The 114,417-nt window shown below is 62.1% G+C and carries 103 protein-coding genes (2 of these 103 cut by a window edge); 52 read left to right on the top strand and 51 right to left on the bottom strand.

Annotated elements, in window-relative coordinates:
• Together NAP1_RS14025 and NAP1_RS14020 are read left to right on the top strand one after the other, a co-directional pair.
• Positions 1-604, top strand: partial view of an ATP-binding cassette domain-containing protein gene (locus NAP1_RS14025; RefSeq protein ID WP_371170602.1) — the 3' portion only. It extends 167 nt beyond the left edge of the window; 604 of the gene's 771 nt are visible here — the last part of the coding sequence; the start codon falls outside the window, past its left edge; it ends in the stop codon at positions 602-604.
• A complete protein-coding gene (locus NAP1_RS14020) occupies positions 601-2,139 on the top strand; it encodes an ABC transporter permease/substrate-binding protein (protein WP_007165978.1) in 1,539 nt (512 codons plus the stop codon). Before NAP1_RS14025 ends, NAP1_RS14020 begins: the two co-directional genes overlap by 4 nt.
• A 113-nt stretch (positions 2,140-2,252) precedes the next feature.
• Here the strand turns inward: NAP1_RS14020 and NAP1_RS14015 are convergent, their stop codons facing one another.
• From NAP1_RS14015 to lgt, 3 genes are read right to left on the bottom strand one after another with little or no spacing between them, the layout of a single operon-like run.
• Complete coding sequence (locus tag NAP1_RS14015; protein ID WP_007165977.1) at positions 2,253-2,684, bottom strand: DUF2147 domain-containing protein; 432 nt, start codon at positions 2,682-2,684, stop codon at positions 2,253-2,255.
• Positions 2,685-2,741: 57 nt separating this feature from the next.
• Positions 2,742-4,892 (bottom strand): class I SAM-dependent methyltransferase, encoded by a 2,151-nt coding sequence (locus NAP1_RS16790; protein ID WP_371170420.1) that lies wholly within the window; start codon positions 4,890-4,892, stop codon positions 2,742-2,744.
• A complete protein-coding gene (gene lgt / locus NAP1_RS14000) occupies positions 4,784-5,659 on the bottom strand; it encodes a prolipoprotein diacylglyceryl transferase (protein ID WP_007165974.1) in 876 nt (291 codons plus the stop codon). Before lgt ends, NAP1_RS16790 begins: the two co-directional genes overlap by 109 nt.
• 215 nt (positions 5,660-5,874) lie before the next feature.
• Between lgt and NAP1_RS13995 the strand changes: the two genes are divergently transcribed.
• From NAP1_RS13995 to NAP1_RS13985, 3 genes are all read left to right on the top strand, one after another.
• A complete protein-coding gene (locus tag NAP1_RS13995) occupies positions 5,875-7,593 on the top strand; it encodes a class I adenylate-forming enzyme family protein (protein ID WP_007165973.1) in 1,719 nt (572 codons plus the stop codon).
• A 42-nt stretch (positions 7,594-7,635) separates the two neighbouring features.
• On the top strand, positions 7,636-10,410 hold the full coding sequence (locus tag NAP1_RS13990) for a [protein-PII] uridylyltransferase (RefSeq protein WP_007165972.1): 2,775 nt from the start codon (positions 7,636-7,638) through the stop codon (positions 10,408-10,410).
• A gap of 117 nt (positions 10,411-10,527) precedes the next feature.
• On the top strand, positions 10,528-12,837 hold the full coding sequence (locus NAP1_RS13985) for a TonB-dependent receptor (RefSeq protein ID WP_007165971.1): 2,310 nt from the start codon (positions 10,528-10,530) through the stop codon (positions 12,835-12,837).
• A gap of 71 nt (positions 12,838-12,908) precedes the next feature.
• Here NAP1_RS13985 and NAP1_RS13980 read toward each other — a convergent pair whose 3' ends face one another.
• Positions 12,909-13,376, bottom strand: a complete 468-nt coding sequence (locus NAP1_RS13980) for a hypothetical protein (protein WP_007165970.1) — start codon at positions 13,374-13,376, stop codon at positions 12,909-12,911.
• Entirely contained in the window at positions 13,373-14,059 is a 687-nt protein-coding gene (locus NAP1_RS13975; protein WP_007165969.1) for a YggS family pyridoxal phosphate-dependent enzyme, read from the bottom strand. Before NAP1_RS13975 ends, NAP1_RS13980 begins: the two co-directional genes overlap by 4 nt.
• Before the next feature lie 21 nt (positions 14,060-14,080).
• Between NAP1_RS13975 and NAP1_RS13970 the strand changes: the two genes are divergently transcribed.
• Together NAP1_RS13970 and NAP1_RS13965 are read left to right on the top strand one after the other, a co-directional pair.
• Entirely contained in the window at positions 14,081-14,611 is a 531-nt protein-coding gene (locus NAP1_RS13970; protein ID WP_007165968.1) for a thiamine phosphate synthase, read from the top strand.
• A gap of 76 nt (positions 14,612-14,687) precedes the next feature.
• Positions 14,688-17,084 (top strand): DNA translocase FtsK, encoded by a 2,397-nt coding sequence (locus tag NAP1_RS13965; RefSeq protein WP_007165967.1) that lies wholly within the window; start codon positions 14,688-14,690, stop codon positions 17,082-17,084.
• 3 nt (positions 17,085-17,087) lie between these two features.
• On the opposite strand, the gene NAP1_RS16080 is transcribed toward NAP1_RS13965, so the two are convergent.
• The 4 genes from NAP1_RS16080 to NAP1_RS13945 are packed head-to-tail and all read right to left on the bottom strand — an operon-like array spanning position 17,088 to position 21,025.
• The gene (locus tag NAP1_RS16080) at positions 17,088-17,606 is read right to left on the bottom strand and encodes a GDYXXLXY domain-containing protein (protein WP_007165966.1); all 519 of its coding nucleotides are present in this window, start codon (positions 17,604-17,606) and stop codon (positions 17,088-17,090) included.
• On the bottom strand, positions 17,603-18,760 hold the full coding sequence (locus NAP1_RS13955; RefSeq protein ID WP_007165965.1) for a DUF2157 domain-containing protein: 1,158 nt from the start codon (positions 18,758-18,760) through the stop codon (positions 17,603-17,605). Before NAP1_RS13955 ends, NAP1_RS16080 begins: the two co-directional genes overlap by 4 nt.
• A 50-nt stretch (positions 18,761-18,810) precedes the next feature.
• Positions 18,811-19,890: a substrate-binding domain-containing protein gene (locus NAP1_RS13950; protein ID WP_007165964.1), complete on the bottom strand. Its 1,080-nt coding sequence runs from the start codon at positions 19,888-19,890 to the stop codon at positions 18,811-18,813.
• A gap of 52 nt (positions 19,891-19,942) precedes the next feature.
• Positions 19,943-21,025 carry a substrate-binding domain-containing protein gene (locus tag NAP1_RS13945; protein WP_007165963.1) on the bottom strand — a complete coding sequence of 361 codons (1,083 nt, stop codon included), beginning with the start codon at positions 21,023-21,025 and terminating at the stop codon, positions 19,943-19,945.
• Positions 21,026-21,271: 246 nt separating this feature from the next.
• Here NAP1_RS13945 and NAP1_RS13940 point away from each other — a divergent pair, with 246 nt between their 5' ends.
• The gene (locus tag NAP1_RS13940) at positions 21,272-23,038 is read left to right on the top strand and encodes a diguanylate cyclase (RefSeq protein ID WP_007165962.1); all 1,767 of its coding nucleotides are present in this window, start codon (positions 21,272-21,274) and stop codon (positions 23,036-23,038) included.
• On the opposite strand, the gene NAP1_RS13935 is transcribed toward NAP1_RS13940, so the two are convergent.
• Positions 23,035-23,436, bottom strand: coding sequence for a thioesterase family protein (locus tag NAP1_RS13935; protein WP_007165961.1), 402 nt, complete (start codon positions 23,434-23,436; stop codon positions 23,035-23,037). The two genes, NAP1_RS13940 and NAP1_RS13935, sit on opposite strands and share 4 nt — an antisense overlap.
• 111 nt (positions 23,437-23,547) lie before the next feature.
• Between NAP1_RS13935 and NAP1_RS13930 the strand changes: the two genes are divergently transcribed.
• Positions 23,548-24,207, top strand: a complete 660-nt coding sequence (locus tag NAP1_RS13930; protein ID WP_040464484.1) for a hypothetical protein — start codon at positions 23,548-23,550, stop codon at positions 24,205-24,207.
• Here the strand turns inward: NAP1_RS13930 and NAP1_RS13925 are convergent.
• A complete protein-coding gene (locus NAP1_RS13925) occupies positions 24,170-26,311 on the bottom strand; it encodes a S9 family peptidase (RefSeq protein ID WP_050750498.1) in 2,142 nt (713 codons plus the stop codon). The genes NAP1_RS13930 and NAP1_RS13925 overlap by 38 nt on opposite strands.
• Before the next feature lie 175 nt (positions 26,312-26,486).
• Here NAP1_RS13925 and NAP1_RS13920 point away from each other — a divergent pair, with 175 nt between their 5' ends.
• From NAP1_RS13920 to NAP1_RS13890, 7 genes are all read left to right on the top strand, one after another.
• A complete protein-coding gene (locus NAP1_RS13920; protein WP_040465079.1) occupies positions 26,487-28,301 on the top strand; it encodes an aminopeptidase P family protein in 1,815 nt (604 codons plus the stop codon).
• Positions 28,302-28,386: 85 nt separating this feature from the next.
• The gene (locus NAP1_RS13915; protein WP_007165958.1) at positions 28,387-28,776 is read left to right on the top strand and encodes a VOC family protein; all 390 of its coding nucleotides are present in this window, start codon (positions 28,387-28,389) and stop codon (positions 28,774-28,776) included.
• Positions 28,777-28,780: 4 nt separating this feature from the next.
• Positions 28,781-29,176 (top strand): cupin domain-containing protein, encoded by a 396-nt coding sequence (locus tag NAP1_RS13910; RefSeq protein ID WP_007165957.1) that lies wholly within the window; start codon positions 28,781-28,783, stop codon positions 29,174-29,176.
• 281 nt (positions 29,177-29,457) lie between these two features.
• On the top strand, positions 29,458-30,132 hold the full coding sequence (locus NAP1_RS13905; protein WP_007165956.1) for an EF-hand domain-containing protein: 675 nt from the start codon (positions 29,458-29,460) through the stop codon (positions 30,130-30,132).
• A gap of 135 nt (positions 30,133-30,267) precedes the next feature.
• Complete coding sequence (locus tag NAP1_RS13900; RefSeq protein ID WP_040465078.1) at positions 30,268-31,014, top strand: response regulator; 747 nt, start codon at positions 30,268-30,270, stop codon at positions 31,012-31,014.
• A complete protein-coding gene (locus tag NAP1_RS13895; protein ID WP_007165954.1) occupies positions 31,011-32,459 on the top strand; it encodes an ATP-binding protein in 1,449 nt (482 codons plus the stop codon). Before NAP1_RS13900 ends, NAP1_RS13895 begins: the two co-directional genes overlap by 4 nt.
• A 20-nt stretch (positions 32,460-32,479) precedes the next feature.
• On the top strand, positions 32,480-33,571 hold the full coding sequence (locus tag NAP1_RS13890; protein ID WP_007165953.1) for a glutathione S-transferase family protein: 1,092 nt from the start codon (positions 32,480-32,482) through the stop codon (positions 33,569-33,571).
• A 6-nt stretch (positions 33,572-33,577) separates the two neighbouring features.
• On the opposite strand, the gene NAP1_RS13885 is transcribed toward NAP1_RS13890, so the two are convergent.
• Complete coding sequence (locus NAP1_RS13885) at positions 33,578-35,152, bottom strand: helicase HerA-like domain-containing protein (protein ID WP_007165952.1); 1,575 nt, start codon at positions 35,150-35,152, stop codon at positions 33,578-33,580.
• A 104-nt stretch (positions 35,153-35,256) separates the two neighbouring features.
• On the opposite strand from NAP1_RS13885, the gene pabB reads away from it, so the two are divergent.
• From pabB to NAP1_RS13860, 5 genes are all read left to right on the top strand, one after another.
• Positions 35,257-37,080: an aminodeoxychorismate synthase component I gene (gene pabB / locus NAP1_RS13880; protein ID WP_007165951.1), complete on the top strand. Its 1,824-nt coding sequence runs from the start codon at positions 35,257-35,259 to the stop codon at positions 37,078-37,080.
• Positions 37,077-37,781 carry an RluA family pseudouridine synthase gene (locus NAP1_RS13875; protein WP_007165950.1) on the top strand — a complete coding sequence of 235 codons (705 nt, stop codon included), beginning with the start codon at positions 37,077-37,079 and terminating at the stop codon, positions 37,779-37,781. The genes pabB and NAP1_RS13875 overlap by 4 nt, the downstream gene beginning before the upstream one ends.
• A 2-nt stretch (positions 37,782-37,783) precedes the next feature.
• Positions 37,784-38,200, top strand: coding sequence for an alternative ribosome rescue aminoacyl-tRNA hydrolase ArfB (gene arfB, locus NAP1_RS13870; RefSeq protein WP_007165949.1), 417 nt, complete (start codon positions 37,784-37,786; stop codon positions 38,198-38,200).
• 118 nt (positions 38,201-38,318) lie between these two features.
• On the top strand, positions 38,319-38,486 hold the full coding sequence (gene rpmG / locus NAP1_RS13865) for a 50S ribosomal protein L33 (RefSeq protein WP_007165948.1): 168 nt from the start codon (positions 38,319-38,321) through the stop codon (positions 38,484-38,486).
• Between the two features lie 91 nt (positions 38,487-38,577).
• Complete coding sequence (locus NAP1_RS13860; RefSeq protein WP_007165947.1) at positions 38,578-39,243, top strand: outer membrane lipoprotein carrier protein LolA; 666 nt, start codon at positions 38,578-38,580, stop codon at positions 39,241-39,243.
• A gap of 260 nt (positions 39,244-39,503) precedes the next feature.
• Here NAP1_RS13860 and NAP1_RS13855 read toward each other — a convergent pair whose 3' ends face one another.
• Positions 39,504-40,937 carry an alkaline phosphatase gene (locus NAP1_RS13855; RefSeq protein ID WP_241761223.1) on the bottom strand — a complete coding sequence of 478 codons (1,434 nt, stop codon included), beginning with the start codon at positions 40,935-40,937 and terminating at the stop codon, positions 39,504-39,506.
• Positions 40,938-41,038: 101 nt separating this feature from the next.
• Here NAP1_RS13855 and xth point away from each other — a divergent pair, with 101 nt between their 5' ends.
• From xth to NAP1_RS13840, 3 genes are read left to right on the top strand one after another with little or no spacing between them, the layout of a single operon-like run.
• Positions 41,039-41,827 carry an exodeoxyribonuclease III gene (gene xth / locus NAP1_RS13850; protein ID WP_007165945.1) on the top strand — a complete coding sequence of 263 codons (789 nt, stop codon included), beginning with the start codon at positions 41,039-41,041 and terminating at the stop codon, positions 41,825-41,827.
• Positions 41,824-42,918: a GTP cyclohydrolase II gene (gene ribA / locus NAP1_RS13845; protein WP_007165944.1), complete on the top strand. Its 1,095-nt coding sequence runs from the start codon at positions 41,824-41,826 to the stop codon at positions 42,916-42,918. Before xth ends, ribA begins: the two co-directional genes overlap by 4 nt.
• Positions 42,915-43,430 (top strand): GNAT family N-acetyltransferase, encoded by a 516-nt coding sequence (locus tag NAP1_RS13840; RefSeq protein WP_007165943.1) that lies wholly within the window; start codon positions 42,915-42,917, stop codon positions 43,428-43,430. Before ribA ends, NAP1_RS13840 begins: the two co-directional genes overlap by 4 nt.
• On the opposite strand, the gene NAP1_RS13835 is transcribed toward NAP1_RS13840, so the two are convergent.
• A complete protein-coding gene (locus NAP1_RS13835) occupies positions 43,427-44,443 on the bottom strand; it encodes a right-handed parallel beta-helix repeat-containing protein (protein WP_007165942.1) in 1,017 nt (338 codons plus the stop codon). The two genes, NAP1_RS13840 and NAP1_RS13835, sit on opposite strands and share 4 nt — an antisense overlap.
• Before the next feature lie 151 nt (positions 44,444-44,594).
• Between NAP1_RS13835 and NAP1_RS13830 the strand changes: the two genes are divergently transcribed.
• From NAP1_RS13830 to NAP1_RS13805, 6 genes are read left to right on the top strand one after another with little or no spacing between them, the layout of a single operon-like run.
• Positions 44,595-44,906, top strand: coding sequence for a hypothetical protein (locus tag NAP1_RS13830; RefSeq protein WP_007165941.1), 312 nt, complete (start codon positions 44,595-44,597; stop codon positions 44,904-44,906).
• Positions 44,907-44,918: 12 nt separating this feature from the next.
• Positions 44,919-45,167 (top strand): hypothetical protein, encoded by a 249-nt coding sequence (locus tag NAP1_RS13825; protein WP_162013452.1) that lies wholly within the window; start codon positions 44,919-44,921, stop codon positions 45,165-45,167.
• Positions 45,164-46,369, top strand: a complete 1,206-nt coding sequence (locus NAP1_RS13820; protein ID WP_007165939.1) for an acyl-CoA dehydrogenase family protein — start codon at positions 45,164-45,166, stop codon at positions 46,367-46,369. The genes NAP1_RS13825 and NAP1_RS13820 overlap by 4 nt, the downstream gene beginning before the upstream one ends.
• A 27-nt stretch (positions 46,370-46,396) precedes the next feature.
• Complete coding sequence (locus NAP1_RS13815) at positions 46,397-47,650, top strand: CoA transferase (RefSeq protein WP_007165938.1); 1,254 nt, start codon at positions 46,397-46,399, stop codon at positions 47,648-47,650.
• Positions 47,651-47,660: 10 nt separating this feature from the next.
• Positions 47,661-48,887, top strand: a complete 1,227-nt coding sequence (locus NAP1_RS13810) for an acetyl-CoA C-acetyltransferase (RefSeq protein ID WP_040464479.1) — start codon at positions 47,661-47,663, stop codon at positions 48,885-48,887.
• Positions 48,884-49,732, top strand: a complete 849-nt coding sequence (locus tag NAP1_RS13805; protein ID WP_007165936.1) for a MaoC family dehydratase N-terminal domain-containing protein — start codon at positions 48,884-48,886, stop codon at positions 49,730-49,732. The genes NAP1_RS13810 and NAP1_RS13805 overlap by 4 nt, the downstream gene beginning before the upstream one ends.
• Here NAP1_RS13805 and NAP1_RS13800 read toward each other — a convergent pair.
• The 4 genes from NAP1_RS13800 to ppk2 all read right to left on the bottom strand — a co-directional run bounded on the left by NAP1_RS13800 (position 49,729) and on the right by ppk2 (position 52,672).
• Positions 49,729-50,685 carry an alpha/beta hydrolase gene (locus NAP1_RS13800; RefSeq protein ID WP_007165935.1) on the bottom strand — a complete coding sequence of 319 codons (957 nt, stop codon included), beginning with the start codon at positions 50,683-50,685 and terminating at the stop codon, positions 49,729-49,731. The genes NAP1_RS13805 and NAP1_RS13800 overlap by 4 nt on opposite strands.
• A gap of 1 nt (position 50,686) precedes the next feature.
• Positions 50,687-50,887 carry a hypothetical protein gene (locus NAP1_RS13795; protein WP_007165934.1) on the bottom strand — a complete coding sequence of 67 codons (201 nt, stop codon included), beginning with the start codon at positions 50,885-50,887 and terminating at the stop codon, positions 50,687-50,689.
• Positions 50,888-50,912: 25 nt separating this feature from the next.
• The gene (locus NAP1_RS13790; RefSeq protein WP_007165933.1) at positions 50,913-51,830 is read right to left on the bottom strand and encodes an SPFH domain-containing protein; all 918 of its coding nucleotides are present in this window, start codon (positions 51,828-51,830) and stop codon (positions 50,913-50,915) included.
• Positions 51,831-51,895: 65 nt separating this feature from the next.
• On the bottom strand, positions 51,896-52,672 hold the full coding sequence (gene ppk2, locus NAP1_RS13785; protein WP_007165932.1) for a polyphosphate kinase 2: 777 nt from the start codon (positions 52,670-52,672) through the stop codon (positions 51,896-51,898).
• 56 nt (positions 52,673-52,728) lie between these two features.
• On the opposite strand from ppk2, the gene phhA reads away from it, so the two are divergent.
• Entirely contained in the window at positions 52,729-53,667 is a 939-nt protein-coding gene (phhA, locus tag NAP1_RS13780) for a phenylalanine 4-monooxygenase (protein WP_007165931.1), read from the top strand.
• On the opposite strand, the gene NAP1_RS13775 is transcribed toward phhA, so the two are convergent.
• From NAP1_RS13775 to NAP1_RS13760, 4 genes are all read right to left on the bottom strand, one after another.
• A complete protein-coding gene (locus NAP1_RS13775; RefSeq protein WP_156777282.1) occupies positions 53,664-53,921 on the bottom strand; it encodes a hypothetical protein in 258 nt (85 codons plus the stop codon). The two genes, phhA and NAP1_RS13775, sit on opposite strands and share 4 nt — an antisense overlap.
• A gap of 18 nt (positions 53,922-53,939) precedes the next feature.
• Positions 53,940-54,797, bottom strand: coding sequence for an undecaprenyl-diphosphate phosphatase (locus NAP1_RS13770; protein WP_007165929.1), 858 nt, complete (start codon positions 54,795-54,797; stop codon positions 53,940-53,942).
• Between the two features lie 63 nt (positions 54,798-54,860).
• Positions 54,861-57,032: a M13 family metallopeptidase gene (locus NAP1_RS13765; protein ID WP_007165928.1), complete on the bottom strand. Its 2,172-nt coding sequence runs from the start codon at positions 57,030-57,032 to the stop codon at positions 54,861-54,863.
• A 224-nt stretch (positions 57,033-57,256) separates the two neighbouring features.
• The gene (locus NAP1_RS13760) at positions 57,257-59,083 is read right to left on the bottom strand and encodes an ABC transporter transmembrane domain-containing protein (RefSeq protein ID WP_007165927.1); all 1,827 of its coding nucleotides are present in this window, start codon (positions 59,081-59,083) and stop codon (positions 57,257-57,259) included.
• Between the two features lie 194 nt (positions 59,084-59,277).
• Between NAP1_RS13760 and NAP1_RS13755 the strand changes: the two genes are divergently transcribed.
• Entirely contained in the window at positions 59,278-60,513 is a 1,236-nt protein-coding gene (locus NAP1_RS13755; protein ID WP_007165926.1) for a polyhydroxyalkanoate depolymerase, read from the top strand.
• A 16-nt stretch (positions 60,514-60,529) separates the two neighbouring features.
• On the opposite strand, the gene NAP1_RS13750 is transcribed toward NAP1_RS13755, so the two are convergent.
• Positions 60,530-62,419, bottom strand: a complete 1,890-nt coding sequence (locus NAP1_RS13750; protein ID WP_007165925.1) for a TonB-dependent siderophore receptor — start codon at positions 62,417-62,419, stop codon at positions 60,530-60,532.
• Between the two features lie 138 nt (positions 62,420-62,557).
• Here NAP1_RS13750 and NAP1_RS13745 point away from each other — a divergent pair, with 138 nt between their 5' ends.
• Positions 62,558-64,672, top strand: coding sequence for a PQQ-dependent sugar dehydrogenase (locus NAP1_RS13745; protein ID WP_007165924.1), 2,115 nt, complete (start codon positions 62,558-62,560; stop codon positions 64,670-64,672).
• Complete coding sequence (locus NAP1_RS13740; RefSeq protein WP_007165923.1) at positions 64,669-65,676, top strand: nitronate monooxygenase family protein; 1,008 nt, start codon at positions 64,669-64,671, stop codon at positions 65,674-65,676. The genes NAP1_RS13745 and NAP1_RS13740 overlap by 4 nt, the downstream gene beginning before the upstream one ends.
• A gap of 9 nt (positions 65,677-65,685) precedes the next feature.
• On the opposite strand, the gene NAP1_RS13735 is transcribed toward NAP1_RS13740, so the two are convergent.
• From NAP1_RS13735 to NAP1_RS13705, 7 genes are all read right to left on the bottom strand, one after another.
• Positions 65,686-66,129, bottom strand: coding sequence for a hypothetical protein (locus NAP1_RS13735; protein ID WP_007165922.1), 444 nt, complete (start codon positions 66,127-66,129; stop codon positions 65,686-65,688).
• Positions 66,126-67,088, bottom strand: coding sequence for a DUF5996 family protein (locus NAP1_RS13730; protein WP_007165921.1), 963 nt, complete (start codon positions 67,086-67,088; stop codon positions 66,126-66,128). The genes NAP1_RS13735 and NAP1_RS13730 overlap by 4 nt, the downstream gene beginning before the upstream one ends.
• Positions 67,089-67,105: 17 nt before the next feature.
• Positions 67,106-68,287: an acetyl-CoA C-acyltransferase gene (locus NAP1_RS13725; protein ID WP_007165920.1), complete on the bottom strand. Its 1,182-nt coding sequence runs from the start codon at positions 68,285-68,287 to the stop codon at positions 67,106-67,108.
• Between the two features lie 104 nt (positions 68,288-68,391).
• Positions 68,392-68,841, bottom strand: a complete 450-nt coding sequence (locus NAP1_RS13720) for a MaoC family dehydratase (protein WP_007165919.1) — start codon at positions 68,839-68,841, stop codon at positions 68,392-68,394.
• Between the two features lie 104 nt (positions 68,842-68,945).
• On the bottom strand, positions 68,946-70,043 hold the full coding sequence (locus NAP1_RS13715) for an acyltransferase (protein ID WP_007165918.1): 1,098 nt from the start codon (positions 70,041-70,043) through the stop codon (positions 68,946-68,948).
• On the bottom strand, positions 70,040-71,422 hold the full coding sequence (locus tag NAP1_RS13710; protein WP_007165917.1) for a DUF5935 domain-containing protein: 1,383 nt from the start codon (positions 71,420-71,422) through the stop codon (positions 70,040-70,042). The genes NAP1_RS13715 and NAP1_RS13710 overlap by 4 nt, the downstream gene beginning before the upstream one ends.
• Positions 71,419-71,622 (bottom strand): hypothetical protein, encoded by a 204-nt coding sequence (locus NAP1_RS13705; RefSeq protein ID WP_007165916.1) that lies wholly within the window; start codon positions 71,620-71,622, stop codon positions 71,419-71,421. Before NAP1_RS13705 ends, NAP1_RS13710 begins: the two co-directional genes overlap by 4 nt.
• A gap of 44 nt (positions 71,623-71,666) precedes the next feature.
• Here NAP1_RS13705 and NAP1_RS13700 point away from each other — a divergent pair, with 44 nt between their 5' ends.
• The 6 genes from NAP1_RS13700 (at position 71,667) to NAP1_RS13670 (ending at position 82,343) form a co-directional block, all read left to right on the top strand.
• Complete coding sequence (locus NAP1_RS13700; protein ID WP_007165915.1) at positions 71,667-72,956, top strand: TIGR04063 family PEP-CTERM/XrtA system glycosyltransferase; 1,290 nt, start codon at positions 71,667-71,669, stop codon at positions 72,954-72,956.
• Between the two features lie 21 nt (positions 72,957-72,977).
• Entirely contained in the window at positions 72,978-74,108 is a 1,131-nt protein-coding gene (locus NAP1_RS16075) for a hypothetical protein (protein ID WP_156777281.1), read from the top strand.
• Between the two features lie 300 nt (positions 74,109-74,408).
• Positions 74,409-79,049 (top strand): glutamate synthase large subunit, encoded by a 4,641-nt coding sequence (gene gltB / locus NAP1_RS13685; protein ID WP_040465073.1) that lies wholly within the window; start codon positions 74,409-74,411, stop codon positions 79,047-79,049.
• A gap of 12 nt (positions 79,050-79,061) precedes the next feature.
• Positions 79,062-80,498: a glutamate synthase subunit beta gene (locus tag NAP1_RS13680; RefSeq protein WP_007165912.1), complete on the top strand. Its 1,437-nt coding sequence runs from the start codon at positions 79,062-79,064 to the stop codon at positions 80,496-80,498.
• Positions 80,499-80,662: 164 nt separating this feature from the next.
• Positions 80,663-82,000, top strand: a complete 1,338-nt coding sequence (locus NAP1_RS13675; RefSeq protein ID WP_007165911.1) for a carbohydrate porin — start codon at positions 80,663-80,665, stop codon at positions 81,998-82,000.
• Positions 82,001-82,064: 64 nt separating this feature from the next.
• Positions 82,065-82,343: a hypothetical protein gene (locus NAP1_RS13670; protein WP_007165910.1), complete on the top strand. Its 279-nt coding sequence runs from the start codon at positions 82,065-82,067 to the stop codon at positions 82,341-82,343.
• Here NAP1_RS13670 and NAP1_RS13665 read toward each other — a convergent pair.
• Both NAP1_RS13665 and ung read right to left on the bottom strand, forming a co-directional pair.
• A complete protein-coding gene (locus NAP1_RS13665) occupies positions 82,340-82,675 on the bottom strand; it encodes a TraR/DksA C4-type zinc finger protein (RefSeq protein WP_007165909.1) in 336 nt (111 codons plus the stop codon). The two genes, NAP1_RS13670 and NAP1_RS13665, sit on opposite strands and share 4 nt — an antisense overlap.
• Positions 82,672-83,358 (bottom strand): uracil-DNA glycosylase, encoded by a 687-nt coding sequence (gene ung / locus NAP1_RS13660; protein WP_007165908.1) that lies wholly within the window; start codon positions 83,356-83,358, stop codon positions 82,672-82,674. Before ung ends, NAP1_RS13665 begins: the two co-directional genes overlap by 4 nt.
• Positions 83,359-83,442: 84 nt before the next feature.
• Here ung and NAP1_RS13655 point away from each other — a divergent pair, with 84 nt between their 5' ends.
• From NAP1_RS13655 to NAP1_RS13645, 3 genes are read left to right on the top strand one after another with little or no spacing between them, the layout of a single operon-like run.
• Entirely contained in the window at positions 83,443-84,078 is a 636-nt protein-coding gene (locus tag NAP1_RS13655; RefSeq protein WP_040465072.1) for a ribonuclease D, read from the top strand.
• Positions 84,079-84,087: 9 nt separating this feature from the next.
• Positions 84,088-84,753 (top strand): hypothetical protein, encoded by a 666-nt coding sequence (locus NAP1_RS13650; RefSeq protein ID WP_007165906.1) that lies wholly within the window; start codon positions 84,088-84,090, stop codon positions 84,751-84,753.
• 4 nt (positions 84,754-84,757) lie between these two features.
• Positions 84,758-85,309, top strand: coding sequence for an LptA/OstA family protein (locus NAP1_RS13645; protein ID WP_007165905.1), 552 nt, complete (start codon positions 84,758-84,760; stop codon positions 85,307-85,309).
• A gap of 120 nt (positions 85,310-85,429) precedes the next feature.
• Here the strand turns inward: NAP1_RS13645 and NAP1_RS13640 are convergent, their stop codons facing one another.
• From NAP1_RS13640 to NAP1_RS13620, 5 genes are all read right to left on the bottom strand, one after another.
• Positions 85,430-86,833: an exopolysaccharide biosynthesis polyprenyl glycosylphosphotransferase gene (locus tag NAP1_RS13640; protein WP_007165904.1), complete on the bottom strand. Its 1,404-nt coding sequence runs from the start codon at positions 86,831-86,833 to the stop codon at positions 85,430-85,432.
• Between the two features lie 116 nt (positions 86,834-86,949).
• Entirely contained in the window at positions 86,950-87,990 is a 1,041-nt protein-coding gene (holA, locus tag NAP1_RS13635) for a DNA polymerase III subunit delta (protein WP_007165903.1), read from the bottom strand.
• A gap of 19 nt (positions 87,991-88,009) precedes the next feature.
• A complete protein-coding gene (gene lptE / locus NAP1_RS13630) occupies positions 88,010-88,528 on the bottom strand; it encodes an LPS assembly lipoprotein LptE (protein ID WP_007165902.1) in 519 nt (172 codons plus the stop codon).
• Positions 88,528-91,035, bottom strand: a complete 2,508-nt coding sequence (leuS, locus tag NAP1_RS13625; protein ID WP_007165901.1) for a leucine--tRNA ligase — start codon at positions 91,033-91,035, stop codon at positions 88,528-88,530. Before leuS ends, lptE begins: the two co-directional genes overlap by 1 nt.
• Before the next feature lie 42 nt (positions 91,036-91,077).
• On the bottom strand, positions 91,078-91,530 hold the full coding sequence (locus NAP1_RS13620) for a DUF3576 domain-containing protein (protein WP_007165900.1): 453 nt from the start codon (positions 91,528-91,530) through the stop codon (positions 91,078-91,080).
• A gap of 427 nt (positions 91,531-91,957) precedes the next feature.
• Between NAP1_RS13620 and NAP1_RS13615 the strand changes: the two genes are divergently transcribed.
• Positions 91,958-92,743, top strand: coding sequence for a hypothetical protein (locus NAP1_RS13615; protein ID WP_007165899.1), 786 nt, complete (start codon positions 91,958-91,960; stop codon positions 92,741-92,743).
• A 137-nt stretch (positions 92,744-92,880) separates the two neighbouring features.
• Positions 92,881-93,603, top strand: a complete 723-nt coding sequence (gene phbB / locus NAP1_RS13610) for an acetoacetyl-CoA reductase (protein ID WP_007165898.1) — start codon at positions 92,881-92,883, stop codon at positions 93,601-93,603.
• Between the two features lie 146 nt (positions 93,604-93,749).
• Here the strand turns inward: phbB and NAP1_RS13605 are convergent, their stop codons facing one another.
• Positions 93,750-94,043, bottom strand: a complete 294-nt coding sequence (locus tag NAP1_RS13605; protein ID WP_007165897.1) for a hypothetical protein — start codon at positions 94,041-94,043, stop codon at positions 93,750-93,752.
• A gap of 493 nt (positions 94,044-94,536) precedes the next feature.
• Here NAP1_RS13605 and NAP1_RS13595 point away from each other — a divergent pair, with 493 nt between their 5' ends.
• From NAP1_RS13595 to NAP1_RS13585, 3 genes are all read left to right on the top strand, one after another.
• Positions 94,537-95,181 (top strand): PilZ domain-containing protein, encoded by a 645-nt coding sequence (locus NAP1_RS13595; protein ID WP_007165895.1) that lies wholly within the window; start codon positions 94,537-94,539, stop codon positions 95,179-95,181.
• A 107-nt stretch (positions 95,182-95,288) separates the two neighbouring features.
• On the top strand, positions 95,289-95,507 hold the full coding sequence (locus tag NAP1_RS13590; protein ID WP_007165894.1) for a DUF2805 domain-containing protein: 219 nt from the start codon (positions 95,289-95,291) through the stop codon (positions 95,505-95,507).
• Entirely contained in the window at positions 95,504-95,752 is a 249-nt protein-coding gene (locus NAP1_RS13585) for a ribbon-helix-helix domain-containing protein (protein ID WP_007165893.1), read from the top strand. The genes NAP1_RS13590 and NAP1_RS13585 overlap by 4 nt, the downstream gene beginning before the upstream one ends.
• Before the next feature lie 14 nt (positions 95,753-95,766).
• Here the strand turns inward: NAP1_RS13585 and NAP1_RS13580 are convergent, their stop codons facing one another.
• Both NAP1_RS13580 and murA read right to left on the bottom strand, forming a co-directional pair.
• Positions 95,767-95,994, bottom strand: a complete 228-nt coding sequence (locus NAP1_RS13580; protein ID WP_007165892.1) for a hypothetical protein — start codon at positions 95,992-95,994, stop codon at positions 95,767-95,769.
• A 75-nt stretch (positions 95,995-96,069) separates the two neighbouring features.
• On the bottom strand, positions 96,070-97,353 hold the full coding sequence (gene murA / locus NAP1_RS13575) for a UDP-N-acetylglucosamine 1-carboxyvinyltransferase (protein WP_007165891.1): 1,284 nt from the start codon (positions 97,351-97,353) through the stop codon (positions 96,070-96,072).
• A gap of 149 nt (positions 97,354-97,502) precedes the next feature.
• Between murA and galU the strand changes: the two genes are divergently transcribed.
• Positions 97,503-98,381, top strand: a complete 879-nt coding sequence (gene galU, locus NAP1_RS13570; protein ID WP_007165890.1) for a UTP--glucose-1-phosphate uridylyltransferase GalU — start codon at positions 97,503-97,505, stop codon at positions 98,379-98,381.
• Positions 98,382-98,442: 61 nt separating this feature from the next.
• Here galU and NAP1_RS13565 read toward each other — a convergent pair whose 3' ends face one another.
• The 8 genes from NAP1_RS13565 to glnE form a co-directional block, all read right to left on the bottom strand.
• Entirely contained in the window at positions 98,443-100,200 is a 1,758-nt protein-coding gene (locus tag NAP1_RS13565; protein WP_007165889.1) for a flotillin family protein, read from the bottom strand.
• Between the two features lie 84 nt (positions 100,201-100,284).
• Positions 100,285-100,923: an OB-fold-containig protein gene (locus tag NAP1_RS13560; RefSeq protein ID WP_007165888.1), complete on the bottom strand. Its 639-nt coding sequence runs from the start codon at positions 100,921-100,923 to the stop codon at positions 100,285-100,287.
• Positions 100,924-101,484: 561 nt separating this feature from the next.
• Positions 101,485-102,774 (bottom strand): cytochrome P450, encoded by a 1,290-nt coding sequence (locus NAP1_RS13555; protein ID WP_007165887.1) that lies wholly within the window; start codon positions 102,772-102,774, stop codon positions 101,485-101,487.
• Positions 102,771-104,315 (bottom strand): acyl-CoA synthetase, encoded by a 1,545-nt coding sequence (locus NAP1_RS13550; RefSeq protein ID WP_193353899.1) that lies wholly within the window; start codon positions 104,313-104,315, stop codon positions 102,771-102,773. The genes NAP1_RS13555 and NAP1_RS13550 overlap by 4 nt, the downstream gene beginning before the upstream one ends.
• A 252-nt stretch (positions 104,316-104,567) precedes the next feature.
• Entirely contained in the window at positions 104,568-105,353 is a 786-nt protein-coding gene (locus NAP1_RS13545; RefSeq protein ID WP_007165885.1) for a M23 family metallopeptidase, read from the bottom strand.
• A gap of 111 nt (positions 105,354-105,464) precedes the next feature.
• Positions 105,465-106,256, bottom strand: coding sequence for a ferritin-like domain-containing protein (locus NAP1_RS13540; RefSeq protein WP_007165884.1), 792 nt, complete (start codon positions 106,254-106,256; stop codon positions 105,465-105,467).
• A gap of 5 nt (positions 106,257-106,261) precedes the next feature.
• Positions 106,262-106,735, bottom strand: a complete 474-nt coding sequence (locus tag NAP1_RS13535) for a peroxiredoxin (protein ID WP_007165883.1) — start codon at positions 106,733-106,735, stop codon at positions 106,262-106,264.
• The gene (glnE, locus tag NAP1_RS13530; protein ID WP_007165882.1) at positions 106,735-109,452 is read right to left on the bottom strand and encodes a bifunctional [glutamate--ammonia ligase]-adenylyl-L-tyrosine phosphorylase/[glutamate--ammonia-ligase] adenylyltransferase; all 2,718 of its coding nucleotides are present in this window, start codon (positions 109,450-109,452) and stop codon (positions 106,735-106,737) included. The genes NAP1_RS13535 and glnE overlap by 1 nt, the downstream gene beginning before the upstream one ends.
• Positions 109,453-109,567: 115 nt before the next feature.
• On the opposite strand from glnE, the gene NAP1_RS13525 reads away from it, so the two are divergent.
• Genes NAP1_RS13525 through NAP1_RS16725 form a run of 3 tightly spaced genes read left to right on the top strand, consistent with a single transcriptional unit; the run spans position 109,568 to position 112,448 of the window.
• A complete protein-coding gene (locus tag NAP1_RS13525) occupies positions 109,568-111,262 on the top strand; it encodes a M28 family metallopeptidase (RefSeq protein ID WP_040465069.1) in 1,695 nt (564 codons plus the stop codon).
• A 27-nt stretch (positions 111,263-111,289) separates the two neighbouring features.
• Positions 111,290-112,270 (top strand): agmatine deiminase family protein, encoded by a 981-nt coding sequence (locus NAP1_RS13520; RefSeq protein ID WP_007165880.1) that lies wholly within the window; start codon positions 111,290-111,292, stop codon positions 112,268-112,270.
• A gap of 43 nt (positions 112,271-112,313) precedes the next feature.
• Positions 112,314-112,448, top strand: a complete 135-nt coding sequence (locus NAP1_RS16725; protein WP_007165879.1) for a hypothetical protein — start codon at positions 112,314-112,316, stop codon at positions 112,446-112,448.
• On the opposite strand, the gene NAP1_RS13515 is transcribed toward NAP1_RS16725, so the two are convergent.
• The 3 genes in view from NAP1_RS13515 to thrS are tightly spaced (at most 8 nt apart) and all read right to left on the bottom strand, a layout consistent with a single transcriptional unit that may run on beyond the window.
• Complete coding sequence (locus NAP1_RS13515) at positions 112,445-113,179, bottom strand: sulfite exporter TauE/SafE family protein (RefSeq protein WP_007165878.1); 735 nt, start codon at positions 113,177-113,179, stop codon at positions 112,445-112,447. The two genes, NAP1_RS16725 and NAP1_RS13515, sit on opposite strands and share 4 nt — an antisense overlap.
• An 8-nt stretch (positions 113,180-113,187) precedes the next feature.
• Positions 113,188-113,943 carry a sulfite exporter TauE/SafE family protein gene (locus NAP1_RS13510; protein WP_007165877.1) on the bottom strand — a complete coding sequence of 252 codons (756 nt, stop codon included), beginning with the start codon at positions 113,941-113,943 and terminating at the stop codon, positions 113,188-113,190.
• Positions 113,944-113,946: 3 nt separating this feature from the next.
• Positions 113,947-114,417, bottom strand: the 3' end of a protein-coding gene (gene thrS / locus NAP1_RS13505; RefSeq protein WP_007165876.1) for a threonine--tRNA ligase. Its footprint extends 1,545 nt past the window's final position; 471 of the gene's 2,016 nt are visible here — the last part of the coding sequence; its start codon lies off the right edge, out of view — the gene reads right to left on this strand; the stop codon is at positions 113,947-113,949.

Here is a 114,417-nt window from a genome sequence, read left to right as displayed (position 1 = left end):
GGTGCTTTTTGCTGGCGAAGACGTGACCAGCCTGCGCTCCGCACAGCTGCGCCGCCGCGTCGGTTACGTGTTTCAGGGGATCGGGCTGTTTCCGCATTTCACCGTGGGCGAAAACATCGCGATCGGGCCGAGGCTTGCCAGCGAAAACCTGACGCCCGAGCGGGTCGCAGAACTGCTCACTCTGGTCGAACTCGAGCCTGACATGGCGAGCCGCATGCCCGATGAGCTTTCCGGAGGCCAACGTCAGCGCGTCGGCGTGGCACGGGCGCTTGCTGGCGAACCCGAACTCCTCATCATGGACGAACCTTTCGGCGCTCTCGATCCGATCACCCGCGACGCTTTGGGTGAGAAGGTGCGCGAACTGCACGAAAAGCTCGGCCTCACCACGATCATGGTCACGCACGACATGGCCGAGGCGCTACTGCTGGCCGACCGAGTGCTGGTGATGAGCCATGGCGAACTCGTGGCCGACGAAACGCCGCGCGGCCTGCTTGGCGGAGCGGGCGGAGAAATCGCTCAAGGGCTCGTCGCTGTCCCCCGCCAACAGGCTGAGAAGCTCGCCGACATGGAAGGCCGCCTCGCCCACGAAGAGAAGATGCCGTGAGCGAGATTTTCGAGATTCTGCTCGGCCTTGGTGACAAGTTTGCGGCTCACATTGTGCTCGCCGCCAGCGCCATCGGGCTCGGCATAATTGTCGCGCTGCCCCTCGCCGTGTGGGCAAGCCGGTCGGCGACGGTTTCGCGCATTGCGCTCGGTTTTGCGAGCCTCGTGCAGACGATCCCGGCGCTTGCGCTCCTCGCGCTGTTCTTCCCTATACTGCTCAGTTTGAGAGCGGTGTTTGGTGAGGATTTGCCGACTCTCGGCTTCCTGCCCGCGTTTCTCGCGCTAGCGCTGTATGCGCTGCTGCCGATCCTGAGAAACGCGGTGACTGCACAGGCCAATCTCGACCCGGGCGTACTCGAAGCCGCCGATGGGGTGGGCATGACTTCGTGGCAGAAACTCACGCTGGTCGAAGCACCTCTCTCAGCGCCCTTCATCATGGCCGGCATCCGCACCGCGAGCGTGTGGACAATCGGTGCGGCGACCCTCTCGACCACCATCGGGCAGCCGAGCCTTGGCGATCCAATCTTTGCAGGGCTTCAGACGCAGAACTGGGCGCTGGTGCTTGCAGGATGCATTGCGAGTGCGGGGCTGGCGCTGGTCGTCGATGCCCTGCTGGGCGTGATCGAGAACGGCTTTGCCAAGCGCAGCCGCCTGCAATGGGGCGCTGGGGTTGCGGCGGTGGCGCTGGGTCTTGGTGGCGCGCTCTACTACCAGAGTGGTGGGGACGACGAGGACACCATCGTCATCGCGTCCAAGCAGTTCTCCGAGCAATACATCCTTGCGCAATTGATCGGCTCGCAGCTCGAAAAGGCCGGGTTCAACGTCGAATATCGCGACGGGCTTGGCAGCGCGGTCGTGCATAGTGCGGTCGCCAATTCGAGCATCGACATCTCGGTCGATTACACCGGCACGATCTGGACCAACGAGCTCGACCGCACGGATAATCCGGGTCGCGAGGAGATGTACCAGACGATCGTCGAGTGGGAGCGCGAGAACACCGGCGTTCGCGTACTGGGGCGGCTCGGTTTCGAAAACGCCTACGCCTTCGCGATGCGGGAGGACCGGGCGGCAGAGCTAGGCGTTTCCTCGCTCGAGGATCTCGTGCCCTACGGACCGCAACTCGCGGTTGGAGGCGATCCGGAATTCTTCGAACGGCCCGAATGGATTGCGGTTCGCGATGCCTATGGGCTGCGGTTTGGGGAGACGCGCAATTTCTCACCCACCTTCATGTACAACGCCCTGCGCTCTGGCGAGGCCGACGTGATCAGCGCCTACACTTCCGACGGTCGCATCGCGGCGGATCGGTTGGTGGTGCTCGAAGACCCACGCGAGGCTCTCCCGAGCTATGACGCGATGATCATGATGAGCCCGCGGATAGCCGAAAACGAGGAGATCGCCCGCGCGCTCGAACCGCTGATCGGCGCGATTTCGGTCGAGGCCATGCGCGAGGCCAATTTCGCCGTCGACCGCGAGGGCGAAGGCAAACTTAGCCCGAAAGAGGCGGCGGAAGAACTGGCTGACAAGATAGGTCTGTGAGCACCGCAAGCCGGTCGCCCCCAGCGACCGCAAGCCCGACCGGGCGCCCGCAGCGGGCGCAGCTATGCTGCGCGTCTAGCGAGGAAGCGTCCGCGGATGCGGGCGCTCAAACCCTAACGCGCCTTGCGCCAGACTTGCGCTTGGCAGAACGGTCCGATGCAACCGCGCACTTCGATCGTGTTCGGACCCGTGCGGCGGATCACCGAGCGGTAGCTCTTGCCGCTCTTGGGATCGTAGATACGCCCACGCCACAGCTCGTCGTCGCGGCGGAACTGCGTGAGGATCGGAAGGCCGAGCAGGCGCCGACGGCGCAGCTCGGGCTCAGGATTGTTGATGTCGCGTTGGTCGAGGCCATCGGGCGGCGGAACGAGAAATCGTGCAATCGTACCGCAGGTCGTGCTCCCGCACGGCTTGATCTCTACAATCGCATCGCGTTCTTCGGTGACCCAGCGGCCCGAAATGGGCTCAGCAGCAAGCGCCGTTGTCGCGCTCAGCATTAATGCCGCAAGGCTTGTGACAAGGCCCATCAATGCGCGCACGATCATATTCGGTCTCCAGCTGCTCCGCAGATGTATACGTACGAAGCGCGCTAAGGGTTACAATCAATCGAAGCCCACGCCAATCGGCCAGCGGCGGCCGCAAATGCCCAGCACCTTGAACAACAGGCCCATCTGGCCGTCATCCACGAGCCGGTCGAACTGACGTTTGAGCTTGTCCTTTTCAGCCGGGTTCTTGCGCTGAAGGGCCTCGAGCCGGGTTTCGATCCCCATCTGGCGGAGCCATTCGCCTTGCATTTGCAGGCCCATCACGTCTGCGCCGTTCTTTTCGGCGACGTCCTTGAGCATTTCGAAATCGACGTGTGCGGTTAAGTCCGCCTGCCCCGGGTGAGCGAAGACGTCGACCTTCTCGTGACTGCGGATCGCCTGAAGGGTCGAGCCTGCGCGCAGCTCGAATGCGCCATAGTCAATGATGAGCGCCGCACCGCCCTGCTCTTTCAGGCGACCGGCGATTTCCTGCATCACCGCGCTTGCCGCAGCGCTTGTTTCGATCATTGTGCCCTGGCTCGCGCTCTTCCAGCTGCGCGGGACTATTGAATCCATCGGTTTGTCGCCTGCGACGAACACGAATTCATCGTCTTCGAGACCGACCAATCGCTCATGCCAGCCATTGGCACTGCGAACGAGCTGGTGGATCGGCAGCGCATCGAAGAACTCGTTGGCGACAATCAGCAGCGGAGCATCGTCCGGAAGCGTCGAGAGGTCGTCGTGATGCTGCGCATCCGGAAACGCTTCGAGCTGGATCTTGCGCAGGGCAGGCGAGGTTTCGACAAAGTGGACCTGCGGTGCGAACTCATAGCGCGCCGCCGTGCGCAGCGCATCGCTTGCCAGCGTCCCGCGTCCGGGGCCAAGCTCGACATAGTGGATACGCTTACGCGATCCCATCCGGACCCACAGATCGGCCAGCCATAGCCCGATAAGCTCGCCGAACATCTGGCTGACTTCAGGCGCGGTGATGAAGTCGGCGTCCTCACCCAGCGGATCGCGGCTGGTGTAGTAGCGCATATTGCTCTCGGCCATGTAGTGGGCGAGGCTGATCGGGCCGGTTTCCTTGATGAGGCGACGGAAGGTCTTGCCGAGATCGCGGGCCTTGGCCTTGGCTTCCTTTTCGGCTTTGGCGGCGTCGGCCTTCGCCTTCTTTTCAGCCTCGCGCTTTGCCTTATCCTCGGCCGCCTTGCGCGCCTTCTCTTCGGCCTCCGCCTTAGCCTTGGCTTCGGCTTCTTCCTTGGCCTTGGCTTTGGCTTCCGCTTCTTCGCGCGCCTTGCGCTCGGCCTCTTGCTTGGCTTTCTTTTCGGCCTCGGCTTTTGCCTTGGCTTCAGCTTCGGCCTTTGCTTTTTGTTCCGCTTCGCGTTTGGCCTTTGCTTCCGCCTCTTTTTTCGCTTTGGCCGCGGCTTCGCGCTTGGCTTTTTCCTCAGCCTCTTTCTTGGCCTTGGCCTCTGCCTCGCGTCGGGCCTTTTCTTCTGCTTCTTTCTTGGCCTTTGCCTCAGCTTCTGCCTTGGCTTGCGCCTCCGCTTCTTCGCGTGCCTTACGCTCGGCTTCTTCTTTCGCTTTGCGTTCGGCTTCCTCTTTGGCTTTGCGCTCTGCCTCGGCCTTGGCCTTTTCTTCCGCCTCTTTCTTGGCTTTGGCCTCAGCTTCCTTGCGAGCCTTTTCTTCGGCCTCCTTGCGCGCTTTTTGCTCGGCGGCTTTACGCGCTTTCTCTTCTGCCTTGGCTTTGGCTTCCGCCTCTTCGCGCGCCTTACGCTCGGCCTCTTCCCTGGCCTTCTTCTCTGCCTCTGCCTTGGCCTTGGCCGCGGCTTCAGCTTTCGCTTTTTCTTCTGCCTCGCGCCTGGCCTTTTCTTCGGCCTCTTTCTTCGCCTTCGCTTCGGCCTCGGCTTTCGCTTTATCGCGAGCGGCCTTGGCAGCCTCCTCGGCGGCGCGCGCTTCCTCTTCTTCGAGAGCCCTTGCCGCCGCGACCGCTTCGGCAGCTTTCAGGCGCGCGGCATCCTTCGTAGGCTCGGCCTGCGTGTCGATCGGGACTTCTGTCTCGGTGCCGTCAGGCTCGATCAGCCGCAGCGTGGTGCAGCGCTGAACGGCGAGCGTTATTGCGCCTAGGCCGGATTGGTCGCCGCGCTCGTCGCTCCGGTTCCCACGGGCTTCCTCGTCACGGCGTAGATCGTGACAATCAATCCAATCAGTATCAGGGGTATTGTTAGCCATTGACCCATCGATAGCCCGGTTCGCGCGGCAAAGTCAGCCAGTTGTGCATCGGGCTCGCGGAAAAATTCGTTAATGAAGCGCGCAAGCCCCATTCCGAGCGTGAAGATGCCCACCAGCAGACCCGGTCGATACCGCGCCTTCGTCTTCCAGAACAGCAGCATCAGGATGATCAGCAGCGCGAGGCCTTCAAGACCTGCCTGGTAAAGCTGACTTGGGTGGCGAGCGACTTCGCCAGCGCGCGGGAACACCATCGCCCAAGGGACATCGCTCACCCGGCCCCACAATTCGCCATTGTTGAAGTTCGCAAGACGCCCAAGCAGCATCCCCATCGGCACGTTGACCGCGATATAGTCGCACACGCGCAAGAAGGAGAGGTTGCCGCTGCGCGACACCCAGGCGATCGCGACCAGCACACCGATCAGCCCGCCATGAAAGCTCATCCCGCCTTCCCACAGCTTGAGAACATCAAGCGGGTTCGACCAGAGGTCGGGCTGATAGAAGATCGAATATCCCAGCCGTCCGCCGATGATGACGCCGAGCGTGCAGTAGAAAAACAGGTCGTCCGCATGCCGCTGAGCCATGGGCGCGCCGGGTGCCTTGATCATCTTCGACAGGTGCCAATAAGCGAACACCACGCCGAGCAGGTAGGCGAGCGAATAATATCGCAGCTGGAACCCGCCAATCTCGAACAAATAGGGGCTTAGACCCAAATCGGACCAGTAGATCGGGTCAGCAGCGCCGCCGCTTGCAGCAAGTAGTGACAGCACGGATGGAACCTCTTAATGGTAATGATACGCCGTATCGACGCAGCCTTATGCGTTGCAGCGGCTTGTGGCACAGCAAGGGGCCGGGGGAAAGTGTCTCGGACAAAACCCGACAGGCGTGCCTGATGAGAGACAAGGGGATGCCGCTAACCCCGATTGCGGCATCGAAGAGGACAACTTCGCCCCGTGAAGAGGCGAGACCAAGGAGAGAAACACGCATGCCCACACAGCTGGACAATGCACTTGAAGCAATCATGGCAGAACTGACCAAGGAAGGTCAGCCGTTCCACACGACGCCGTATGAGCGTGACGGAACCTCGATGCCCGCATTCACGGTCGCACCGCCCACGCTCGCGCACTATTTCGCGCACTTCTGCAACGAGCATAAGGACGTGCCTTTCATCGTCGATGGCGATGTTCGTCTGACTTTCGGCGAAGCTTATGGCGCTGCGATGTGTGTCGCGGAAAGCCTCGTGACCGAGCATGGCATCGAGAAAGGCGACCGCGTGGGCATCGCGGCCCGCAATTCGGCCAACTGGATGATCGCGTACATGGGCATCGCGATGGCCGGCGGTTGCGTGACGTTGCTCAACGGCTTTTGGGGCGGGGAAGAACTCGCCTATGGTATCCGCCTTGCCGAGTGCAAGATCGTGCTTGCCGATGCGGGCCGAGCCAAGCGCCTTGAAGGAACCGAGCACGGCGCAAAGCTGGTGATGATGGACCACAATTCGCCGGCAGAAGGCCTTGCCAATGTCTGGAAAGCTCCAGCTGATCAGGCAAGCTCGGTTGCGATGCAGATGCTGGGACAGCTCGGTCCTGACGATCTTGCGACGATCCTCTACACTTCGGGTTCGACAGGCAATTCCAAAGGCGCCTGGTCAGATCACCGCGGCGTTGTCGCAGGCGTCATGAGCTATGTCAGCCAGAGCGCGATGGCCAAGATCCTGCTCGAAAGCCGGGGGGAGGACGTGAGCGCACAGCCTTGCGCGCTGGTCGCCGTGCCGCTGTTCCACGTGACGGGCGAAGTGCCGCTCTTCCTTCAAAGCTACGCGATTGCTCGCAAGCTCGTCCTCATGCCCAAGTGGGATGCGGAAGAAGCGCTGCGTTTGATGGATGCGGAAAAGGTCACCTATTTCGTCGGCGTGCCGCTGATGAGCTACGAGATCGCAACCCATCCGAACCGCGAGAAGTACGACCTGTCTGCGTGCAAGAGCTTTGCTGCTGGCGGCGCGCCGCGCCCGGTCGAGCATGTCACCAAGATCAAGGAAGCCTTCCCCGGCGGGTTCCCGCTGCTTGGTTACGGCCTCACCGAAACGAATGCGGTCGGCTGCGGCAACTTCAACGAGAACTACCTCGCCAAGCCCGGTTCGACCGGACGTCCGTCACAGCCCATGGTAGAACTCGGCATCCTCGACGACGATGGCAATCACGTCGAACAGGGCAAGGTCGGCGAGGTCTGCATCCGGTCTGTCGCCAATTTCCGCGGCTACTGGAACAACGAAGAAGCCACCAAGGCCGCCTTTACCGACGACCAGTTCTTCCGCACCGGCGACCTCGGCTATGTCGATGAGGACGGCTACCTCTTCATCGTCGACCGCAAGAAAGACATCATCATCCGCGGCGGCGAGAACATCACCTGCATCGAGGTCGAAGATGCGATCTACGCGCATGACGACATTGCCGAATGCTCGGTCTTTGGCCTGCCGGATGAGCGCATGGGCGAAGTGCCTGCCGCGATCTTCCGCGTGAAGAACGGACGCGATGCCGTCAGCGCTGCGCAATTGCGCGAATTCCTGCTGTCGCGCATTGCCCCCTTCAAGGTGCCACTCGAAGAGCATATCTGGGTAACCGATGAACCGCTCCCACGCCTCGGCACCCAGAAGATCGACAAGAAGAGCTTGCGCGAAGCCTACACAAAGCAGCTTGCCGCTGCCTGATATCGGGGCCTGCCGCGCCTATTCGCTTAAGCGAGGGACGCTGTGACTGACTGGAGCCTTCCCAGTCGCCGCGTCCCTCGCCAGCGCGCCATTATCGACCGGCGCGCGCTGACGGGTAACATCGCCGCGCTGTGCGACGAGCATGACGACAAGGCGCGCCCGCACATCCTCAAACTGCTGCAAACTGCGCTCGCCGACGGGCGCAGCGAGCTTGAGGACCGGCTGATCGAGAAGCCTTCAGCCGGGCACGAGATCACGGTCGGCTATGCTTTCCTGACCGATCAGCTGATCCGCGTGATTCATGATTACGTGACCAGACACGTCTTCCCCGCCGGCAACCGCACAACTGCAGAGCGCCTCGCGATTGTCGCTGTCGGCGGATATGGCCGCGCGGAAATGGCGCCGCAATCGGACGTCGACATCGCCTTCATCACTCCGATGAAGCGCTCGCCCTGGTGCGAGCAGGTGATCGAGGCGATGCTCTACCTCCTGTGGGATCTCGGCCTCAAGGTCGGCCATTCGAGCCGCACTGTCGCCGACACCATGCGCATGGCGAAAGAGGACCTGACGATCCGCACCGCGCTGCTCGAAGGTCGCTTCGTGTGGGGGGATCAGGACGTATACGAGGAGCTGCGCCAGCGTTTCTGGGCCGAAGTCGCGCGCGGCAACGAACGCCAGTTCCTCACGCAGAAACTCGAAGAGCGCAACCAGCGGCACAAGCGCATGGGCGACAGCCGCTACGTCGTCGAACCCAATGTGAAAGAGGGCAAGGGCGGCCTGCGCGACCTGCAGACGCTCTACTGGATCGGCAAGTTCATGCACCGCGTCGAAAGCGCCGCCGATCTGGTCGATGTCGGCCTGCTGACTGCGGCTGAATATCGCAGTTTTCGCCGCGCGGAGGGGTTCCTGCTCGCCGTGCGCTGCCACATGCATGTGCTAACGGGCCGCGCGGAAGATCGCCTGACCTTTGACCTGCAACGCCAGATTGCCGAGCGCATGAACTACGCCGATCGCCCCGGCAAAAGCGCGGTCGAACGCTTCATGCAGTACTACTTCCTGCAAGCGAAACGCGTCGGCAGCCTGACCGGCGTCTTCTTGGCTCACCTCGATGATGAGCACGCCAAGAAACGCACGCGCACGGGCTTTTTCGCCGGGTGGAGCGCCAAGCCGCGCTACCTCAAGGGCTACGTGGTGCAAGGCGGGCGGATCAAGGCTCCGGGTGACAAGTGGTTCGAGGACGATCCGGTCCGCCTGATCGAAATCTTCCAGATAGCAGAGGCCGAGGGCCTTGAAATCCACCCGGAAACCATGCGCCAGGCCGACCGCGATGCGAAGCTGATTGATGCCGAGGTGCGCCGCGACAAGCGTGCAAACGCGCTGTTTCTCGACGTTCTGGGTGGCCGCAAGGATCCCGAAACGGCGCTTCGATGGATGAACGAGGCGGGCGTTTTCGGTCGCTTCGTGCCCGACTTTGGCAAGGTCAACGCGCAGATGCAGTTCGACATGTATCACCACTATACTGTCGACGAGCACACGATCCGGGCCATCGGTCTGCTCTCGCAGATCGAACGCGGCCTGCTCGAGAAAGACCATCCGCGCGCCACCCGCGAGATCCATAAGGTCGCCTCGCGCCGCGCGATCTATGTCGCGGTGCTGCTGCACGACATTGCCAAGGGCCGCGGCGGAGACCATTCGGTTCTCGGCGCGCAGGTGGCGACAAAGCTGTGCCCGCGTTTCGGGCTTGATGAGAAAGAGACCGAGCTGGTCGAATGGCTCGTCCTGCAACATCTGCTGATGAGCTCGACCGCGCAGAAACGCGACCTTACCGACCCCAAGACGATTGAGGATTTCGTCGGCGAGGTCCGCTCGCTCGAAAGGCTGCGCAACCTTGCGATCCTGACCTGTGTCGACATCCGCGCTGTGGGGCCGGGCACGTGGAACAGCTGGAAAGGACAGCTTCTGGGCGAGCTTTACGACGCGGCTCAGGAGCGCCTGCGCCTCGGGCACAAGCGAAAGGGTCGCAAGGCACAGGTTAATGCCAAGCGCGAAGCGGTGGCCGGCGCGCTTGGCGACAAGGCCTATCTGGTGGAACAGGTAGGCGAAATCCTGGCCGATGCTTTCTGGATCGCCGAGCCGGTCGACATCATCGCCAAGAACCTCATCCAGTACGAGGAAGCCAGACGCATAGAGGAGCACCTCTCGATCCATTGCGAGGTGGACGAGGAACGCGGCGCAACACTGGTGAGCGTGATCGCCGCCGACCATCCGGGCCTGTTCTATCGCATCGCCGGAGGCATTCACCTGGCGGGCGCGAACATCATCGATGCGCGCATTCACACCGCGCTCAACGGCTATGCAATCGACAATTTTCTGGTTCAGGATCTTCACGCGAAGCCATTTCGCGAAGAAACCCAGATTGCCCGCCTGAAACAGGGTATCCGCGACGCCTTGCTCGCGCAGGTAGAACTCGTGCCAAAGCTGGCCGCTCGTCCGCTCGCTCATTCTCGGGCGAAGGCCTTCGCCGTGGCTCCCCAGGTCAATTTCGACAATTCGGCCTCGAACCACTTCACCGTCATCGAAGTCACCGCCCGAGATCGCCCGGCGCTGCTCAATCGGCTTGCCCATGCGCTCTACAAGGCGAACCTGATCGTCCAGTCCGCTCACATCACCGCCTATGGCGAGAGCGCAGCCGACACGTTCTATGTGACAGATCTGACGGGTTCGAAAGTAACCGCGCCCGAACGCCTCGCAGAGATTGAGGCAAGCCTGCTCGACGCGGCGAGCGACCAGCGACAAAGGCTGCACGAAAACGCGTAAGACTGTGGCCAATCGGACAAAGCGCCGACCACATTCGACAAGCGCGCAACCAAATAGGTTGCGTTTGCGCTACTGATTTTCTAGACGCGTTTTCCCCTACGTCAGGAGAGGAAATTGATGACTTACAAGACCCCGGCGCGGTCGCTGGCCGCGCTTCTGCTTTGCTCGTGCGCTGCTACTCCCTTTGCAGCCCTTGCCCAAACCAACGAGACCGATGAAGAGCAGACGCAGCAGCGCACCAGCTCGCTCGACTCTATCGGCAATATCGTCGTTACCGGCACCAAGACGCGTGACCCGGAAGACGTTCAGGACGTCGCTCTCGCAGTGACCGCCTTCAACGAAGATACGCTCGAAGCCTTCAAGGTCCGCGATGTCCAGGGCCTCACCTTCCAGGCTCCCAACGTATCGCTCGACCAGATCGGCACCAGCCGCGGCACCGCGAACTTCTCGATCCGTGGTCTCGGCATCAACTCGTCGATCCCGTCGATTGATCCGACCGTCGGCGTATTCGTCGATGGCGTCTATCTCGGCATCAATGGCGGCGTCGTGTTCGACATCTTCGACCTTGAAAGCGTCGAGATTCTTCGCGGTCCGCAAGGCGTCCTGTTCGGTCGCAACGTGACCGGCGGTGCGGTTCTGATCAACACGACCAGCCCGACCGAAGATTTCCGCGGCAAGTTCCGCGCAGCAGTCGACGGCCCCGTCGACGGCGGTCGCGGCGGCGAAAACTACACCGCCAGCGGCGTGCTTTCGGGCCCGATCATCGAAGACAAGCTGCTGTTCAAGGTTGCAGGCTACTACAACAACGATCGCGGCTACTTCGAGAACCAGTTCGACGGCTCGAACTTCGGCCAGGCAGAGACTTACATCGTTCGCGGCGCTCTCGAAGCGCGTCTCGGCGATCTCACGCTGACGGGTAAGGTCGACTACTTCGATTCGACCGGTGATGGCCCGGCTGCACAGAACCGCGGCATCTTCGAGCGCGACAGCTTCGACTTCGCAATCGACAATGCCGGTTCCTACTCGACCGAGATCCTCACCACCTCGCTTACCGCAGAGCTGGATATCGGACCGGGCACGCTGACCAACATCTTCGGCTACCGCGACTACAGCGCGGAAACGGACGCCGACATCGACGCGACCACCCTGTTCCTGTTCCACTCGAACACCGAAACCGAGCAGGATCAGATTTCGAACGAAATCCGCTACGCCGTGTCGACCGACAACTTTGACCTCACGGTTGGCGGTTTCTACTTCGACCAGACGCTTGCTTACACCGAAGTGCGCGACATTCCGGTCTCGACGCCGCTCTCGTTCTTCGGCGGCGGCCGTCAGGAACATGAAGTGCTCGGCGTTTTCGCGAACGGCCAGTTCTACCTCACCGACAGTTTCTCGGTCATCGGCGGTATCCGCTGGAGCCAGGAAACCAAGGATGCAGACGTCACCTATGTGCGTCCTCGCCCGGCTTGCTCGGTAGTGGATCAGACCTGCCCGACCACTGGCGTCAATCCGTTCATTCCTACCGAGAACAACGGCTTTTCCGACCGAGTTCGCTTCCGCAACGTGTCGCCGAAGCTGGGTGTCCAGTACGAATTCGCGAACAGCCAGGTCTACGGTCACTGGACCCGCGGCTTCCGTTCGGGCGGCTACAACTTCCGCATCACCAACGCGAATGCGTTCGAAGCGATCGTTGCGCAGCCTGGCTTCAACTTCTTCTTCGGGGAAGAGCAGGTCGACAACTTCGAAATCGGCGGCAAGTTCCAGACCGAGGACGGCGCCTTCACGCTTAACGTTGCAGCCTACATCACCAAGATCGAGGACATGCAGCGCGAAGTGAACCAGTCGGACCCGGTCTCGGGTGTGGCTCAGTCGATCTTCAACACCGCTGATGCAACCATCACCGGCTTCGAAGCCGAAGCGCGCATGCGTGTTTCCGACAACCTGCTGTTCACCGCGAACATCGGGATCATCGACGACGAGTATGACGAGATCCTGTTCGACATTTCGGGCGATGGCGTGATCAACGATACCGACCTCGACCTGCGCCTGCCGCGCGTTCCCGAAGTAACCTGGGGCGTCGGCCTGCTGCACGAACTGTTCCTCGGCGACAGCGAAGTCATCACCCGCGTGAACTACCAGTACCGCGATGAGTTCGCCTACACCGACGACAACCGCGGTTTCGTTCAGGACATCAGCAACCTTGAAGCCAACATCACCTGGAACACGCCGATGGATGGCCTCAGCTTCTCGATCTACGGTCGCAACCTGTTCGACGAAGTGCAGGTCGGCGGCGATACGCAGATCCCGTTCGGCGGTCCGCTTTCCAACGGCATCAACCGTCCGTTCGATCCGCTGCCCGGCGCAGGCACCTTCTCGCCGCTTCAGCGCGGACGGAACATCGGTGTCGAAGCTGTCTTCGAATTCTAATCGATCCGGTTAGATACCGAACACCGAAAGGGCGCTCCGGAAACGGGGCGCCCTTTCTTGTTTAGACGGCGTCAGTCTTCGGTGATGAGCAGCAACACGCTCAGCTGGCGGTCGAAACCGACAAACGCCCATTCATTCGGCGCCTTGGAAATAGGATTCCACAGGCCGTCATAGCGGTTTGAGACGACCGTTCGGTCCTCGGGATCGAACAGTGCGAGAAACTCTTTCGAACAGGCGCGGGCGCTCTCTTCCGGGAGCCATTGCTTGCTGGGATTGGCGATATCTTTCGACAGCGCCTCGACCAGTTGATGCTCCGCTGAGCGCGGGCCATGTGCATCGGGAGTCGCATCCAGCAATTCCCAATTGAACCCGATGCGTTTGTATCCGAACTCGCCCACGAAATTATCGGCGATAACGGCGTGCGGCGCGATATCACCCTCGCCTTCGACATGGATGAGGAGCGTGGCGGCCCCGTTGTTCAGCCGGGGAAGCCAAGTCGTGCGAAACTGCTCGACTGCCTCGTTTGGCCCTTCCGTCACCCGCGCGCCCCGAACAGCGCCGTGCCCACGCGCACATGAGTCGCGCCGAGCTGCACCGCGGTCTCGTAATCGCCGCTCATCCCCATCGATAGGCTGCCTTCGTCGCCGGTGAGCCCATTATCCTTCGCAAGCTTGGCAAGAAACGCGAAGAATGGCGCTGCTTCGGTGTCGGCGGGCGGCAGGCACATCAGGCCTGCGATTGGCACGTTCGCCGCGCGCACTTTCTCCAGAAACTCTGGCAGCTCGCTAATCGGACAACCGCCCTTCTGATCCTCGTCCCCGATATTGACCTGCACGAAGCAGGGCACGCGCTTGCCCGACTTGTCCATTGCCTTGGCAAGCGCCTTCAGCAGGCTTGAGCGATCGAGCGAATGGATCACATCGAACAGCTCGACCGCATCTTCGGCCTTGTTCGATTGCAGCTGGCCGATGAGGTGTAACTCGACGCCGGAATAGGCCTCGCGCAATTGCGGCCATTTTTCCTGCGCTTCCTGCACGCGGTTCTCGCCGAAGACCCGGTGGCCCGCCTCAAGCAATGGTTCGATCTTGTGCGCCGGATGCGTTTTGCTCACGGCGATGAGCGTCACATCCGCAGGCTCGCGGCGGGCGGGCTTGCACATGCGCGCGATGTTGCTTTCAACCTCGGCCAGACGGCTTACTGCACTTTGCGTGTCGTTTTCCATTGGCCGCGATATAAAGCCCCGATGGCGCATATAAAGCCCCTCCCCGAACTCTGGCTCATTTCCGATGCCCGCAACGACGCTGTTCTCGAGGACGCGATTGCGCGCCTGCCGAAGGGTTCAGGGTTCGTTTTCCGGCACTACCACCTTTGGCCGGACGAGCGCGCGACACGGTTTGCGGCGCTGCTTCCGATGCTTCGTGATGGAGGGCATTGGGCCATAGTTTCGGATAGCGTTTCTACCGCTGAAGAATGGGGTGCGGATGGGGTTTACGGCGCTCTGGACGCAATCCCGACATCTGACCTGCGCTGGATCGCCACAGCTCACAACGAGGGCGAGATCGTCGACGCCAATCGATACGGCGCCGATGCCGTGATGCTGTCACCAGTCTTTCCAACACGCTCGCATCCGGGCGGCGATACGCTGGGCGTGGATCGGTTTCGCCAGCTCGCGGCGCTTTCGAAAGTCCCCGTCATAGCGCTTGGCGGTATGAACACGTCCCGCGCCGAGCAGCTTGGCTGGCCCCGCTGGGCCGCGATTGACGGATTAAGCTGAGGCTCGACTGACCGCAGCATCCTTGACCCCGAGTCGCCAAGGATTCATGGTGTGTTCTCATACAAGGAGCCCCACCATGGCGACCCGCGCTGTGAACACTCGCAAAGCCCCGACTGCCGACTGGCGCATTGGTCTGCAGCGCTCGATCCGCCGGATCGGCCAGATTACCGGCGCCGGCGTGCTTTTTGCCGCGATGGTGTTCCTTGCGCTCTCGCTGGCGAGCTACACCCAGACCGATCCGAGCGCGTCCACGGCGGCGGACCCCGCTTCGGTTGCAAACTGGATGGGAGCCTGGGGCGCGTGGATAGCAGACCGGGTGCTCTTCCTGTTTGGTCTGCCAAGCCTGTTGCTGCTGCCTTTGCTTTATATCTCGGCACGCCGCCTGTGGCGCGATGTCGAGATGGACGATGTCGAGGGTGAGCGCACGCGCTGGTGGCTGCCCACGGCGATGCTGCTGCTTGCGATCATGCTGCTTGGCACCGTCCTGTCGCTGACGTTCGAGAACGCTGGCGGCACCTTGCCTGCCCAGCTTGGCGGCGTTTCGGGCTTGCTCGGTGCAGCGGGCATTGAAGCGGTCGCGGCCCGCACAGGTGAAGCCGCGTCGGGCTGGGTGACCTTGGGCGCTGCGCTTGCGAGCCTTGCTGGGGCGACGGCGCTTCTCACCCGCATCTTCGCGATCGACTGGCGCTCGCTGCTCACCCTTCCCAATTTCATTGCCGCTGGCGCAAATTCAATTCTCTCGCGCTTGCCGTTTGGTCGCCGCGAAACCGCGCTCACTTTCATCGATGGAGATGACGAGGTCGCCCCCCCCGCTGCCAAGGCGCGGCGCAAGGCGAAACCCGATGCGGAGGTCAAACCCGATCCCACGCCTCGCCGCGCGCCGGAGATCAGCGATCCTTCGGCCCCGCCCAAACGCGCCAATCCGGCAACGAAGAAGAACCAGCGCGACATGTTCGCCGATTTCGAACTGCCGAGCCTAGAGCTTCTTGAAGACCCACCAGAGGACAGCGCGCCCAAGCTCGACAAGATGGCGCTGGAGCGCAATGCGCGCCTCCTCGAAAACGTGCTCGACGATTTCAACGTGAAGGGCGAGATCACGGCTGTCCGCACGGGCCCGGTCGTGACGATGTACGAACTCGAACCCGCACCGGGTATTAAGGCGAGCCGCGTCGTAGGCCTTGCTGAAGACATCGCCCGCAACATGAGCGCGATATCGGCACGCGTTTCGCCGATCCCCGGCAAGACCGTGATGGGCATCGAGCTGCCCAACAGCGACCGCCAGATGGTGATGCTGAAAGAGCTCGCCGCCTCGGCCAGCTTCGCCGAGCACAAGGGCAACCTGCCGATCATCCTGGGCAAGGATATCGCTGGCGAACCGATCATCGCCGACCTTGCCGCCATGCCTCACCTGCTGGTCGCAGGCACCACCGGTTCGGGTAAGTCGGTTGGCCTCAACTGTATTCTGCTCTCGCTGCTCTATCACTTCACGCCTGCCGAATGCCGGTTGATCCTGATCGATCCCAAGGTGCTGGAGCTCAAGAGCTACGACGATATCCCGCACCTTCTCTCGCCCGTGGTGACCGAGCCGCACAAATCCGTGCGTGCGCTCAAATGGGCGGTCGAGGAGATGGAGAAGCGCTACCGGATGATGTCCTCCGTGAACTCGCGCAACATCAATTCGTTCAACGAGAAAGTGCGCGCCGCGATCGCAAAGGGCAAACCTTTGGGCCGCCGCGTGCAGACCGGGTTCGACCCCGATACGGGCGAGCAGCTCTACGAAGAAGAACAGCTCGATTACGAACCCCTGCCGCAGATCGTCCTGATCGTCGACGAGCTGGCCGATCTGATGGTCACGGTGGGCAAGGAAATCGAGGTCCTTATCCAGCGCCTGAGCCAGAAATCGCGCGCCGCCGGTATTCACCTCATCATGGCGACGCAGCGCCCGTCGGTCGATGTCATCACCGGTGTGATCAAGGCGAACCTTCCGACCCGCATCAGCTTCAAGGTGACAAGCCGGATCGACAGCCGCACGATCCTTGGCGAGCAGGGCGCCGAGCAGCTGCTTGGCAAGGGAGACATGCTCTACAAGCCGAACACCGGCGCGACCGTGCGCGTCCACTGTCCGTTTGTCTCGGATGAGGAAGTTGAAGCGGTCGCCGACTTCTGGCGCGCGCAAGGGGCGCCCGAATATGTCGATGCGGTCACCGAAGAGCCCGAAGATGGCGGCGGCTTTGCGTTCGAAGACGAGTTCACTGCTTCGGACAACCCGGACGAGCGCAAGTATCGCCAGGCCTGCCAGATCGTGATCGAGAACCAGAAAGCGAGCGGCAGCTGGCTCCAGCGCCAGATGGGCGTCGGCTACAACACGGCTGCCAAATGGATTGAGCGCATGGAGAGCGAGGGGCTGGTGGGCCCAGCGAACCACGTCGGACGGCGCGAAATCTTCCGCGATCAGGACGGCAATCCAATTTAAGCGTTACTCGCTGGCAGCATCCTCACGCTCGGCCTGGGTCAAAGGGCGCATGGTGATGTCGATCGGGACGAGCCGACGATTGCTGCCAAGCCTCACCCGCACCACTCCGCGCATGTCGGGATCGCGAAGCGCGCGGTCGAGCTCGCCGGCCCGCTCCTGCCCAACATAAAGCCTGCCTAGAAGCAGGCTGTTTGAACCGTAGACCCCGCCGTAATCGGCCTCCGCCGGATAGGGGCAGTCGCCAAATTCGCCTTCGATGCGCCGCACCAGCGGCGGTCCCGGCGGATCGCCTTCGAGACACAGCCGCGCCGGCGGGTCACCCATACCGAGCCGGTCGTCGAGGCCGTTCCAGTCGTAGGAGAACTGGACATAATGGCCGCGCAGAAGGTCGCGCGGATCGTAGCCTCTGATCTCTACGTCCCATTCGGTCCCCTGCCGGCTCTCATAATCGGTCCAGCCCCACAAAGCTGCGAAGCCCACCAGCGGCAAGACCAGCGCTGATAAGCGAAGCGCACGGTTCATGGCGTCTGCTCCTGCGTCTCTCGACCGGGTGCATAGACTTGCGACACGCGCACTGCGCCCCATGCGACGGCGAGGATCATGAGGCCCGAAAGGATCAGGCCAAAGCCGGAAAGGAGTAGGTCGCTTGCGAGTTCGAAGCTCAGGATAATCAGCCGCAAGGCCACCACCGCCACTGCAAGCTGAAACGCTCCGCGCGCATCGATTGCGAGAGCAGCCGCAGCGATCCCCACCCAAAGCGCCATGAACAAGCCTGCGGCAAGCAGGTCGATATCGTTGACGCCAAGTGCGAGGGCGATTGTCAGCCCCGATCCTGCCATGACCAATCCCGAGACGCGTCCCGACAGCCCCGGCTTTGCGAGCACCAGCAACAATCCGAAACCGAGCGCCGCTACAGCCCGCACCAACTGGCCAGCGCTTCCGAGCGGATCGTAATCGCTGTCGAAGCCGCCAAAGCTTGCAACGATGCAGGACAGCGTCGCGCCGCCAACCGCATAGGTGATCGCGACAAGTTCAAGCTGACGCCAGAAGTCGTGGCGGCCCGAGCGATCACGCATCCATGCAGCGAAAGGCGCGAACAGGCCGGGAAGCGTGGTTGCGATCGCGGCGAGCAACCAGCCGGGTCTTTCCTCGCGTTCGAACAGGGCGCCGCTATCGGCCGCTGCAAAGTCCCATGCGCAGTAAATACTCGCACCGATCAGCAGCGCGGCGGCAGGCCAGCTGCGTCCAAAGATCAGCAGCATCGGGCCAAACAGGATCAGCCACGTGGCAAGCGGCTTCCAGAGCGGAGAACTGGTCTGGTAGACTTGGCCCAGATGGCCGAAGAATGTGAGACCGAGCACGGCAATAACGAACAGCAGCGCTTCGCTCACCCAAGGCGAAATCCGAGCCAACTCCCCCTCGCGCAAGGCGAGCGTCGCGCTTAATCCGATGAGAAGGGCGAGGTGAACCGCAAGCCGCAACTGGCCGGGAATCTCTTCCCAGTTTGCAGCCACGACGGAGATGATGCCCAGCCCGATCGCGAGCGCGCCAAGGCCGAACACTGCCCATAGTGCAAGCGGACGCGCGTGCTCGGCCTCGTAAGCGACGAGGCGCTGCGCGGTGGCGCTGTCGATAAGCCCGGCATCGCGCCAGGCCGCGATCTTGCGATTGCTCATGCGGTCAGACTAGCGCCAGCCAAGACCAGCACAAGTCTGACCGGGATAAGTCAGCCTTCTTCGGCTGCGGCTTCAGTCTGCGAGTCAGGACCGGTCATAACCGTCTGGCCCTCGATCACCGCAGCGCTCGCAGCCTGATCGGCGTCGGTCAACGGGACAAGGCCGATATCGGCAAGCGGACCTTCGGTACCCCAGCTCTGCGCCCATTGTGCGAGATAGTTCTCAAGGCCCGGCGTCACGCCGATGTGAGCTTTCTTGACGTAGATGTAGAGCGCGCGCGATCCGGCATAGCTGCCGTCGGCAATCGTCTCAGCGCTTGCCTCTACGCCTCCAATTGGCAGGCCCTTCACGCTTTCTGCGTTCTCGTCGAGATAGGAATAGCCCAGCACGCCGATCGCGCGCGGATTGTTGGCGACCTTGCGAACGAGAAGATCGTCCTGCTCGCCCTGGTCGAGATAGGCCTCGTCGCTGCGCAGTTCATGGCAATCACGCTCGAACTGGGCTGGATCGCTTTCTTCGAGCGCTGCCATTTCGCTGTTCCGGCGACAGGCAGGGGTCATGATGACGTCGAGAAGCGCGTCGCGCGTACCCGATGTCTCGGGCGGACCGTAAACGATGATGGGCTCGCTCGGCAGGCTGCTGTCGACGTCCGACCAGTTCTCCGCGGTCTGCTCTTCGCCCAGCGGCATTGCGGCGAGCGCGTTGTAGATGATGCCCGGCGTCAGTTCGAGTTCGATGCCTTCGTCCATGGCGGATACAAAGACGATCCCGTCGCGGCCCACCTTGACCTCGATGATGTCGGACACGCCATTGGTCCGGCACCGCTCAAACTCGCTCTGGGTCATCTGACGCGAAGCGTTGACGATGTCGGCGGTCTCAGGACCCTGGCCTGCGCAGAACTCTTCGATCCCTTCGCCGGTGCCGGTGGAGACGATCACCGGTGCAGCGGCGCCTTCGTTGCCTGCGACATAGTCTTCGGCGACCTTTTGCGCGAACGGATAAACGGTTGAAGAGCCGACAATCGAGATCGGTTCGGGACCGGCTTCGACTTCGCTTCCACCACATGCGGCGAGCACGGCGAGCGAGGCACCGACAAGCAGGTTGCGGGCGGAGAGGATTGGTTGAGTCATGGTTTGCTCCAGTGTCTTGGCCTGTTCGGGGGTAGGCGAAATTGGGGGTGTGTTATTGCGTTGCCGCTGCGGTTTCCTCTGCCGGTTTTTCACCAGTCAGATCCCCGCGCGTCATGGTCAAAAGCTCGTTCACGCGCCGCTCGTTCATTGCCATTTCGGCAGGCGGCGACGCCACAAGGCCAATCGCCGCAAGAGGTCCGTCAACTTTCCAGTTCTTCACCCATTCCTGAAGGAACAGGTCGAGGCCTGGAATGGCGCGCATATGCGCTTTCTTGACGTACACGTAAAGGGGGCGGGCGCCGGGATATGCGAAGTTCGAGATGTTTTCATAGGTTGGATCGACGCCGTTCATCGGCAGGCCGGTCACCTTGTCGGTGTTCTCGTCAAGGTACGAAAATCCGAAGATCCCCACGGCACGCGGATTGCTCTCGATCTTCTGCACGATCAGGTTGTCCTGCTCGCCCTGGTCTACATATGCGCCGTCCGAACGCACCTCGGTGCAAAGCTGAAGATGGAGATCCTTGTCCTCTTCCTTGAGCGCTTTCATCTCGGGATTGGTGTCGCAGCCCACTTCAAGCACCAGCTCCTTCAACGCATCGCGGGTGCCGGAGGTGCTCGGCGGGCCATAGACTAGGATCGGATCGTCAGGCAGCGACGGGTCGACATCGGACCACAGCTGCGTGGTCTGCTCGCCGCCATAGGGGCGCGCTGCGAGCGCTTCGTAGACGATCTTGGGGGACAGGTTCAGTTCGATCCCGCCATTCTTCGAGGCAAAGGCAATCCCGTCGAGACCGACCTGCAGCTCGATAATGTCCTGGACATTGTTCGCCTGACAGCGATCGAATTCCGAAGACTTCATGCGCCGCGAGGCGTTCACCATGTCGGGCGTATCCGCGCCAAGGCCCGAGCAAAACAGCTGGATGCCGTTGCCCGATCCGGTGGACTCGATCAGCGGCGACTTGAGCTCAGGGTTCGAGCGCGCGAAGTTCTCGGCCACCTGCTTGGCGAACGGGTAAACGGTCGACGATCCCACGGCGCGAATGGAATCGCGCGCTCCGCCACCGCCGGCGTCGCAAGCCGATAGAGTGATCGCGGCAATTCCCAATAGTCCAACGGCGAGGTTGCGTTTCGTCATCTGATCCCTTTCTACGATTGCGCATCGCGCTATTGCGGTACTGTGACAACGCTATGACGCATCGATAAGTGGCAGCAGCACTCAAGACTGCCGGGCCTCATACACGAGGCGGCACGCAAAGTTGAGCGCGCCAACCAGGACAAATGATTACACTTGCCCAAGGGACTGTTTTAGCTCGAAATTTCACGCTCCAACGAGTGAACTGGCTTAACAGGGTCGTAACCAGCACCGTGTTAGCGCGCATTCATGGACCGACCGGCGTTCAGGCTTGTTGCCGCATTTGCTGCGGCCTTGCTGGCATTCTTGCTGGTCCCTGCAGACGCGCGTGCAAATTCGGTGCACGATGATCCTGTAGTAGAACCAGCCTGCCATTCCACTAGCAGTGCCGATGTCGAATTGATCGACATGGTGGCTCTTTCATCATGGAACTGTGCAGACAAGGGATGGCGGGCTGACCAACCGGCTGCTTGGATTCGGTTCGATGCACGCAGCTGGGCGGACAAGGAAAAGCCGCGATACTTCTTCACGCGCAATGCCCGCTTTGAGACAATCACTTTCGGTGTCCTCGATGAAGACGGCACACTACGGACTTTGCGCTACAGCGAGGACATGGCTGAGCCATTCGCCGGCGGCCCTGTCTTCAGGCTCGAGCTTCCCGAGGTCATGGACGATACCAGCGCGGTCATCGTCAAGATCGACAAACCGCACTCAGTCCCGCTCCTGACCGAAGCGCGCCTCAGCTTTCACCCGGAAGACGCCTCGTGGACCCAGTTCGACATGATGCTGCTTGCGCTTGTCGTCGGGATGCTGGTCTTGCCGCTCTTTTTCGACGTCAGCTTCTTTATTGTCCTGAAAGAAAGGTTCGTCGTCACCCATGCAGTGATGGTGGCCTCGATGATCGTTTACGTCCTGTTTGCAGGCGGCCTGATCACCGTATTTGCCGATGTGCCTTTGCGGGTTATGGCGGTTGCTGGGCCGCTGTGCTGGGCAATCGGCTGTGGGCTCTCAGCGATGTTCCTGGTCGATTTTCTCGAGAAGGATGCGCAGTCCAGCTTCATGCGCAGACTGACCGTCGCGACGGGGGTATGGACGGTTTTTGTGCCAGGCTTCTTCGCGCTGCAATTGCACGCGACGCAGCCGGTCGACGATCTTCTTTACTTCTACACGTTCATTCCGGCGATGGTCATCATCACGGCAGCGATCGCCGAAGCGCTCTGGCGAGGCAGCAAGTCGGCGCGCTTTCTGGCTTTTGCATGGTCCCCGATCATCCTGTCATCACTCGAGCGTATGATGCGCGGCCTTGGAGTGTACGCCGGACCATCGCAGCTCGATCAGACGCTTTATCTGGCGGTCGGGCTGGAAGTGATCGTGATAAGCCTCGCCATTGCATCGCGCTTCCTTGCCATCCGCCGCGAACGCGATGCGGCAGTCACCGAGGCCGAATTGCTCGAACAGCTGTCGACGCATGATCCGCTCACAGGCCTTATGAACCGCCGAGCGGTGGAAGAACGTTTTGCCGATCTTCAGGCGCAGGGTTTCGACACATTTGCGCTTATCGATCTCGACCATTTCAAGGCGATCAATGATCGCTTCGGACACCAGGTTGGCGACAAGGCGCTGGTTGCCTGCGGACACGCCCTGCGCGGCAATGACGAACGCGATTCCATTGCAGTTCGGCTTGGCGGCGAGGAGTTCGTGGTTCTCCTGCGCGGCAAAGGCGCGCTCGAACGCGCCGAGGCTCTTCGCCAGTCGATCACTGTGCGAATAGCCCGCGATGTCGAAGGGCTCGAGCGGCCCGTTACCGCCAGCATGGGTGTGATCGAACTGCCGCGCGCATCGGATCAGCTGATGGGCTTCGACGAGCTTTACAGCCGTGCCGACCAGCTTCTCTACAATGCCAAGGCGGCAGGGCGGAACCGCACCTGTTTCGAGCGGCTTACCGTCTTCAATAAGCCGCCAGCAACGCGCGATAAGCCGCGGTCGAAGGCAAAGCCCGACAAAGCCGCTGCCTAGTCTTCGCTGGCGAAAGGCGCGAGCACTTCGGGTCTGATCCGCGCCAAACGGCCGCTCTCTCGATCAAGCATTGCCCAAGTGGTCTTGGCAGAGACGAGCGGCTTTCCAGCCTCGTTTGTGAACTCGACAACGCGCATCGATTTTGCTCCGCGAGCATCACCCGGGATGTAGGTCGTGCCGGTTGCGCTTTGACCTGCAGCGATGTTGCCCCGGTAGTCGATCTCGTGCCGGATCACGACCCAGAAGAATTGCTCCCGGTGCTCAGGCTCGGCCACCGCATCCCAGTGCGAGGTGGCCATGTCCTGAATCCACTGGACCCACACCGTGTTGTTGACGTGGCCGAGCTCGTCGATGTGCTCTGGTTGCGCGGTGAAGGTCTTGGTGAAGCGGTTCGTCATTCTGGCCCGGTGGGTAGTGCGCGCTGTCGCAAAGCGCAAGAATGCCAAGGCTTTGTTAGCTTAGACGAGGTATCAAGTTTCTGATTGGGCGGGACAAAGGCGAGGGAAGCGATGTTAGGCGAACCAAAAGGCAGGAAAGACCGCGGCTTTCGCCCCAAGGTCGAGTTCGGCGACAAGAAGCCCGGCGCCAAGAGCTTCATCATGAGCCCCGAGGGCGTGTTCGTTCACCGCGACGGCAAACTCGAAACGCTCGCTGATCCTGTCGACTTTTTCTGGGACCAGATCGAGCGCGACCCGCGCCAGTGGAACTCGGCGATCAAGGGCTATGACTGGCTCATCGCGCATGCCGAAGAGGCGACAAGGGAAGACGTGCGTCGCACGCTTGGCTGGCTGGAGGCCGCAATTTCACTGCGCGACCGAACAGCTGCGGTTGCGGCGTGCCGCTATCTTGCGGCCATGCCCTCGCCGCTGCTGGCTGGCGATTACGGGCGGCTAATGGCGATCTTCAACAGCCGCAAGGTCGGCATGGTGTGGCAACTCACGCCCGACCTCGACAAGCGCCCCTTGCCGAGCGGCCCGATCCCGGTTTTCGGCAAGGAAGCGGGCCTTGGCCTCATGCGTGCAGTGCCCGAACTCTACATCAAGCTGGCGATGTTCGGGCCAGAGATGGAAGAGATCGTGACCCTGCTGGTCGAGGAAGCGATCCGCTACGACGTCTCGCTTCCCCCTGACCTCATGGCTCTTGTGTCATCCCCATCTGCCAAAGGATAAAGGCGAACTCCTCTGCGGTTTCGCGCAGGGAATTCCAACGGCCCGATTGCCCGCCATGGCCTGCGCCCATATTGGTCTTCATCAGCAACACATTGTCGTCGGTCTTGGTATCGCGCAGTTTCGCGACCCACTTGGCGGGCTCCCAATAGGTTACACGAGGGTCGTTGAGGCCTGCGGTCACCAGCATCGGCGGATAGTCCTGCGCCTTCACCTGATCGTATGGCGAGTAGGAAAGGATGTAGGCAAAGCTCTCCTTGCTCTCGATCGGATTGCCCCATTCCTGCCATTCGCCCGGCGTCAGCGGCAGGCTTTCATTGAGCATCGTGTTGAGTACGTCGACAAAGGGCACATGCGCGACGATCGCGCCGTATTGCGCCGGGTCCTGGTTCACGATCGCGCCCATCAGTTCTCCGCCAGCCGATCCGCCTGAGGCGGTGACCATGCCTTCGGCGGTGTAGCCCATCTTGATGAGCCCGCGCCCTGCATCGACGAAGTCGTTGAAGGTGTTGGTGCGCTCGAACATCTTGCCTTGCAGATACCAGCGCCGGCCAAGGTCATCGCCGCCGCGAATATGCGCGATGGCATAGGCGAAGCCGCGATCAACAAGGCTTAAGCGCGTGGTTGAAAAGCCCGGCGGGATGGCATAGCCATAGGCGCCATAGGCATAGAGATGCAGCGGTCCCGGCCCCTCGATCCCGGCCTCAGCGAGGATCTGCGCGCGATCCTTGCGCATCACGATGCTGACCGGGACCATTGTCCCATCGCGCGCCTGAATCTCAACCCGCTCGGTTACATATTGCGTCGGATCGTAGCCGCTCGGAATCTCCTGCGTCTTGAGCGTCGTCAGCGTCTTCGTCGCCACGTCATAATCCAGCACCGTGTCAGGCGTGATCATGCTCTCATAAGAAAGCCGCAGCACCGTCTGGTCGTATTCCGGATTGTTCGAAAGCCCTGCATCATAGCTCGCTTCGGGAAAGGCGATGGGGTCCGCCTTCGTCGGGTTCTCGTAAGAGCGGATCTGTACCTGATCGAGGCCGTTGAGGCGCCCCTCGGTAACAAAGAAGCCCTGGAACAGGTCGAAATCGGTGAGGTAGAAATCGTCCGATCCCGCGAGCACGGTATCCCAGTCGCCGGGCGTGTCGAGGTCGGCCTTTGCAAGGCGGAAATTGATGTGGTCGTCATTGGTCCACACCCACAGCTCGCCCTCGCGAATGTCGACGCCGTATTCGACGCCCTTCTCGCGCGGTTTGATGAGCGTGAGTTCGCCCATGGGATCGGCTGCGGAGACGAAGCGCACCTCGCTCGTCTCGTTGTCGCCGGTCGAGATGATGAGATAGTCTTCCTGCGCCGATAGTCCGGCTCCGACGCTGAAGCTCTGGTCCTCTTCGGTGAAGAGGGTCACATCGGTATCGTTGGGCTGCCCGATCGTGTGCAGCTTCACCTCGAGCGTGCGCCACTCCTTGGTCGCGGGCGTGTAGGCTAGCGCCGTGTCGTTCGCGACCCAGGTAAGCCCGCCGCGCAGCCCTTCGAGCACGTCATCGAGCAATTCGCCGGTCTCAAGATCCTTGATCCGCGCGGTGTAGCGCTCCGAGCCATTCGTGTCGGTGGCGTAGACGATGTAGCGCCCGCTCTTGCTGACCGAGAGCGCGCCGAGACGGAAATACTCGTGACCTTCGGCAAGCGCATTCTGGTCGAGAATCAGCTGCGGCTCGGCACTCTCGGGCGCGCCGACAGGCTTGCGGTAATGCTTGCGATACTGCGCGCCCTCTTCGAATTCGGACCAGTAGAGATAGTCGCCGCGACGTTGCGGTACGGTGGAATCGTCTTCCTTGATCCGCGCGCGCATCTCGGTGAACAGGCTCTCGGTCAGCGCCTCGTGCGGCTTCATCGCCGCTTCGAACCATGCGTTTTCCGCCTTCACATAATCGAGCACGTCCTCGTCATCGATCTCGGGATAGGACTTGTCGTAGAGCCAGTCATACGGGTCGGAAATCGTGATCCCGTGATAGGTGTATGTGTGTTCGCGCTTTTCGGCGACGGGCGGAGAAGTGGGCACGTTGGCGTTATCCTCATGGGTGTCGGCGGAAACGCTCGCGCCTGTCATGAGCAGGGCAGCGCTCGCCATGGCGAGTAAGGTGGTTCGGGATGTCGGCACGGTAACCGGTTCCTTCAAGTGAGGGGCTCGGGTGGAAAGCCGCAGGCAAGCGGCCTATGTGAGGTGTTCTAGAGATTCACTCATGCGCGGCAAGACCGCGCGCGAAAAGCAGGATATCGACACAATGCTGATGCAGACCCACGAAGCCCGCCTCAAGGCCCTACGCGAAGAATTGAAGCGCCGGGGGCTCGACGGCTTCGTGGTGCCGATCTCGGACGAACATATGAGCGAATATGTCGGCGACTACGCTCAGCGTCTTGGCTGGCTGACCGGATTTGGTGGTTCTGCGGGCTTTGCTGCTGTCACGCTTACCCATGCCGCGATCTTCGTCGATGGCCGCTACACCGTGCAGGTGCGCGATCAGGTCGATGAGAACCTGTTCGAATATCGCAGCATTCCGGGCGACAGCCTGGGCGAATGGCTCAAGGATGTGAGCGAGGCGGGCGCGAAGATCGCGTACGATCCCTGGCTCCACACGTGGAGCTGGGTCGAAGCGCTTGAGAAAACCGTCGAGCCCGCAGGCATCACCATGATCCCTGCCGAAAGCAACCCGATCGACGCGGTGTGGCAGGACCAGCCTTCCCCGTCCGACGCGCAAGCCATCGTTCATACTGAGGAACTCGCCGGGCGTTCATCGGCGGACAAGCGCGCGGAAGTGGCCGACTGGCTGTGCGACGAAGGGCTCGACGCGGTGGTAGTCCCGGCGCTCGATTCCATTGCATGGCTGCTCAACATTCGCGGCAGCGACGTGTCGCACACGCCGGTCGCGCTTTCCTATGTCATTGCGCACAAGGACGGGACGGCAGAGCTGTTCATTGCGCCTGAGAAAGTAACTCCCGAACTGACCCAGCATCTCGGTAATGCCGTGACGGTGCGAGCACGCGACGAATTTGTCGGAGCGCTCGGTTCGATGGAAGGCAAGAAGGTCAGCGTCGATCCCGATTTCGGCGTGGTCGGCATCGCGCAGGCGCTCAGGGCAGGGGGCGCGAAGTTCACCTTCAAGCAGGACCCGACGATCCTTGCCAAGGCGATCAAGAATTCAGCAGAAGTGCAGGGCCACCGCGACGCACAGGCGCGCGACGGGGCAGCGGTGAGCCGTTTCCTTCGCTGGCTCGAGGTAACTGCGCCCGCTGGCGAGATCGACGAATTGGCCGCGGCCGCCAAGCTCGAAGGCTTCCGCCGCGCACATGGCGACCTACGCGACACCTCGTTCGACACCATCTCAGCTGCATCGGGCCATGCCGCTCTGCCGCACTACAAGGTCGATGAAGACAGCAACATCCTGATCCCGCCGGGTTCGATCTATCTCGTCGATTCCGGCGGCCAGTACCCCGCAGGCACCACCGACATCACCCGTACCGTGTGGATCGACACACCCGAAGGCAGCGAACCGACGAGCGAAATGCGCGACCGCTTCACGCGCGTTCTGAAAGGCCACATCCAGATCGACCGCGCCATCTTCCCACAAGGCACAAATGGCGGCCAGATCGACGCGCTCGCCCGCCAGTATCTCTGGGAAGCGGGCGTCGACTACGCCCACGGCACCGGCCACGGCGTCGGCAGCTTCCTCGGCGTGCACGAAGGCCCGCAACGCATTGCCAAGCCGGGCGGCGGGCAGGCTGGCACCTCTCAGGAACTGCACGCCGGCATGATCCTCTCAAACGAGCCGGGCTACTACAAGGCAGGCGAATTCGGCATTCGGATCGAGAATCTCGTGCTCACCATCGAACAGGATATCGACGGTGCCGAGGGTCGTTTCCTGGGTTTCGAACCGCTCACCTTCGTACCCATCGATCGCCGCCTGATCGAAAAGAGCCTGCTCACCGACAGCGAGATCGCATGGCTCGACGCCTACCACGCCCGCGTACGCGAAATCGTTGCGCCGCAGCTTGATGGCGACGACCTTGCCTGGCTTGAGCGAGAAACCGCTCCACTCTGAACCAGATTGCGCGAAGGCTTTTGTTCTACTAATGTTCCCACATTCGCGAGTCGCACTTTGCGGCTGCGCCTGAGGGAGAACATTCATGATCGGCTACGTAACACTGGGCACCAACGACCTGCCGCGCGCGGCGGAATTCTACGACGCGATCGCCGAACATTTCGGCGTCGGGCGGATGATGGATTTCGACACCTTCATCGCCTGGGGCGCGATGGGCGGCGCGCCCGGCATTGCCGCGACCCAGCCCTTCGACGAGCAGCCCGCGACGGTCGGTAACGGCACGATGGTCGCACTCCAGGTCGACAGCCCCGAAAAGGTGAAGGCGGTCTACGACACCGCAATCGCCAAGGGCGGCAAGGACGAAGGCGCGCCGGGTCCGCGCGGCGATGATGGCTTTTACGCAGGCTATTTCCGCGACCTTGACGGAAACAAGCTCAACGTCTTCTGCATGACCGCTCCGCCCAGCGAGGGGTGATGTCATGAGCGCGCGCAAACTGAGCGAGGCGTTCATTCATTTGGGGCTCGGTGCAACGGCGGTCCCCCAACCGCCTTTCACCGGGCTCGAATGGTACGAGCAATATGGCGAGCGTCACGGCAGCGACGGGCCCGAAGGTCGGCTTGTCTCGATGCACACCTTCACCGAAAGCTGGCCGAGCTGGGAAATGCATCCCAAGGGCACCGAGGTGGTGATCTGCACCGAAGGCGCCATGATGCTGACGCAGGAACATCCCGATGGGCGCCGAGAGAAAGTCGCGCTTACAGCGGGCGAATACGCGATCAATCCCCCCGGCGTGTGGCACATCGCGGATGTTGAAGAGAGCGCCACCGCGATCTTCATCACGTCTGGCGAAGGGACCGAGCACCGCCCGCGCTAGGCCGAAACCGCCTTTTCCTTGCACCTGAGTGAACGCAGGCGCGAACCCGATACAAACCGCGACAATGTCGCAAGTGATCGGGATAATCCTGCGACATTGCTTCGCTAGAACAGCATTTGTGAGTTGCGGCGAGAGCGTTCTTTGCGAAACGCTTCACCGCCCCAAACGAAGCATAAAGAGGCCGGGACTTTTCTAGCCCCTCCCCTGATGCCTGGCCCCCGCAAGGTCGCCTCGTCGCAACTCTACCAATGTGACGAAAAGATAAGGAAAAGGACTTTGCCATGCGCAAACTGACACTCACTCTTTCAGCAGCGGCCCTCGCCATCGGTGGCGCCGGTATCGCGCTTGCACAGCACGGTGACCGCGGAATGCAGGCTGCCGATGCCAATGGCGACGGAGAAATCACGCTCGCCGAAGCAAAGGCTCACGCCAACGAGCGCTTCGCCAAGATGGATATCGATGGCGATGGCCAGATCTCGCCCGAGGATCGCGCCGCCCGCGCGGCCGAACGCTTTGCCGAGGCAGATGCGAACGGCGATGGCGAGATAACTCCTGCCGAAATGACCGCGGCCCGCGAAGCCCGCGCCGCTGAGCGGCAGGCGCGCATGTTCGCCCGGCTCGACACAGACGGCTCCGGCGGCATCTCGCGCGAGGAAATGATGGCGGCCCGCGAGGCCCGCGGTGAAGCGCGCGAAGGGCGACGCGGTCCGCGCGGTGAAATGCGCCGCGGCGGTCGTCGCGGCGGCGGCGGCATGGCAATGCTGCGCCGTGCGGACACCAATGGCGATAACGCAGTATCGGCTGCCGAGTTGGATGCCGCCATTGAAGCGCGTTTTGCCCGCATCGACGCTGACGGCTCCGGCACCATCACGCAGGCAGAGCGCGAGGCAGCACGCGAAGCCCGCCAGGCTCAGCGTCAGGAACGACGACAGATGCGCCAGAATCGCGCCAACTGAGAGACACGAGCGAGGTCAGCGCATTGAGTTTCCCCCTGACCCGGCGCGCCCTGTAGCGTCTAACCCGGCCCGGCTTGCCGTCCTCAAATGCAGGACTTGCGCGCCGGGTCGGCACCTTTCATGAAAGTGGCCTTGATGAACGAAGCCTCCGCCACCTCTATTCTTCTCGTCGACGATGAAGCGACCCTTCGCGAACCGCTCGCCGAGTATCTTGCTGGCCAAGGTTTTTGCGTGACCGAGGCGCAAAGCGGCGCGGCAGCACGATCGGCGCTCACAGAGGTGAGCCCTGACATCGTTTTGCTCGACATCATGATGCCGGGCGAAGACGGCCTCTCGCTTTGCCGCCATCTCGTCGAAACGCGCGGGCTCCCAGTGATCTTCCTCACGGCCCGCGGCGAAGCGACCGACCGGATCGTCGGACTCGAATTGGGCGCAGACGATTACATCGTAAAACCCTTTGAGCCGCGCGAACTCGTAGCTCGCATTCGCTCCGTCCTTCGCCGGGTGGGGAGAGGCGCAGCGAGCGCGCCCGAGGCGGAGGACTGGCACTATCATTTCGAAGGCTGGGTGCTCGATCCGCTCAAACGCAAACTGACCGATGCAGAAGGCGTGACCGTACCGATCTCGACCGCCGAGTTCCGCTTGCTGCGCGCCTTTCTCGACAATCCACGCCAAGTCATGGACCGCGACCTGCTGCTTGATCTTGTGCAGGGCCGCACGGCACACCTGTTCGACCGCGCGGTCGACAACCAGGTGAGCCGCCTTCGCCGCAAGATCGAAGTCGACACAAGCGACCCACAGCTTATTCTGACAGTGCGCGGCGGGGGATATCGCTTTGCCGCTACCGTCAAACGCCAACCTCCCGGTCCCGGCGAGGCGTGAGGCGCCTTTTGCCATCGAGCCTGTTCGCGCAGGTGATGCTCAGCGTGGCGCTGGCCCTGCTGACAGCCCAAGTCGTCTCCGTAGTGCTGCTCTATCGCGCAGGTGAGGAACGGCGTGAAACCGCCGCGATTACCTCTGCCGCCTTCCGCCTCGTTAATGGCGCCGAGCGCGAGGCACGCCGCGAAGCTCGCCGCGCGATACAGGAGGAATTCGGAGACTTTCAGAGCGAGCGCGCCCCTCGCCGCCTGCGACCCTCGGTCGGTGGTGATGGGGGCATTGGCGTCCTGCCCCGACCCCTGCGGTTCTCGATCTCCCCCGAGCCACCCGTCACCGTGCCAAGCGAAGAAGGCGCGCGCGAGCAACGTTTGCGCGCACTGCTCGCGAACGAAGGCATCGAGCCGCACGCGGTCGCTATCGGTATCGTGAAGGCTGGAGATGACCCGCAGATCGTACGATTCGTGCGAAGTCGCCCGCGCTTTTCGCAAACCGAAGGCTGGCGCGAGCGGCGTGTGATGACGGTCGCGATGCAGCGAGTGGCTGGCGGCGAATGGCAAGCTGCGCGCGTGATAGAACCGCCGCGCCCGCCCAATGCATTGCGCGGCCTCGCATTTCAGACGCTGGTGACTTTCACCTTCCTGCTTGTCGTCCTCTTCCTTGTCTTGCGCCGCATCACCCGTCCACTTGCGCTGCTGACCGACAGGGTCAGCACATTTTCCAAAAAGCCCGATGAGCCGGTCAGACTTGAAGAGACTGGCCCTTCCGACACGCGTCGCCTGATCGCCGCGCACAACCAGATGGAGGCGCGCATAGCGGCGCTGCTCGATGAAAAGGACGTGATGCTCGGCGCGATCGGGCACGACCTCAAGACCCCGCTTGCGGCCTTGAGAGTCCGGATCGAGAACGTTCCAGATGATGCCCAGCGCGAGAAGATGGCAGCAAGCATCGAGGATATCACCGCGACGCTGGACGACATCTTGAGCCTCGCGCGCATGGGCCGCTCGGGCGCGCTCGAAGTCGAGGCCGTAGACCTTGGCATGCTGGCGATAGGGGTCGCCGAAGAGTTCGAGGATCTGGGCGAGCCGGTCACAATGCTCAACCCGCCGCGCGTGGTCGCGCGCGTGCAAGTCACATGGATCAAGCGCGCGCTGCGCAACCTTGTCTCGAACGCTCTTCGCTATGGCGGCGATGCAGAGCTTTCGGTCGAGATCGAAGGGACTATGGCGGTTCTTGCGGTCGAGGATCGCGGTCCCGGGATCGAGGAAGCGCGGATCGCTGAGATGATGGAGCCGTTTACGAGAGGTGAGACATCGAGGAACCGCGCAACAGGAGGCGCGGGGCTTGGCCTCACTCTGGCGCGCGCAATCGCGCAACAGCATGGCGGCGAACTTATCCTTGCCAATCGTAACTCTGGCGGCCTTCGCGCCGAACTGCGATTGCCGCTTTAGGAAATCTCGGGAGACCACCAATGTCAGCCACCATGTTCGGCGCGCCGCTTTCGCTCTATTCGGGCAAGGCGCGCAGCTATCTCGACTGGAAGGGCGTCGACTACACCGAAGTTCTCGCAACACCGGACATTCACCAGAGCGAGATCGTACCTGCCGTTGGCCGCCCAGTGATCCCGGTGGTGAAACTGGAAGACGGCACGATCCTTCAAGATACCACCGTAATCATTGACCACTTCGAAGCGGCTAGTGAGGGCCCATCGGTCTACCCGCAAACCCCACGCCAGCTCCTTGCCGCGCTTCTACTGGAAACCTATGGCGATGAGTGGCTGGTAATCCCGGCGATGCACTATCGCTGGAACTACAACGAGCAGTGGGTTTACGGCGAATTCGGCAAGGTGGCGCTTCCGGATGGGACACCTGATGAGCAGCGCGAAGCAGGCATGAAACGCGGAGCCGCGTTCAAGGGTTTTGTCCCGGTGCTCGGCATCAACGAAGCGACCATCCCGGCCATCGAGGCAAGCTACGAGGCGCTCTTGCGTGATCTCGATACGCACTTTGCCAAGCACCCATTCCTGTTCGGCTCGCGGCCAAGCATCGGCGACTATGGCCTGATCGGTCCGCTCTACGCGCACAATTACCGCGACCCGGCGAGCGGCGAGATCATGAAACGGATCGCGCCGCGCGTGGCCGAATGGGTCGAACGGATGATTGCGCCCGAGCCGTTGTCGGGCGATTTTCTCGGCGGCGACGAGATACCGGACACGCTTGTCCCGGTGCTGCACCGAATGATGACAGAGCAATTGCCGCACCTTGAGACAGTCGCACAAATGCTCGGCGAATGGGCGAAAGCGAATGGCCCCTATGCGGAGCTTCCGCGCGCCCTGGGCATGGCGGGCTTCACAATCGAGGGCACGGAGGGCGAGCGGATCGCCGCCCCGTTCAGCCTCTGGATGCTACAACGCGCGCTCGACTACCTGAGCTCGCTTGAAGGCGATGACCGCGCAGCCTGCGAGACGATGCTGCACGATTGCGGCGGCGATGCGCTGATCGGTTTTGTTATGCCCGTGAGGCTCGTCTTCGAGAATCACAAGCTGCGAGTCGAAGCGGGCTGAGCCTGCCTAGCGCATCAACCCGCCAATCAGGTTCCTGACGAAGCGCCCCGCTATTGGACCTGCGAGATCGGTCGCGATCGAGCCTGCTGCCGAAGTGATTCCGCTCCTGACCGGGTTGGCGCGCGACTTCTTGCCGAGCACGGCAGCGGCAGCAGCGCCCGCCATGCCTCCGGCGGCGACCTTGGTGCCGCGGCTGATGGCCTTTTCCCAGATCGACTTGGTCTTGCGTGATCGCTTGCCGACTTCCTCGCGGCCCTTTTCCTCGACCTCCTGCGCGGTTTCTACCGCATCGGCGGCTTTTTGCGCGAGTACCTCTTCGGCGCTCTCGCGATCGATTCGCTCGTCATACTTGCCGTCGAACGGGCTGACCGACTGGATAATCGCGCGTTCTTTTGCTGTCACCGGGCCCAGCCGTGAACGCGGCGGTTTGATCAAGGTACGCTGAACCACGGTTGGCGCGCCATCTTCGTCGAGCGTCGAAACCAGCGCCTCACCGACCTTGAGTTCGGTGATCGCTTCTTCGACGTCGAGTTCCTCGTTTATGCGGAAGGTTTCGGCAGCCGCCTTGATCGCGCGCTGGTCGCGCTTAGTGAATGCACGAAGCGCATGCTGCACCCGGTTGCCGAGCTGGCCAGCAACGTCCTCAGGGATGTCGATCGGGTTCTGCGTGACGAAGAAGACGCCAACGCCCTTCGACCGGATGAGGCGCACCACCTGTTCGATCTTCTCCTGCAACGCCTTGGGCGCATCGTCGAAGAGCAGGTGTGCCTCATCGAAGAAGAATACGAGTTTGGGCTTTTCCGGATCGCCGACTTCAGGAAGGCTTTCGAACAGTTCGGCGAGCAGCCACAAAAGGAAGGTGGCATAAAGCTTGGGGCTGCGCATCAACTGGTCGGCGGCGAGCACGTTCACATAGCCGCGCCCGTTTTCGTCGGTCTTGAGAAAATCGTCGATCTCGAGCGCGGGCTCCCCGAAGAAGTGATCCGCCCCTTGCGCCTCGAAACTCAAGAGCTGGCGCTGGATCGCGCCGACCGATTGCTTCGAGACGTTGCCGTAGACACCCGACAATTCCTTCGAATTCTCGTTCGCCCATTGCAGCAGCGATTGAAGGTCTCCGAAATCGAGGAGCAGCAGTCCGTTGTCATCAGCATGGCGGAAGACGATCTGAAGCACGCCTTCCTGCGTGTCGTTGAGGTCGAGCAGGCGAGACAGCAGCAGCGGTCCCATCTCGGTGATCGTGGTGCGGATCGGGTGGCCCTGCTTGCCGTAGAGATCCCAGAAAATGACCGGGTTGTCAGAATAGGCATAGTCATCCATGCCCAGTTCCTTGGCACGCCCTTCCAGTTTGTCGGCGTGCTTGAATGTGGGCGAACCGGGCATTGCGATGCCGGACAGGTCGCCTTTTACGTCGGCGACGAACACCGGCACTCCATTGGCCGAAAAGCTTTCCGCCAGACCCTGAAGCGTCACGGTCTTGCCGGTACCGGTCGCGCCGGCAATCAGGCCGTGCCGGTTTGCGCGGCCCAGCGCGAGGCTCTGGTTCTCGCCATTGCCGCCCAGTCCAAGGAAAATCTCGCTCATTAAATGCACCCGCCCTCGATCAAAAGTGTTTGCGCGAGGTTTGAAGATCGAAAGCGGGACGGTCAACCTATCGACTTGGCCGCCGGATAGGCTAAGGCGGGAGCATGGGTCAGGACGCAGAGCCGCACAGTTTCGTATTGCTGGACGATGCCCGCGCACCCGATGGCGGCGCGGCGGACGCGCTGTATTACGAAAACCCGCGCGAAACATTCATTGCCTATCGACCCGATGAAGTCGCCGACGCGCTCGAAGCTGCAGAGCAGGCGCGCAAGACTGGCGGTGAGCTTGCAGGGTACATCGCTTACGAAGCTGGTCTAGCGCTCGAGGATCGCCTTGCGCCTCCCGCCTCAGCGCGCAGCGGTGCGGGCGGTGCGCTGGTGTGGCTGGGGCTGTTCGATGCGCCCTCGCGAATTCCCGCCGCCGATGTGCCATCATGGCTTGCGACAAGGGGAGAGGGCCCGGCAAGCCTCGGCCCGCTCGACCCGCAACTATCACCCGGCGGATATGAGACTGCGTTCGAAACATTGCGCGAAGCAATCCATGCTGGCGACATCTATCAGGCGAACCTCACCTATCCGCTCGCCGGGTCGTATCGCGGCGATCCGCAGGCGCTCTACGCATCGCTGAGAGGCGCAGCGAATGCTGGCTATGGCGGGGTGGTTTTCGATGGATCGCACTGGCTGCTCAGCTTCTCGCCCGAACTGTTCGTGGCGCTCGATGAGGACGGCAAAGCCAAGGCCAAGCCGATGAAGGGCACTCGCCCGCGCTCAAGCAACGCAGAGCAGGACACAGCTTTGGCTGAAGAGCTCGCAAGCTCGGTCAAGGACAAGGCCGAGAACCTGATGATCGTCGACCTCATGCGCAACGACCTGTCACGCGTGGCCGTGCCGGGCACCGTGCGCGTCGATTCGCCCTTCGCGGTCGAGAGCTATCCGACTGTGCATCAGATGGTGTCGAGCGTCAGAGCACAGTTGGCGCAGGGCATGGGCGCGATGGATCTGGTGCGCGCGCTCTTCCCCTGCGGGTCAATCACCGGCGCGCCGAAGATCCGCGCGATGGAACTGATCGGCGAGGTCGAGCGCGATGCGCGCGGGCCCTATTGCGGGGCGATCGGTCGGATCGGTTCGGACGGCGCAGCGGCTTTCAACGTTGCAATTCGCACGCTTCGGCTCACACCCGTCGAGAATGGTCAGGGCGATGCTGTGCTCGGCGTTGGTTCCGCCATCGTTGCAGACAGCGACCCACTGGGAGAGCGCCGCGAATGCGAGGTAAAGGCGGGTTTCATCCGTCGCTCCTCTCCAGACCTATTCGCGCCCGGTTTTGACCTCATAGAAACGATGTCCTTCGATCCCGAAACGGGAATTGCACTGCTTGAGCTGCATCTTGCTCGGATGAAGAAAAGCGCGGCGGCGCTCGGTTTTCAGTTTGACCGGCATGCGTTGCGCAATCAGATCCAGGCACTGTGTTTCGAGCTTGAGGAGCCTGTCAAACTGCGCCTGCTCGCTTCGCGCAGCGGTGCCAGCGCGCTTGAGACACAGCCGATGCCAGCACCCTTCGAGGGCGCGGTGAAGGTCGCCGCACTGCCCAGCCCGCTAGACCCGTCCGATTGGCGTTTGTCGCACAAGACGACCGATCGCGGTTTCTACGAGGACGCACTCGAGGCTGCGCGCGAACACGGCGCGCAGGAAGCTGTTCTGGTGCGCGACGATGGGCTCGTCACCGAAGGCAGCTTCACCAACATCTTTGTTGAGCGCGATGGCGTGCTGCTTACGCCGCCAGCATCGCTCGGCCTGCTTCCGGGCGTCCTGCGCGAATATCTCATCGAGAAGGGTCAGGCGCGCGAAGCGGAATTGACGCTCGGCGATCTCACAAACGGTTTTCAACTGGGCAACGCAGTGCGCGGCCTGTTTTCAGCAGAACTCATATGAACATTCCGATAATCTACGAAGACGGCGAAGCGCTCGTCATCGACAAACCTGCAGGGCTTCCAGTCGACCGCCCCAAGCGCGGCGGCCCGGCGCTGTTCGATCATATCGAGCAATTGAAGCTTGGCTTTCAGCGCCCGCCTGTCCCGGTGCATCGGCTCGACACAGACACGAGCGGCTGCCTGCTGCTCGCTCGCAATCCCAAGGCGCTCAAACGCTTCAACAAGGCCTTCGAAGATCGCCTGGTGGGCAAGACCTATCTCGCCGTGATCGATTTCGAACCCTCGGAAAGTTCGGGAACGATCGAATTGTCTCTGTCTAAGATCAGCTCTGCCGAAAAAGGCTGGCGCATGATTGCGGCCAGGAAGGGCAAGCCCGCGATCTCGCATTGGGAGCTGATCGAGACGATCGGCGAGGGCGACAAGAAGCGCTCGCTCATCCGCTTCCGGCCTGAGACAGGGCGCACTCACCAGCTTCGCGTCCATGCCTTGCAGGGTCTTGGCGCGCCGCTGCTCGGCGACCCGGTCTATGGTCCGGTGCGCGGGCAGAACAAGGGCGCGCCTCGCACAATGCTCCATGCCGAAACGATCAGCGTGAAGCGCGAAGGCAAGAACACGATCTTCGCTCATGCACCCTTCCCTGCCGATTTCGAGCGCGCCGGGCTGAGCGCGCCGCCTGCGCCCGCACTTCAGGAAGAGGCCTGAGGGTGGATCCCGCGCTCCTCGACCGGGCTCATGCGCTTGCCGAGGAAAGCTTCCTCGCAGGGTCTGGGCCGGGCGGGCAGAATGCGAACAAGGTCGCGACCGAAGTGCAGCTGCGCGTCAACGTCTACGCGCTGCGCCTGCCGCCTCCGGTCTTTGCAAGGCTGCGCACGATTGCGGGCTCTAAACTGACCGCAAGCGGTGACCTTCTCATCACCGCAAGGGCGCACCGCACGCAGGATGCGAATCGGCAAGCGGCGCGCGACAAGCTTGAAGAGATGCTCAAGGATGCGCACCGCGCTCCAAAGAAGCGCGCCAAGACCCGCGTGAACCGCGTCGGCAAGACGCAGCGGCTCAAGGCGAAGAAAGCGCGCGGCGAGGTGAAGGCCAAGCGCGGCAAGGTCAGTCGCTCGGATTGGTAACTCCGCTTGACTTTCGAGGGTGAATCGCTCATTGGCGCGCTTCTGTGAGGCGGCGCACGACGCGTCGCCCTTTGTTTTTCAGGCCGAACAGGCCTCACCCGATCTGTAGGAAACCGCCATGGCGAAGCCCGCAACCGTCAAGATCAAGCTCGTCTCGACCGAGGGAACGGGCTTTTACTACGTGACCAAGAAGAACCCGCGCAACATCACCGAAAAGATGGTGTTCCGTAAGTACGACCCGGTCGCAAAGAAGCACGTCGAGTTCAAGGAAGCCAAGATCAAGTAAGGTTTTCCGGCACTTGTGCCGAAATGCCTTCCCATTCTTGGAACCTTTCGATTAAGCCGCGGTTCAACGCCTCGAACCTAAATCACGAGGCATGACCATGCTCAAACATCTCCGCCGCACCGGTATGGCCCTCGCCGCTGCCGGGACGATCGCACTTGGCGTGTCGCTGCCGCATGGCGAGCCGGCACCGCATGCGCTCGCGCAATCCTCCGCCGACCTCGATCGCGCGGTCTCGGCGTTGCGCAGCATTTCGACCATGAAGGCCGACTTCTCGCAGACCGACCGCCAGGGGCGGACCGCGCGCGGGACCATGACGCTCAAGAGCCCGGGCAAGATTCGTTTCGATTACGGGCGCGATTCGGACCTGCTGATCGTCTCCAACGGACGCTCGCTCTACATGGTCGATTATGAGGTCAATCAGGTGGAGCGATGGCCGATCCGCAATTCGCCGCTCGGCGCGTTGCTCGATCCCGAACGCGACATGAAGGACTACGGCACGCTGATCCCCACGGGCAATCCGGACGTGCTCAGCATTGATGTGCGCGATCCTAACAAGCCGGAACTCGGGCGCATGAATCTTATCTTCGTGCGCAATTCCAGTGCTCCGGGCGGCTTGCAGCTGACACATTGGGTCGCGCTCGATGCGCAGAATCACCGAACCACTGTTCGGCTGACGAATCACCGCTACGGAGTTTCGGTTCCTGACAGCACGTTCAATTTCCGCGATCCGCGCCGCTCATCCCGTCGCCCACGCTGAACGTTTCGCCCGCGAAAAGTTGTAGGAACGCGACAAACCTAGGTGCGCGTTCATATAGGCGAAAGCGAACGGGTCGTATTTCTTACATCAAGGCGGGCGAGGAAGGGTTTCCCCCCTGTTGCCCCTCCACCGAGAATGGCCGCCTTGCAAAAGCGTGACGAACGCTAAGACGAAGCCCCTGTGCCACCGCCCCCGGCACAGGGGCTTTTTTTGTCATTCTTCACCTGCAGCCGAATTGATGCGGGCCTGCAAAATGTGATTCATTCCCACCCATAAGCGCTGCGGATGATGTCGTAGATGACGTTCTGTTCGATCACGCCGCGCGCCTTATCGGCTCCTGGACCCTGAGCGTAGAGCGCGACGTCTTCGCCCGCATGGGTTTCGCTGTAGAGCGGGACGGTCGATTGCTGGCGTGCTGCGACGCCGGTTTCGGGGATCGGACGTTCGGCTTCGCCCGCTATCGAGCCGGGGCCGTTGCCGTATCCGAGCGTGGTGTAGGGCTTTTCATCCTGCGCGAGCGTGGGCTCTGCCGCTTCGCCGTCTTCGCCTTCGCTGGGCGGAACGACGAGGCCGAGAATGTCGTTGCCGCGCCTCGGATAGCCTGAAATCGTGAAGACGTGACTGTGATCGGCAGTGACGAGGATCAGCGTCTCTTCCGGGTTGGTGTTCTGGATTGCGTATTCGATCGCATTCGCGAACTCGACCGCTTCCTCAAGCGCCAGTCCTGCTCGACCCGCATGGTGGCCGTGGTCGATCCGGCCCGATTCGACCATCAGGTAATATCCGTCGGGATCGTTCGAAAGCCGCGTGATCGCCTGCTCAGTCATCTCGGTCAGCGTAGGCTCGGTCGAGTTTGCTTCCTTTTCGGCCATGTAGGCCATGTGGCTGTTCGAAAAGAGCCCGAAAACTGGAGCATCCGCTGGTGCTGCTGCAAGCTCCTGAGCGGTGGTCACATACGTGCCGCCCGTGCGAGCGACCCAGCCTGCCGGTAGATCGGCGACCTCTTCACGGCGGCCCCCGCCATTTTCGCTGCCGAAGAACGCGCGCGCGCCTCCGCCAAGCGCCACGTTGAAATCGCTTTCGACCAGCTGGGTCGCGATGTCGCGGCAGCCGGGGGTCTCCGGATCAATGACACGCTCGAGATAGGCTTCCCAGTCGCGGTCTGCCGCGCGCGCATAAACGCTTGCAGGCGTTGCGTGCGTGATCCGCGCGGTCGAGACGATGCCAAGCGCAAGGCCGCGCTCATTGACTTCCTCGCCAAGCAGCGGAAGCGGGTGGGCGAGCGTGCCTGCGCATGAGCTGCGCCGAGCCTCGGGACCCACTCCCAGAAATCCGATCTTGGTCTTGCTGCCCGAATGCATCGCCGTCGCGGTTCCCGCGCTGTCGGGCACCTGCGCGTTGGTGTTGTAGGTCTTTACCAGCGCGACATTATCGAATGTCTCAAACGGCAGGACATATTCCTCACCGCTCTGCCCGCGCTTTTGCCCGGCGTAGATGCGAGCGGCGGTGATCGTTGAAATTCCCATGCCATCGCCGATGAACAGGATCACGTTCTTCGCGCGAGGCTCGGCCGCCTCGTCGGCCGGTTCGGCATAAGTCGAGGCGCTCGCAAGCGGCGCGGTCCCCTGGTCGGTAGTGCAGGCGCCCAGAGCGAACGTGGTGGTGGCGAGCAGGGCGGTGAGCGAGCGGGTCATCACAAGGGTCTCCATTGAGTTTGCGCGTCTCGCTATCGCTTATGCGCATGTCGGGGAAGTGAAAGGTGGCGTTTTTCGAAGGCGCTGCCTAAATCGCCCCCATGCTGTCTGTCGCTACCTGGAATATCAATTCGGCTCGCCTGCGCCTGCCGATCATCGAAAAGTATCTCAAGGCCGAGGCCCCCGACGTCCTGTGCCTGCAGGAGATCAAATGCGAGAGTCATCTCTTCCCCGCCGAGGCGCTGGCCGAAATGGGGTACGAGCATCAGGCGATCAGCGGGCAGAAAGGCTATCACGGGGTCGCCACCGTCAGCCGCGTTCCGATCCGCGAAATTTCGCGCCACGACTGGCAGGACAATGGCGAAGCGCGCCATGTCGGTGTCGAGGTCGTGGGCAAGGATATGCTGATCGAGAATGTCTACGTGCCCGCAGGCGGCGACATTCCCGACCGCGAGAAGAACGTGAAATTCGGACAGAAGCTCGATTTCCTCGGGCGCATGACCAAGTGGGCTGACAAGGTGGACAAGCCCACGCTGATCGTTGGCGACTTCAACATCGCCCCGCTTGAAAGCGACGTCTGGAGCCACAAGCAGCTCCTTAAAGTCGTCAGCCACACGCCGATCGAGGTCGAGACGCTCCAGCGTTTCAAGGACGCGCATGGCTGGGTCGATATCGGGCGCGAGCACATCCGCGATCCCGAGCGCTACTACAGCTGGTGGTCCTATCGTTCGCCCGACTGGCGCAAGAACGATCGCGGGCGCAGGCTTGATCATATGTGGGCGTCGCCCGAACTGGCGGCGCAGGCAAAGGCACACCGCCTGCTGGAAGAAGCACGCAGCTGGGAGAAGCCCTCCGATCACATCCCGCTCGTCACCGAGTTCGATATTTGAGCGAGGGGGCCAACCTCCCTGTCGCTTCGGCAGAGCGGCGCGCGGCACAGGCCGTCGACGCGCTGCGCCATGGCTGGCCTCTCGGATTCGAGGACGGACCTGTGCTGCTTCCTATCGAGACCGCGATTGCGAGCTCGGCCACGGCGGGTCATGTTCTGATTTCGGCTGCACGAGCGGCCACTCTCAAGCTCACCAATCAACTCGAAGCCGCGCGCAGCGATGTGCCTCACACCCCGATCCTGATCCGTGGCGGCGAGCCGATTGCGCTGCCTGAAGCGAGGGCGATCGCCGATCCGGCGCTCGACCTTGCCAATCCACTCAAAGGGCCGTTCCGCGCACAAGCGATCGAATGGGCCGATGAAGCCGTGGCGGCAATGGAGCTCGCGCGAATCGCAGGCATCCTTCCCGCCTTCATGGTCGACCCGGAGCAAGGCGGCGAAGCGCACCATCTCCTTGCCAGCGATCTTGCCGCCTACACCGATGCGGGCCAGCTCGATATCGTCACCCGCGCAAGGCTGCCGGTCAGCGCCTGCGACACAGCCGAGATTGTGGCCTTCCGTTCGAACGCCGACACGCGCGAGCATGTTGCGCTCATCATCGGCGAGCAATCAGGCGACCGCGAACCGCTCGTGAGGCTGCATTCCGAATGCCTCACCGGGGACGTTCTCGGCAGTCTAAAGTGCGATTGCGGGCCACAGCTTGATGCAGGGCTTCATGCGATGGCTCGCCATGCGCGAGAAGACAGCGGCTGGGGCGTACTGCTTTACATGCGGCAGGAAGGGCGCGGGATCGGCCTCGTTAACAAGCTGCGCGCCTATCGACTGCAAGATCAGGGCTTCGATACGGTCGATGCGAACCAGCGACTGGGCCTGCCTGATGAAGCGCGCGACTTTCCGGTGGCCGCGCGAATGCTGCATCTGCTAGGCGCACGAAAGGTCCGGCTGATGACCAACAATCCCAAAAAAGTCGAAGCGCTCACCAAAGCGGGAATCGAGGTGAGCGAGAGAGTGCAGCACCAGCTGCCCGACAATCCGCACAATGCGCGTTACCTTGCGACCAAGCGCGATCGTTCGGGGCATTTGCTGACATGATCGGACCTGAAATCCCAATCACGATCCGCCCCGAAGCGCCCGGCGACGAAGAGATCATCTTCGCCATCACCGAGGCAGCTTTCGCAGACATGAAACACTCCGACGGCGACGAGCAACATCTGGTGGATCGCCTTCGCAAAGCCGGTGACCTGACCCTGTCACTCGTGGCGGAGGATGGCACGCGCATTGTTGGTCATATCGCGATATCGCCGGTGAAGATCAGCGATGGTGCCAAAGGCTGGTACGGGCTTGGCCCGGTATCCGTTTGGCCCGAAGTCCAGCGCGCAGGGATCGGCGGAGCACTCGTCAAGCGGGCCATCGCCGACATGCGGGCGGCGGGTGCGATGGGGATCGTGCTCTTGGGAAGCCCCGAGTATTATTCGCGCTTCGGATTTCAGTACGTGCCACAGATCACCTTCCCCGGCCCACCTGCGGAGTACTTCCAAACTTTGCTCCTCGACGGTGAAATGCCGAGCGGCGAGGTCACCTATGCGCCGGGCTTCTACGGCTAGCGCCGCTCGTAGCCAGTGAGGCCGCGCGCAAGATTATTTTCCGACATCGCAACGCGCGCACCCATCCAGTCGGCCAGAAAGACGCTCGACCCGGTGAGGCCGGGTACGAAGCGCGCTTCGTTGCCCTTGATTACCAGCCCATCGGCGGAATGCATGACCGTCTCCGCGCCGAGCGCGATGAAGGCGGAGTAATTCTCCTTGTCGCGCCCCTGGACGAACCAGTTGTCCGTGATTGCGCCCTGACTGCCGGCAGGAAGGTCAATCATGTAGTTCGTCCCGCGCCCTGCGCTGTCGTCGAAGGAGTTGTTCTCGATGATGACCTTGGCGCTGCGCGACTTGACGTAGTGCCCGCCCGTTCCGCGCTCAAAGCGGCTGTCTCGGACGGTGAGCTCGCCATAATTGCCAACATAGATCGAATGCGCGCAGCCACCTGAATTTTCGCAGGTGCCGAGCCCGCTGAATGTCGAGCGCATGATGTAGATGCGGCTCGCGGTATCGTTGTTCGCAAGGATGCCCTGCTGGCTGTCCTCAAAGCGCGAATAGGCGATGTTGAGCGCACCTTTCTCAAGCCGGATGCCAGCGCCATTGCCATCGGCAACGGCCATGCCGGTGAAGGTGATCCCCCGGATCTCTGCGCCAAGCCCGCGCAGCACCAGTGCTGCTTTGCCCTGGCATGTCTTGCGCGCGAAGGTGACGGTTCCGTACTCGCTCGCAGTGTAGATGATCACGCCCTCATCCTGCACCGCGCATTGCTCGTAAGTGCCGGGCGCAATCTGGATCGTTCCGCGCTGAGCGCCGATCGCATCGACCGCCGCCTGCAGGGTGGCGTAACCGCGTCCAGTCTCGGCAATCGTGAAAGGTCGGCTGCTCGACTGGGCCTCGGCAGGAGCGGAAAAACCAACTCCGACCGCCAACGTGATCAGTGCGAATGCGAAGACTGTGTCGAGCCAGCCTGCCAGTCTCCGGGAAAGCGGCGTGCGGCGAATGCGATCGAGAGATTGTGCGTGTGCCATAGCGTATGGTCATACCTCAGTTTGTGTGACGATACGCAGGCTCGTCTTGGCGCTGTGCCGTTTCGGCGCAGCAAAAGGCGCTTGGCTTAACCCGGCTTACCTCGCTAGACCGTGATCCAACGAAATCTGGGATCATTTGAGGAGGCCTCCCATGAAAAAGCTCATTCAATTCGCAGGCGCCGGCGCGCTCGCTCTTGCACTCGCGGCATGCGGCAGCACCGACGACGCATCGACCGAGGCAGAGGCCGACACGGTCGAGATGCCCGCAGACGAGGCGCTTGAACCTGTCACGGAAGAACCGGTCGCAGACCCCGAGGTCCTTCCCCCTGCCGATCCGGCAGACAACGCACCTGACCTCCAGACGACCGAGGAAGCCGCCGACGCCGCTGCCGATGTCGCCGCCGAGGCCGCTGCTGCTGCGGCAGCCGCAGAAGCTGCTGCCGACCTTCCTCCCGAAGAGTAAGATTGGATGATCTTGGGCCGATTGCCCCTTTTGGCGGGTGCTCTCGCCGTCACACTTCCGCTTGCCGGATGCGATAGTCCGGGTGCTGGCTCAAGCGGTCCGGGCGGCGTGAGCGAGGGCGAGGCGCGCGCGCTTGATGATGCGGCCTCGATGCTCGAAGAACGCGAATTGCCCGAAGGCGTGCTGCCGCCGACAGGCGCAGACGTCCTGCCGCCCGAGGACGCGCCCGAAACACCCGCGCAAGAGGAAAACGCCGAATGAACAGCGAACTCAAGCACCCCTTGGGGTCGAACCCCGGTATGGATGAGGATGTTTTCGAACAGTTCGCCGAGCAGCTGACACGCTATGTCCGCGAGCGCCTGATCCCCGCCGAGCCGGAAGTCATCGAGAACGACCGCATCCCCGACGAGATCGTCGATGAGATGCGCGAAATGGGCCTGTTCGGCCTGTCGGTCCCGGAGGAATATGGCGGCGCGGGCCTCAACATGACGCAATATGCGCGCATCGTGAACATCATGGCCTATGCCGCGCCCGCCTACCGTTCCATCTTCTCGATCAACGTCGGCATGTTTGCGAGTGCTCTGAAAAACGGCGCGACCGAAGCCCAGCGCGCGGAATGGTATCCCAAGCTGGTCGAGGGCAAGATCGCATGCTTCGGCCTCACCGAACCCGGCTCGGGCAGCGATTCTGCCGCGATGGCGACCACGGCCACGCCCGATCCTGACGGCAACGGCTGGGTCTTGAACGGCACGAAGCGCTACATCACCAACGCTCCGCATGCCGATGTCGCTCTCATCATGGCGCGCACCGAGAAAGAGGCGCTTCCCAAGAACGCGCATGTCAGCGCCTTCCTCGTGCCGATGGACACGCCGGGGATTTCAACCGGCTCGCCCGACAAGAAGATGGGTCAATCGGCCAGCCACATCTCCGACATCATGCTCGACGATGTGAAAGTGCCGGGTGACGCTCTCTTGGGCGGTGAGACTGGCAAGGGCTTCCGCTTCGCCATGCAGAGCCTCGATAATGGCCGCATCTCGGTCGGCGCGGCTGCCACCGGTTATGCCCGCCGCGCTCTCGACAGCGCGGTGCGCTACGCCAACGAACGCAAGGCTTTTGGCGAACCTATCGCGCGGTTCCAGCTTATCCAGGCGATGCTCGCTGACAGCGAGATCGAAATCTACGCTGCCGAAGCGATGATGGCCGACGTCACCGCCCGTGCAGACCGGGGAGAGAACATCCTCGTCAAAGCCGCCGCCTTCAAGGTCTTTGCCTCCGAGATGTGTGGCCGCGTAGTAGACCGCGTGGTGCAGGTCTATGGCGGCGCGGGCTACCTCGCCGAATACGATGCCGAGCGCTTCTATCGCGATGCGCGCATCTACCGCATCTACGAGGGCACAACGCAGATCCTTCAGCTCCAGATCGCCAAGCACATGCTGCGCGAATGGGAAGCTGCGAACAGCTAGGCGATTTGCTCTCCAACAGGGGAATACATGTACAACCTTCTGAATGACCTCTCGATCGTAGAGGTCTCCAGCTTCGTCGCCTCGCCCACTGCTGGCCTTTACTGTGCGCAAATGGGTGCAGAAGTGATCCGGGTCGACCACAAGGCGGGCGGGCTTGATTACGATCGCTACATGCTGACCAAGGAAGGGCGTTCGCTCAGTTGGGAAAACCTCAACCGCGCGAAGAAATCGGTCGCTCTCGACCTGCGCAGCGGTGAGGGGCGCGAGCTTTGCGTCGAGCTGGCCGCACGCACCGGCAACTGCATCACCAATTTGCCCGAGAAGAGCTTTCTCAGCCACGCAGCGATGAAGGCCGCTCAACCCGAAGGCACGCCGGACATGACCTCGGTGCGGATCATGGGCTGGCACGATGGCAGGCAGGCGATGGACTTCACCGTCAACGCCGCAGCCGGATACCCGCTGATGACCGGGCCGGAAGAGTGGGAGATGGAGACCGCGCCGCCGATCAACCAAGTGATGCCAGCGTGGGATTTCATCACCGGCGCCTATTGTGCCTTCGCCATTCTCGCCGCCCTGCGCCACCGTGACGCGACGGGCGAGGGCAGCGAAGTGCGCGTGCCGCTCGGCAATGTCGCCATCGGTACGCTCGCCAATTCGGGCACGATGGCCGAAATGCTCCTGCGCGGCGCTGACCGTGAACGGCTCGGCAACGCGATCTGGGGAGCATTCGGACGCGATTTTCGCACCAAGGACGGCGTGCGCTTCATGGTCGCTGCATTGACCCCAAAGCAGTGGGACGGGCTTGTCGAAGCCTTCGGTCTCGCGACGCCCATCGGCCAGCTTGAAGCCGAACTCGGCGTCAAATTCTCCGATGGCGACCGCCCGCGTTTCGAGCACCGCCACCGTTTGTTCGAGCTGTTCCAAGGCGTTGCGGGCAGCCACGAATTTTCATCACTCGAAGCGCGCATGGCCGCGCAGGGTTGTACCTTTGAACGCTACCGTACCGCTCACGAGGCGGCAAACGATCCGGTGCTCGTCGCGGACAATCCGCTGTTCGGGCCCTCACCTGCCAATCCATCGGGCCTCGACTATCCCGCCACTCGCAGCTTTGCGAATATGCCTGAGAAGGAAGCAGGAGACCCTGCTCCCGCGCCCTATCTCGGCCAGCATTCCGAAGAGGTTCTCGCCGAGCGCCTCGGGCTATCGTCGGGTGCGATCGGCAAGCTCGTCGATGCGGGCACGGTCGCGCTGAGCGACGAAGGCAAGACATACAACCGCTAAGGACCAAGGCATGACCAGAAGAGCCGCCATCGTATCGCCCCTGCGCACGCCTGTGGGCAAGTTCCTCGGCGGGTTGTCGAGTCTCAACGCAGGCGAACTCGGCGCAATTATCCTAAAGGCACTGGTTGAGCGATCAGGCATCGATCCGGAGCGCGTCGACGATGTCGTCTTTTCGCAAGGCTACGGAAATGCCGAAGCCCCCGCCATCGGGCACTGGTCCTGGCTTGCGGCTGGACTGCCGCTTGAAGTTCCCGGCTACCAACTGGATCGCCGGTGCGGGTCGGGCCTTCAGGCAGTCGCCAATGCAGCGATGATGGTCGAAACCGGTATGGCCGACGTGGTGGTCGCGGGCGGCTGCGAGAGCATGTCCAATGTCGAGCACTACACGCTGCAAGGGCGCGGCGGCGCGCGGATGGGCGACATCACTCTGCATGACCGCCTCTCGCGCGGGCGCTTGATGAGCCAGCCGATCGAGCGCTTCGGCATCATCACCGGCATGATCGAAACCGCCGAAAACCTCGCCAAGGATTACGATATCTCCCGCGAGGAAGCCGACGCCTACGCAGTGCGCTCGCACCAGAACGCAGCGGCCGCATGGGATGCGGGCAAGTTTGACGATCATCTCGTGCCGGTCGAAGTCCCTCAGCGCCGCGGCGATCCTGTCATGTTTGAGCGTGACGAGGGATACCGCGCCGATGCCTCGGTGGAGACGCTCGGCAAATTGCGCGCCATTGACCTCAAACGCGATCCCGACGCGATCGTCACTGCAGGCAATGCAAGCCAGCAGAATGACGCCGCAGCGGCATGCCTCGTGGTGGCAGAGGACAAGCTTGCGGAGCTGGGCCTTACCCCGTCGCTTTGGTTCGGGGGATGGGCAGCAGCGGGTTGTGACCCCTCGCGCATGGGGATCGGACCGGTCCCCGCGGTCAAGCGCCTGTTCGAGCGGCGCGGCTACAGCTGGGACGATATCGATCTCGTCGAACTCAACGAAGCCTTCGCACCGCAGGTACTCGCAGTGCTTAAAGGGTGGGGCTGGAGCGCAGATGACAACCGGCGCGAGATACTCAACGTCAATGGCTCAGGGATTTCGCTGGGTCACCCGATCGGTGCGACCGGCGGGCGTATCCTCGCTGATATGGCCGCCGAAATGCACCGCCGCGACGCGCGCTTTGGACTTGAAACCATGTGCATCGGGGGCGGCCAGGGGATCGCCGCGGTCTTCGAGCGAGCAGCATGACTTACGACAGTTGGATCGGGCGCGAGGTTCGGGCTACGGACCGTCTCGACGAAGCACTTGCTGCACGTTGGCTTGCGACCTTCGACCTCCCGATGCCAAGCCCTGCAATCATGCCGCAAGGCATCCATTTCGCGCTGTGCACGCCCGATGCACCAACCGGCACGCTGGGCGAAGATGGCCATCCGGCGCGCGACGAAAGCGAGAGCAGCTTCCTCCCGCCATTTTCCATGCCTCGCCGCATGTGGGCATCGAGCGCGATCGAATTCATCGCTCCCATTGCCATTGGCGCTGTGGTCGAGCGGACGAGCCGCGTCGCTTCGATCAAGGAGAAGGAGGGCGGATCGGGCAAGCTGGCTTTCGTCGAAGTAGAGCATGAGACGAAGGCCAATGGCACGCGATCGGTGCGCGAAACGCAGACGCTGGTATACCGCGACGCCGCCGCGCATGATGCACCGCTTACCCCGTCCGAGCCGGAAAGCGGTCATTTCGACAAGGAGGCATGGCGAACCGTTCGCGCGCTCACGCCGGACCCGCGCCTCTTGTTTCGGTATTCGGCCCTCACCTTCAACACCCACCGCATCCATTACGATGCGCCATATGCGCGCGGTGTTGAGCGGTATCGCGGGCTGGTTGTTCACGGCCCGCTTACGGCGAGCCTGCTCCTCCAGCTTGCGGGGAGCGAGCTTGGCGAAAACCGCCTGCGGCGCTTCGCCTTTCGCGGTGTGTCGCCAGCGATTGCCGGTGACCTGCTGTTTCTGGCAATGCGAGACAACGAAGAGGGTTTCGAACTCGGTGCCTTCGCCCGTGATGGGCGTGAGGTCATGAAGGCCAGCGCCGCGCTCTAGATGCCCGGTTCTTCCACGAAAGCCACAACCGCCTCGACCAGCTCTGGGTGGATCGGAAGCGAGCTGTCGCTGTAGGTGGCCATATTGGCGAGGCGCGTGTCCCCCTCGACCGTCTTCAGAACGTGGTTCATGTCTTCAATAACGACCAGCTTTGCCTCGGGTTGTCCTTCGGCCAGAGCCTCCGCGTCACTTACCGGGGTCTGTATATCCTTGCCCCCTGCTACGATCAGCATGGGCACCTGCACCGAGGCTGCCAGCTCGGCGGGATTACGAGCGAACATGTCGATCAGGAAGCCTTGCACGGCCGGATTGAACAGCGGCAGAAGCCCGCGATGCATGTCCTGCGTATCAACCCGCTCGCCCGCTTCAAGCTTGTCGATGGCGGCGAAGGCTTCATCCAGCACGACCGCATTGGCCGGATTGGATTGTAGCTGTTCGCGCAGCGTATCCCCCAGTGGCCGACCGACCGATGCCACGAGCAGGATGCCGCACAGATCGCCCGCCTCCTGCGCAGCCGCGAGCGTGACGAGACCGCCTTCGCTGTGGCCCAGCACGAAGACGCATTCCACACTCGTCTCGCTCTTCGCCACTTGAGCCCACGCGGCAACGTCATCGGCATAGCCGCCAATCGTCACATCATTGGGGTCAGGGATTGCGGCCTTGCTCCCGAACATGCCGCGCTTGTCGATCCTCAGCGAACCGATGCCGCGTTCCGCCAAGGCTTCGGCAAGCAGACGATAGCTTGCCGCCGTGACGCCCATCGGATTGTTTCCATCGCGGTCGGTCGGGCCAGACCCCGGTACGATCAGGACAAGCGGTTTGCCCTCTTCAGGGGCGATGAGCGTGCCCGCAAGTTCGCCCTCCGGTCCCGGTGCGGTTACGGCCACAGGCTCCGGTGCGGCAACGCTTGTCGCAAGGCTCGCAGCCGCGAGCGTGCAAAGGGTTTTCTTCATCTCAATCCTCCTTGGGCGGACGACCCCGCCGGGGCTGTTCAGACTGCCGGACGTCGATCCCGCGATGCCCCAACGCCTCGCGCAGGAGCATTTCTATCTGTGCATTGGCAGAGCGCAATTCGGCCCCCGCCAGTCGCTCAACCGCTGCGTGCACAGCTGGGTCGAGCCGGAGGGCAAAGGCCTTCTTTTTGGGTGCAGCCATGGCTGCCTCCTCAGGTGTTCTCGCGTTACTGGTAGAGCGTTCCGGTGTTGACGACCGGATGCGCCTCGCGGTCGCCGCACAGGACCACCATGAGGTTCGAGACCATCGCCGCCTTGCGCTCTTCGTCGAGCTCGACAACGCCGTCCTTCGAAAGCTTTTCGAGCGCGTCTTCAACCATCGAGACTGCCCCGATCACCACTTTCTTACGTGCAGCGATCACCGCATCGGCCTGCTGGCGGCGCAGCATCGCTCCGGCGATTTCCGAGGCATAGGCAAGGTGGGTAAGACCCGCCTCGTCGACGTCGATCCCGGCTACCTCGAGCCGTTCATTGAGCTCGGTGCGCAGCTCGGAGTTCACGACATCGGCGCTGCCGCGCAGCGTTGTTTCGTCTTCGTCGGACATATCATCATAGGGGTGACGTGCGCCCACGGTGCGAAGTCCCGCTTCGATCTGGATGTTCACGAACTCCTTGTAATCGTCGACGTCGAACACTGCCTGCGCGGTATCCTTGACGCGCCACACGACGTTGCAGGCGACCTCGATCGGGTTGCCGCGCAGGTCGTTGATCTTGACCTTGTCGGAGTGAATGTTGATCGCACGAACGCTGACCTTCTTGCGCATCATCCAGGGCCAGACCCAGTGAAGCCCTTCCTTGCGCACGGTGCCGCGATATTCGCCGAACATGGTGATGACGGCTGACTGGTTTGGCTGGATCATGAAAAAGCCGAGCGCGACAAATGTCAAAGCGAGGCCGCCGCCAACGAGACTGGTGACCACCATGTCGGGCACGGGCATCGCGGCGATCAGCAGCATAGGAATGATCAGCGTCGCGAAGAGCACGACCAGCATGACGTATCCATTGTAGCTGCTGGCTTTGCTTTCGGCGCTGGGCACGCGAGGCGCTTCGGCCGGAGCCGAATGGGGGGATGGGATGTCGGACATGCAAAGGCCTCCTGTTGATTGCGATATAATTATGATATCGTATTTATATCGCCAAGGGCCTTTTGTCAATCAATCGGGAAGTCCTCGATCGGCTCAAGCACGGCGTAGCTTTCCTGTTCCGGCTCGCGGCCAAGTTCGGGAACGTCGATTGCCGGAGGCTCGCAATAGGTATCGGGCAGACGGTCGAGCAGGTCGCGGATCAGCGTCAGCCGCCCGCGCTTCTGGTCATTGAAGTCAACGAGCGTCCACGGCGCGTTGTCCGTATGCGTCGCGCGCAGCATCGCCTCGCGCGCATTGGTGTAGGCATCGTATTTCTCGCGCGCGGCCAGATCGACGGGCGAAAGCTTCCAGCGCTTGAGCGGGTCTTCCAGCCGCTCGCGCAGCCGCTCCTCCTGCTTGTCCTGATCGGTTGTCAGCCAGTACTTGAAGAGCAGGATACCATCGTCGGTGAGCATCTTCTCAAAGACCGGAGCCGCTTCGAGAAACGCCTCGGCTTCCTCCTCGGTGCAGTAGCCCATCACGCGTTCGACGCCGGCACGGTTGTACCAGGACCGGTCAAACAGAACGATTTCGCCTGTCGTCGGAAGGTGATCGACATAGCGTTGGAAATACCACTGGCCGCGCTCGTCATCGGTCGGCTTGCCCAACGCAACGGTGCGGCATTGGCGCGGGTTCAATTTGTCGCGAACAGCCCGGATCGCCCCGCCCTTGCCCGCCGTATCGCGACCTTCGAAGATCACGACGATGCGCTGTCCCGCCACCCTCGCCCAGCGCGCCATAGCAACCAGCTCTTCGGTCATGGGCTCTAGCAGATTGCGGTATTCCTTGCCCTTCAGGCCCATAGGTTTCCTCGCCTCGGTTGTTGTTACAAGGCGGTGGTAGTATCATATGCGACATTATGGCTACCCTCGCTGACCCGGAAACCGATTTTACCCGCCTGCCCGAGCTATCGGACGAGGTTTTCACCGCGCCTTTGCGCCGTCCGGCTCATCTCGGCGAAGACTGGCTGGAGCCGGAGCAAGCGCACTATTCAAGCGACGACCACGCAATCTGGGACGAGCTTTTCGCGCGCCAGATGGATGTGCTCCCGGGCCGCGCGGCGAGCGCATTCATGGCGGGCCTCGACAAGCTCGACCTCTCGCGCGGCGGCATTCCCGAGTTCGGCCAGCTTTCGGAAGAACTGGACAAGCTGACGGGGTGGAGCGTCGTCCCGGTGCCGATGCTGATCCCGGATCACGTATTCTTCTGGCACCTTGCAAACCGCCGTTTCCCGGCAGGCAACTTCATCCGCACGCGCGAAACGTTCGACTACATTCAGGAGCCTGACGTATTCCACGATGTCTTCGGCCACGTCCCGATGCTGACCGACCCGGTCTATGCCGATTACATGCAGGAATATGGCCGCGCCGGGTGGAAGGCGATGCGCTACAACCGGCTGAAAGCGCTGGGGGCGCTTTACTGGTACACCGTTGAATTCGGGCTGATCGAGGAAGATGACGGCATCAAGGCCTATGGCGCCGGTATCCTGTCCGGCCCGACTGAGGCGAAGTTCGCCGTCGAAGCCGAGAGCCCCAACCGCATCATGCTAAACGTCGATCGCGTTATGCGCACCGATTACGTCATCAGCGACCTGCAACCGACCTATTTCGTAATCGAGAGCTTCGAGGACCTCTACCGACAGACGGTGGAGCGCGATTTCGACCGGCTGTATCGCAGCCTTGGTCCCAACTTCACCTATGCCAATTCGGCGATCATCGACGTCGACAATGTGGTGAAACGCGGGACGCAGGAATACTGGCTGCGCGGTGGCCGGGGTTCAGGCGCCAAAGCGGTTTAAACTTCAGCGTTTCGCCGCAAGTAATAGTGATAGCCGCCAAGCGCCGCCGCGCTTGCAAGGATCGCAGCGCCTGCCCCGATCCAGCCGAGGCTGCCCAGAAACGTCCCGCTGTTCGCCAAAAGGCCCACGACCAGGCTTACCACCAGACCAATGCCGATCTGCCTCAAGATTGCGCCGCGCTCTTCGGTGCGGGCGATGATCGAGGCGAACCAGCCGGCAAGCACTCCGATGATGAACAGCAATATGAGCGCCATGGCGTCGAAATCCTCCAACTAGAAGAAGTATAGCAGCGCGCAGCCCATCGCCACCCGGTAGAGCACAAAAACCAGCATTGAGGCGCGTTTGAGAAAGTTCATCAGGAACGCCATCGTCAGAAAGGCCGAAATAAAGGTCAGCACCCCGGCGATCAGCGCGTCGAACGCCAGCTCGGTCCCAGCCTCGAAAATCTCGGGCACGATCAGCACACCCGCCCCCGCGACTGCCGGGATCGAGAGAAGAAACGAAAAACGCGCCGCTTCCACCCGCTTGAAGCCAAGGAACCGCGCCGCCGTCATGGTGACTCCTGAACGCGAAGTGCCCGGAATGATCGCAAGCGCCTGAGCAATCCCGACCAAGAGGCCATCGCGCCAGGTCATGTCCTCGAACACCTTCACTTCCTTGCCCAGCCAGTCGGCGAGGCCAAGCAGCACGCCGTAAAAGATCAGGTTGAATGCGATGAGGTCAGTGAAGCGGATCGAGCTCATCAAGTCGTCGTCGACGATCTCGATCCCGAACATCGAAGTCGCGAAATCGTTGAACAAGCCAAGCTTGATCGACAGCCCGAACGCAACGGCGGGGATGGTGCCGAGCACGATCCACCACAAGAGGCGCTTCTCTGCGGGCGCTTCGGGCCGGTCTGCGCCGATCCCGATTGTCGCAAAGCCTCCGCGCGCAAGGACCACCACATCCTTGAAGAAGTAGACCATGATCGCGAGCAACGACCCCACATGAACCGCCACGTCGATCAGCGGACCCTGATCGGAAAAGTCGGTGAGATAGGGGATCAGAATCAGGTGCCCCGACGAGGAAATCGGCAGGAACTCGGTGATCCCCTGAACTACCGCGATGATGAGAAGCTGCAAAAACGTCATGACCCGCACTCCATGGATGAAGCGCGGGCCATGTCAATTTGCGAAAGGGCTGTGCGCCCAGTTTTACCAGATCTTCACGCGCTTTTCGGGCGGCAGGTAAAGCTCGTCATCCTCGGAGACGTTAAACGCTTCGTACCATGCATCGGTGTGACGCACCGCATTGTTGAGGCGGAATTCACCCGGAGGGTGGTTCGCGGTCATGACGCGGTTGCGCAGGCTCTCCTCGCGCTCCATCCCGCGCCAGATCTGCGCGTAACCAAGGAAGAAACGCTGGTCGCCGGTCAGGCCGTCAATCACCGGAGCTTCCTCGCCATTGAGGCTCATCTTGTAAGCGCGGTAGGCCATCTGCAGGCCGACCACGTCGCCAAGCGTTTCGCCCATCGACTGACCGGCGCGAAGGCATTCAGGGCCTTCCGAACCTTCGACCGGGCAATATGCCTCGATGAATTCTCCCATGGCGCGGGTGAACTTGACGAAGCCTTCGCGGTCCTCGTCCTGCCACCAATTGCGCAAGGTGCCGGTTGCATCGAATTGCGAACCCTGGTCGTCGTAGCCATGGCCGATCTCGTGACCGATCACCGCGCCGATGCCGCCATAGTTCACCGCCGGATCTGCTTCGGCGTTGAAGAAAGGCGGCTGAAGGATCGCAGCGGGGAAGACGATGCGGTTGGTGAGCGGCGAATAATACGCGTTCACCGTCTGCGGCGTCATGCCCCATTCGGTCGGGTCGACCTCGGTGCCGAGGCGCGAGCGCGAATCCTCATCGTTCCACTTGGCAGTCGCCATGCGGTTGGCGAGCGGATCGTCAGCGACGATGGTGAGGCCGTCATAGGTCTCGAATTCGTCGGGATAGCCGATCATCGGAACGAAGCCGTTGAGCTTCTCGCGCGCCTGCTCGATGGTTGCAGCGGTCATCCACTGGTTGTCGTCGAGGGCCGCGTTCATGGCTTTGCCGAGATTGGCGACAAGCTCGTCCATCCGGGCCTTGCTGGTCTCGGGGAAGTGCTTTTCGACATAGAGCGCACCAAGCTGTTCGCCGAGCGAGCCTTCGACCACCGAGATCGCGCGCTTCCAGCGCTCCTGCTGCTCTTCCCGGCCGCTGATGGTGCGCCCGTAGAAGTCGAACACCGCCTCATCGAGCTCGCTCGAGAGGACCGCGGCGTTGTTGCCGAGGAACTGTGCGGCCATGAAAGCCTTGAGCGTGGCGAGCGGCGTCTCGGTCAGAAGCTTCATCATCGCCGGCAGGCCGCCGCCGATCATGGTGCGCTGCTCATCGGTCAGCTCGGCTGCTTTGAGCTCTTCCTCGGTCGGCGGAATCTGAGCGGCAAGGAAGCGCGGCTGGCCTTCAAGCTGAGCCGAGGCAAGCAGCGTGTCGATCGGGAAGTCGCCCGCGTAACCGGCAAGGTCTTCAGGCGAAAGCTCGTTATAGGTCAGCGTCGGCTTGCGAAAAATCTGACGCGCCCACTCGATTTCGGCGACCTTCGCTTCGAAAGCATAGACCGCTTCGGCGGCGGCGACGGGGTCGGCATAGCCGGCCTGGCCAAGCACGGTTGCGAGCAGCGCCTTGTACTTCTCGCGGATTTCGAGATTGCTCTCGCTGTCGACGAGGTAATAGTCACGGTCGGGAAGGCCCATGCCGTCAAAGCCGATACCGACGACATATTGCGTCGGGTTGCGCGCATCAATGGTGACGCCAGCGCTCACCAGCGAAGGATAGCCCGGCTTGCCGAAGAGAGCGGTCAGGGCTTCGAGATCCTCGGCTCCGAAGATTTCCTGCAAGTAGGGCTGTGCGGGTGCGAGGCCGCTTGCGTCGATAGCCTCGACATCCATGAAGGCGTTGTAAGCGTTGACGATACGGCGCGCTTGCGTGCCCTCGGCCGGATTCGAAGCGACCAGAGTGTTCACCAGTTCGCGGACATCGTTGATCGAGCCTTCGCGAAGCATGTCGAACGCGCCATAACGCTGGCGGTCGGCGGGGATTTCGTTGGCCGCGATCCACTTGCCGTTGACGTAGGCATTGAAGTCATCGCCCGGATCGACGTTCTGGTCGATGGTCTGAAGGCCGACACCCCAGGTTCCGAAGTCCATGGTCGGCGCGCTGCTTTCGCTCGCGGAAGCGTCTTCATGCGCCTCGATCAGGACGTGTTCGGCATGGCCTTCGTCATGGGCAAGAGCCGCGCTTGAAAGCGCGAATGTAGCGGTGGATGCAAGCAGGAGCTTGGCTGTGCGGATCATAACAGTCCCCGTTGGTCAAAATTGTTCAGTTGTTCCCCGGACGCTCGTCTAGCGCATCTCGCGCATCAAGGATGCATCTCGTCGCCGCGAGGCCGCGCTTTGTCGAAAGTTTGCTCGAACTCACGGCGCCGCAGGCGTTGCAAGCGCGACTGCGCGGCCGAGCTTACGCGAGGAAGCCAAGCGGGCCGGATGGCCCGCGCCCGGCGTCTGAGGGCGAAAATATATTACGCGGCTTCGGCGGCGAACTGGAGCGACGCCAGCCGAGCATAAAGCCCGCCAGCGGCGGTCAGCTCTGCATGCGTGCCTTGCTCTGCGATTTCGCCATTATCGAGCACGATAATCCGATCGGCAGCGCGCACGGTCGCAAGGCGGTGGGCGATGACCAGAGTCGTGCGATCCTTCATCAGCTCGTCCAGTGCCTGCTGCACAAGCTGCTCGCTTTCAGCGTCCAGCGCGCTGGTGGCTTCGTCGAGCAACAAGATCGGCGCATCGCGAAGCAGCGCGCGAGCGATGGCGACGCGCTGGCGCTGGCCGCCAGATAGCTGCGTGCCGCCTTCGCCGAGATAAGTGTCGAGGCCGGCTGGCAGCGCTTTCAGGAACTCATGCGCGTTGGCCGCGCGTGCGGCTTCCCAGATTTCCTCTTCGCTCGCATCCCAGCGGCCATAGCGAAGGTTGTCGCGAGCATCCGCGCTGAAAAGTACGCCGTCCTGCGGGACGAAGGCAATCCGATCGCGAATCTCGGCAGGGTCCGCCTTGGTGAGCGGGACCCCGTCGAGCCGGATTGTGCCGACCTGCGGGTCATAAAATCGCTCGACCAGCTGGAAAAGGGTCGACTTGCCCGCGCCGGACGGTCCGACGATGGCGACCGTTTCGCCCGGTTCGATCTCGAGGCTGAAATTCTTGAGGGCCGGCGTCTCTGGCCTTGCGGGATAGCGGAAAGTCACATTGCGGAACGAGAGCGAACCGCGCGGCGGCACGGGCAGGCTTTCGGGCCGCGCCGGAGCTGCGATAGCGGGCCGTGCTTCGAGCAATTCTGCCAGTCGGCTTGCCGCGCCTGCTCCGCGCAAAAGGTCTCCATAGACTTCCGTAAGCGATCCAAACGCGCCCGCGACAAGGCCGCCCGTCAGTACGAACGCGGCGATTGTGCCGCCGCTGATAGCGCCTTCCGACACGGCAAGCGCGCCGCGCCACATAACCAGCGTGATACCGCCGAAAATCAGCAGAATGACAATCGAGGTCATTCCTGCGCGAAGGGCGATGCGTTTTTTCGCGGTGTCGAATGTCCGTTCGACCACGCCGCCGAAGCGGTCACCCTCGCGTTTTTCCTGGCCGAAGCTCTGGACCACTTTCATCGCAGAAAGCACTTCGGTGACGTAAGCGCCCACATCGGCAACCCTGTCTTGGCTCGAGCGCGAGACGCTGCGGATCTTGCGGCCGAAGAAAACGATCGGTGCAATCACCAGCGGAATGCCGATCAAAAGGCCCAGCGTCAGCGTCGGCGCAAGATAGAGCAGCAGCGCGATCCCGCCGATACCGGTCAGCGTGTTGCGCAAGGCGACCGAGACCGTCGTGCCCACGACCGTCTCGATGATCGCGGTGTCCGATGTCATGCGGCTCGAAATTTCCTTGGGACTGTTCTCTTCATAGAAACCGGGCGACAGGCGCAGCAGGTTTTGCTGAACTTTAAGGCGAATATCGGCGACCACGCGCTCACCAATCCAGCTTACGAAATAGAACCGCGCCGCCGTACCGATTCCGAGGATCACGACGATCATAAGCAAGTACTGAAACGCGTGCGCGATCTCTTCGGGGCCGGCCGTGCCGCCAAATGCATCGTCAATGATGACCTTGAAGCGCCACGGAATAGCCAGCGTCGCAAGCGCGGTGACAGTCAGCGCCGCAAGCGCGTAGCCGATCTGTGCAGGGTATTTGCCCGCCTCGCGATAGACCATGCGCAATGGCGCGAGCGAGCGCGATTTCTTCGTCGCGGCTGCGTTGTCGACGTCGCCTGCGACTTCATCGGACGAGATTTCGGATACTTCCCCGCTCATAGCTGGCCCCATCTAGCCACCCATCCAGCAAATTTCACGTGCAAAAAGCACATGAGAGCGCCTCGCGCTGCTGGATTCAGACTAATTGTGCATTGCACCATTAGCGGGTAAGGCCCATCTCACACACCGATAGCACAGCTGCGGGCTCAGAACGCGCGGCAGGCCTTTCCCGAAGGCCGCAACAGGGAACGCACATGCTTTACCAAGCCTACGAACTGCAACGCAGCTGGATGAATTCGGTGAGTTCGCTCGCCTCGATGAGCTCAGAAATGCTGGCGAGCCCGGCCAATCCGATGAGCTATTGGGGCATCGGCGGTATCGCGGCTAACGCACTCGACGTGTTGGCCCATGCGACGGCTCATTATGGCAAGCCCGCTTTCGGCATCACCGAGGTCGATGTCGACGGAAAGACTATGTCGGTGATCGAAGCAACCGTGCTCAACCGACCGTTCGGTGACCTGAAGCGGTTCCGCCTCGACGGCGTCGACGACAAGCGACCCAAACTGCTGATCGTTGCCCCGATGAGCGGGCACTACGCGACCCTGCTGCGCGGCACGGTCAAACGGATGCTCCAGAAATACGAGGTCTACATCACCGACTGGGCGGACGCGAAGACGGTGCCGCTGCATGAAGGGCACTTCGACCTCGACACCTATATCGACTACCTCACCGAGTTCCTCGAATATATCGAGCAGGTCGAACCGGGTCAGCGCCCGCACATGCTTGCCGTGTGCCAGCCGAGCGTGCCAGCTTTCGCGACCACCGCGCTCCTCAATCAGCACAAGTCGCCCGCGACCCCCAAGACGCTTACGATGATGGGCGGCCCGATCGACACACGCGAAAGCCCGACTTCCGTCAACGACCACGCCATGAATCGCCCGATCGAGTGGTTCCGCACCTCGGTCATCGCACGTGTGCCGATGCAATATCGCGGTGCGGGCCGGATGGTCTATCCCGGCTTCATGCAGTTGAACGCGTTCATGAGCATGAACCTGCAAAGCCACATGATGAGCCATTGGGAGATGTTCAAACACCTCACCGCAGGCGATGACGAGAGCGCGCAGGCGACCAAGAGCTTCTACGACGAATATCGCGCCGTGTGCGACATGACCGCAGAGTTCTACCTCCAGACGGTCGAGGAAGTGTTCCAGAAGCACTCGATCCCCAACGGCACGTTTGAGCACAAGGGCGAGATCGTCGACCTGACCCAGATCACCGACACCGCTTTGCTCGCGATCGAGGGTGAACGCGACGACATTTCGGGCCTCGGCCAGACCAAGGCTGCGCTCAAGCTTGCAACTGGGCTAAGCGAAGACAAGAAGCGCTATTACATGGCCGAGGGTGCCGGGCATTACGGAATCTTCAACGGCAGCCGCTGGCGCACCAAGGTGGCCCCGGTTGTCGAGGAATTCATCGAAGCGCACGGCTGATAAGCGCCGCGGTGGTTCAGAACCGCGTTCGCACCCCGACGAACACATTTCGACCCGGCTCTGGAAAACCGACCGTCCGCTCGAAATCGCTATCGGTCAGGTTTCGCAGCGCGCCGAAGATCGCGACGTTCTTATTGGCTTGCCATTCTGCGTCGAGCGCCAGCGTCTCGAAGCCCGGATTGCGCAGCAAGCCGGTCGGCACTGACGCATCGTTGAAGCTGCTTGAAAACTCCCCGTTGAGCGTGATCGCAAGGGTGCTCAATGCCTGCCAGCGGATGGCAAGTCGCCCGGTCCAGTCAGGCCGGAAACGCAGCTGAGCGCCGTCGGCACTGCTCGTTGTCTGGTAAGTGAGGGCCGCGCGCGCACTCACTTCTCCCATCTGCAAAGTGCCCGCCGCTTCGAAGCCGTCGATCTCGACGCGGCTACGATTGACGTTGGTGAAGAGCTCGGGCTCGAAATCGACGAGGTTGCGGTAGGTCGCGTTGAAGTAGGCAGCCGTCAGCGACCAGCCTTCGCCATTGGGGGTGAGTTCGACCCCCGCGTCGAAAGTCTCGCTGCGTTCATCTTCAAGGTCGGGATTGGCAATCAGCGGGAAGCCGAGCGCGAACAGGCTGGGCCGCTTGAAACCGCGCGCGTAGTTGGCAAACAGTCGCGTGCCAGTTTCGGCAACTGGCACGCTTGCGCCGATACGCGGCGTCCAGCGGGCCGAGGCATCTTCGGGCCAATCGACGCGAAGGCCCCCGCTCAGTTCCACCCCCGATCCGGGCGCAATAGTGACCGTTGTGAACACGCCGGGCATGTCGCGCTCGATCGTGAAGGCGGTGGGGATCAGCACGCCGAAATCGAGCGAGCCAGTGCTCTCTCCATCTTCACGCGTGAAACTGGTGCCGACCTCGAGCGAGAGCCAGTCAGCCGGGCGATGCGTGAGGCTCGCCACCGCCTCATACCGCTCAAGCTGGCTGTCCGAAACGATCGGCGGCACGCCGTCAAGCGCGCCGGGCGCGATGCCGGGCGCGTCGGTTTCAAGGTCGCTTTGCGAGTAGCCGAGCCTCAACTGCGCGGTGAGATCGGGCGCAAGCGCGGCAGCAAGCGTGCCTCCCACTGCAATCTGTTGCCTCTCGCGGGTCTCAAGTTCGCCAATGACAGCAAGCTGGGGTCCGCCGCTGTCTTCGGGAAAGCCCTCGCTTTCGCTTCCCGCGATGACGGCGAACAGGTCGAAGCTGACAGTCGCGCCAAGGTCGGGCGAGGCCGTGGCAGCAATCGAGTAACGCTCGCTCGTAGTGCCCGGCACAAAATCGTCGCTGTCGAGAAAACCGCCAGCAATGCCGAATGAGCCCGCATCGCCTTCTACGCCCAGTGATCCACCGAACCTGTAGCGCCCCTCGCTCCCGATACCGGCATGCGCCGAAGCGCCGCTGCCGAGCGGTCCGACATCCAGCGCGATGACGCCTGACAGGGCATCGGCGCCGTACGCGGTCGATTGCGGGCCTGAGACGACCGCGATGCGCTGCACGATCTCAGGGTCGATCAGCGAGAAATCGAGCCCGCCGCCGCTCGAATTGAGCGGATCGTCGACCCGCACTCCGTTGATCGTCACCAGTGCAAAATTGGGCTCGCCGCCGCGGATGGAGACGTAGGAGCCTGCCCCCGGCCCGCCCTTATCGAACGCGACGACACCGGGAAGCAGCGACAGGTCTTCGGTGACCGAAACTACCCCGCGCACGCCCGGACGATCCTCATCGAGCAACTTTGCGCTCGTTGCCGCATCGCTCGCCGGATCGGCAAGATTGGCCTCGACGAGGATTGCGGGCGCCTCTTCCTGCGCCTGGGCTGAGACCGGCAGCGCAAACGATAGGGCAGCAAAAACGCCGCATCGCCGGGCTGGCGTGAATAAAGTCAAAGTCATGGTTTCGGAGGAATCTTGCAGAAAGGGGGTTGGCAGACGTGTCGTTTGTCGATTCACAGTTAGGCGAATTGTTACGAAAACACGGTTAACAGTGCAGCCTCACCAGCGCACCTTCGCTTCGCGCATTGAAGGGTATTTATGCAAAGAATTCTCGGAATAGCGATCAGCGTGGTCATCGCAGGTCTGGCGCTGGGCGCGGGCTATGCGCTGGTGGACGTGACGCACGCGCTCATCCGCCTCGCGCTGCCGCTTCCCGAAGTCGAGCTTTCGGGAGACGATCTCGCCAACACGGTGACTTATCTGATGGTGGCGAGCCTTGTCGTCTTTTCGCTGGTCGCTGTTTTTGCAAAACAGGGAGTGTTTGAAACCGCTCGGCGCACGGCCGCTCAGGTCTATGCGTGGGGCACGGCGTGGGGCGCAGGATCCCTGACGCTGTTCCTCATGAGCGCGAGCGTCTTCCCGCATCGCCTGCTCGTGGGCGCGTTTCTGGTTGGCGTCGTGCTTTTCGTTGCCGGTTATGCCGTGTTCGGCGGCAACCGCGAGAAGGGCATCATCGGGCGCCTTGGCGAAGTTATCGTCGCGCTCTTCACCTCGCTCAAGAACCCGCTCGCATGGCTGGCGATCCTCGTCACCATCGCTCCGCTCGCAGCAGCGGTTGCCTATGTCGTGAGCCAGGAGTTCCGCGATGCGGTCGCGGAATTTCGCGTACAGCAGAACGTCTCGGTCGACGGTGACTGGATCACTGTGCCGGTCAACACGCAGACCCAGTTGCTTCAGCCGATCATGATCCGCATGGTTCCGGGCGAACCCGGCCAAATGGTCGTGCTCGAGCGCGCTGGACGCCTCTACCGCATCGGCTATCCTGACAACGGCACCAAGGAATTGCTCGTCGATTTCGCCGATCAGGTGGGCGAGGTGAACCTCGAAAACGGTGCGATGGGTTTTGATTTCGACCCGCGCTTTGGCGAGGAAGGTCGCAGTTTTCTCTACGCCTATTTCACCAGCTTCGAGACAGACGCTCAGACCAACTACCTAGCGCGCTTCGATCTTGGCGCGGGCGATCCCGAAGCCGTGCTTGCAAGCCAGCAGAACCTGATCGAGATCGGCCGCCCGCCCACGCAGTATCACAATGGCGGGCATGTCGAGGTCGGCCCTGACGACATGCTCTACATCGCCATTGGCGAGCTCGACATGGCGGACAGCCATCAGACCATCGACACGACGCTTGCAGGTGGCATCCTCAGGATCGACGTGCTCAATCAGGGTGGCGACGTCTCAGGCCCGATCCTGCGCCAGCCGGAAAACGGAGCATCGCGCGGCTATTCGATACCGCTCGACAATCCCTTCGCCGGGCGCGAGGACGCCTTGGGAGAATTTTACGCCATCGGTCTTCGCAATCCCTTCCGCTTCGCCTTCGACCCGGCCAACGGTTCGATCTGGGCAGGCGAGGTCGGCTCGACCGTGTGGGAGGAAGTCAACGTCATCGAGAAGGGCATGAACTACCAGTTCCCCTTCATCGAAGGCCGCGAAGACACCACCTTCGCGCCGCCGCCGGTCATCCACGGCCAGCAGAAAGGCCCTGCTTTTACTTATCGCCACACCGCCTATGATCGTTCGGTCATCGGCGGGATCGTCTATCGCGGGTCGCGCTGGCCCACCCTCGATGGCAAATATTTGTTTGGCGACAATTACTCGGGCAAGTTCTGGGCGATGCCTGCCGTCGATGAAGTCACCGAAGAGGTCGAGGTGCTGGGGCAGGCTGACAAATATGCGCAGCGCGGCTTCACCTCGATGATCCAGACGCCTGATGATCGCATCCTCATCACGGTGATGGGCTCCTCCTCCTCGCCAAACGGGGCCATCGTCGAACTGGTGCGCAAGGATGCGGGCGCGCAGGCCAGCATTGGCGGCGGTGGGCAAGCCGCGGCGGCAGAGGCTGTCCCACTCACAGAGCTTGAAATCCGTCAAAGCTACGTCACCAATTGCGCGCGTTGCCACGGCGAGAACGGCTATGGCGACGGACCGGACGCCGCAGCATTGTTGGAAAATGCAGGCGCGGCACCGATCAGTTTCCATTCGGACGAATTCGCAACGCGCAGCCGCGACCATGTTCGCCTTGCCATTTCGGGCGGCGGCGAAGCGGTCGGGATGAGCTACGCCATGCCTCCATGGGAGGGAGTGCTGGTCGAGGAAGAGATCGATGCGCTAACCGATTACATCATGGCCATGCGCGAGAATGAGAGTGCGCAATGAGCACTCGGCTGAGCGAGAGCCGGTTTGCCAAAAGGTTCGGCCTCACCACCCCGATTGCGCTTGCCCCAATGGCATTCGCGACCGGAGGATCGCTGGCCGCCGCTTGCGCAAAGGCAGGAGCGCTCGCGCTGATCGGCGGGAGTTACGGCGATCTCGACTGGACGAGCCGCGAATACGGGGCAGCCGAAGATGAGCTGGCGGGCGATGCAACCGCCCTGGCGAAATTGGGCTGCGGGTTCATCACCTGGAAGCTGGACGAGGACGCCTCCGCGCTCGATTGGGTGCTCGAGCGTCCGGCAAAGCCTGCCGCTATCATGCTCTCTTTCGGTGACCCGACCGCGATTGCGAGGCGGATCACCGATGCCAGTGTACCTCTGATCTGCCAGATCCAGACGATCGCGCAACTGCCCGAAGCCGTCGACGCTGGCGCGAATGTAATCGTCGCGCAAGGCGGTGAGGCTGGCGGGCATGGCATGAACGCCCTCGACGGTCGCGGCACGTTCACGCTCGTGCCCGAAATTGCGGACTGGCTTGCAGGTCATGCGCCACACGTTCAACTGCTCGCTGCCGGTGGCGTAGCGGATGGTCGCGGCCTGGCCGCTGCGCTCATGCTTGGTGCAGACGGTGCGCTTGTCGGGTCGCGCTTATGGGCAACGCGGGAATCGCTTGCTCCCGATGCGGCGATTGCGGAGGCGGTCAACGCGTGCGGCGACGGTTCAGCCCGCTCGAAAGTGTTCGACATCCTGCGCGAGAAAAATTGGCCTGCCCACTTCGATTTCCGCGCTCTGAGAAACGCGATCCACCGCGAGTGGGAGGGCCGCATCAAAGAGCTTGCCGCTGACCCCGCTGCCGCAGTTGCACGCTACAAAGAAGGCGTTGCAACCGGCGACTATTCGCGAGCGCACGTAACTGTAGGCGAAAGCACCGGCCTTATCCGCAGTAATGCCAGCGCCGCCGAAGTCATAGCCGTGATCGACGAAGAGGCGCAGCGGCTTCTTGGATAGGAGCAGCGCCTATGCGCGGCTACGCGGCGGGACCATCAGGCGCTGGATCAGTGCAAAGACTGCCCGGTAAAACAGATAAAGCAGCGCGGCGATGAATGCCGGCATGAGGACCGCATCAAATTGCAGCCTCCCCAACCAGAAAACCCGGTCCCACAATGGGCCGGCGATGAGCAGGTGAACTGCAACCGCTAACAGGATACCGAGGGTCGACGCGGGGAGCTCGGGCAAGCGCGCAAACCGGCCAAGCGCCCATGCAGCGACGCGCGCAATCGCGAACAACGTCAGGAACGATGCGACAGTAAACCCCAGCCAGGCTATCGGAGCCTGAGCAAAGACCGATCCTGGACGCGAGATATGGTCCCAGTAATCAAACGCGCTAGACACAAGCAGGATCACGAACAGCCAGACCCAGTGCGATGCGACAAGGCGAGCACGGTCGCGGCCTCCGGTCATCCGCGCATATCCCTCAGTTTGGCAACATCATAGGGCCGTCCCAATCGTCCGCCGGGTATCTCCAGCGCGGCCCTGTCCCAGCCTGCGCGCTCCGCGATTGCCTCGTAGGTCTCATGCAGGAAACCAATCAGCGCCTTGTCCGGGTCATCGGCCATCGCAACTGCCGCATAGGGCAGGATGAACTCGCCAAGCTGCGCATCCCAGTATGCGCCATCGGTTTCCAGTGAAGCTTCCGCAATGCCATCAGGGGTGGGATATCCGTAGGCGTAGAAAGCCGCTTCCTCGATCCCACCGCCGCCTAACCAGAAACCGGCGCTGGCGACCTCGTGGCTATAGGCTTCGCGCGTGGCACGGTCAGGCAGGTTGGGAACACCGCCCGGGTGGAGCGGGGCTTCTTTCCCGGAGAAGCGCGTGACGGCCAAGTCGAAGCTGCCCCAGAAGAGATGGCTTGGACTGGACTTGCCGACGAAGAAGCTGCGGAAGTGCGTGAAGACCCGGTCGGCGCTGCGGAAAGCGGCGTGGAAGCGGCGCAGTGCGCCCTCGTCCCATTTGCGCGGGCGGTCATCGGATTGGAAAGGGACTGCGGGGTCGACCTCATTGGGCGAGCCGCCAATGTCCGGCGCGATCCCAGCGCGCCTTAGAAGCCCCGTTAGGCTCTGAAAAAGCTCGGCGACCGTCTGCCCATGGAGCGCAACCGAGCCTCGGAATCCCGCGGAGGTTTCGAGCACTACCTCGCTTGCGAGGCAATCGAACAGCAATTCCGCTTCGTGATCGCCGACGGCTACCGGGTAGGTGCGAAAGCCGCGCGGCGTCACGCGAAGGGCAAGCTGCCACCCATGATTGGTCCATACCCGCGCACGGGTGGGAAGCTTGCCGATAATCTGCAGATAGGCGTGGCACGTCTCGATCATCGCCTTGTCGGCTGCGTAATCGAGAACAGGCCAGCGCCCATCTGTCATCAGGGTCAACCCCTTGCTTAGAAGACCTCGAACAGGCCAGCTGCGCCCATGCCGCCGCCGACGCACATCGTGACGACGACATATTTCGCACCGCGGCGCTTGCCTTCGATCAGCGCGTGGCCGGTGCAGCGTGCGCCGGTCATGCCATAAGGGTGGCCGATCGAGATCGAGCCGCCATTGACGTTGAGGATGTCGTTATCGATGCCGAGCTTGTCGCGGCAGTAGAGCACCTGCACCGCAAACGCCTCGTTCAGTTCCCAAAGGCCGATATCGTCCATCTTGAGGCCGGTCTGCTTGAGCAGCTTGGGAATGGCGAAGACCGGGCCGATGCCCATTTCGTCAGGCTCGGTTCCGGCAACAGCCATGCCGACATAACGGCCAAGCGGCTGAAGACCCTTCTGCTCGGCAAGCTTGGCTTCCATCAAAACGCTTGCCGAAGAACCGTCGGAAAGCTGCGAGGCGTTGCCCGCAGTGATGACCTTGTCCGGGCCCATCACCGGGTTGAGGCTCTGGAGGCCTTCAAGCGTGGTCGAGGGGCGGTTGCCTTCGTCCTTGGTGATGGTGGTTTCGACCTGCGAGATTTCGCCGGTTTCCTTGTCCTTGACCATCATGGTGGTGCTGACGGGCACGATCTCGTCGTCGAACTTGCCCGCTTCCTGAGCTGCTGCGGTGCGCATCTGCGACTGGAGCGCGTATTCGTCCTGCGCTTCGCGGCTGATATTGTAGCGCGCAGCAACCGTCTCTGCGGTGCCGAGCATCGGCATGTAGACGTCCTTGTGCATCGCGATCAGCGAGGGGTCGGGAGCGACGCGCATTTCGGGCGTCTGGACCATCGAGATCGAGTCCTGACCGCCGCCGACGACCACATTCATATTGTCGACCACGATCTGCTTGGCAGCCGTCGCAATTGCCATCAGGCCCGAGGAACACTGACGGTCGATCGTCTGGGCAGCCACCGTCACCGGAGCGCCGCCGCGAAGTGCGACCTGGCGACCGATATTGCCGGCCTGCGTGCCTTGCGTGAGGACAGCGCCCCAAACGACATCGTCGATCTCGCCGGCGTCGATACCGGCGCGCTCAACGGCAGGAGCGAAGGAAAGCGAACCGAGCGTTGCGCCCGGCGTGGCGTTGAAGCCGCCCTTGTAAGCACGGCCAATCGGCGTGCGAGCGGTGGAGACGATGACTGCATCGCGTGACATGAGAGGTATCCTTTCAAACGTGTGGGTCCGTCCCCGTCTTCACAAGATGGAGACTGAATAGGTCAAAAGCGCGTCAGATTTTCTTCGCGCGCTGAAAGTGGGCTTCAGACGAAGTAGAGAGTGATCCACTCGCAGATCAGAGCAGGCGTTTCCTCGCCCTCGATCTCCATCGTCACTTCGCAGGTCTGCTGCCACTGGCCGGGGCGCTTTTCGACCATTTCGGTGAGCTTCCAGTGGCCACGAATGCGCTTTCCTGCACGCACGGGCGAGAGGAAACGGCATTTGTTGCCGCCATAGTTCACGCCCATCTTCACGCCGTCGAGCTTGGGCGTGTCGCTGTTCGCGCCAAGGTAAGGCATCATCGAAAGTGTGAGGAAGCCGTGCGCGATGGTCCCGCCGAACGGGGTCATCTTGGCCTTTTCTTCGTCGATATGAATGAACTGGTGGTCACCGGTCGCATCGGCAAACTGGTTGATGCGTTCCTGGCTCATCTCGACCCAGTCACTGGTGCCGATGGTTTCGCCAACTTTGGCTGCGAGATCCTGCGGGGTCATTTGGCTCTCCCTTTTGAGTGTTGAGTCCCTAAATCCGCGCGCGGTTTGGGCGACAAACGCCGCGAGGGCAAGCCCCCGGCACTCGGACGTAGCGTGCCCTAACGTCAGGCGGACTTGAGAAGCAGGGGAGTACGCTGATTAAGCCATTTCTGCGCCGGTTTCTCGAATCCGGCAAAGAGCGCTGCGGAGACGGCAAGAACGAGCGCGCCATAGACGGCAAGGCCGATCCAGCCGATCTGGAGATCGCTGCCGACAAAGGCCAGTTTGAAAACCACGAACAGAAGATAGTGCGAAAGGTACGTCGCATAGCTCCAGTCGCCGAGTTTAACGAGCGGGCCCGATCCCAGAACGCGGGCGGGAATGCCGCCATCAAGTGCGAGCGCGAGCAGCAGGCTTGCAAAGCAGGCCGGAACCCATAGCGTTTCGGGAAGGCCAAGTGCGAGCCCCGCGATGGCTAGCGCGGCGCTGACCGCGAAAGGTATCGCGCCGCCACGTCCCGCATCGCGCATCTGCCGCCAAATCTGTGCAAGCGCGATCCCCATGGTGAACTCGGCAAGGCAGCGTACGAGGCCGGTGCGCGGTATGTCGTCGTCCAGGATCGCGTATCCGAGCCCTGCGAACCAGGCGTGCAGACACAAAGCCATCGCTCCCAGCGCCGCAATCAGCGACGGAAGCCCAAGCCGCTCCCATCGGACTGCGAGGATGAGCGCGGGAAACGCAAGATAAGCCGCAAACTCGGCGCTGATCGACCAGGCGGGCGGGTTCCATGCAAGCTCACTCGTAAACCCCCAGTTCTGGATCAGCAGAACGTGAAGTGGCAACTCTGCCAACGGATAGTTGCCGGTGGGGCGGCCTGTCAGCGCGAGCATGAGCGCCAGCATCGCAAAGCCTGACAGAACCAGCGCGTGAAGCGGCCAGACGCGCGCAAATCGCTTCCACAGGAACGGGCGGGTCTGCGCCCAGCCTTGGGTTCGGAACTTCTCGCCATAGCTTAGCCACATAACGAAGCCTGAGAGCATGAAGAAGAAATCGACCGCGAGATAACCCTTGGAGAACACCGCGATGGCTTCGCCCGGTAGGATCGCGGTGAGGCTGAGGCGGATGTGGTAGAGCACCACGAACCACGCCGCGAGCCCGCGCAAACCCGTCAGCTGGTCAAGCTGCAGACGCGATTTTGAAACGGGCGATCCGGCAACGCTCATATAGCCTCGCTCGGTTTGCCGATCGTCGGACGCGCGCGGCGCGATACAGGGCGCGCGGTCGCAGCTTCAACGGGCTCTTCGCATTGCTTGAGGTAACTCGACAATCCGATCTGGAAGGCGAGCAAAAGCAGCATCGGCGGGGTGTAGGCGATGCCTGTAAAGAGCGCGCCGACGAGATAGATGATCTGCGCCTGCGCCAAGGCTGAGGCCAGTGGCGCCTGCCATTGCTTGTCCGGTCCCACGCGTCCCTTCCATCGTTTGCGGATGCGCGCCATCGAGACAAGGCCGGTGATCTGGATCAGGCTCCACAGGATAAGGCCGGGATAGCCTTGCTCGCCCAGAACCTCGAAAATCGCCGAGTGATAGGCACGCGCCTCATCGACCACGTCCTGATAGGTGACCGAGGTTGTGCCGCCCGCAGTCTCTTCCACGCGCATGCGGTATTCGAACGAATTGCCGCGATAGGCGTCGAACCCGCCGCCCCACGGATTCTCGGCAGCGTAATCGAGCGTCCAGCTCCACACCGCGACGCGGGTCGAGGCGCTCTGGTCCTGCTCGAACTCGGTGATCGTGCCCATGCGCTCGGTAAAGCTGGCGGGCAGGAACGGGATCGCCGCGATCATCGCAATCGCGCCAAGCCCAGCGAAGAGCACCTTGTTCTTCACATGCCGGAAGGTGAGCAGCAGCAGCACCGCAAAACAGACAAGCCCCGTGCGCGCTTCGGTGCCGACAGGGATCAGGATGCAGGCGAAAATGAAGGCATAGCCGAACAGCTTCACGCGCCAGTCGGGCGGAAAGATCGTACCATGCCGCGTGAACCAGTGGATCGCGGGGATGATCGCGATCGCCATGCAGGCTAGGACGCTGGTCTCATAGATGCCGGAATTATCGTTCACGATCAGCATGCGGGTCTCGTATCCGCCGCCGCCGAAGACGACCTTGATCCCGCCGCCGACGATGATGACCGCCATCGACAGGAGCATGGTTAGAAGCGCGCCTTCGATCCGCAGCCGCGTAGTCAGCGTCAGCGGCAGGAAGATGGCGAACAGCATCGCCTTCCACACCCAGTCCCACTTGGTCGCAGCGTTTTCGGGAAAGTCGGCAAAGCCCGTCGTCCACCAGCAGTAAAGCAGAAACAGCAGCATCAGCCCCTGTCTGCCGGTGAAGCGCGCGCCCTTCTTGCTGTCGAGCGCGAGCCAGCCTCCGAACGCCGCCGCGAACGCAATCAGCGACACCGACAGCGATGTGATCAGCGAATAGCCGATGCGCTGAGGGGCGAGGATGTCGATATAGATATAGAGCAGCACCCAAAGGAACGGGCGCTTGATGCCGAGCACCAGCACATATCCGATAAAGGCGATAAGGAAGAGATCGATCATTTCGGGCCCGACCCGTCCTTCATCTGCGCACGCCGGCGCGCATTGCGGCTCGCCGCGCTGCCCTCCTCGCGCGCCGCCTCGGCCTTTTCGTCCAGTTCCCTGAGACGCGGATCGACGTCGGTTTCCTCGCGCAACACCAGCCGAAGCAAGGCGAGCGCCAACAGGCCGTGGCCCAGCGCGAGTGCGAAATAGTCAATCATGGCAAGGATCGCCGTACAGGAGCGCGGTTGACGGCCCGTTAAGCATGGTTGCGCTATTTGCCTTTCCCATGACGCGCGTCCTCCACGTCCTCGACCACTCGCTGCCGCTGCATTCCGGCTACACCTTCCGCACGCGTGCAATCCTGAAAGCTCAGGAAGCGCTGGGGCTGGAAGTCCGTGGCCTGACCTCGCAGCGTCACAACGCCGAGGCTGAATGGGAGAATGAGGAGGAAGAGTTCGACGGGCTGACCTTCCACCGCACGCTGGGCGTTTCGACAGGGCCCATGCTGGTGCGCGAATTCCGAGAAATGGCTGCAACGAGCGACGCGATCCGCGAACTGGCGCAGGATTGGCGCCCGGACATCATTCACGCTCATTCCCCGGCGCTCAATGGCGGCGCTGCGCTGAGAGCCGCGCGCAGCCTTGGCGTCCCGCTCGTCTATGAAATCCGCGCGTTTTGGGAAGATGCAGCGGTCGGCAATCGCACAGGCAAGGAAGGGTCGGCAAAGTATCGCCTGACGCGCAGCCTCGAAACGCAGGTCGCAGCGCGCGCTGATGCGGTGTTCACGATCTGCAACGGTCTGCGCGACGATCTCGTGGCCCGCGGCATTCCGGGCGGCAAAATCGGCGTGATGCCCAACGGCGTCGATCTCACCTTGTTTGGTGAACCGGTCCCTCGTGACAATGCATTAGCGACCGAGCTCGGCATTAACGACAGTGCGCCCGTGATCGGCTATATCGGCAGCTTTTACGACTATGAGGGCATCGACGACCTGATCGCAGCCATGCCGATCCTGCGACGCTCGCATCCCGGCGCTCGGCTGCTTTTGGTTGGCGCTGGCGAGATGGAAGGCGAATGGCGCGAAGCTGTCACAAAGCTGCCGGAGCCCGAAGCCGTTATCTTCGCAGGCCGCGTCCCGCATGACGAGGTCGAGCGTTATTACTCGCTGATTGATGTGCTGGCCTATCCGCGCAAAGCCTCGCGCCTCACCGATCTCGTTACCCCGCTCAAACCGCTGGAGGCCATGGCGCAGCGCCGCCTTGTTGCTGCCTCCAACGTAGGTGGCCATCGCGAACTCATCACACATGGCGAGACGGGTTTCCTGTTTGCTCCCGACGAACCGGCGTCTTGCGCACGGGCCCTCGGCGATCTGCTTGATGCACGAAGCGAATGGGACGCGCTGCGTGCAAATGGATTGGACCATGTCCGTTCGCGTCATGACTGGCACGCAAATGCGCGGCGTTATCTTGACGTTTACCATCTCTTGTTAACCCGAATTGACGGCGAAGTCGGTTCGGGTCCGCTTTCGCCAGAACAGGGATTACGGGCGTAGCGAGAACGATCGATGCGCCCCATGCGAAGAGAAGCACAAAAGGGCGCCATGCGACTGAGCCAGATCAAAGAAGCCAAGCCGAGCAAACGGCGCAAGGCTGCCACCTCCAAGCGACCCTTCGCGGGCGTCGCGGCTCACAAGGCATTCATTCCGATCGTCACGATCTGGGGCGCCGCTTTGTTCGGCCTGATCATGGTCGTCCTGCCGCAGGGGATGATCGACAAGCTCGGGACACTTTCTGGCGGATTGGTCGCAGGATTGGTCGCGCGCATCGTGCTTGCCGCAGCCGCAGCAGTGATCGGCGGCGTGCTTGGCTACGGCGTCTCATCCACGCTCCATTCTCGCGCCGCCAAACCGGCAGCAAGCCGCGGCGTGTACTCGGCATATCATGCTAGCCGCACGCGCCCCATCGACCCGGCAGCCGACCTTGGCAGTGAAAGCCTCGATGCGCCGCTCGACGCGGATTTCTCCGATCCCGAAGAGGCTGAAGCCGGCGAGGGTGGGCAAGCGTACAATGGCGCGCCCCGAGGTGAAACGCTCGGTGAATTGGCGCAGCGCGGCTACGACATCGAAGGCCCCGAAGACGAAGCTCCGAAAGCCAATGCGCTCTTCACTCACGGGCAGTACAAGCAGGCGCTGATCGAATGCTGCGAAGGCGCTTCGTGCGAGGCAGCAGCTGTAGACGAGTCTTCCAAATCACCGCTCGTCGAAAAGCCAGAGCGCAGTACGCAATCAGACAAGCCGCGCGAACTCGACCTTGCCGAATTTGCTGAGCTTCCGGGCCGAAATGCAGTTTGGGTCGTGGAGGAAGGCGCCAAAGCGCCCGCCGCAAAGCCCAAACCCGTTCCGGCCTCTGCGCTCGACAAACTGCGCGAGCGGCCAACCGACGAACTCAGCCTTGTCGAAATGGTCGAACGGTTTGCTGGCGCCCTGCATCAGCATCAGGAAAGCGAGCGCGAGCGTCAGTCCGGACACGCGCCGGGCCGCGATGCAGCGCTGGCCGAAGCGCTCAAGGCGCTGACGATGTTCACTGAGAGCGGCTTTGACACACAAGCTGCCGCTCCCGCAAAGCCGGGCGACCAGCTCGGCCAGACCGAGCGCGATCTGCGCGACGCGCTCGCCAAGTTGCAGACTCTTCGCGGCGCAGCATAAGCGCGGCAAAGGCTCGACGGGGCGCTGCCACCCAACCCGCTGAGAATCGGCAAAATCGCTGAAAGCGACTCGCAAAAGCCACATTGACGCAACGTCATTAAAGCCTGCCTTTGCATCCTTGTAATATTCCTTCGCTTTTCGCGGTTGCAAAACGGCATATCCGCCTGCATTAGAGTCGGCCAACGATGCGCGGCTGCGGCCAAAAACCGTGAGCGCGCGTATTTCTGGTCGAGATCGAATATGCGAACCCTTCGGGATCGCCGCGGTATCGACATCTGACAGAACGGAAAGCTTGCCATGGTGGGTCAACCCGCTCCCCAGGGTCTCTACGACCCGCGAAACGAACACGACGCCTGCGGTGTGGGCATGGTCGCTCATATCAAGGGTGAGCGTAGCCACTCGATCGTCGAGCAATCGCTCGAGATTCTCGAGAAGCTCGACCATCGCGGTGCAGTTGGGGCGGACCCGCTTCTGGGAGATGGCGCTGGCCTCTTGATGCAGATCCCGCACGCGCTGATTCAGCGCTGGGCAGACGAACATGGGCACGAGCTTCCCGAACCCGGCGACTATGCCGTCGCGATGAGCTTTATGCCGAAGGACGAGGTCGCGCGAGGCTTCGTTGCAGATCGTTTCGAAAAGCTGCTCGCCAAGGAAGGTCAGCGTCTCATCGGCTGGCGCGATGTGCCAACCACGCTTGATGGGCTTGGCGATGCGGTGATTGCGTCGATGCCCGTGATCCAGCAGGCTATTATCGCCAAGGGTGATAGCACGCCCGATCAGGACGCGTTTGAGCGCAAGCTCCTCGCGATCCGCAAGCAGACGCTCAATCCGCTCGCAAAACTGGCTGAAAAGCACGGACTTCCGGGTCTCACCGAAACCTACATGCCCTCCGTGTCGACCCGCACGATTGTTTATAAGGGCCTGCTGCTCGCAACGCAGGTGCAGAGCTTTTACGACGATTTGCGCGACCCCGAATGCGTCAGCGCTTTCGGCCTCGTGCACCAGCGTTTCAGCACCAACACCTTCCCGAGCTGGCGGCTTGCCCACCCGTTCCGCTTCATCGCTCACAATGGTGAGATCAACACGGTTCGCGGTAACGTGAACTGGATGAATGCGCGCCGCCGCACGATGGAAAGCGACCTGCTCGGCCCCGATCTCGACAAGATGTGGCCGCTGATCCCACACGGGCAATCGGATACGGCCTGTCTGGACAACGCGCTCGAATTGCTGATCGCGGGCGGATACAGCCTCGCACATGCCATGATGATGCTCATCCCCGAGGCGTGGAACAAGCATGAGCTGATGGCGCCCGAACTGCGCGCCTTCTACGAATATCACGCTGCCCTGATGGAGCCATGGGATGGGCCCGCCGCGGTCTGCTTCACCGATGGCCGGCAGATCGGTGCAACACTCGACCGCAACGGCCTTCGTCCCGCTCGCTTCTGCGTTACCAAGGACGACATCGTGTGCCTCGCGTCCGAAAGCGGAGTGCTGCCCTTTGCCGAAGAGGACATCGTTCGCAAATGGCGGCTCCAGCCGGGCAAGATGCTCCTGATCGACCTCGAACAGGGTCGCATCATCGAGGATGATGAACTTAAGGCGGAACTTGCGGGGGCCGAACCCTACACCGAATGGCTCGACCAGGCGCAGGTCCGCCTCGACGACATCAGCGAGATCGAGCCCGAACTATCCGAGCTCGCCGAAGAGCACACCACCCTGCTCCAGCGCCAGCAGGCGTTTGGCTACACGCAGGAAGATATTGCGCGGTTCCTCGAGCCGATGGCGGTGAAGGGGGATGATCCAGTCGGTTCGATGGGCACCGATACGCCGATTGCGGTTCTCTCGAACAAGGCGCGGCTGCTCTACGACTATTTCAAGCAGAACTTCGCGCAGGTCACCAACCCGCCGATCGACCCGATCCGCGAAGAGCTGGTGATGAGCCTGCTCTCCATGATTGGCCCGCGCCCGAACCTGCTCGGCCATGATGCGGGTACGCACAAGCGGCTTGAGGTCGATCAACCGATCCTGACGAATGATGACCTTGCCAAGATCCGCTCCGTCGAAGCCGTAATGGATGGCGCTTTCCGCTGCGAGACAATCGACATTACCTGGGACGCCGAGGCAGGCGTCGAGGGGATCGAACTCGCGATCAGGGAAATGTGCTGGGCCGCGACCGAGGCGGTGCTTCAGGATCACAACATCCTGGTGCTGTCAGACCGCGCGCAGGACGAGGGCCGCGTTCCGATGCCGGCGCTGCTCGCCACCGCAGCGGTGCACCATCACCTCGTCCGGCAGGGACTGCGCATGCAGACCGGGCTCGTCGTCGAAACCGGCGAAGCGCGCGAAGTGCATCATTTCTGTGTGCTCGCCGGATATGGCGCCGAAGCAATCAATCCTTACGTGGCGTTCGAGACGCTAGAAGACATTCGCCGCCGCAAGCATCCGGGCGCGACAACCGATGCAGTGCAGCAGAACTACATCAAGGCGGTCGGCAAGGGCATCCGCAAGGTCATGTCCAAGATGGGCATCTCGACCTACCAATCCTATTGCGGCGCGCAGATCTTTGACGCGGTGGGGCTGTCGAGCGCCTTCATCGACAAGTATTTCACCGGCACCGCCACGACCATCGAGGGCGTCGGGCTGGAGCAGGTCGCCGAAGAAGCGATCCGCCGCCACGCACAGGCCTATGGCGACAACCCGCTCTACAAGGGCATGCTCGATGTGGGCGGGATCTACCAATACCGCTTGCGCGGTGAGGAACACGCCTGGACCCCGCAAAACGTCGCGCAATTGCAGCACGCGGTTCGCGGCAATGTCTCCGAGCAATATCAGGAATTTGCGAAGTCGGTGAATGAGCAGAGCGAACGCCTGCTCACCATTCGCGGGCTTATGGAGTTCAAGACCGCTGACGAGCCGTTGCCGCTCGACGAAGTCGAACCGGCATCCGAGATCGTCAAGCGCTTCAGCACCGGCGCGATGAGCTTTGGCTCGATCAGCCACGAAGCGCACTCGACGCTGGCGGTTGCTATGAACCGTATCGGCGGGCGCTCGAACACAGGCGAAGGCGGGGAGGAACCCTTCCGCTTCACCCCGCTGGAAAACGGCGATTCCATGCGTAGCCGGATCAAGCAGGTTGCCTCTGGCCGCTTTGGCGTGACGACCGAATATCTCGCCAATTCCGACGACATCCAGATCAAGATGGCGCAGGGCGCGAAGCCCGGCGAAGGCGGTCAGCTGCCTGGCCACAAAGTCGACAAGCGCATCGGCGCTGTGCGTCACTCGACGCCGGGCGTGGGCCTCATCTCCCCGCCGCCGCACCACGACATCTACTCGATCGAAGACCTCGCGCAGCTGATTCACGACCTCAAGAACGTGAACAACGAAGCGCGCATTTCGGTGAAGCTCGTCTCCGAAGTGGGCGTGGGCACGGTTGCCGCTGGCGTGTCTAAGGCGCGTGCGGATCACGTCACCATCTCCGGCTACGATGGCGGAACGGGCGCATCACCGCTCACCAGCCTCACCCATGCCGGATCCCCTTGGGAAATCGGTCTTGCCGAGACGCAGCAGACGCTGCTCCTCAACGATCTTCGCTCGCGCATCGCGGTTCAGGTCGATGGCGGCCTTCGCACCGGACGCGACGTTGCCATCGGCGCGCTTTTGGGCGCGGACGAGTTTGGCTTTGCCACCGCCCCGCTGATCGCGGCTGGCTGCATTATGATGAGGAAGTGCCACCTCAACACCTGTCCGGTCGGCGTCGCGACGCAGGACCCGGTATTGCGAGCGCGCTTCACCGGTGAGCCTGAGCATGTGGTCAACTACATGTTCTTCGTCGCCGAGGAGCTTCGCGGCATCATGGCCGAAATGGGCTTCCGCACAGTCGAGGAAATGGTTGGCCGCGTCGACCGGCTCGACATGACGCGCATGCACCGTCACTGGAAAGCGCGCGGGATCAATCTTGAGCGCCTGCTTCACAAGCCGGAGCTCAAGGAAGGTGCACCGCTTCGCAACACCGAGGGGCAGGACCACGGACTTGGCGCGGCGATGGACAACGCGCTTATCGCCGATGCAACGGACGCTATCGAGGCGAAGACCCCGGTACAGCTCGACTATACTATCACCAATGTCCACCGCACGGTCGGCGCGATGCTGTCGGGCGCGATTGCCAAGGCGCATGGACACGAAGGCCTGCCCGCTGACACGATCCGCGTAAACCTCACAGGCGTTGCGGGACAGAGCTTCGGCGCATGGCTTGCGCATGGCGTGACGCTAGACCTTGTCGGCGATGCCAATGACTATGTCGGCAAGGGGCTGAGCGGTGGCCGGATCATCGTGCGCCAGCCCGACGGCGTTCCGCGCGAAAGCAGCGCCAACATCATCATTGGCAACACCGTGCTTTACGGCGCGATTGCGGGCGAGGCGTATTTCAATGGCGTCGCGGGCGAGCGCTTTGCCGTTCGCAATTCAGGCGCGATTGCCGTGGTCGAAGGCGCGGGCGATCACGCCTGCGAATACATGACCGGCGGCGTCGTGGTCGTGCTCGGCAAGACAGGCCGCAATTTCGCAGCCGGGATGAGCGGCGGCGTGGCCTATGTCTACGATCCCGACGGCGCGTTCAGCGCGCTCGTCAATCACGCACAGGTCGACCTGCTACCCGTAACGGCAGAGCGCGATGCCGAAGACGGAACCGGACGCCCGCAGCAGCGCGGCAGCTCGGTCCACGATTTCGGCATGGGCGACATGCTGCGCCACGATGGAGAGCGCCTGCGCATCCTCGTCGAACGCCACCAGCTGCACACGGGCAGCGCGGTTGCGAGCGAGCTGCTCGCCGACTGGGACAAGGCGCTGGGCGCTTTCGTGAAGGTCATGCCGCGCGACTACAAGCGCGCGCTCGAAGCGCTCGAGGCAGAGCGCGAGGAAGCCGCCAGCGTGGCAGCGGAATAAGGTCAGGAAAAGATGGGCAAGGACACCGGATTTCTCGAACTGGATCGGCGCGAGCGCGACTATCTCGCGCCCGAAGAACGGCTGAACAATTACCGCGAATTCGTGGTGCAGCCGAGCGACGACGTGCTCGCTGCGCAGGCCTCGCGCTGCATGGATTGCGGCATTCCCTATTGTCACAACGGCTGTCCGGTGAACAACTTGATCCCGGACTGGAATCACCTCGTTTACGAACAGGACTGGCGAAACGCGCTCGACCTGCTGCATTCGACCAACAATTTCCCCGAGTTCACCGGCCGGATCTGCCCTGCGCCGTGCGAGGCAAGCTGCACGCTCAACATCGTCGACCAGCCTGTCACGATCAAAAGCATCGAATGCGCGATTGTCGATCGCGGATGGCAAGAAGGCTGGGTCACTCCGCAAGTGCCCGAGAAGAAGACCGGCAAGTCGGTCGCAGTCGTCGGCTCCGGCCCTGCCGGCATGGCCTGCGCGCAGCAGCTTGCGCGCGCGGGGCACTCGGTTACCTTGTTCGAGAAGAGCGATCGGATTGGCGGCCTGCTGCGTTACGGCATTCCCGACTTCAAGATGGAAAAGCACCTCATCAATCGCCGCTGCGTTCAGATGGAGGCCGAGGGTGTGACCTTCAAAACGTCCAAGGAAGTGGGCGTCGACATCTCGTTCAAGAACTTGCAGGAAAACTTCGAGGCGGTCGTGCTTGCAGGCGGCTCCGAAGATGCGCGTCAGCTTGCCATCCCGGGCGCGGAGATGCCGGGCGTGCGCCTCGCAATGGAATTCCTCACCCAACAGAACAAGCGCAACGCGGGCGACGACGAACAGCGCGCAGCCCCGCGCGGAACGCTCAAGGCGACCGGCAAGCATGTCGTCGTAATCGGCGGCGGCGACACCGGCTCGGACTGTGTGGGTACGTCCAACCGCCAGGGCGCGGCCTCTGTCACCCAGCTTGAAATCATGCCCAAGCCCCCTGAAAAGGAAGACAAGGCGCTGACCTGGCCCGACTGGCCGTTGAAGCTGCGCACTTCCTCCAGCCACGAGGAAGGCGTCGAACGCGACTGGGCGGTTCTCACCAAGCGCGTCGTGGGCGATGGCGTAGCCGTCACAGGCCTCGAATGTGCCCGCGTGGAGTGGGTTGATGGCCAGATGCGCGAGATCGTCGGCAGCGAATTCACGCTCAAGGCCGACCTGATCCTGCTCGCCATGGGCTTTGTCGGGCCGAAGAAGGCAGGCCTGCTCGAACAGGCGGGTGTCGATCTCACGGACCGCGGCAACGTGGGCGCCAACACCGAAAACTACCGCACCAATGTCGAGAACGTCTTCGCCTGCGGAGACATGCGCCGTGGTCAAAGTCTTGTCGTATGGGCCATCCGCGAGGGCCGCCAGGCAGCCCGCGCAGTGGACGAGGCGCTGATGGGCGCGAGTGAATTGCCCCGGTAAATCAGCGACTTCTTAACCAAACACGAAAGCCACAAGCGCGGATAAATCGTGCATTGCGGTTGAACCTGTCTTGACCGCCTGTGGTGGCGGTGGTTTGCCTCTCTCCCGTGCAAGGGAGCGAAGGCGCGCTGATAATGCGCCTGCAGGAGAGGATAAGGGTCGTCATGATTTCACGCAGCCGCCGCGCTGGCGCGCTAGGATTCGCAGCAAGTGCATTCGCCCTTGCCGCCGCAAACCCTGCCTTGGCCGAAACAAGCGAAGTCGAACTTACGACCGAGACCTTCGAACTCGCGGCAAGCGGCAAGGCTTCGCCCGACCTGCTTGAGATCGACGAGACGGTCGAGCTCGCCCCGCAGACCGGCCCTGCAACTCCTGTGGCTGCTCCGCCCTCCCGCCCGGCTCCCAAGCCGGTCGATCTTCGCGTGGTCGCCTCGCAATTCGTCGACGTGCCCGTGGCAGGCGATGCGCGCAGCCTTGCCCGCTATTCGGGCCGGGTCGATGGATATCTCGAGGTGCGCGGCAGCTATTATGGCGGCCCATCGAACCTCAAGCTCAAGATCCGCCCCGAATACACCTGGGGCAAGACGTCGAATGGCGAGATCGGACTGATTCCGAACAACACCGCGCTGTTCCGGCCCGAGAGCAAGGGCGACTTCGACCTTTCGGCCAGCCTCGAATATCAATGGCCATCGGGCGCGACTTTCGAGATCGGCAAGATGAACGTGCTCGATATCTCCGGCGCGCTGCCGATCGTTGCGAGTGACGGTCACTACGGGTTCCAGAACCTTGGCATCGCGCTGCCGCCGACCGCTGTCGTGCCCAACACGCTGACCGGCGCAATGCTGACCGTGCCCAAGGGCAAGATGATCTACCGCGCATGGGTGTTCGACCCCGACAGCCAGTACCAACGCACCGGTTTCGAGACCGCTTTCGAAAGTGGCATCGCTTTCATGGTCGCAGCCGCGCGCCGCACCACTATCAACCGCTTGCCTGGGATCGTGAACCTCGCGATCGTCGGCTCGACGCGGGACAGCTTCGCGCAGGACATCCTGCCGCGCGCGCTCACCCCGCCGCCGCAGCCTTTCGGCACGTTTGGCAACGAGAGCGGCGAAGTGGCGATGCAGCTGTCGTTCTACCAGTTCCTCAAGATGCACCCGCAGGCGCGCGGCAAGGGCTGGGGCATCCTCGCCCGCTTCCAGGCCTCAAACGGCGATCCGACCTTCCTCGACTATTCGGGCTATTTCGGCATCTCGGGCAACCCCGGCTACCGCCCGCAGGACCGCTTCGGCATCGCCTATTTCCACTATTCGCTCACCGACGAGCTGGTCGACGACATCGCCTTCCGCCTGCCGATCGAGGACGAAAACGGGGTCGAGGCTTTCTACACATACCAGTTTGCCGAAGGGCTCGGCCTCACCGCAAACGTGCAGGTGGTCGACAGCGCGGTTGCGTTCCGCGACACCGGGGTGATTGTCGGCGCTAGGCTGACCGCGGGGTTTTAATGTAGGCCTTGATGCGAGCGGCGGGGCACATAATGCTCCGGCGACCCACCAGAAGGAGTTTCGGATGAGGCGCAGAAGGCTTGTCCAGTTTGGCCTGATCGCAGCGGCGGTGGTTGCCTTCCCGTTTGTCGCCCCTGTTGCCTGCACCCAGCCCGACCGCGCGCGAGAAGTGCTGGAGATACAAGGCTACTCCGACATTGAGATTTCAGGTTACGCCTATCTCGCATGCGGAAATGGCGACGTGTTTGCCACCGCGTTCGAAGCGACCAGCCCCTCGGGCCAGGCCGTTGAAGGGGCGGTGTGTTCGGGGATCTTCAAGGGCAATACGGTTCGGTTGGACTAGTCCACTCCGCTTGCACAACCCACGCATACCGCGACGCTGGGATCGTGCCTCAAACGCGCCTCCGCGATTTTCTCGCCGCAGCGCAGGCAATAGCCCCATTCGCCTTCATCCAATCTCGTCAGCGCAGCCGTGATCCGCGTGCGTTCCGCTGCGCGGCGGCGTTCCTGCGCTTGGGCCATTGCCTGTTGCTGCATCGCATCCATGCGTGAGAGGCGCCCGACGCTGTCCTGCTGAAGTTCGACCGTATCGCGAGAATCCGCGTTTGCAGCATCCTCGCGGACAAGCTGTTCGCGGCGTTCAAGCAAGGCAGCGCGGGCTTCGTCCTCGGTCATAGCGTCCAATCGATGCTGCCGCGGCCTTGGGCTTCGAGAAAGGCATTGGCCTGGCTGAACGGCTTGGAGCCAAAAAAGCCCGAATGCGCCGACAGCGGACTTGGGTGAGGCGAGGTCAGCACGAGGTGATGATCGCCCGTGCCAAGCCCCTTGACCCGGCCCGCTTTCTTGCGCGCATGGCTGCCCCACAGGACGAAAACTGTTGGCTCGCCGCTCGTCGCAACGGCCTCGACAGCCGCATCGGTGATCGCATCCCAGCCGCGTCCCGCATGGCTGCCCGCCTGTCCCGCCTCGACCGTCAGCGTGTTGTTGAGGAGCAGCACGCCCTGCTTCGCCCACGGCATCAGGTTGCCGGTCGATGGCCGCGCGATGCCCAGATCGCTTTCAAGCTCCTTGAAGATATTGACCAGCGAAGGAGGCTGTTTGACCCCGTCCTGAACCGAAAAACTCAAGCCATGCGCTTGGTTTGGCCCGTGATAGGGATCCTGCCCGAGGATCACCACGCGCACTTGCGGCAGGGGCGTTGCGGCGAGCGCTGCCAGCCGTGACCCACGCGGTGGGTAGATCACCTTGCCCGCATCCTCTTCGGCGCGCAGCCACCCGCCCAAACGGCGCGCTTCGGGCGTCTGAAGCACCGGCTCAAGCGCCTCGCGCCAGCTGTCGGGTATCTCTTCGGAAGCCATCGAGCGCCATGACTACACCGCCCAGCCCTGCGCAGGCGAGAGTCCCCTTTCCCTCTATCCCCATTACGCGTAATGGCGGTGGCGATGACAGTCCATTTCCATGAAGAAGACCTGCCCGCAGGCGTGCTTGAAGGCACCGGCCCGCTCGCAGTCGACACCGAGACCATGGGTCTCATCACCCACCGCGACCGCCTCTGCGTCGTCCAGATCAGTGACGGATCAGGCGATGAGCACCTCGTGCGCTTTTCTCCGGGCAGCGATTACGAAGCGCCCAATCTCTCGGCGATCCTCGCTGATGAAAGCCGGGTGAAGCTTTATCACTTTGCACGCTTCGACCTGGCCGCGATCCAGTATTATCTCGGCGTTGTCGCAGCGCCCGTCTTCTGCACCAAGATCGCATCGAAGCTGGTGCGCACTTACACCGATCGTCATGGCCTGAAGAACCTCACCGACGAACTGCTCGGCGAAAGCATTTCGAAGCAACAGCAGAGCTCTGACTGGGGCGGGCCTGAGCTGAACGACGCGCAGCGTGAGTATGCGGCAAGCGACGTGCGCTACCTTCACCGACTGCGCGATGAGCTGATCGTGAGGCTCGAACGTGAAGGGCGCATGGAGATCGCGCAGGCTTGCTTCGACTTCCTCCCGACAAGAGCCGCGCTCGATATCGCAGGTTGGGACGGGCGCGACATATTCAGCCACAATGAAGGGTTCTACGCGTAAACAGCCGCCATGGTTATCAAGCGCCGCATCGAGACCAGTGAAGCCAAGGCGCTGCGTTCGCGGCGTCAGCACTTCGCGGCGCCCGGTGGCAACCATGACCGCTTGGTCGCCTTCCTCGCACGCGCGCTGCCTATGGGTGTCGGAGTGCTCGCCGCGCTGATGATCATCACGCCCCTGTCACCGCGCGGTGAAGTCAGCTTCCTGCTCGACCGCAACGCCGTCTCCGTCATCGACGAGCGGCTGAGCGTCGACAACGCCATGTACCGCGGGCGCGACAATCAGGGTCGCCCTTTCTCGATCACGGCGGGCGAAGCGGTTCAGCGTTCCAGCGCCGAGGGCAAAGTGCGTATGGACGACCTGATGGCGCAATTGCTGCTTCAGGATGGGCCAGCGCGCCTAATGGCTCCGGGCGGTGTTTACGATATCAACGAAGAAGTGGTTTCGGTCGACGGCGAGCTGCGCGTGCGCACCGCCGATGGCTATTCGATGACCGCAAGCGGCGTCGCCTTTGACCTCGAAACCCGCACGATGAGCGGCGAAGGCGGTGTCGAAGGGGCAGTCCCCGCTGGCACGTTTTCGGCAGACACCATGCAGGGCGACCTTGATGCGCGCACGATCATCCTTGATGGCAATGCGCGGCTTAGAATGGTGCCCGGTGAGTTACGGATGCCCTGATAGGATGACGGCAATGACGAAGAACCTCGGAAAAGTTGCGCTCAGCTGGGCCGTTGGCGGCCTTGCTCTCGGGCTGGTTGCCGCTGGTGGGATGACGCTTTCCGCGCAAGGCATCGCCTCGCACAACACCCGCGCGCCGGTATCATTCGATGCCGGGAACATCGCGTTTGATGACCGCGCGAACCGGGTGGTTCTGACCGGCGGCGTGACCGTCGATCAGGCGGGCCTTCGTGTCCGGTCTCAGCGCATGCTCGCGAGCTACACCGATGACGGATCGCTCGACGTTCAGCGCATTACTGCAAACGGCAACGTCGTGGTCACGCGCGGCAATGAGCGCGCAAGCGGCGATGTCGCGGTCTACGACTTCAACCGCCGGATCATCACCATGGCCGGTAATGTGAGCCTTCGCCGCGGAACCGACACGCTCAATGGCGGGCGTCTGGTCATCAACCTCGACACCGGGCTTTCAACGATGGACGGACGCGCCAGCGGTGCGCAGACCACCACGAACAGCGATGGCCGCGTAACCGGCACCTTTACAGTGCCGCAAGACTGATATGGTTGGCGCGTGAGCATCGGTCGCGCAAGCGACCGCAAGGCCGACTGGCCGCCCGCAGCGACGCGGCCGTAAGGCCGTATGAGCGAGGACATCGCACGCCGGATGGCGTGCGGAATGTCAAAACGCGTTATCATGCCTCAGCACGAAGATCGTGCGCCAGACGATCTCGATATCGCGCCTGAGTGACCAGCCGGAGATGTACTCCAGATCCGACTGAAGCCGGTCGGTGAGGTCTTTCTCCTGCGCCGTCGCGCCCCTGTGGCCACGCACTTGTGCAAGGCCGGTGAGGCCGGGCTTGAGACAGTGACGCCGCCAATATTGCGCGTCGACTTCCCAGAAAAGCTTGTTCCCCGCCTGACTTCCCAGCGCATGGGGACGCGGGCCGACTATTGCCATGTCGCCGCGCAGCACGTTGATGATCTGCGGCAGCTCGTCGATGCTCGTGCGGCGGATGAAGGCGCCGATCTTTGTCACCCGGTCATCGTCGCGCGCGGTCGAGCGGTCGCCATTAGCATCGTTCTGCTCGACCTTCATCGAGCGGAACTTGAGCATGTTGAAGAACTGGTTCCCGCGCCCCAGCCTGCGCTGCACGAACAGCACCGGACCGCCATCCTCAAGCTTGATCCGGGCGGCGATGAACAGCAGCAGCGGCGAAAGGACAACCAAGGCTCCTCCGGCCAGCACGATGTCAAAGAGGCGCTTCGATATACGCGAACGCAGCGCCAGCGGTCCGGTCGAAATCACCAGCGTTGTCCGGTCCTGCACCTCGTATCGATGCACCCCGATCGCGCCGAGCGAGTGAGCAGGCTCACTCACCACTTCGCCATAAACGCCCGAGGATTTGAGAAGAAACGCCCATGCCTCGCGCCGCTCCTGCGGTGTCGAGACCACGACCTTGTCCTGGTTCTGCAAGAGCTTGCCAAGGCGGTCGAGCATGAAGGGATCGTGGCTGGTCGGGTCGAGTTCGAACTCGGCCGATGTGATGCGCAGCGAATTGTCGAGGTCGAAGCTTGGTCCGCCATCGTCAATGATCAGGCGATTGGAGGTACGCCCGCCCCAGAAACGTTCGATCACGACCGGCACGAGGCGCCTCAGCCCGACTACGGTGACGACAGAGAGCATGAAGCCAAGCGTGACCGAGACGCGCGAAAACTCGGCGTTCGACTTGGTGTAGAACGCGACGAAGTTAAGCAGCGCGGCAGAGATCACCAGCGCGGTAAGCGCCTGGCGGCTGGCGAACATCCAATCGTCGAGCGCGCGCCCGCCATAGGTCTGGTTATACAGCGCGATAGTAAAATAAACCGGCAGCAAGGTCTGCGCTGCCAGCATGTTCTGCGCTCTCCACCAATAGCCTTCGTAGAGCAGGCCGGCGCTTGCAAAGGCAAGGTTGATCAGCACTGCATCGAACAGCATCAGGAGGACGTAAGCGCGCAGCCGACGCTTCTCGAGCGACGGCGCGATGGCGCGCAGATTTGTGTCGGATGAACCGCCGTCGACGAGCGGTCCGGAAAGCTTATTCATCGTCCCTCACGCGCTTCCCTTAGGAAACACCCCTAACTTGCACCCCGACCCCTATAGGACATTTACGCAGAAATGCTTATTTTTTGCGAGTGCGAAATGCCGGGTGTCCGGATTTGCTACCCTTTAGCCGCAAAGCGAGCGATCTCTGCAAGGTCCTGGGCAAGCAGGAGTTCAGCGGCCTGACTGTTCGCAAGCAGGCTCTGATGAAGCGCGATCAGGCGCGGGACAAGCCGTTCGAGCTTGGCGGTTCGCCAACGCGTAACCTGTTGACGAATATCGCGTTCTTCCTTCCAGAAGATGCCAAGCCGCGCCTTTTCGCCGCGGTCGAGGTTTTCAAAACTGCCGCGTGGACCAAGGCGCGCAGCGATCTGCGCCAATTGCGCAGCACGCCTTTCGAGAGCGAGCAAAAGTCCCACGGGATTGAGCCCCAATTCCTTCATGCGCTTTAACTCGACCGCCAGCTTTCCAAGCTCTCCGCCCAGAACAGCGTTAACGATTGGGGCGAATCCGTCCTCTTCGGTCGACGCGCCGATCTCCCCGTAATCCTCGACCGAGGCGGTCTTTGGGCTTTGCGAGGAAGCGTCGAGATAAAGCGCGAGCTTGTCCACTTCGGACTGTGCCAGCCGCACATCGAGACCCGCCGCGCGCGCAATGCGTTCGGCAAGGTCCCCGCCCAGCCTGAGCCCCGCCCCATCGGCCATGGAGCGAACCGAAGCCGCCACGCTTGAAAGGTCGGGCGGGTAGAACATCGTCACCAGCGCATCGGGCCGCTTTTCAAGCAGCTTTGCGGTGCGCGACTTGTCGGTTGCGCTGGTCGCGACGACCAGGACGGGCGCCGCATCGCCTCCGCCGACGTCAGCGGTTTCGATCAGGGCCTTGAGCGCATCATGCGCCTCGTCGCCGGTTGCGCGCACGAGGATGTGGCGCTTGTCTCCGAAGAGCGATCCCGAACGCGCCTCATCGCCCAGCTTGGCCGGGTCTCGCTTGAGGTCGCCGCCCGACAGCTCGATCCGTTCGCCCGCATCGGGAAGCGCCTCAATGACCTTGGTTGCGGCTGCGGAGGCCCCCGCTTCGTCGGGTCCGCAGAAGAAGAATATCGAAGCCTGCTGCGCGGTTCTGGGAAGTCCGCGCGCGAATTCGGAATGTTTGGCCTTCATGCGCGATCCGCCCCTCGCGCTACTGCGTGCCCAATGTTTGCTCTTGCTCGCGCCTTTGTTCACGCAGGGCAAGCGCGATGCGGCGCGTCATGCGATCGGCGACGTCGCGGGCAAGCAATTCGAGCGCGCGCTGTTCTGCGGCGATGGTGGCGTATTCGGAGGACACCACGTCGATACCCGCATCCGAACCTGCGGTCGCATCGAGGAGAATCTCTCCGGTCGCCAGATCGACCAGCTGATATCGCGCGCGAAGGATGCGGCGCTCGCGGCTGATCGTGTCATCGTTGAGAACACCGAGCGCTTCGAGCGCGTCGTCGAGCCTGACGTCTAGGCGATAGCGAGGGCTCGCATCGCCCGCAGCGCCAAGCCGCTCCTGAAGCGCGTTGCGCACCAGCCACCCGTCGCGCCCCGGAATCGCGGGCACATCGACCGCGGCCAGACCTTGCGCAATGCTGCTCGACGCGCCGCCGCCATACATCGGCTGCAAGCCGCAGGCCGAAAGCGCGAGGAGCGCTGCCAAGGCGAGCGAGCCGCGCATCACGTTACGATATTCACCAGCCTGTCGGGCACCACGATCACCTTTCGCACTTGCGCGCCATCAAGCGAACGCTGGACCTTCTCGCTCGCGAGCGCAAGCGCTTCGAGGTCCTCTTTCGACGCTCCCTTGGGCGCAGTCAGCGTGTCGCGCAGCTTGCCCTTGTGCTGGATCGCGATGGTGACTTCGTCTTCGACCAGCATCGCCGGGTCGTGCTCGGGCCATGCGGCATCGGCGAGCAGGCCATCGGCGCCAAGCTTGGCGTAAGCTTCCTCGGCAAGGTGCGGCATCATCGGCGCAATCAGGTGCAAGATGGTCCGGATCGCGAAGTTGCGGCTCTCGCTCGGCGCAGCCTTTTCGGCCGCTCCGGTGAGTTCGTAAATGCGCGCAACCGCTTTGTTGAAGCTGAGCGCCTCGATGTCTTCGGCCACTGCGACAATAGCCTGATGGGCTTTGCGGGCGAGTGATTTGTCTTCGCCGGTCGCGCTCTCGTCGATCTGGTCGAACAGGCGCCACAGACGCTGGACGAAGCGCCAGCAGCCCTCGATCCCCGCTTCGGACCACGGAAGGTCGCGTTCGGGCGGGCTGTCGGAGAGCATGAACCAGCGCACCGCATCCGCGCCGTACTCGTCGATGATGTTGTCGGGGTCGACGACGTTCTTCTTCGACTTCGACATCTTGACGACGCGGCCGCGTTCGACCTCTTCGCCGCCATCGAGCGAGAAGGCCTTCTCACCTTCGATGCGCACTTCGGCGGGCGAGAGCCAGCCGCGATCAGCCAGACGGTAAGTCTCGTGCGTCACCATGCCCTGCGTGAACAGCGAGGCGAAGGGTTCCTTCACATCAAGCTTGCCGATGTGGGCGAGCGCGCGGGTCCAGAAGCGGGCGTAGAGCAGGTGCAGGATCGCGTGCTCGATACCGCCGATATAGTGCTGCACCGGCATCCACTTGGCGATCTCTTCGGGATCGAAAGGCGCGTCGGCAGGCTGCGAGGCGAAACGCAGGAAGTACCAGCTGGAATTGGTGAAGGTGTCGAGCGTGTCGGTCTCGCGGGTCGCCTTGCCGCCGCATTTGGGGCAATCGACATGCTTCCAAGTCGCGTGACGCTCAAGCGGGTTGCCGGGTGTCTCGAAGTCGACATCCTCGGGCAGCTTGACCGGCAGCTGGTCCTTGGGAACGGGCACGATGCCGCACTCATCGCAATGGATGAAGGGGATCGGAGTGCCCCAGTAACGCTGGCGCGAAATGCCCCAGTCGCGCAGGCGCCACACCGTCGTGCCCTTGCCCCAGTCGCCCTCTTCGGCGCGGCGGATAACTTCGGCCTTGGCGTCTTCGACGGATTGTCCATCGAGAAAGTCGGAGTTGACGATCACGCCATCGCCGCTCTCGGCCTCGTTGCCCATCGGCGCGTCGGCTTCGCTCGCATCGCGCGCAACGACGCGCTGGATCGGCAGTTCGTACTTGGTCGCGAATTCGAAGTCGCGCTGGTCATGGCCGGGAACGCCCATGACCGCGCCGGTGCCGTAATCCATCAGCACGAAGTTCGCGATGAACAAAGGCATCGCTTCGCCGGTGAAGGGGTGGCGCGCGGTGATTTCAGTGCGATAGCCGAGCTTTTCAGCGGTCTCGAGAGCAGCTGCGGTGGTTCCGCCGCGCTTGCACTCTTCGATGAAGGCGGCGACCTCAGGATCGCCGGCAAGTCCTTGCGCAACCGGATGGTCGGCAGCGACCGCGACGAAGCTGGCGCCGAAGATTGTATCGGGACGAGTCGTATAGACCGGCAGCTTCTCTCCATTCGACAGGTCGAACGAAAATTCGAGGCCCGACGACTTACCGATCCAGTTTTCCTGCATCAGTTTTACCTTGTCAGGCCAATCCTCAAGCTCATCGAGGCCGTCAAGCAATCCTTGCGCAAAGTCGGTAATTTTCAGAAACCATTGATCGAGCTTGCGCTTTTCGACCTCTGCGCCCGATCGCCAGCCCTTGCCGTCGATCACCTGCTCGTTCGCCAGAACGGTCATGTCGACCGGGTCCCAATTGACCTCAGATGAGCGGCGATAGACGAGCCCGGCTTCGTACATGTCGAGGAACAGTGCTTGTTCGTGGCCGTAATATTCGGCGTCGCAGGTCGCGAACTCGCGGGTCCAGTCGAGCGCGAAACCGATACGCTTCAGCTGCGCTTTCATCGCCTCGATATTGGCGTAGGTCCATTCGCCCGGATGGACCTTCTTTTCCATCGCGGCGTTTTCAGCCGGCATCCCGAAAGCATCCCAGCCCATCGGGTGGAGCACCTCGAAACCGCGCATCGCCTTGTAGCGCGCGAGCACGTCGCCCATCGTGTAGTTGCGCACGTGGCCCATGTGGATGCGCCCCGAGGGATAGGGGAACATCTCGAGGATGTAGCTCTTGGGCTTGTCGCTGTCGGAGTTGGCCGTGAAGGTCCCGGCCTTCTCCCACGCAGCTTGCCAGCGCCCGTCGGCAGTGGACGGATCGAATCGAGTGTCAGTCATGAAAAACCGCTAGCGCGCCCTCGGTAGGGCGCAAGGCTTGAATTAGCCGGCGAGCGCTTTGCGGCGCAGGTCGCGAGCCTTGGTGAGGATGATATCCTCAAGCTTCTGGACGGTCGCGGCCTGAACCGGCGCATCGACCCAGCCCGCACCTTCAGCAACCTGGCGGCTGGCCGAAACGCGAAGCGCATCAGCGCGCAGATCCTGGTCGAGGATGGTCACGGTGACCTTCACGCGCTCATTCGGGTTCGACGGGTTTGCATACCAGTCGGTCACGATCACGCCGCCCTGGCTGTCAGCCGAAGCGAGCGGTGCAAAGCTCAGCGTCTCGAGCGCGCCGCGCCAGAGATAGGCGTTGACCCCGATCGTGTTCAATTGCGCTGCGGCAAGTTCGGTGCGGGGACGTTCGCTGCCACCGCATGCTGCAAGCAGGCCAAGTGCGCCGACAGCTGCGGTGAGACGGATGGATGTGGCAGTAATGGAAGTACGGCGTGTCACTGGAAAAACATGTCCCTCATTTGGCGTGGCGATTGCTCTATACCCGGCACTCGCTTGCGGCAAGGCCTCACTCTGGGCACTAAGTTGGGAGAGGCAGGTTTGGCGTCTCGCGCTGTATCCCGGCTGAACCGTTCATGCGCGCGACTCGCAGGCGATTCGGCAGCTGTGTGCAAAAGAGTCTGTGTGCTGGGCGCAACAGGTCTTGCGCTAAGCGGAGCAGAAATCACCGAAATGATTGCACAATTGGCTGTCACACACCTATCAAGAACTGTCATAAATTGGATGTACCAATAGCGAGTCGGCGACTGCTCAGCGCAAGTTAAGGCTCGATCTGGTTGAAGATTTTTCAGAACTGCCGGGATCAATCCGGCAGGACGAACGTAGAATAGTCGAACGTAAACAGAGTCATACGCAAGCAAGGCTGACAATGGCACGCAAGGACACAAAGACAGCGACGAAGCAGCCCCGGCTGCCGCTGCTTGGCGTGGCCGGTGCACTTCTGTTGGCGCTGCCCAGCGCAGGGCTTGCGGTTGTGAGCTTCTCCGGTGGGGAAGCCGGTGTGCGCGCAAGTGCCTTCGACGTCTTCACCCCTGCTTCGGTCGATCCTGAACTGGCCGCCCGCGTTGCACAGAAAGCGCGCGAACGCGGCATTCGCTTCACTCCGGTCGGCGTGAATACCGGCGACAGCGAACGCACCGTAACGGTGGCCGTGCGCGTCGACGACGAAACCGCACGCGCGATTTCGGTCCGCCCGCCTAGCGAAGGGTCGCCGGGCCTTGGCAAGGGCATCGCCGGTCTCCAGACCAGCCGCTTCAATCTCGGCACCGCGCGTGGTTATCAGAGCTTTGCTCGTACGCCCGCTCCTGCGGCTCCCGTATCGGGTCGTCAGCCTGCACTGCGCGAAACGCTCAGCGATCTGCAGATGCCCGATCTTGCCGACTTCGCTCCATCGCAGCCGACCCGCGAAGACCGGCCCAGCCGCCTTCAGCCGCGGATCGAGCTTGGGGACGAAGCCATCGCTGGCCGTTCGCCCAACACGCTCGATGCAATCGGATCGCAGACGGTCGATGTCGGCGGCTCCTTCCGCCTTTCGCGCAATCTCGACGTGACCGCAGGTGTGCGCCTGTCACAGGAACGCGATCGCCTCGCGCCGCTGACGAATTCGGTTCAGGACAGCCAGGCAGTTTACGTGGGCACTCAGATCAAGTTCTGATCGCCCGGCGACTTACCGCCCCACACACTGGCCACCTAAGACATTGGTATGAAAGACCCTGCTTCGGCGGGGTTTTTTGTTGCCTGACGCTACGGCACCGCTAGGCTCGCGCGCAGACAAAATCAGGGAGTGGGATTATGGGCCGGGTAGCAATCGTCACCGGGGGAACGCGCGGTATCGGGGAGGCCATCTGCCAGCGCCTCAAGCGGCAGGGCCACACGGTCATCGCCAATTACGGGGGCAATGACGATGCCGCCGCCGCTTTCACGCAAGAAACCGGCATCCCCTCGATGAAATGGGACGTGGGCGATCACGAGGCCTGCCTCGAAGGCTGCGCCAAGGTCGCCGAAGAGCATGGCGACGTCGACATTGTCATCAACAATGCCGGCATCACCCGCGACGGCACGCTTCACAAGATGAGCTTCGAGGACTGGAACGACGTCATGCGCGTCAATCTCGGTGGCTGCTTCAACATGGCGAAAGCGACCTTTCCCGGCATGCGCGAGAGGAAATGGGGCCGCATCGTCAATATCGGCTCGATCAACGGGCAGGCGGGCCAGTACGGCCAAGTCAACTACGCCGCCGCCAAGTCGGGCATTCACGGCTTTACCAAAGCGCTCGCACAGGAAGGCGCCAAGTTCGGCGTCACCGTCAACGCCATCGCGCCGGGCTATATCGACACTGACATGGTCGCCGCCGTGCCCGAGCCGGTGCTTGAAAAGATCGTCGCCAAGATACCGGTCGGCCGCCTCGGCCAGGCAGAGGAGATCGCACGCGGCGTCGCCTTCTTCACCAGCAAGAACGGCGCGTTCATGACCGGCTCGACCATGAGCATCAATGGTGGCCAGCACATGTATTGATCTAAAGTACGGCACAGCCTGATTTGCGGAAGGATGGCACCGACATTTTTTAGCGTAGGCGCCTCAGGGCTTTGCCGGTGCGAACAATCTTTCATGTTTCGAAAACCCAGTGGAACAGATCATACCCAAGCTCGAGAGTTTGGTTGTTATTCCTCTCGTACAGGTCCACCTTGTTCGCCTCGATAGTTCAGGGTGAAACGGCGCAGCATCGCAGTGGCCATCTCCAAGTTCCCCCAAGCTTTCCGAACTTGCGCCGATGCGAACGAATCATCGGTGTCCAAAGCCTTCTCCAATTCTCTTCGTGCATCTTCGAGAATATCGAGGATATCGTCCAATTCCTCGTCAACCGGCCTCAGTCTTTTTGGCTTCCTTCCGCCACCACCGAACAAATACTCTTCGATAGCCTTTATTCGTCTCTCAATATCTGACTCCGACGTCATCAAATAACTCCCCCCACCCTGAGGACCGAATACGCCACACCGACGGCGCACACGATAGCACACCAACCCAAACTGACCGAGGCAGAAACTATCTTTACGGCGAGAAGGGCAAATACTGCGATCATAATACCACCTGCCGCTATGATAAGTTGGTGAGCTTCCACCCTACCGGAGCTTTCGATCAAGACTACGATACCCAATAGCAATATTGAGAGGCTGAAAGGTGCCGGTGCCCAGAAATATCTTTGCGCAGCATTTTTTGCCGACTCAGCGCGCTTCTTTTTCCGCGCGTTTTCCAGACTTACGAATATTCCTCCAAAGGATTTCTTCAGCTTCTTGGTATCGATAGCTCTTTGGCTTCCTACCACTTACCGTCCCCTGCTACGATTGATTTTCAGCCTATTAGCAGATTATTAAGTATCCTCAGCTAGCTTCACTTAGGAATAGTTACGATTCCGCTCGGAATTTTAACCACTCACCCAAGGATGCAAGCGTGGAACACGGTAAGCAGGCATGGTCGGGAGAAGAAGCGAGGGCCGCAAAGCGCGCCTCCTTGCTGCTTCGCCGTGCCAAGCTGGTTTGCCAGTCGGGCGAGTATCTGTGCCTTATTCGCGATGTGTCTTCACTGGGCGTGGGGCTTGGCTTTGCTCACCCCGTCCCGCCCGAAAAGCGCACGCTGCTGCAGCTGTCCAATGACCTGACCTACCCGGTCGAGCGTGTCTGGACCGGTCAGCGCCAGGCGGGCTACCAGTTCGGCGGCGAGATCACGGTCGAAGAATTCCTGCGCGAACAATCGCCTCATCCCTCGCGCCCGCTTCGCCTTAACATGACCGGCAATGTCCGCATTCAGGACGCGCGCCAGCGCATCGATGCGCGGTTGGTGGACCTTTCCTGCGAAGGAGCGAAAGTGGCGAGCCAAGCCGAACTTAAGCTCGGGCGGCTCATCACATTCGAGCTCGACGGGCTGCCTGCCCAGCTTGCTCAGGTTCGCTGGAACGAGAATGGCCGATACGGCATCCAGTTTCAGCATGCGATCGACACCGAAGAACTGGCGCGCTGCGCGCTTCACCTTCAGCCGTTCGACAAGACCCGCTCAAGCGGCTTTTCAAAGCTCCTGCGCAAGGCCCGCGCTGCCTGAATACGCTGACACTGGTTTGGTTCGCATCATCGGTGCATAAATTCCTGCGCCGTGCACGTATTTGGCTTAGTCTCTCTTTTCCAATTTTTGCGAAGTCAGCCAAGCCGATGCCCAGCCAATCCCGCTCCCTTTCCGAAGCCCAGCAAAGCGCCGTTGTCGAAATGGCGCTGAGTGATCATGTGCGCTTTTCGCAAATCGAAGATCAGTTCGGTTTGGGAGAGAAGGACGTGAAGGCGTTGATGCGTTCCCGGCTTAAGCCGGGAAGCTATCGCGCATGGCGCAAGCGCGTTCGCACCTTTTCCGACCGGCGCGAGAATTACAAGTGAGCGGCGACGAACCTCAGGACCTGCACTATCACCCGCCGGTCAAACGCTCGGTCGCGATTGCCGGACACAAGACATCGATCAGTCTGGAGCCCTTGTTCTGGGACATGCTCAAGGAGGCGGCTGAGCGCGAAACCATGCCGCTCAGCGCCCTTGTCGCAAAGATCGATGCCGAGCGGATCGCGTCAGCCACGCCGCCCGGCCTCGCTAGCGCGATCAGGGTGTGGCTGGTGACGAACGCGCCATAAGGCGCGCGCCGCTTCTAGTACTTCGCGGTAGCATCGCTCGCTGGATAGGTCGCATCGAGCGCTTCGTCCTGCTTGGTCATCGTGTCGCCCTTTGTGCCGGTCGCCTCTGCGCCAGCGTTGCGAAACGCGCCATTGGGTTCACCGTCAGCGAAGGCAACGCCGTTCTCGTCGACCTTTGACTTCTGGTAGAGCTTGTAGCCGGCAAAGCCGACCGCGCCGAGGACTGCGAGTTGTACGAGCATGGGAGTTCTCCAATTGAGTGTTCACTCAAATGAAGTCGCAGCCGCTCCGGAAAGTTCCAATTCTAGCGCTTTCGATCAGTCGTCGCCGACGCGCTCGATGTCGGCGCCGACCAGCTGAAGCTTCTCTTCCAGCCGCTCATAACCGCGATCGAGGTGATAGATGCGCCGCACCTGCGTCTCACCTTCGGCGGCAAGCGCAGCGATGATGAGGCTCATCGACGCGCGAAGGTCAGTCGCCATGACTTCTGCGCCGGTAAGGTCGGCAGGTCCCTTGACGATTGCGGTGCGCCCCTCGGTCGAGATGTCCGCGCCCATGCGAGCCAGTTCAGGCACGTGCATGAAGCGGTTTTCGAAGATCGTTTCGGTAAGGACGCTCGTGCCCTCCGCCTTGCAGAGCAGGCTCATCAGCTGGGCCTGCATGTCGGTGGCAAGACCGGGGAACGGAGCGGTTGTCAAATCGACGGGCTTGAGTGCGCCGTTGGTCTTGATCGTCACGCCCTTGGCATCGTCCTCGACATGGATGCCGATCTTGCGAAGTGCGGCGAGCGAGGAAATCATGTCGCCGGCGCGAGCGCCTTCGAGCCGAACGTCTCCGCCCGTTATCGCGGCGGCGCAGGCATAGGAGCCTGCTTCGATCCGGTCGGGCATGACCTTGTAGGTCGCACCATTGAGCCGCTTTACTCCGTGGATCGTCAGGTCGGACGTACCGATCCCCTCGATCTCCGCGCCCATCGCGGTGAGCAGGTTGCAAAGATCGACGATCTCAGGCTCGCGCGCAGCACCGGTCAGGCGGCTCGTGCCGTTGGCGAGGACCGCCGCCATGAGCGCGTTCTCGGTCGCGCCGACGCTGACCACCGGAAAATCGAAATCGCCGCCGGGCAATCCGCCTTCGGGTGCAGAGGCTTTCACGTAACCCTGGGTGAGCTCAATCTCGGCGCCGAACGCTTCGAGCGCCTTGAGGTGGAGGTCGATCGGGCGGTTCCCGATCGCGCAGCCGCCCGGCATCGACACGGTCGCCTCACCCGTTCGCGCGAGCATCGGACCGAGCACGAGGATCGAGGCGCGCATTTTGCGCACCAGGTCATAGGGAGCAACGTTCGAGGTGATCCGCGAAGCTTCAAAAGTGACGACGCGGCCGAACTCTTCGGGCCGCTTGCCGTGGATCTCCGTCGAGACCCCGAACTGCGTCATCAAGTGCTGGAAGCCGTCGATATCGGCTAGCCGAGGGAGGTTGCGCAGCGTCAGAGGCTCTTCGGTCAACAGCGCACAGGGAATGAGCGTGAGAGCCGCGTTCTTCGCGCCGGAAATGGGAATTGTGCCCGACAGGCGATTGCCGCCCTTGATGATCAGTTTGTCCATGGCGCAGTTCCTTAGCGTAACGGGCGGTCTGCGCAACTGACCAGCAACTATTGGGCGCCAATGTCGGCCTTTCATTGACCTTGCAACTCGAGCAGGGCACGTGACCAACGACGCTTGAAACGCATCAAACGCAAGAGAGTTCATTTCCCATGTCGCAAAAGCCGATCAAGAAAGCAGTCTTTCCCGTTGCAGGGCTCGGCACCCGCTTCCTCCCCGCAACCAAGGCGATTCCGAAGGAATTGCTCCCGATCGTCGACCGCCCGCTGATCCAGTACGCAGTGGACGAAGCGCGCGAGGCGGGGATCGAGCAGATGATCTTCGTGACCGGGCGCGGCAAGACCGCGATCGTCGAGCATTTCGACGTCGCCTACGAACTCGAAGACACGATGAGCGAGCGTGGCAAGGACATGTCGGTGCTCGACCCCACGCGCGCGACGCCGGGCGACATCATCACCGTGCGCCAGCAGGTGCCGCTCGGTCTTGGCCACGCGATCTGGTGTGCGCGCGCTATCGTGGGCGATGAACCCTTCGCGATCTTCCTTCCAGACGAATTGATGATCGGTAAGAAAGGCGGCACGGGCTGTATGAAGCAAATGGTCGATGCCTATGAGAAGACCGGCGGCAACCTTATCAGCGTGCTCGAAGTGCCGATGGAAGAGGTCTCCAGCTACGGCGTCATTGCGCCGGGCGCGCAGAACGGGGCGCTGACCGAAGTCACGGGCCTGGTCGAGAAACCCCCGGTTGCCGAAGCCCCGTCGAACAAGATCGTCTCCGGCCGCTACATCCTCCAGCCTGAGGTGATGCGCGTTCTGGAGGATCAGGAAAAGGGCGCTGGCGGCGAGATCCAGCTGACCGACGCAATGGCGAAGATGATCGGCGATCAGCCGTTCCACGCAGTGACTTTCGACGGCAACCGCTACGATTGCGGTAGCAAGCTCGGGTTCGTCGAAGCGACGCTCGCACTGGCGCTCGAGCGCGAGGATATGGGCGGCGAAGTGCGCGCCATGGCGCAGAAACTTCTCGGATAGCGCAAACGAAACGGGGCCCACCACAAGGGGGCCCCGTCCGTTCGCCTCAGATCGGCAGTTCTTATTCGGCGGCGTCTTCCGCCTCTGCATCGTCGCCGCCAAGACGCTCTTCAGCCTCCTGAACCTGTTCTGCGACATCGGCCATGATCTGCGTCAGCGACTTGTCGTTGGCAGGTTGCTGCACGCCTTCAGCTGCGCCTTTTGCAAGGCCGCCGATGGACGAGCCGTCGAGCCCGAGCTCCTTCATCAGCCCGTCGAGCACCGGCGCCTGTGCGCGGTAGGCGAGGGCAGCTGATACCGCGTCGGTGGCAAGGTTGCCCGAACCGCCTCCACTTGCACCGCCAGCGCCCGATCCGTTCGATCCGCCGCCGCCATTGGTGAGCCCGTCGACCTGCACGATCTTGATGCTGTCGATCGCTTCCATCGGTTTCGCGCTTTCGCGAATCACCTCTGGCAGGACCTTGAGCAGCGCCAGTTTCGTCTGCAGGCTGATCTGGTCCATCGAGAGGATGTTCGCTGCCTCGTTGATGGCTTCCTGACCGGCTGCCTCGACCTCGAAGCGGATGCGGTCGGCTTCGGCGCGCAGCACCTCGGCGTCAGCCTCACCCTTGGCTTCGAGCCTTGCGGCTTCGGCGCGGTTGGTGGCTGCGTCCTTCTCGGCTTCGGCCTCGACCTTGATACCGATAGCGTCGCGTTCTGCCTGCTTGGCTGCCTCGATCAGTTCGATCTTCTTCTGACGCTCGGCAATCTCGCTTTCGCGGGACGTTGTGACCTGTTCTTCGGCGGCAACGGCTTTGGCGCGGGCCGCGTCTGCCTCTGCCTTGGCCTGGCTTTCCTCGCGCGACTTGTTCTGGACAGCGATCTGCTGTTCCTGACGGGCGATTTCGAGAGCGCGTTGCTGATCGATGCGGGCTTCCTCGACGAGGCGATCCGCCTCGATCTGCTGCGCGTCGACCTGCTTTTTCGCCTCGATCCGGGCAGCGTCGGCTTCGCGCTGGCGCTCTGCCTGTTCGCGGGCGATTTCAGACGTCTGCGAAGCCCTGCGTACCTCGACCTCACGCTCCTGCTGCAGGCGGGCATATTCAGTGTCACGCCCGATCTCGAACGAGCGCTGATCGGCCTCGAGGTTCTTCGTCTCCATCTGCACGCGCGTGTCCTGCTCGATATCGTTACGCAGCTTCTTGCGCGCCTCGATCTGTTCGGTGAGCTTGGTCAGACCCTCGGCATCAAACGCGTTATTGGCGTTGAAGTGCTCGATACTGGTCTGGTCGAGACCGGTGAGCGAGACCGATTCAAGCTCCAGCCCGTTCATCGCGAGATCGTTGGACGAGACCTGCTGCACCTTCTGAACGAAGTCGGCGCGCTGTTCGTGCAATTCGTTCATGCTCATCCCCGCCGCGACAGAGCGCAGCGCGTCGACGAATTTACCTTCGACAAGGTCTTTGAGCATTTCAGGCTGCATCGTGCGCATACCTAGCGTTTGCGCAGCCATCGCAATGGCGCCCGCATCGGGCCGAACGCGGACATAAAACTCCGCCTTCACGTCGATACGCAGACGGTCGAGCGTAATGAGCGCCTCACCATCACGGCGAACGACCGCAAGCACCAGCGTGTTCATGTTGACCGGCATTGTCTCGTGGAAGACCGGCAGCACCAGCGCGCCGCCATTCATCACGACTTTCTCACCGCCCACACCGGTTCGCACGAATGCGATTTCCTTCGATGCCCGGCGATAAAGGCTGGTGAGTACGACGAAGATGATGAGCAATACGAGAAAGCCGAGGCCAATCCAGATTGCAAGATCGAGTAAGTTTTCCATTTTCCCTCCTGTTTGGTGAACCGCGCTGGCTGTCGGGGAGCGCGCGGCATGTGATTGATCCCGGTTCGCGTCAGTGAGTTTTCATCAATTCAGGGCCAACATCGGGTTTTCGTATTGAACGGCGTAAAATGTCTCGCCCTCGCGGCGCACCAGCATGACGGTCTCGCCTTCGCTCAGGATGGCGTTGGGGTCATGCGGTTCGACCATGACGAAATGGGGGTGGCCGTGGCGGTCGATGACCTTGGAGCGCGCAGGCGATCCGGCGCGTGCGCTGCCGATCTGTATTTCGGCATCGCGGCGAACGAGGCTGTCGAGCCCCACTGCGCTGGTCTCATCCTGCGGGAGCAGGCGCGCGAGCGGACGGGTGAGCACTCCTGTCACCGGCAGCGCGACCGCTGCGGCCACCGGGGCGGCGAGCCACATGGGCGCAGGCGCGCCGATCGTCTCGATAAGGGTCTGCTGACCTGCGACGCCGATTGCGGCGAACACGAACAGCAGAATGGCGAGCCAGATCAGGAATGGCACACGGCCAATCCCGAGCAGGCTGACCAGCGAGGCAAAGAACCCGGTCGGCTCAAGCCCGTCGGCATCGAGGTCGAGGTCGATATCCGCGTCTGCGCCGTCGAACATGTCGCCCATGCCGATCACCTGCGCGAGCGCGATGAAGATCAAGAGGATCGCAGCGCCTGCAAAAGGCAGGTTGTGCGGTTCCAGCAAAGTCATGTGAGCACTCCCTCCCAAGAAGCCCTCGCGTCAGCGCTACAAACGCAGCCGATTCCCTCGACCAGCATAGTCGAATTCGCGGCTCCGCAGCAGTTAAATGCGAAGCGTTTCCAAACTTTTCCCATGAATTGTCGATTAACACATGTTGTGTGAAAAAGACAGATAAATCGTATATTGCAGCGCAATAATTCGTGATTAAAACTTTATCTTGTCTGTATACCTTGTAATATTGCGCGCGCCTCCCCATATCGGGGGCTTAGGCAGTTGGGCTCCCTCAGCGCTTTGCCGCGATTTTCCTACATCGATGACGCTTGATAGGCCGGGTGCATGGCACCCTCGCACGCGAACACTTCCGGAAGGGTAAATGCGGCGCGCCGCGAGGTGGTCGGAGCGGGTGACACTTTCTCGGCACAAGGTCACGGTTTTGCGAGCGATGGCGACGCTTTTGGCCGCTACAGTGACACTTTGCGCGCCCAGAGTGACACAATCACGGTTTTGCCCCTGGACCGTGTAACATGCGGTCCACTTCTCGGCTTCGCGAAGCCCCAGAGCCTCTGCGAATCAGCTTGCCGTGATCCTCACTGGCAGCGTCTTGAGCCCGCCGACAAAGGTGCTGTTCGCGCGCCTCGCTTCGCCCGCTGGCTCGATCGCCTCGACCCGATCGAGCAGAGCTTCGAAGAGCAGCCGCATCTCAAGCCGCGCCAGATGCAGACCAAGACACTGATGCGCGCCCGCTCCAAAAGCGAGATGACGATTGGGAGAGCGCGCGGCGTCGAAGCGGCGCGGATTGTCGAACTGCGCGGGGTCGTGATTGGCGGCGACATAGTTGATCATCATCCAGTCGCCCTTGCGGATCAGCTGCCCGCCCACTTCGACATCCTCAGCAGCGGTGCGCATGAAATGCTGCACCGGGCTGGTCCAGCGGATCGCTTCCTCGACGATACCGGGGAGGAGCGAGCGGTCGGCCTTCACCCGCGCGAACTGCTCGGGGTCATTGGCGAGCGCCATCATCGCACCCGCAGTAGAAGCGCTGGTCGTATCGTGCCCGGCGGTCGCAACGATGATGTAATAGCCCGCCATATCGCGCGGCGGCAGCGGTTTGCCATCGACCGTCGCATTGGCGATGACGCTCGCGACATCGTCGGTCGGATTGGCGCGGCGCTCCTCGGCGAGCCTGGCGAAGTAGTCCTCGAACGTGGTCACGGCCCCGGCGACGAGCTGCACGACTTGCTCGGGCGACATGTTCTCGATGCCGCTGCCCGAAAGGTCGGCGTCCTGCCCGCCGAACAGCTGCTGCGTAAGCATCTGCATGCGCGGCTCATCCTCGGGCGGTACGCCGAGGATCTGCATCACGACGCGCAAGGGATATGGCCCGGCGACCTCCTTCACGAAGTCGAGTTCGGGCCCCGCCCCGATCATGCGGTCGACCGTCTGGTGGGCAAGCGCGCGGATCTCCTCTTCGATCTGCCTCAGGTTGCGCGGCATGAACCAGTCTTGTGTGAGCTTGCGATACTTCGGGTGGATCGGCGCATCGAAGACGACCAGCGAATCGACCAGCATGTCCGACCCCGTCGCCGCGCGGCTGAACTCGGTTGCTTGACGGGTGGAGAAGACGACGGGGCGCGGGTTGTTGAGGAAGGTCGCATTGTCCTTCGAGATGCGCATCACGTCTTCGTATCGGGTGACGAGCCAGAAGGGCTCGAAGCTGTCATCCTCGGCGACGATCTTGGCGACCGGGCTCTCCTCGCGGAGTCGGTCGAACAGGTCGAGCAGCGGGTCCCACCTCGCATAGCTCTCCGGCGCGATGACCGCGCGCGCATCGTCTTGCGCGAGGACGACAGGCTCGCTCACGCTTCGGCACTCTCTGCCGCCTTGGCCGCGAACTCGTCGCGCAGCTCGCGCTTGTACAGCTTGCCGTTCGCTTCGCGCGGAAGCTCAGGGCGGAAGTCGAAGAGCCGGGGCATCTTCACGCGGCTGAGGTTCGGCGCAAGGAAGTCGCGCAGCTCCTCTTCGAGCGCATCGCCCGCATCCTCCATCGCCATCGGCTGCACCACCGCAACCACCTTCTCGCCAAGGTCGGGATCGGGTGCGCCGATGACGGCAGCGTCCATCACCTTGTCATGCGTCACCAGCAGGTTCTCGATCTCTTGCGGGTAGATGTTGACCCCGCCCGAGATGATCATGTGGCTCTTGCGATCGGTGAGATAGAGGAACCCGTCCTCGTCCACATGCCCGATATCGCCGAGCGTCATCCAGCCCTTGGGATGCATGGCATCCTTCGTCTTGTCGGGGTCGTTGTGGTAGGTCGGAAGCAGCGCATTCTCGAAGTAGATGAGCCCGTCCGTGCCCGCCGGCACCTCCTCGCCATCCGGCCCGCAGATGTGGAGCGTGCCGTAGATCGCGGGACCGACGCTGCCGGGGTGGGAGAGCCATTCGGGGCTCTTGACCAGCGTCATGCCGATGCCTTCGGAGCCTGCATAGTACTCGTTGATGATCGGCCCCCACCACTCGATCATCTCGCGCTTGATCGGCACCGGGCACGGCGCTGCGGCGTGCAGCGCGCGCAGATGGCTGGAGAGGTCGTACCTCGTACAGATTTCGGGATCGAGCTTGAGGAAGCGTACGAAATGGGTTGGCACCCACTGGCTGTCGGTGATCTTGTAGGTCTCGATCGCCTTGAGCGCGGCTTCGGGTTCGAACTTCTCCATCACCACCACGGTCCCGCCGAGCCGGTGAACTGTCGAAGCCCAGCCGATGGGGGCTGCGTGATAGAGCGGGGCGGGCGAGAGATAGACCATCGAGCCATCGGTCGGCATGCCGGCGCCCATGATCGCAAGCCCCATGAGCGGGACCGCCGCCTGCACATCGGGATCCTCGGGAGGGGCGGGGCGAATACCCTTGGGGCGCCCTGTCGTGCCCGAGGAATAGAGCATGACGACGCCCGCGCTCTGGTCGGCGATTGGATCGGTTGGCTGCGCGTCGAGCGCGCTTGCGAAGTCCTCGTCTCCGCCACCATCGGCGATCAGGACTTCGAGGTCGGGAAGCTCTTCGCGAACGCCTTCGAGCACGTCGGCATAGTGGGTCGAGGTGATGAGGATCTTCGCCTTGGCATCCTTGATGATGTAGGCGACCTCAGGCGCAGTCAGGCGGGTAGAGATCGGCACAAGCATCGTGCCCGAACGCTGCGAGCCCCAGATGAGGGTGAAGAACTCGATCCGGTTCTCAAGCAGGACCGCAAACGCATCGCTCTCGCCAAGCCCCCTAGCGCGCAGCAATTGGGCGAAGCGGTTGGCAGCTTCGTCCATTTGCTTGAAGGTCATCTGCTCGCCGCTGCCGGCCATGATGACTGCCGGATGATCAGGACGGTTCGCGGCGTGCGCGATCGGATGCATGCTCATGTTCTCTCCCATTTGCAGCGCCGCGCCCGCGTGGGGACGTGCGGCAGCGCTTCTCTCTCGAGCAGGAGATTAACGAGGCGGCAGAGCCACTCAAGCGAAATCGGTTGCAAGAAGGAGACTGAACGAAGGCACGCCATGGGCCAGCCGAACGCGCAAAAAAAGGCGGCGGGAAAACCCGCCGCCTATACTCGGACACCCTCTCCAATGTCCGACCCGCTTCCAGGCGGGCAATCTGTTCAGAGCGGCTTAGGGGCCGCCAACGCCGACCCGGCGGCGTCCCGGAAGCATGTCGCTGCGTTCCTCGGCCATCTGGATCTGCTCTTCGGTCTCCACCATATAGGGAATTGGATTAACCGCAACCCCATCTACGCGGACCTCGTAATGGAGGTGCGGGCCGGTCGAACGGCCGGTCGAGCCGACATAGCCAATCACGTCGCCCTTCTTAACCCGGTCGCCAGCAGCCACCGCGAGGCGCGACATGTGCGCATAGCGCGTTTCAAGGTCGGCGCCGTGGTCGATGCTGATGTAAAGACCGTAGCTTGAGAACCAGTCCGCGCGGCCAACGATGCCGTCAGCGGTTGCGTAAATCGGCGTACCGGTCGGAGCTGAAAGATCGACGCCCTTGTGAGCGCGGCGACGGCGCAGAACCGGGTGGTTGCGCATTCCGTATCCGCTGCTCAGACGCGCGCCTTCGAGCGGCATGCGCGACGGGATCGAAACGGTCGAGCGTTCGAGCACCGTGGGCGCAACGCCCGATGCCTGCGGGCCCTTGTTGTCGAGAGCCGACCAGCTCGCGAACAGCTCGGTGAAGCGTTCGTCGTTGCTGGCAAGACCTTCATCCTGCGCTTCGAGCGCGGGCTCTGCCATGTCGGCTGCTGCTGCATTGGTGGAAGTGTTTGCAAGGGCAGGGCTTGCTGCCATCAAGCCCGCGGCGGCGCAAAAAGCGGCGGCGATCTTGGAAACTGGTCGCGAAATGCGCGAAATCATAATGACCCGGTCCTGACTGGCGTTCTCGCCATTGGTCTGAAGCACACGCGAATTTTTTTTCGTTTTTGACGGAACCTTCGCGATCCCGGAAGCGTATGCAATTTTGTAACGGCGAACTTTGCGCCTTGGTGCGGGGTCAGTTATCGGTGCGATTCGTTAATTCGCAACATCTTCGTAAAAGTCTCGCGATAGACCGGCTGCAAGACGCGCTGAGTCGTTGAACGGCGGTTTAATGGGCCCGCGAAAGTGGGCGCTTACCAGCGTTTTCCATGCTTCGGACGGCACTTGGCCGCTAGATTCGACAACTTTCAAAAAGTGCTTGGTGCCAAAGCCCACGTGACGAATTTCGTCGTCAAGGATGCGGGCGAGGATTTTTGCGCCGTGCTCGTCGCCTGCGGCCCGGACGCGCTCAAGAGTTGCAGGCGTGACGTCAAGTCCGCGCGCTTCGAGCACCATGGGAACCACCGCAAGACGCGCAGCGACGTCGTGGCGCGTGTCGTGCGCCGCCTGCCACAAACCGCCATGTGCCGGGAGCGCGCCGTATTGACTACCGAGGCGTTCAAGCTTGCGTGCCAGCAGTGCGAAATGCATCGCTTCGTCTGCCGCAACCGAGAGAAAATCCGATACGAACTCCTCTCCCATCTGCTCGCCGAATCGTCCTGCCATGTCGAGCGCGAGGTCAATCGCGACGAATTCGATATGGGCAAGACTATGCCACAGGGCGATTCGCCCGCGCTCCGATCCGAACTTGCCGCGCTTGGGCATTCGATTTGGTGCAAGCAGTTCAGGCCGTTCGGGTCGAGCAGGCTCGGGTGGCATCGTGACGTCAAATTCGAAAGCCAACGCACCCTTGCGCCATCGACGCGCGACATCGCGCGTGGCGAAGCACTTGGCGCGCGGCTCCCCGGTCAGGAGCGCGGCCCGAATGGCCGAAGCGACACTTTGCATAAAGGTCAGAGCGCTTTGGCAGCCGCCAGCACTTCCTCTGCGTGGCCCTTGACCTTCACCTTGTTCCAGACCTGAGCGATCTTGCCGTCGGCATCGACGAGGTATGTCGTGCGGACCATGCCCATGAAAGTCTTCCCGTACATCTTCTTCTCGGTCCAGATGCCGAGAGCATCGGACAGGCCGTCTTCTTCCGAGTCGGTCGCAAGCGGCGTTGTCAGGTCATGCTTGGCGATGAAGTTCTGGTGCTTCTTGGCCGAATCCTTGCTGACGCCAAGAAGCTCGACGCCTGCCTTGTCGAATTCGGTCTTGAGCGCGGTGAAGTCCTTCGCCTCGGTAGTGCAGCCGGGCGTGTTGTCCTTGGGATAAAAGAACACGACAAGCTTCTTGCCTTTGAAATCGGACGGCTTGACGGTCCCGCCATCGGGAGTGCCCATTTCGATATCGGGCATCGGGTCGCCTGCCTGGGGTAAATCGCTCATCAATCCAGCTCCAATGTCTGTTCGAAACTTTGCGCCCAGCTGCACGCGACAACCGCGCGCGCCTGATCGAGCCGGGCTTCGAGGTCCGCGTAGCTATCGCACTGACACGCTCGTGCAAGGGCTTTTGCGGCGGCGGGTGGGGGCTTTGAGCCGTCGGGAGCGAGCAGGCGGCCAGCAACCAACAGATCGGTCATGAGATCGTAGGCAGGCCACAGGTCCTCTCCGACAAGACCCGCCCGCGTCAGGGCAGGAATCGCCTTTGCAAAATCGGGCGCGAGCATATCCGGGTTCGCCGCCGCCAATTCAGCCGAGTGGCGCAGTTGCAGGAAGTGGACGAGAAACTCGACATCGACGAGACCTCCACGCAGCAGCTTGACGTCAAGATTGCCGCGCGCCGGTTTATGCTGCGCGATATCGGCGCGCATCTTGAGCACGTCTTTTCGCAAGCTCGCGGGATCGCGCTTCTGACATTGCACCTCGGCAATAACGGCGTCGACTTGCGCGCGGGCGCTGTCAGACCCTGCCAGCACGCGAGCGCGGTTGATTGCCATGTGCTCCCATGTCCACGCGCTCTCGCGCTGATATTTGGCAAAGGCTTCGACCGACACCGCGAGCGGTCCCTGATTGCCTTGCGGACGCAGCCTCGTGTCGACTTCGTAGAGCACGCCCTGCGCGGTCGGTACCGAGAGCGCAGCGCTGACTCTGCTGGAAAGGCGGTTGTAATAGAGCGTCGCGCCCAGCGGCTTTTCTCCGTCGGACTGATCAGAAAACTCGCCTGTGAACAGGTAGATCATGTCGAGGTCCGAGGCATGCGTGAGCGCGCCGCCGCCAAGCCTTCCGAGGCCGACGATGACCAATTCGCTCTCGTCGATCTGCCCGTGCCTTCGTGCGAACTCGCGCGCCGCAGCTTCGCGCGCGACGTTGATCGCGGCTTCGGCCGTGTCTGACAGCGCGGCGCCGATTTGCGAGGGCTTGTATTCGGCAGTGATGAGGCCAACGCCTAATGTGAAGCGCGCCTCACTGGTTATGTGGCGGATGCAATCGAGTTGCGCTTCGTAATCATCGCGCTCAGGTCCCTGGCGCATTTCTTCCAGCGTCGTCTCGAACAGATGCTCGAAATCGATCGGCTCGCGGTCGATCAGCACGTCGAGCGTTTCCGGCCGCCTTGCAAGCTCGTCCGCCAGGATCGGTGAGAGCGTGAGCGCTGCGACAAGCCGTTCGAGCACGTCTGGTTCGGCGCCGAGCAAGCGGAACAGTCGGATAGCCGAAGTCGTGCGCTCAAGGATGCCCTGCCACCGCGCAAGTGCTCGCTCGGGATCGTCGCTCTTGGCAATTGCCTTGAGCAGGCCAGGCAGCATGCGGTCGAATGCCTCGAGCGCCTGAGGGCTGCGGATCGCGGCATAGCGGCCATCGCGCCATTCCTCGATACGCGCAGCCAGGCTGTCCGGATTGTCGAAACCGAGAGCTTCGAGTGCGGCGGTGCGCTCGGTCGGTGGAGGCGCGCTCGCCACACTACGCTCCTCTTCGCCGATCAGCTCCTCGTAGATCGCTCCGGTTCGCTGGGTCAGTTCGACCAGTTCCTCAACCAGTGTCGCGCCGTTCTCGAGCCCGTCGAGCCGCGCGACACCGTCAAGTGCACCTGCTTCGGGCAGCGAATGGGTCTGGCGATCATTCACCATCTGGAGGCGGTGTTCGATTTCGCGCAGCCGGTCATATCCCTCGCCGAGCACCCTTGCTTGATCGTGCTCGATACGACCAGCCGCCGCCAACGCGTCGAGCGCCTCGCGCGTGCCTCTGACACGCAAGGAAGGGTCACGCCCGCCGTGAATCAATTGGTGCGTCTGGGCGAAAAACTCGATTTCGCGAATACCGCCGCGCCCGCGCTTGATGTCGAAACCCGGTCCAGGTCTCTTGGGGCCATCGTAGCTTTGCCGGATGCGCAAGGTGAGGTCGCGGATTTCCTCGACTGCTCCAAAATCGAGAGCCTGCCTCCACACGAAGGGCGCTATTTCGGCGAGGAATTTGCGGCCCTCCTCAATGTCACCTGCCGCGGCGCGAGCGCGCACGAAGGCGGCGCGTTCCCATGCGAGAGCCTGTCCTTGATAATGGGTCAGCGCCGAGCTGCGCGGGACGACGAGCGGGCTGATCTCGGCAGCGGGGCGAAGCCTCAAATCGACTCGCATCACATATCCCTCCGGCGTGTTGTCGGAGAGAATCTTGATAATCCGCCGCGCATATCTTTGCGCTACCTCGCCGGGATCATCGCTCTCGCGACGCGGGAGGGCTTGCGGATCGTAAAGAAGGATCGGGTCGATGTCAGAAGAGTAGTTGAGCTCGCCCGCGCCCTGCTTGCCCAGCGCAAGCGCAATCATGCCATCGCTTCTATATTCGCCGGTGCGCTCGACAATTGCGGCGCGGATCGCTTTGTCGAGCGCGTGATCGGCGAAATGGCTGAGTTCGCCCACCACACGCGCAAGCGGAAAGGCGCCTGCGAGATCGCCAACGGCAAGCGCGGTTGCGAGGCCAAGCCTATGGCGGCGAAGCGCGATGTCGACATCCTCGTGACCCCCGCGCGCCCTCGCCCATTCCAGCGCGGCTTCGCCCTGACCATCGGCGAGCAACTTCGCAAGTTCCCCCTGACGGTCGAGCGAACGTGCAAGAAAGGGCGCGAATTCGCGCGCGCGTTCGATCGCTCCGGTCCAGTCGGGCTCTGCCATGCGCAATCCTTTGGCCGCACGCCTGCGGCGGCGCAAGCCGCTTGCTAGGCACCGCGCGCTCTGCAACAAGCCGCGCTCACAGACACGTCATTCGAATGCGAGAGAGGAAATTTCGATGATTAGACGGGCAATGGCGCTCGGCGCTGCTGCACTGGCGCTTGCGGGCTGCGACGCGATGATGGGCACAGGAGAGGAAGCGCCCGCGCTCGACATCCCCGAGGTGGAAGCCGGAGACATTTCGCAGGCCACCATGGTCGACATCACCCGCGAACTTTCGAGCGATGAATTCGAAGGCCGTATGCCCGGAACGAAGGGCGAGGAACTGACCGTCGCCCTGCTCACCGAGCGCTTCGAAGCTGCAGGCCTCCAGCCCGGCAATGGCGACAGCTGGGTGCAGGAAGTCCCGCTGATCGAGATCACCGGCAAGAACTTCGCCCCGCTTACCATCACCAATGGCGAGACCGATCTCGTTTACGATTTCGGTCCTGAATGGGTCGGCGTCACTTATCAGGAAGAGGCTCGCACGCAGCTGGCCAACAGCGAGATGGTCTTTGTCGGATACGGCATCAACGCGCCCGAGCGTGGCTGGAACGACTATGAGGGCGTCGATGTCACGGGAAAGACGGTGGTGATCCTCGTCAACGATCCCGATTACGAAACCGAAGGGCTTGAAGGCACCTTCAACGGCCGCGCGATGACCTTCTACGGGCGCTGGACCTACAAGTATGAGGAGGCCGCGCGCCAGGGTGCGGCAGCCGCGATCATCGTCCACGACACCGAGCCTGCAAGCTATGGCTGGAATGTCGTTGAAAGTTCGTGGTCGGGCCCGCAGGCCTATGCCGCACGCGGCGACAACCCGCCGCCGCTGACCAAGATGAATGGCTGGGTCCAGAAGGACGTTGCGCGCGAGATCCTCGCCGCCGCTGGACAGGACCTCGACGAGCTGTCCGCAGCTGCCAAGACCGAAGACTTCCAGGCGGTCGAGCTCGGCATGACCGCATCGACCAGCTTCGAAAACGATTTCCGCACCTTCAGCTCGCAGAACGTAATCGGTGTACTGCCCGGATCAGAAGCGCCCGACGAATACATCATCCACACCGCGCACTGGGACCACCTTGGTCGCTGCACGCCTGCTCCTGATGGCGACGACATCTGCAACGGCGCGGTCGACAACGCGACCGGCACGGCTGCGCTCGTTGCGCTTGCAGAGGCGCATGTGAAAGCGGGCGCGCCGCGTCGCAGCCTCGTCTTCCTTGCTGTCACCGCAGAGGAATCGGGCCTGCTCGGCGCCTATTACTACGCGTCGAACCCGGTCTTCCCGCTCGACCGGACCGTTGGCGGGATCAACATGGACGCTTTCCTTGTTGCCGGACCTTCGCAGGACGTGACCGTCGTCGGGCCCGGCAAGTCGCAGCTCGACGACTTCCTCAACGCCGCGCTCGAGGCCGATGGACGCACCCCCACTCCCAATCCGAACCCCGAAGCTGGCTACTATTACCGCTCCGACCACTTCGCATTCGCCAAAGAAGGCGTGCCGATGCTTTATGTCGACGGCGGCGAGGATCTGGTCGAGGGTGGCCGCGAAGCGGGTGCGGCGCTAGCAGCCGAATATCGCGCTGACCGCTATCACGGGCCGAAGGACGAGTTCGACGAGAACTGGGACTGGTCAGGCGTGATGCAGGATCTTCAGCTGTTCTACCGCATCGGCCGCATGATGGCGATGAGCACCAGCTGGCCAAACTGGAACGATGGCGACGAATTCCGCGCCATCCGTGACGAAAGCTGTGCCAGCGCCGAAACCGGCTGCTGAAGTCGGCGAACGCAGCGAAGCCGATCCATGACCAAACTGATGCCTCCTGAATGGGCGCCGCAGGACTGGCTATGGATCGGTTTCCCGCATCTCGCCGAGGAATGGCCGGGCTGGCTCGCGCCTGCACAGGAGCAGATCGCGGCTTTCGCTTCCGCTGTGGCGGAAAGCGGGCAGGAGGTTCGCCTGCTGGTTCGCGATGCCGACAACGGAGCTCGCGCAAAGAGCCTTGTAAGTGACAAGGTCACTCTGGAGCGGCGGACTTATGGCGACATTTGGCTGCGCGATACAGGACCACTTATTGTCTCAGACGGCGGCTCGCGGTCGGCCGTCAGGTTCGGATTCAACGGTTGGGGCGGCAAGTACCTAATGCCCGGCGACCCGACGATCGGCGAGGAATTGGCTCGCGATGCGGGCCTGCCGGTCCAAAACTCGACCATGATCCTCGAAGGCGGGGCGTTGGACGGCGATGGCACCGGGCTGGTCGCTACGACCGAGCAATGCCTGCTCAATCCCAATCGAAACAGCGGAATGACACGCGAGGAAATCGAAGCCGAGCTCAAGGAGATGCTCGGCTTTGACCGCGTCCTTTGGCTTGGCGACGGCTTGCTGTGCGATCACACCGACGGCCATGTCGACAATCTCGCGCGGTTTGTTGGGCCGAACCAGCTGGTCGTACCGCATGCGACGGGCGATGATGATCCCAATGCGGCGATCTATGCCGATGCCAAGGCGCGCGCAGAAGCTTTCGGGGTCGAGGTGGTCACGATCCCCTCGCCCGGGCTGATCGAGCGCGACGGCATGATCGAGCCTGCAAGCTATGTGAACTTCGCAATCACCTCGAATCTCGTAGTCGTGCCGACATTCGGCTCCCCACACGACGAGGAAGGCGTGGCAGCAATCGCCGAGCTGTTCCCGGACCGGGACACGGTCGGATTGCCCGGCGATGCAGTGCTGGCAGGTGGCGGGGGCTTTCACTGCGCGAGCCAGCAAATGCCCTCCGCAGGCTGAAACTTAACGCCGCGTTAGGAATTTTGCGCGAGTTTGCTCCATCATGAGCAAAGCCGTCGCCATCACCCGCACCGCACTCGCCGAAGCGCGCCGCCGTCAGGCCGAAGCGCTGAGCAGCGTCATCGTGCTCGGTTGCGGCGCTGCGCTGATCCTCGCGGGACAGGCGCTACCTTTCTAAAGCAGCTTGGCCGCTGCACCCACAGCCGCCGCTCCCAGCACCAACGCCGTCGAAACCTGCCACTGGCGCGTCGTCACGCGTCCATAAGCCCTGTGCCCGAACCAGTCTCCGATAAGCAGTGCGGGAAACAGCGCAAGAGCGAGCGCAGCCTCGCGCCATGACCCGATGCCCAGCGCGATGAAGATGAGTGCCGAGAGCGGGGTGAGCACGACGAAAATCGCCATCATCGATGCGCGTGCGCTTGCGGGTGGAAGGCGGCCTCTGAGGTAGAACGGCGCCATTCCCGGCCCCGGCATCCCTGCAAAGCCTCCGAAGAACCCGGTCGCGAGGCCGGATATCGCCATGGCCGGTCTGCGCGGCATCACCACTTTGCCGAGTGGAACGACGACCAGCACGAATGCTCCGAGCGAAACCGCTGCGATCATGACCCGCGCCCAGTCGGGCGGCAAAGCGACCAGAGCCCATAGACCAAGAGGCATTGCCGCAAGTGCAATCAGGGTAATTGGCACAGCCGAGCCATCTGCATCGCGGCGAATGCGGCCGATGTCGGTGAGCCCGATCAGAAAGAGCGAGACGATGCCCACAAGAACCGCCGAAGACGGATCAATTGCCAACTGAAGCACAGGTACGAGAATGACCGAGAGGCCGAAACCTGCAAGGCCGCGCACGAAGCCTGCCGCAATGGCTGCGGCGATAGCCACGAAAATCGCTTCAGGAGTGAATCCGAACATGAGCGCGCTCAGATCAGCTTGACGAGCGCAGCGACAGCGGCAGCTCCCAGCACCACTCCGACACAGGCGCGCCATACCGGATCACTGACCTTGCCGAACGCAAGGCTGCCAATCCAGTTGCCGAGCAGGACCAGCGGAAAGAGCGCCAAGCCAAGGACCAAAGTTCGCCACTCGAGCACTCCGATAGCGGCTCCCGATCCGATCCCTGCCAGCGCGGCGATGCCGAAAATGCCGATCATCGAGGCTTTCGCGGTTATTCGCGGAATGTCGCGTCCGACGTAGTAGGGTACGACCGGAGGGCCGGGCATGGCCGCAAAACCGGTGAGCAAGCCTGCTGAAACGCCCACTGCTCCTGTCGTCGCGGCACCCGGTTGCTGCGCGCCGCGCTTGGGGAGCAGGATTGCGAAGAATGCGGACAGCGCGATCAAAGCAATGAGCAACCGGGCAAGGTCCTGCGGTGTTGCATCAAGCAGGATCAGTCCCGGCGCGGTTGTAATCAGGACGAGCACGCCAATCGCCAGCGCGCTGCGCTCGGCTTCGCGCAGGATCAGGCGAATCTCGGTGAGCGCGAGCAGCCCTGCCATTATGTTGATCGCGAGCACCGCTTGAACCGGCGTGAGCGCCAGCGCGAGGATTGGCACCAGCAATATGCCGAAGCCGAATCCCGTCAGCCCGCGAATGAATGCCGCCCCGAGCGTCGCCGCGACGGCAACCGCGATCTGGACCGAAGTGAAGCCGGCCAGAAAGTCCGCGATCAGTTCCAAGACTTAGCCGCGCAAATCGGGAGGCGTTGCCGCGTCGCGCAGCATGGCGATGGCTTCATCGAGGCTCATCACGCGCTGCTCTTTTTCGCCAAGAGTGCGGACGGCGACCGTGCCTTCCTCGGCCTCGCGCTTGCCGACGACCAGCAGGTGCGGGACCTTGGCAAGCGAGTGTTCGCGGACCTTGTAGTTGATCTTCTCGTTTCGAAGATCGCTTTCCACGCGAATGCCAGCTGCCTGAAGCTTGGCGGTTGCCTCGTTCGCATAATCATCTGCATCCGAAACAATCGTCGCAACCACGGCCTGCACGGGCGCGAGCCACGAAGGCAGGCGCCCGGCGAAGTGCTCGATCAAAATGCCGATAAAGCGCTCATACGAACCAAAGATCGCGCGGTGAAGCATGACAGGCCGGTGCTTCTCCCCGTCCTCACCGACATAAGTTGCATCGAGGCGGTCAGGCAGGACGCGGTCGCCCTG

Source organism: Erythrobacter sp. NAP1 (assembly GCF_000152865.1).
Classification (GTDB): domain Bacteria; phylum Pseudomonadota; class Alphaproteobacteria; order Sphingomonadales; family Sphingomonadaceae; genus Erythrobacter.
Note: the sequence above shows the minus strand (reverse complement) of the source record. Positions and strands in the feature narration are given on the sequence as shown.

Bases quoted from the DNA above. Each gene is read 5' to 3' on its own strand.
- NAP1_RS14015 (WP_007165977.1), bottom strand. From the start codon at position 2,684: ATGATCGTGCGCGCATTGATGGGCCTTGTCACAAGCCTTGCGGCATTA.
- NAP1_RS16790 (WP_371170420.1), bottom strand. From the start codon at position 4,892: ATGGCTAACAATACCCCTGATACTGATTGGATTGATTGTCACGATCTA.
- NAP1_RS13995 (WP_007165973.1), top strand. From the start codon at position 5,875: ATGCCCACACAGCTGGACAATGCACTTGAAGCAATCATGGCAGAACTG.
- NAP1_RS13985 (WP_007165971.1), top strand. From the start codon at position 10,528: ATGACTTACAAGACCCCGGCGCGGTCGCTGGCCGCGCTTCTGCTTTGC.
- NAP1_RS13975 (WP_007165969.1), bottom strand. From the start codon at position 14,059: ATGGAAAACGACACGCAAAGTGCAGTAAGCCGTCTGGCCGAGGTTGAA.
- NAP1_RS13970 (WP_007165968.1), top strand. From the start codon at position 14,081: ATGGCGCATATAAAGCCCCTCCCCGAACTCTGGCTCATTTCCGATGCC.
- NAP1_RS13965 (WP_007165967.1), top strand. From the start codon at position 14,688: ATGGCGACCCGCGCTGTGAACACTCGCAAAGCCCCGACTGCCGACTGG.
- NAP1_RS16080 (WP_007165966.1), bottom strand. From the start codon at position 17,606: ATGAACCGTGCGCTTCGCTTATCAGCGCTGGTCTTGCCGCTGGTGGGC.
- NAP1_RS13955 (WP_007165965.1), bottom strand. From the start codon at position 18,760: ATGAGCAATCGCAAGATCGCGGCCTGGCGCGATGCCGGGCTTATCGAC.
- NAP1_RS13950 (WP_007165964.1), bottom strand. From the start codon at position 19,890: ATGACTCAACCAATCCTCTCCGCCCGCAACCTGCTTGTCGGTGCCTCG.
- NAP1_RS13945 (WP_007165963.1), bottom strand. From the start codon at position 21,025: ATGACGAAACGCAACCTCGCCGTTGGACTATTGGGAATTGCCGCGATC.
- NAP1_RS13940 (WP_007165962.1), top strand. From the start codon at position 21,272: ATGGACCGACCGGCGTTCAGGCTTGTTGCCGCATTTGCTGCGGCCTTG.
- NAP1_RS13935 (WP_007165961.1), bottom strand. From the start codon at position 23,436: ATGACGAACCGCTTCACCAAGACCTTCACCGCGCAACCAGAGCACATC.
- NAP1_RS13930 (WP_040464484.1), top strand. From the start codon at position 23,548: ATGTTAGGCGAACCAAAAGGCAGGAAAGACCGCGGCTTTCGCCCCAAG.
- NAP1_RS13925 (WP_050750498.1), bottom strand. From the start codon at position 26,311: ATGACAGGCGCGAGCGTTTCCGCCGACACCCATGAGGATAACGCCAAC.
- NAP1_RS13920 (WP_040465079.1), top strand. From the start codon at position 26,487: ATGCTGATGCAGACCCACGAAGCCCGCCTCAAGGCCCTACGCGAAGAA.
- NAP1_RS13915 (WP_007165958.1), top strand. From the start codon at position 28,387: ATGATCGGCTACGTAACACTGGGCACCAACGACCTGCCGCGCGCGGCG.
- NAP1_RS13910 (WP_007165957.1), top strand. From the start codon at position 28,781: ATGAGCGCGCGCAAACTGAGCGAGGCGTTCATTCATTTGGGGCTCGGT.
- NAP1_RS13905 (WP_007165956.1), top strand. From the start codon at position 29,458: ATGCGCAAACTGACACTCACTCTTTCAGCAGCGGCCCTCGCCATCGGT.
- NAP1_RS13900 (WP_040465078.1), top strand. From the start codon at position 30,268: ATGAACGAAGCCTCCGCCACCTCTATTCTTCTCGTCGACGATGAAGCG.
- NAP1_RS13890 (WP_007165953.1), top strand. From the start codon at position 32,480: ATGTCAGCCACCATGTTCGGCGCGCCGCTTTCGCTCTATTCGGGCAAG.
- NAP1_RS13885 (WP_007165952.1), bottom strand. From the start codon at position 35,152: ATGAGCGAGATTTTCCTTGGACTGGGCGGCAATGGCGAGAACCAGAGC.
- pabB (WP_007165951.1), top strand. From the start codon at position 35,257: ATGGGTCAGGACGCAGAGCCGCACAGTTTCGTATTGCTGGACGATGCC.
- NAP1_RS13875 (WP_007165950.1), top strand. From the start codon at position 37,077: ATGAACATTCCGATAATCTACGAAGACGGCGAAGCGCTCGTCATCGAC.
- rpmG (WP_007165948.1), top strand. From the start codon at position 38,319: ATGGCGAAGCCCGCAACCGTCAAGATCAAGCTCGTCTCGACCGAGGGA.
- NAP1_RS13860 (WP_007165947.1), top strand. From the start codon at position 38,578: ATGACCATGCTCAAACATCTCCGCCGCACCGGTATGGCCCTCGCCGCT.
- NAP1_RS13855 (WP_241761223.1), bottom strand. From the start codon at position 40,937: ATGACCCGCTCGCTCACCGCCCTGCTCGCCACCACCACGTTCGCTCTG.
- xth (WP_007165945.1), top strand. From the start codon at position 41,039: ATGCTGTCTGTCGCTACCTGGAATATCAATTCGGCTCGCCTGCGCCTG.
- NAP1_RS13840 (WP_007165943.1), top strand. From the start codon at position 42,915: ATGATCGGACCTGAAATCCCAATCACGATCCGCCCCGAAGCGCCCGGC.
- NAP1_RS13835 (WP_007165942.1), bottom strand. From the start codon at position 44,443: ATGGCACACGCACAATCTCTCGATCGCATTCGCCGCACGCCGCTTTCC.
- NAP1_RS13830 (WP_007165941.1), top strand. From the start codon at position 44,595: ATGAAAAAGCTCATTCAATTCGCAGGCGCCGGCGCGCTCGCTCTTGCA.
- NAP1_RS13820 (WP_007165939.1), top strand. From the start codon at position 45,164: ATGAACAGCGAACTCAAGCACCCCTTGGGGTCGAACCCCGGTATGGAT.
- NAP1_RS13815 (WP_007165938.1), top strand. From the start codon at position 46,397: ATGTACAACCTTCTGAATGACCTCTCGATCGTAGAGGTCTCCAGCTTC.
- NAP1_RS13810 (WP_040464479.1), top strand. From the start codon at position 47,661: ATGACCAGAAGAGCCGCCATCGTATCGCCCCTGCGCACGCCTGTGGGC.
- NAP1_RS13805 (WP_007165936.1), top strand. From the start codon at position 48,884: ATGACTTACGACAGTTGGATCGGGCGCGAGGTTCGGGCTACGGACCGT.
- NAP1_RS13800 (WP_007165935.1), bottom strand. From the start codon at position 50,685: ATGAAGAAAACCCTTTGCACGCTCGCGGCTGCGAGCCTTGCGACAAGC.
- NAP1_RS13795 (WP_007165934.1), bottom strand. From the start codon at position 50,887: ATGGCTGCACCCAAAAAGAAGGCCTTTGCCCTCCGGCTCGACCCAGCT.
- NAP1_RS13790 (WP_007165933.1), bottom strand. From the start codon at position 51,830: ATGTCCGACATCCCATCCCCCCATTCGGCTCCGGCCGAAGCGCCTCGC.
- ppk2 (WP_007165932.1), bottom strand. From the start codon at position 52,672: ATGGGCCTGAAGGGCAAGGAATACCGCAATCTGCTAGAGCCCATGACC.
- phhA (WP_007165931.1), top strand. From the start codon at position 52,729: ATGGCTACCCTCGCTGACCCGGAAACCGATTTTACCCGCCTGCCCGAG.
- NAP1_RS13775 (WP_156777282.1), bottom strand. From the start codon at position 53,921: ATGGCGCTCATATTGCTGTTCATCATCGGAGTGCTTGCCGGCTGGTTC.
- NAP1_RS13770 (WP_007165929.1), bottom strand. From the start codon at position 54,797: ATGACGTTTTTGCAGCTTCTCATCATCGCGGTAGTTCAGGGGATCACC.
- NAP1_RS13765 (WP_007165928.1), bottom strand. From the start codon at position 57,032: ATGATCCGCACAGCCAAGCTCCTGCTTGCATCCACCGCTACATTCGCG.
- NAP1_RS13760 (WP_007165927.1), bottom strand. From the start codon at position 59,083: ATGAGCGGGGAAGTATCCGAAATCTCGTCCGATGAAGTCGCAGGCGAC.
- NAP1_RS13755 (WP_007165926.1), top strand. From the start codon at position 59,278: ATGCTTTACCAAGCCTACGAACTGCAACGCAGCTGGATGAATTCGGTG.
- NAP1_RS13750 (WP_007165925.1), bottom strand. From the start codon at position 62,419: ATGACTTTGACTTTATTCACGCCAGCCCGGCGATGCGGCGTTTTTGCT.
- NAP1_RS13745 (WP_007165924.1), top strand. From the start codon at position 62,558: ATGCAAAGAATTCTCGGAATAGCGATCAGCGTGGTCATCGCAGGTCTG.
- NAP1_RS13740 (WP_007165923.1), top strand. From the start codon at position 64,669: ATGAGCACTCGGCTGAGCGAGAGCCGGTTTGCCAAAAGGTTCGGCCTC.
- NAP1_RS13735 (WP_007165922.1), bottom strand. From the start codon at position 66,129: ATGACCGGAGGCCGCGACCGTGCTCGCCTTGTCGCATCGCACTGGGTC.
- NAP1_RS13730 (WP_007165921.1), bottom strand. From the start codon at position 67,088: ATGACAGATGGGCGCTGGCCTGTTCTCGATTACGCAGCCGACAAGGCG.
- NAP1_RS13725 (WP_007165920.1), bottom strand. From the start codon at position 68,287: ATGTCACGCGATGCAGTCATCGTCTCCACCGCTCGCACGCCGATTGGC.
- NAP1_RS13720 (WP_007165919.1), bottom strand. From the start codon at position 68,841: ATGACCCCGCAGGATCTCGCAGCCAAAGTTGGCGAAACCATCGGCACC.
- NAP1_RS13715 (WP_007165918.1), bottom strand. From the start codon at position 70,043: ATGAGCGTTGCCGGATCGCCCGTTTCAAAATCGCGTCTGCAGCTTGAC.
- NAP1_RS13710 (WP_007165917.1), bottom strand. From the start codon at position 71,422: ATGATCGATCTCTTCCTTATCGCCTTTATCGGATATGTGCTGGTGCTC.
- NAP1_RS13705 (WP_007165916.1), bottom strand. From the start codon at position 71,622: ATGATTGACTATTTCGCACTCGCGCTGGGCCACGGCCTGTTGGCGCTC.
- NAP1_RS13700 (WP_007165915.1), top strand. From the start codon at position 71,667: ATGGTTGCGCTATTTGCCTTTCCCATGACGCGCGTCCTCCACGTCCTC.
- NAP1_RS16075 (WP_156777281.1), top strand. From the start codon at position 72,978: ATGCGAAGAGAAGCACAAAAGGGCGCCATGCGACTGAGCCAGATCAAA.
- NAP1_RS13680 (WP_007165912.1), top strand. From the start codon at position 79,062: ATGGGCAAGGACACCGGATTTCTCGAACTGGATCGGCGCGAGCGCGAC.
- NAP1_RS13675 (WP_007165911.1), top strand. From the start codon at position 80,663: ATGATTTCACGCAGCCGCCGCGCTGGCGCGCTAGGATTCGCAGCAAGT.
- NAP1_RS13670 (WP_007165910.1), top strand. From the start codon at position 82,065: ATGAGGCGCAGAAGGCTTGTCCAGTTTGGCCTGATCGCAGCGGCGGTG.
- NAP1_RS13665 (WP_007165909.1), bottom strand. From the start codon at position 82,675: ATGACCGAGGACGAAGCCCGCGCTGCCTTGCTTGAACGCCGCGAACAG.
- ung (WP_007165908.1), bottom strand. From the start codon at position 83,358: ATGGCTTCCGAAGAGATACCCGACAGCTGGCGCGAGGCGCTTGAGCCG.
- NAP1_RS13655 (WP_040465072.1), top strand. From the start codon at position 83,443: ATGACAGTCCATTTCCATGAAGAAGACCTGCCCGCAGGCGTGCTTGAA.
- NAP1_RS13650 (WP_007165906.1), top strand. From the start codon at position 84,088: ATGGTTATCAAGCGCCGCATCGAGACCAGTGAAGCCAAGGCGCTGCGT.
- NAP1_RS13645 (WP_007165905.1), top strand. From the start codon at position 84,758: ATGACGGCAATGACGAAGAACCTCGGAAAAGTTGCGCTCAGCTGGGCC.
- NAP1_RS13640 (WP_007165904.1), bottom strand. From the start codon at position 86,833: ATGAATAAGCTTTCCGGACCGCTCGTCGACGGCGGTTCATCCGACACA.
- holA (WP_007165903.1), bottom strand. From the start codon at position 87,990: ATGAAGGCCAAACATTCCGAATTCGCGCGCGGACTTCCCAGAACCGCG.
- lptE (WP_007165902.1), bottom strand. From the start codon at position 88,528: ATGCGCGGCTCGCTCGCCTTGGCAGCGCTCCTCGCGCTTTCGGCCTGC.
- leuS (WP_007165901.1), bottom strand. From the start codon at position 91,035: ATGACTGACACTCGATTCGATCCGTCCACTGCCGACGGGCGCTGGCAA.
- NAP1_RS13615 (WP_007165899.1), top strand. From the start codon at position 91,958: ATGGCACGCAAGGACACAAAGACAGCGACGAAGCAGCCCCGGCTGCCG.
- phbB (WP_007165898.1), top strand. From the start codon at position 92,881: ATGGGCCGGGTAGCAATCGTCACCGGGGGAACGCGCGGTATCGGGGAG.
- NAP1_RS13605 (WP_007165897.1), bottom strand. From the start codon at position 94,043: ATGACGTCGGAGTCAGATATTGAGAGACGAATAAAGGCTATCGAAGAG.
- NAP1_RS13590 (WP_007165894.1), top strand. From the start codon at position 95,289: ATGCCCAGCCAATCCCGCTCCCTTTCCGAAGCCCAGCAAAGCGCCGTT.
- NAP1_RS13580 (WP_007165892.1), bottom strand. From the start codon at position 95,994: ATGCTCGTACAACTCGCAGTCCTCGGCGCGGTCGGCTTTGCCGGCTAC.
- murA (WP_007165891.1), bottom strand. From the start codon at position 97,353: ATGGACAAACTGATCATCAAGGGCGGCAATCGCCTGTCGGGCACAATT.
- galU (WP_007165890.1), top strand. From the start codon at position 97,503: ATGTCGCAAAAGCCGATCAAGAAAGCAGTCTTTCCCGTTGCAGGGCTC.
- NAP1_RS13565 (WP_007165889.1), bottom strand. From the start codon at position 100,200: ATGGAAAACTTACTCGATCTTGCAATCTGGATTGGCCTCGGCTTTCTC.
- NAP1_RS13560 (WP_007165888.1), bottom strand. From the start codon at position 100,923: ATGACTTTGCTGGAACCGCACAACCTGCCTTTTGCAGGCGCTGCGATC.
- NAP1_RS13550 (WP_193353899.1), bottom strand. From the start codon at position 104,315: ATGCATCCGATCGCGCACGCCGCGAACCGTCCTGATCATCCGGCAGTC.
- NAP1_RS13540 (WP_007165884.1), bottom strand. From the start codon at position 106,256: ATGCAAAGTGTCGCTTCGGCCATTCGGGCCGCGCTCCTGACCGGGGAG.
- NAP1_RS13535 (WP_007165883.1), bottom strand. From the start codon at position 106,735: ATGAGCGATTTACCCCAGGCAGGCGACCCGATGCCCGATATCGAAATG.
- glnE (WP_007165882.1), bottom strand. From the start codon at position 109,452: ATGGCAGAGCCCGACTGGACCGGAGCGATCGAACGCGCGCGCGAATTC.
- NAP1_RS13525 (WP_040465069.1), top strand. From the start codon at position 109,568: ATGATTAGACGGGCAATGGCGCTCGGCGCTGCTGCACTGGCGCTTGCG.
- NAP1_RS13520 (WP_007165880.1), top strand. From the start codon at position 111,290: ATGACCAAACTGATGCCTCCTGAATGGGCGCCGCAGGACTGGCTATGG.
- NAP1_RS16725 (WP_007165879.1), top strand. From the start codon at position 112,314: ATGAGCAAAGCCGTCGCCATCACCCGCACCGCACTCGCCGAAGCGCGC.
- NAP1_RS13515 (WP_007165878.1), bottom strand. From the start codon at position 113,179: ATGTTCGGATTCACTCCTGAAGCGATTTTCGTGGCTATCGCCGCAGCC.